Source organism: Caballeronia sp. SBC1, from assembly GCF_011493005.1.
In the GTDB taxonomy this organism is placed as follows: Bacteria; Pseudomonadota; Gammaproteobacteria; order Burkholderiales; family Burkholderiaceae; genus Caballeronia.
Genome location: NZ_CP049156.1, coordinates 862989 through 978331 on the forward strand (window position 1 = coordinate 862989; position 115343 = coordinate 978331).

General features: G+C 61.1%; 105 protein-coding genes, 1 tRNA gene, 1 other RNA gene, 1 pseudogene and 1 riboswitch (2 of these 109 cut by a window edge). Of the genes and pseudogenes, 55 read left to right on the plus strand and 53 right to left on the minus strand.

Going from position 1 to position 115343, the window contains the following annotated elements; all coding sequences use genetic code 11:
- The 5 genes in view from hutU to hutG are tightly spaced (at most 12 nt apart) and all read left to right on the plus strand, a layout consistent with a single transcriptional unit that may run on beyond the window.
- Positions 1-141: the end of a urocanate hydratase gene (hutU, locus tag SBC1_RS03680; RefSeq protein WP_165087020.1), read on the plus strand. 1542 nt of this gene lie to the left of the window's left edge; 141 of the gene's 1683 nt are visible here — the last part of the coding sequence; its start codon lies off the left edge, out of view; the stop codon is at positions 139-141.
- Position 142: 1 nt separating this feature from the next.
- The gene (locus SBC1_RS03685) at positions 143-733 is read left to right on the plus strand and encodes a HutD family protein (protein ID WP_165987344.1); all 591 of its coding nucleotides are present in this window, start codon (positions 143-145) and stop codon (positions 731-733) included.
- Positions 726-1961, plus strand: a complete 1236-nt coding sequence (hutI, locus tag SBC1_RS03690; RefSeq protein ID WP_165987346.1) for an imidazolonepropionase — start codon at positions 726-728, stop codon at positions 1959-1961. The genes SBC1_RS03685 and hutI overlap by 8 nt, the downstream gene beginning before the upstream one ends.
- A gap of 12 nt (positions 1962-1973) precedes the next feature.
- Entirely contained in the window at positions 1974-3359 is a 1386-nt protein-coding gene (locus SBC1_RS03695; protein ID WP_165987348.1) for a formimidoylglutamate deiminase, read from the plus strand.
- A gap of 12 nt (positions 3360-3371) precedes the next feature.
- Positions 3372-4172, plus strand: a complete 801-nt coding sequence (gene hutG / locus SBC1_RS03700) for an N-formylglutamate deformylase (protein WP_165987349.1) — start codon at positions 3372-3374, stop codon at positions 4170-4172.
- 168 nt (positions 4173-4340) lie between these two features.
- Here hutG and nadB read toward each other — a convergent pair whose 3' ends face one another.
- The 4 genes from nadB to radC all read right to left on the minus strand — a co-directional run bounded on the left by nadB (position 4341) and on the right by radC (position 7753).
- A complete protein-coding gene (gene nadB / locus SBC1_RS03705) occupies positions 4341-5939 on the minus strand; it encodes an L-aspartate oxidase (RefSeq protein ID WP_165987351.1) in 1599 nt (532 codons plus the stop codon).
- Between the two features lie 275 nt (positions 5940-6214).
- The gene (gene rpmG, locus SBC1_RS03710) at positions 6215-6382 is read right to left on the minus strand and encodes a 50S ribosomal protein L33 (RefSeq protein ID WP_006478046.1); all 168 of its coding nucleotides are present in this window, start codon (positions 6380-6382) and stop codon (positions 6215-6217) included.
- An 11-nt stretch (positions 6383-6393) separates the two neighbouring features.
- Entirely contained in the window at positions 6394-6627 is a 234-nt protein-coding gene (rpmB, locus tag SBC1_RS03715) for a 50S ribosomal protein L28 (RefSeq protein WP_165087032.1), read from the minus strand.
- A gap of 349 nt (positions 6628-6976) precedes the next feature.
- A complete protein-coding gene (gene radC, locus SBC1_RS03720) occupies positions 6977-7753 on the minus strand; it encodes a DNA repair protein RadC (RefSeq protein WP_206366001.1) in 777 nt (258 codons plus the stop codon).
- A gap of 351 nt (positions 7754-8104) precedes the next feature.
- Here radC and SBC1_RS03725 point away from each other — a divergent pair, with 351 nt between their 5' ends.
- From SBC1_RS03725 to SBC1_RS03755, 7 genes are all read left to right on the plus strand, one after another.
- Positions 8105-8560 (plus strand): peptidylprolyl isomerase, encoded by a 456-nt coding sequence (locus SBC1_RS03725; RefSeq protein ID WP_165087035.1) that lies wholly within the window; start codon positions 8105-8107, stop codon positions 8558-8560.
- Positions 8561-8562: 2 nt separating this feature from the next.
- Positions 8563-9519: a 4-hydroxy-3-methylbut-2-enyl diphosphate reductase gene (gene ispH / locus SBC1_RS03730; RefSeq protein WP_165087037.1), complete on the plus strand. Its 957-nt coding sequence runs from the start codon at positions 8563-8565 to the stop codon at positions 9517-9519.
- Positions 9520-10015: 496 nt separating this feature from the next.
- The gene (locus SBC1_RS03735; protein WP_165987352.1) at positions 10016-11299 is read left to right on the plus strand and encodes a branched-chain amino acid ABC transporter substrate-binding protein; all 1284 of its coding nucleotides are present in this window, start codon (positions 10016-10018) and stop codon (positions 11297-11299) included.
- 185 nt (positions 11300-11484) lie between these two features.
- Positions 11485-12435, plus strand: coding sequence for a branched-chain amino acid ABC transporter permease (locus SBC1_RS03740; protein ID WP_062081034.1), 951 nt, complete (start codon positions 11485-11487; stop codon positions 12433-12435).
- A gap of 17 nt (positions 12436-12452) precedes the next feature.
- A complete protein-coding gene (locus SBC1_RS03745) occupies positions 12453-13622 on the plus strand; it encodes an ABC transporter ATP-binding protein (protein WP_165987353.1) in 1170 nt (389 codons plus the stop codon).
- Positions 13623-13647: 25 nt separating this feature from the next.
- A complete protein-coding gene (locus tag SBC1_RS03750) occupies positions 13648-14424 on the plus strand; it encodes an ABC transporter ATP-binding protein (RefSeq protein WP_165087045.1) in 777 nt (258 codons plus the stop codon).
- Positions 14425-14462: 38 nt separating this feature from the next.
- Positions 14463-15167 carry an ABC transporter ATP-binding protein gene (locus SBC1_RS03755; RefSeq protein ID WP_165093048.1) on the plus strand — a complete coding sequence of 235 codons (705 nt, stop codon included), beginning with the start codon at positions 14463-14465 and terminating at the stop codon, positions 15165-15167.
- 75 nt (positions 15168-15242) lie between these two features.
- Here SBC1_RS03755 and SBC1_RS03760 read toward each other — a convergent pair whose 3' ends face one another.
- From SBC1_RS03760 to SBC1_RS03770, 3 genes are all read right to left on the minus strand, one after another.
- Positions 15243-15665 carry a GNAT family acetyltransferase gene (locus SBC1_RS03760; protein ID WP_165087047.1) on the minus strand — a complete coding sequence of 141 codons (423 nt, stop codon included), beginning with the start codon at positions 15663-15665 and terminating at the stop codon, positions 15243-15245.
- Positions 15662-16846, minus strand: a complete 1185-nt coding sequence (locus tag SBC1_RS03765) for an acetylornithine transaminase (RefSeq protein ID WP_165087049.1) — start codon at positions 16844-16846, stop codon at positions 15662-15664. Before SBC1_RS03765 ends, SBC1_RS03760 begins: the two co-directional genes overlap by 4 nt.
- 306 nt (positions 16847-17152) lie before the next feature.
- The gene (locus SBC1_RS03770) at positions 17153-18184 is read right to left on the minus strand and encodes a CDP-6-deoxy-delta-3,4-glucoseen reductase (protein ID WP_165087052.1); all 1032 of its coding nucleotides are present in this window, start codon (positions 18182-18184) and stop codon (positions 17153-17155) included.
- Positions 18185-18243: 59 nt separating this feature from the next.
- On the opposite strand from SBC1_RS03770, the gene SBC1_RS03775 reads away from it, so the two are divergent.
- Entirely contained in the window at positions 18244-19392 is a 1149-nt protein-coding gene (locus tag SBC1_RS03775; protein ID WP_165987355.1) for an NAD-dependent epimerase/dehydratase family protein, read from the plus strand.
- Here the strand turns inward: SBC1_RS03775 and SBC1_RS03780 are convergent.
- The 3 genes from SBC1_RS03780 to SBC1_RS03790 all read right to left on the minus strand — a co-directional run bounded on the left by SBC1_RS03780 (position 19358) and on the right by SBC1_RS03790 (position 21395).
- The gene (locus tag SBC1_RS03780; protein ID WP_031359874.1) at positions 19358-19534 is read right to left on the minus strand and encodes a hypothetical protein; all 177 of its coding nucleotides are present in this window, start codon (positions 19532-19534) and stop codon (positions 19358-19360) included. The genes SBC1_RS03775 and SBC1_RS03780 overlap by 35 nt on opposite strands.
- 122 nt (positions 19535-19656) lie before the next feature.
- A complete protein-coding gene (locus SBC1_RS03785; RefSeq protein ID WP_165087057.1) occupies positions 19657-20526 on the minus strand; it encodes an alpha/beta hydrolase in 870 nt (289 codons plus the stop codon).
- A 146-nt stretch (positions 20527-20672) separates the two neighbouring features.
- Positions 20673-21395, minus strand: coding sequence for a 16S rRNA pseudouridine(516) synthase (locus tag SBC1_RS03790; RefSeq protein WP_165987356.1), 723 nt, complete (start codon positions 21393-21395; stop codon positions 20673-20675).
- Positions 21396-21742: 347 nt separating this feature from the next.
- On the opposite strand from SBC1_RS03790, the gene poxB reads away from it, so the two are divergent.
- Positions 21743-23464 carry a ubiquinone-dependent pyruvate dehydrogenase gene (gene poxB / locus SBC1_RS03795; protein WP_165087061.1) on the plus strand — a complete coding sequence of 574 codons (1722 nt, stop codon included), beginning with the start codon at positions 21743-21745 and terminating at the stop codon, positions 23462-23464.
- Between the two features lie 86 nt (positions 23465-23550).
- Positions 23551-23838 (plus strand): hypothetical protein, encoded by a 288-nt coding sequence (locus tag SBC1_RS03800; protein WP_165087064.1) that lies wholly within the window; start codon positions 23551-23553, stop codon positions 23836-23838.
- 115 nt (positions 23839-23953) lie between these two features.
- Here the strand turns inward: SBC1_RS03800 and SBC1_RS03805 are convergent, their stop codons facing one another.
- A complete protein-coding gene (locus SBC1_RS03805) occupies positions 23954-24835 on the minus strand; it encodes a LysR family transcriptional regulator (RefSeq protein ID WP_165087067.1) in 882 nt (293 codons plus the stop codon).
- Between the two features lie 75 nt (positions 24836-24910).
- Between SBC1_RS03805 and SBC1_RS03810 the strand changes: the two genes are divergently transcribed.
- Genes SBC1_RS03810 through SBC1_RS03830 form a run of 5 tightly spaced genes read left to right on the plus strand, consistent with a single transcriptional unit; the run spans position 24911 to position 30742 of the window.
- On the plus strand, positions 24911-25828 hold the full coding sequence (locus tag SBC1_RS03810; RefSeq protein ID WP_165087069.1) for a CoA ester lyase: 918 nt from the start codon (positions 24911-24913) through the stop codon (positions 25826-25828).
- Positions 25825-27027, plus strand: coding sequence for a CaiB/BaiF CoA-transferase family protein (locus SBC1_RS03815; protein ID WP_165087072.1), 1203 nt, complete (start codon positions 25825-25827; stop codon positions 27025-27027). Before SBC1_RS03810 ends, SBC1_RS03815 begins: the two co-directional genes overlap by 4 nt.
- Positions 27028-27072: 45 nt before the next feature.
- The gene (locus SBC1_RS03820) at positions 27073-27903 is read left to right on the plus strand and encodes an amidohydrolase (RefSeq protein WP_165087075.1); all 831 of its coding nucleotides are present in this window, start codon (positions 27073-27075) and stop codon (positions 27901-27903) included.
- A 59-nt stretch (positions 27904-27962) separates the two neighbouring features.
- Positions 27963-29333, plus strand: a complete 1371-nt coding sequence (locus SBC1_RS03825; protein ID WP_165987357.1) for a short-chain fatty acid transporter — start codon at positions 27963-27965, stop codon at positions 29331-29333.
- Between the two features lie 56 nt (positions 29334-29389).
- Positions 29390-30742, plus strand: a complete 1353-nt coding sequence (locus SBC1_RS03830; RefSeq protein ID WP_165987359.1) for a 2-hydroxycarboxylate transporter family protein — start codon at positions 29390-29392, stop codon at positions 30740-30742.
- A 35-nt stretch (positions 30743-30777) separates the two neighbouring features.
- Here the strand turns inward: SBC1_RS03830 and SBC1_RS03835 are convergent, their stop codons facing one another.
- Complete coding sequence (locus tag SBC1_RS03835; RefSeq protein ID WP_165987360.1) at positions 30778-31677, minus strand: LysR family transcriptional regulator; 900 nt, start codon at positions 31675-31677, stop codon at positions 30778-30780.
- 122 nt (positions 31678-31799) lie between these two features.
- Here SBC1_RS03835 and SBC1_RS03840 point away from each other — a divergent pair, with 122 nt between their 5' ends.
- Genes SBC1_RS03840 through SBC1_RS03850 form a run of 3 tightly spaced genes read left to right on the plus strand, consistent with a single transcriptional unit; the run spans position 31800 to position 34812 of the window.
- Entirely contained in the window at positions 31800-33104 is a 1305-nt protein-coding gene (locus SBC1_RS03840) for a CitMHS family transporter (protein ID WP_165087084.1), read from the plus strand.
- Between the two features lie 27 nt (positions 33105-33131).
- Positions 33132-34502: an acyclic terpene utilization AtuA family protein gene (locus SBC1_RS03845; RefSeq protein WP_165987362.1), complete on the plus strand. Its 1371-nt coding sequence runs from the start codon at positions 33132-33134 to the stop codon at positions 34500-34502.
- Position 34503: 1 nt separating this feature from the next.
- Complete coding sequence (locus tag SBC1_RS03850) at positions 34504-34812, plus strand: hypothetical protein (protein WP_165087089.1); 309 nt, start codon at positions 34504-34506, stop codon at positions 34810-34812.
- A 229-nt stretch (positions 34813-35041) separates the two neighbouring features.
- Here the strand turns inward: SBC1_RS03850 and SBC1_RS03855 are convergent, their stop codons facing one another.
- The 4 genes from SBC1_RS03855 to SBC1_RS03870 form a co-directional block, all read right to left on the minus strand.
- On the minus strand, positions 35042-36712 hold the full coding sequence (locus SBC1_RS03855) for an NYN domain-containing protein (RefSeq protein ID WP_165987363.1): 1671 nt from the start codon (positions 36710-36712) through the stop codon (positions 35042-35044).
- Positions 36713-37088: 376 nt separating this feature from the next.
- Positions 37089-37173 (minus strand) — tRNA-Leu (locus SBC1_RS03860).
- Between the two features lie 182 nt (positions 37174-37355).
- Positions 37356-38516 carry an ABC transporter substrate-binding protein gene (locus tag SBC1_RS03865; RefSeq protein ID WP_165087095.1) on the minus strand — a complete coding sequence of 387 codons (1161 nt, stop codon included), beginning with the start codon at positions 38514-38516 and terminating at the stop codon, positions 37356-37358.
- 127 nt (positions 38517-38643) lie between these two features.
- On the minus strand, positions 38644-39585 hold the full coding sequence (locus SBC1_RS03870) for a CysB family HTH-type transcriptional regulator (RefSeq protein WP_165087098.1): 942 nt from the start codon (positions 39583-39585) through the stop codon (positions 38644-38646).
- Positions 39586-39804: 219 nt separating this feature from the next.
- Here SBC1_RS03870 and SBC1_RS03875 point away from each other — a divergent pair, with 219 nt between their 5' ends.
- The 6 genes from SBC1_RS03875 (at position 39805) to cobA (ending at position 45951) form a co-directional block, all read left to right on the plus strand.
- Positions 39805-41484: a nitrite/sulfite reductase gene (locus tag SBC1_RS03875; RefSeq protein WP_165987365.1), complete on the plus strand. Its 1680-nt coding sequence runs from the start codon at positions 39805-39807 to the stop codon at positions 41482-41484.
- A 32-nt stretch (positions 41485-41516) separates the two neighbouring features.
- Entirely contained in the window at positions 41517-42056 is a 540-nt protein-coding gene (locus SBC1_RS03880; protein WP_165087103.1) for a DUF934 domain-containing protein, read from the plus strand.
- Positions 42053-42784, plus strand: coding sequence for a phosphoadenylyl-sulfate reductase (locus tag SBC1_RS03885; protein WP_165087106.1), 732 nt, complete (start codon positions 42053-42055; stop codon positions 42782-42784). The genes SBC1_RS03880 and SBC1_RS03885 overlap by 4 nt, the downstream gene beginning before the upstream one ends.
- A gap of 67 nt (positions 42785-42851) precedes the next feature.
- The gene (gene cysD, locus SBC1_RS03890; RefSeq protein WP_165087109.1) at positions 42852-43814 is read left to right on the plus strand and encodes a sulfate adenylyltransferase subunit CysD; all 963 of its coding nucleotides are present in this window, start codon (positions 42852-42854) and stop codon (positions 43812-43814) included.
- 31 nt (positions 43815-43845) lie between these two features.
- The gene (locus SBC1_RS03895) at positions 43846-45183 is read left to right on the plus strand and encodes a sulfate adenylyltransferase subunit 1 (RefSeq protein WP_206366040.1); all 1338 of its coding nucleotides are present in this window, start codon (positions 43846-43848) and stop codon (positions 45181-45183) included.
- A 9-nt stretch (positions 45184-45192) separates the two neighbouring features.
- On the plus strand, positions 45193-45951 hold the full coding sequence (gene cobA / locus SBC1_RS03900) for a uroporphyrinogen-III C-methyltransferase (RefSeq protein ID WP_165087115.1): 759 nt from the start codon (positions 45193-45195) through the stop codon (positions 45949-45951).
- 190 nt (positions 45952-46141) lie between these two features.
- On the opposite strand, the gene SBC1_RS03905 is transcribed toward cobA, so the two are convergent.
- From SBC1_RS03905 to lptF, 5 genes are all read right to left on the minus strand, one after another.
- Complete coding sequence (locus SBC1_RS03905; RefSeq protein WP_165987366.1) at positions 46142-47458, minus strand: type II toxin-antitoxin system HipA family toxin; 1317 nt, start codon at positions 47456-47458, stop codon at positions 46142-46144.
- Positions 47448-47942, minus strand: coding sequence for a helix-turn-helix transcriptional regulator (locus SBC1_RS03910; protein ID WP_165987367.1), 495 nt, complete (start codon positions 47940-47942; stop codon positions 47448-47450). The genes SBC1_RS03905 and SBC1_RS03910 overlap by 11 nt, the downstream gene beginning before the upstream one ends.
- Positions 47943-48132: 190 nt before the next feature.
- Entirely contained in the window at positions 48133-48501 is a 369-nt protein-coding gene (locus SBC1_RS03915) for a sirohydrochlorin chelatase (protein WP_089163491.1), read from the minus strand.
- A gap of 36 nt (positions 48502-48537) precedes the next feature.
- The gene (gene lptG / locus SBC1_RS03920) at positions 48538-49686 is read right to left on the minus strand and encodes an LPS export ABC transporter permease LptG (protein WP_165087128.1); all 1149 of its coding nucleotides are present in this window, start codon (positions 49684-49686) and stop codon (positions 48538-48540) included.
- A gap of 4 nt (positions 49687-49690) precedes the next feature.
- Positions 49691-50788 (minus strand): LPS export ABC transporter permease LptF, encoded by a 1098-nt coding sequence (gene lptF / locus SBC1_RS03925; RefSeq protein WP_165087130.1) that lies wholly within the window; start codon positions 50786-50788, stop codon positions 49691-49693.
- Between the two features lie 221 nt (positions 50789-51009).
- Here lptF and SBC1_RS03930 point away from each other — a divergent pair, with 221 nt between their 5' ends.
- The 3 genes from SBC1_RS03930 to SBC1_RS03940 all read left to right on the plus strand — a co-directional run bounded on the left by SBC1_RS03930 (position 51010) and on the right by SBC1_RS03940 (position 53569).
- Positions 51010-52521 carry a leucyl aminopeptidase gene (locus SBC1_RS03930; RefSeq protein WP_165987369.1) on the plus strand — a complete coding sequence of 504 codons (1512 nt, stop codon included), beginning with the start codon at positions 51010-51012 and terminating at the stop codon, positions 52519-52521.
- Between the two features lie 37 nt (positions 52522-52558).
- Positions 52559-52984, plus strand: a complete 426-nt coding sequence (locus SBC1_RS03935; RefSeq protein WP_165087134.1) for a DNA polymerase III subunit chi — start codon at positions 52559-52561, stop codon at positions 52982-52984.
- A gap of 171 nt (positions 52985-53155) precedes the next feature.
- Positions 53156-53569, plus strand: a complete 414-nt coding sequence (locus SBC1_RS03940) for a DUF2486 family protein (protein WP_206366002.1) — start codon at positions 53156-53158, stop codon at positions 53567-53569.
- A 153-nt stretch (positions 53570-53722) separates the two neighbouring features.
- Here SBC1_RS03940 and ilvD read toward each other — a convergent pair whose 3' ends face one another.
- Complete coding sequence (gene ilvD, locus SBC1_RS03945; RefSeq protein WP_165087136.1) at positions 53723-55396, minus strand: dihydroxy-acid dehydratase; 1674 nt, start codon at positions 55394-55396, stop codon at positions 53723-53725.
- Positions 55397-55561: 165 nt separating this feature from the next.
- Between ilvD and SBC1_RS03950 the strand changes: the two genes are divergently transcribed.
- Together SBC1_RS03950 and lgt are read left to right on the plus strand one after the other, a co-directional pair.
- Entirely contained in the window at positions 55562-56449 is an 888-nt protein-coding gene (locus tag SBC1_RS03950; protein WP_241202072.1) for a LysR family transcriptional regulator, read from the plus strand.
- 21 nt (positions 56450-56470) lie between these two features.
- Entirely contained in the window at positions 56471-57376 is a 906-nt protein-coding gene (gene lgt, locus SBC1_RS03955; RefSeq protein ID WP_165087141.1) for a prolipoprotein diacylglyceryl transferase, read from the plus strand.
- A gap of 86 nt (positions 57377-57462) precedes the next feature.
- Here the strand turns inward: lgt and SBC1_RS03960 are convergent, their stop codons facing one another.
- From SBC1_RS03960 to SBC1_RS03980, 5 genes are all read right to left on the minus strand, one after another.
- Positions 57463-58188: an SIMPL domain-containing protein gene (locus SBC1_RS03960; RefSeq protein ID WP_165087143.1), complete on the minus strand. Its 726-nt coding sequence runs from the start codon at positions 58186-58188 to the stop codon at positions 57463-57465.
- A 96-nt stretch (positions 58189-58284) separates the two neighbouring features.
- A complete protein-coding gene (locus tag SBC1_RS03965; protein WP_165087145.1) occupies positions 58285-58743 on the minus strand; it encodes an EVE domain-containing protein in 459 nt (152 codons plus the stop codon).
- 175 nt (positions 58744-58918) lie between these two features.
- A non-coding RNA gene (gene ssrS / locus SBC1_RS03970) (6S RNA) lies at positions 58919-59100 on the minus strand.
- A gap of 216 nt (positions 59101-59316) precedes the next feature.
- Entirely contained in the window at positions 59317-59631 is a 315-nt protein-coding gene (locus SBC1_RS03975) for a cell division protein ZapA (RefSeq protein WP_165087148.1), read from the minus strand.
- Positions 59628-60011, minus strand: coding sequence for an ATPase (locus tag SBC1_RS03980; protein WP_165093050.1), 384 nt, complete (start codon positions 60009-60011; stop codon positions 59628-59630). Before SBC1_RS03980 ends, SBC1_RS03975 begins: the two co-directional genes overlap by 4 nt.
- A 293-nt stretch (positions 60012-60304) precedes the next feature.
- Positions 60305-60584: riboswitch (cobalamin riboswitch) on the plus strand.
- Between the two features lie 98 nt (positions 60585-60682).
- On the opposite strand from SBC1_RS03980, the pseudogene SBC1_RS40475 reads away from it, so the two are divergent.
- The 7 genes and pseudogenes from SBC1_RS40475 to cobC form a co-directional block, all read left to right on the plus strand.
- Positions 60683-60859 (plus strand): annotated as a pseudogene (locus SBC1_RS40475) (hypothetical protein); the annotation flags it as partial.
- A gap of 98 nt (positions 60860-60957) precedes the next feature.
- Positions 60958-61140: a hypothetical protein gene (locus SBC1_RS39745; protein WP_241202008.1), complete on the plus strand. Its 183-nt coding sequence runs from the start codon at positions 60958-60960 to the stop codon at positions 61138-61140.
- A 23-nt stretch (positions 61141-61163) separates the two neighbouring features.
- Positions 61164-62156: an iron ABC transporter permease gene (locus SBC1_RS03990; RefSeq protein WP_165987372.1), complete on the plus strand. Its 993-nt coding sequence runs from the start codon at positions 61164-61166 to the stop codon at positions 62154-62156.
- Complete coding sequence (locus SBC1_RS03995; RefSeq protein WP_165987374.1) at positions 62153-62950, plus strand: ABC transporter ATP-binding protein; 798 nt, start codon at positions 62153-62155, stop codon at positions 62948-62950. Before SBC1_RS03990 ends, SBC1_RS03995 begins: the two co-directional genes overlap by 4 nt.
- Complete coding sequence (cobT, locus tag SBC1_RS04000) at positions 62947-64002, plus strand: nicotinate-nucleotide--dimethylbenzimidazole phosphoribosyltransferase (protein WP_165087159.1); 1056 nt, start codon at positions 62947-62949, stop codon at positions 64000-64002. Before SBC1_RS03995 ends, cobT begins: the two co-directional genes overlap by 4 nt.
- A 7-nt stretch (positions 64003-64009) precedes the next feature.
- A complete protein-coding gene (locus SBC1_RS04005; RefSeq protein ID WP_165087161.1) occupies positions 64010-64771 on the plus strand; it encodes an adenosylcobinamide-GDP ribazoletransferase in 762 nt (253 codons plus the stop codon).
- A complete protein-coding gene (cobC, locus tag SBC1_RS04010; RefSeq protein ID WP_165087163.1) occupies positions 64756-65328 on the plus strand; it encodes an alpha-ribazole phosphatase family protein in 573 nt (190 codons plus the stop codon). The genes SBC1_RS04005 and cobC overlap by 16 nt, the downstream gene beginning before the upstream one ends.
- A 3-nt stretch (positions 65329-65331) precedes the next feature.
- Here the strand turns inward: cobC and SBC1_RS04015 are convergent, their stop codons facing one another.
- The 4 genes from SBC1_RS04015 to cobU all read right to left on the minus strand — a co-directional run bounded on the left by SBC1_RS04015 (position 65332) and on the right by cobU (position 68855).
- Entirely contained in the window at positions 65332-66240 is a 909-nt protein-coding gene (locus SBC1_RS04015) for a cobalamin-binding protein (protein WP_165987376.1), read from the minus strand.
- A 135-nt stretch (positions 66241-66375) separates the two neighbouring features.
- Positions 66376-67383, minus strand: a complete 1008-nt coding sequence (gene cobD, locus SBC1_RS04020) for a threonine-phosphate decarboxylase CobD (protein ID WP_165987378.1) — start codon at positions 67381-67383, stop codon at positions 66376-66378.
- Complete coding sequence (gene cbiB / locus SBC1_RS04025; RefSeq protein ID WP_165087170.1) at positions 67376-68317, minus strand: adenosylcobinamide-phosphate synthase CbiB; 942 nt, start codon at positions 68315-68317, stop codon at positions 67376-67378. The genes cobD and cbiB overlap by 8 nt, the downstream gene beginning before the upstream one ends.
- A gap of 1 nt (position 68318) precedes the next feature.
- Positions 68319-68855 carry a bifunctional adenosylcobinamide kinase/adenosylcobinamide-phosphate guanylyltransferase gene (gene cobU / locus SBC1_RS04030; RefSeq protein WP_165087172.1) on the minus strand — a complete coding sequence of 179 codons (537 nt, stop codon included), beginning with the start codon at positions 68853-68855 and terminating at the stop codon, positions 68319-68321.
- A gap of 67 nt (positions 68856-68922) precedes the next feature.
- Here cobU and SBC1_RS04035 point away from each other — a divergent pair, with 67 nt between their 5' ends.
- The gene (locus SBC1_RS04035; RefSeq protein ID WP_165087174.1) at positions 68923-70410 is read left to right on the plus strand and encodes a cobyric acid synthase; all 1488 of its coding nucleotides are present in this window, start codon (positions 68923-68925) and stop codon (positions 70408-70410) included.
- A 78-nt stretch (positions 70411-70488) separates the two neighbouring features.
- Here the strand turns inward: SBC1_RS04035 and SBC1_RS04040 are convergent, their stop codons facing one another.
- On the minus strand, positions 70489-70908 hold the full coding sequence (locus tag SBC1_RS04040) for a PaaI family thioesterase (RefSeq protein ID WP_165087176.1): 420 nt from the start codon (positions 70906-70908) through the stop codon (positions 70489-70491).
- A gap of 161 nt (positions 70909-71069) precedes the next feature.
- On the opposite strand from SBC1_RS04040, the gene SBC1_RS04045 reads away from it, so the two are divergent.
- Positions 71070-71696: a ParA family protein gene (locus tag SBC1_RS04045; RefSeq protein ID WP_165087178.1), complete on the plus strand. Its 627-nt coding sequence runs from the start codon at positions 71070-71072 to the stop codon at positions 71694-71696.
- 105 nt (positions 71697-71801) lie between these two features.
- Here the strand turns inward: SBC1_RS04045 and panD are convergent, their stop codons facing one another.
- From panD to SBC1_RS04065, 4 genes are all read right to left on the minus strand, one after another.
- The gene (gene panD, locus SBC1_RS04050) at positions 71802-72188 is read right to left on the minus strand and encodes an aspartate 1-decarboxylase (protein ID WP_165087181.1); all 387 of its coding nucleotides are present in this window, start codon (positions 72186-72188) and stop codon (positions 71802-71804) included.
- Positions 72189-72211: 23 nt separating this feature from the next.
- A complete protein-coding gene (gene panC / locus SBC1_RS04055) occupies positions 72212-73045 on the minus strand; it encodes a pantoate--beta-alanine ligase (protein WP_165987380.1) in 834 nt (277 codons plus the stop codon).
- A 105-nt stretch (positions 73046-73150) separates the two neighbouring features.
- Complete coding sequence (locus SBC1_RS04060; RefSeq protein ID WP_165093051.1) at positions 73151-73936, minus strand: ScpA family protein; 786 nt, start codon at positions 73934-73936, stop codon at positions 73151-73153.
- 122 nt (positions 73937-74058) lie between these two features.
- The gene (locus SBC1_RS04065; protein WP_179841320.1) at positions 74059-74247 is read right to left on the minus strand and encodes a DUF3460 family protein; all 189 of its coding nucleotides are present in this window, start codon (positions 74245-74247) and stop codon (positions 74059-74061) included.
- 603 nt (positions 74248-74850) lie between these two features.
- On the opposite strand from SBC1_RS04065, the gene SBC1_RS04070 reads away from it, so the two are divergent.
- Positions 74851-76584 (plus strand): autotransporter assembly complex family protein, encoded by a 1734-nt coding sequence (locus SBC1_RS04070; protein WP_370469609.1) that lies wholly within the window; start codon positions 74851-74853, stop codon positions 76582-76584.
- 40 nt (positions 76585-76624) lie between these two features.
- Complete coding sequence (locus SBC1_RS04075; protein WP_165987384.1) at positions 76625-80683, plus strand: translocation/assembly module TamB domain-containing protein; 4059 nt, start codon at positions 76625-76627, stop codon at positions 80681-80683.
- 103 nt (positions 80684-80786) lie between these two features.
- On the opposite strand, the gene metG is transcribed toward SBC1_RS04075, so the two are convergent.
- Together metG and SBC1_RS04085 are read right to left on the minus strand one after the other, a co-directional pair.
- Positions 80787-82946: a methionine--tRNA ligase gene (gene metG, locus SBC1_RS04080; protein WP_165087218.1), complete on the minus strand. Its 2160-nt coding sequence runs from the start codon at positions 82944-82946 to the stop codon at positions 80787-80789.
- Between the two features lie 370 nt (positions 82947-83316).
- The gene (locus SBC1_RS04085) at positions 83317-83973 is read right to left on the minus strand and encodes an OmpA family protein (RefSeq protein WP_165987386.1); all 657 of its coding nucleotides are present in this window, start codon (positions 83971-83973) and stop codon (positions 83317-83319) included.
- Positions 83974-84245: 272 nt separating this feature from the next.
- On the opposite strand from SBC1_RS04085, the gene apbC reads away from it, so the two are divergent.
- From apbC to SBC1_RS04105, 4 genes are all read left to right on the plus strand, one after another.
- Positions 84246-85334 carry an iron-sulfur cluster carrier protein ApbC gene (gene apbC / locus SBC1_RS04090; RefSeq protein WP_165087223.1) on the plus strand — a complete coding sequence of 363 codons (1089 nt, stop codon included), beginning with the start codon at positions 84246-84248 and terminating at the stop codon, positions 85332-85334.
- Positions 85335-85556: 222 nt separating this feature from the next.
- Entirely contained in the window at positions 85557-86030 is a 474-nt protein-coding gene (locus tag SBC1_RS04095; protein WP_241202074.1) for a superoxide dismutase family protein, read from the plus strand.
- A 218-nt stretch (positions 86031-86248) separates the two neighbouring features.
- Positions 86249-86818, plus strand: coding sequence for a dCTP deaminase (dcd, locus tag SBC1_RS04100; protein WP_047896066.1), 570 nt, complete (start codon positions 86249-86251; stop codon positions 86816-86818).
- Positions 86819-86922: 104 nt separating this feature from the next.
- Complete coding sequence (locus SBC1_RS04105; RefSeq protein WP_165087228.1) at positions 86923-89220, plus strand: arginine/lysine/ornithine decarboxylase; 2298 nt, start codon at positions 86923-86925, stop codon at positions 89218-89220.
- A gap of 84 nt (positions 89221-89304) precedes the next feature.
- On the opposite strand, the gene SBC1_RS04110 is transcribed toward SBC1_RS04105, so the two are convergent.
- The 8 genes from SBC1_RS04110 to ppc all read right to left on the minus strand — a co-directional run bounded on the left by SBC1_RS04110 (position 89305) and on the right by ppc (position 99204).
- Positions 89305-90246, minus strand: a complete 942-nt coding sequence (locus SBC1_RS04110; protein WP_165087230.1) for a bestrophin family protein — start codon at positions 90244-90246, stop codon at positions 89305-89307.
- Positions 90247-90409: 163 nt separating this feature from the next.
- A complete protein-coding gene (locus tag SBC1_RS04115; RefSeq protein ID WP_165087232.1) occupies positions 90410-90847 on the minus strand; it encodes a DNA-binding protein in 438 nt (145 codons plus the stop codon).
- Positions 90813-91418 (minus strand): nucleotidyltransferase domain-containing protein, encoded by a 606-nt coding sequence (locus tag SBC1_RS04120; RefSeq protein ID WP_165087235.1) that lies wholly within the window; start codon positions 91416-91418, stop codon positions 90813-90815. The genes SBC1_RS04115 and SBC1_RS04120 overlap by 35 nt, the downstream gene beginning before the upstream one ends.
- A 61-nt stretch (positions 91419-91479) precedes the next feature.
- Positions 91480-92886 (minus strand): argininosuccinate lyase, encoded by a 1407-nt coding sequence (argH, locus tag SBC1_RS04125; protein WP_165987387.1) that lies wholly within the window; start codon positions 92884-92886, stop codon positions 91480-91482.
- A gap of 235 nt (positions 92887-93121) precedes the next feature.
- Complete coding sequence (locus SBC1_RS04130) at positions 93122-93919, minus strand: anti-sigma factor domain-containing protein (protein WP_165987389.1); 798 nt, start codon at positions 93917-93919, stop codon at positions 93122-93124.
- The gene (locus tag SBC1_RS04135; RefSeq protein ID WP_165093052.1) at positions 93919-94503 is read right to left on the minus strand and encodes a sigma-70 family RNA polymerase sigma factor; all 585 of its coding nucleotides are present in this window, start codon (positions 94501-94503) and stop codon (positions 93919-93921) included. The genes SBC1_RS04130 and SBC1_RS04135 overlap by 1 nt, the downstream gene beginning before the upstream one ends.
- Before the next feature lie 389 nt (positions 94504-94892).
- Positions 94893-95747, minus strand: coding sequence for a helix-turn-helix transcriptional regulator (locus tag SBC1_RS04140; protein WP_165087242.1), 855 nt, complete (start codon positions 95745-95747; stop codon positions 94893-94895).
- A 394-nt stretch (positions 95748-96141) separates the two neighbouring features.
- The gene (gene ppc, locus SBC1_RS04145) at positions 96142-99204 is read right to left on the minus strand and encodes a phosphoenolpyruvate carboxylase (RefSeq protein WP_165987391.1); all 3063 of its coding nucleotides are present in this window, start codon (positions 99202-99204) and stop codon (positions 96142-96144) included.
- A 370-nt stretch (positions 99205-99574) separates the two neighbouring features.
- Here ppc and hemC point away from each other — a divergent pair, with 370 nt between their 5' ends.
- From hemC to SBC1_RS04160, 3 genes are read left to right on the plus strand one after another with little or no spacing between them, the layout of a single operon-like run.
- Complete coding sequence (gene hemC, locus SBC1_RS04150; protein ID WP_165987393.1) at positions 99575-100585, plus strand: hydroxymethylbilane synthase; 1011 nt, start codon at positions 99575-99577, stop codon at positions 100583-100585.
- Positions 100585-102819 (plus strand): fused uroporphyrinogen-III synthase HemD/membrane protein HemX, encoded by a 2235-nt coding sequence (gene hemDX, locus SBC1_RS04155; RefSeq protein WP_165087249.1) that lies wholly within the window; start codon positions 100585-100587, stop codon positions 102817-102819. The genes hemC and hemDX overlap by 1 nt, the downstream gene beginning before the upstream one ends.
- Positions 102819-104012, plus strand: coding sequence for a heme biosynthesis protein HemY (locus SBC1_RS04160; protein ID WP_165988797.1), 1194 nt, complete (start codon positions 102819-102821; stop codon positions 104010-104012). The genes hemDX and SBC1_RS04160 overlap by 1 nt, the downstream gene beginning before the upstream one ends.
- Positions 104013-104098: 86 nt before the next feature.
- Here SBC1_RS04160 and SBC1_RS04165 read toward each other — a convergent pair whose 3' ends face one another.
- From SBC1_RS04165 to trxB, 6 genes are all read right to left on the minus strand, one after another.
- Entirely contained in the window at positions 104099-105610 is a 1512-nt protein-coding gene (locus SBC1_RS04165; RefSeq protein WP_243830270.1) for a TolC family outer membrane protein, read from the minus strand.
- A gap of 70 nt (positions 105611-105680) precedes the next feature.
- Complete coding sequence (locus SBC1_RS04170; RefSeq protein ID WP_089166164.1) at positions 105681-106004, minus strand: rhodanese-like domain-containing protein; 324 nt, start codon at positions 106002-106004, stop codon at positions 105681-105683.
- Positions 106005-106189: 185 nt separating this feature from the next.
- Positions 106190-106843, minus strand: a complete 654-nt coding sequence (locus tag SBC1_RS04175; RefSeq protein WP_165987395.1) for a protein-L-isoaspartate O-methyltransferase — start codon at positions 106841-106843, stop codon at positions 106190-106192.
- 193 nt (positions 106844-107036) lie between these two features.
- Positions 107037-107657, minus strand: a complete 621-nt coding sequence (locus SBC1_RS04180; protein ID WP_165087257.1) for a trimeric intracellular cation channel family protein — start codon at positions 107655-107657, stop codon at positions 107037-107039.
- Positions 107658-107659: 2 nt separating this feature from the next.
- Complete coding sequence (locus tag SBC1_RS04185) at positions 107660-108514, minus strand: Smr/MutS family protein (protein WP_165087260.1); 855 nt, start codon at positions 108512-108514, stop codon at positions 107660-107662.
- 282 nt (positions 108515-108796) lie between these two features.
- The gene (gene trxB, locus SBC1_RS04190; protein WP_165987397.1) at positions 108797-109792 is read right to left on the minus strand and encodes a thioredoxin-disulfide reductase; all 996 of its coding nucleotides are present in this window, start codon (positions 109790-109792) and stop codon (positions 108797-108799) included.
- Between the two features lie 388 nt (positions 109793-110180).
- On the opposite strand from trxB, the gene SBC1_RS04195 reads away from it, so the two are divergent.
- Both SBC1_RS04195 and lolA read left to right on the plus strand, forming a co-directional pair.
- The gene (locus SBC1_RS04195) at positions 110181-112490 is read left to right on the plus strand and encodes a DNA translocase FtsK (RefSeq protein ID WP_165087264.1); all 2310 of its coding nucleotides are present in this window, start codon (positions 110181-110183) and stop codon (positions 112488-112490) included.
- Positions 112491-112511: 21 nt separating this feature from the next.
- Positions 112512-113213, plus strand: a complete 702-nt coding sequence (gene lolA / locus SBC1_RS04200) for an outer membrane lipoprotein chaperone LolA (protein ID WP_165087266.1) — start codon at positions 112512-112514, stop codon at positions 113211-113213.
- A 163-nt stretch (positions 113214-113376) separates the two neighbouring features.
- Here the strand turns inward: lolA and cytX are convergent, their stop codons facing one another.
- Entirely contained in the window at positions 113377-114729 is a 1353-nt protein-coding gene (gene cytX / locus SBC1_RS04205; protein ID WP_165087268.1) for a putative hydroxymethylpyrimidine transporter CytX, read from the minus strand.
- A 229-nt stretch (positions 114730-114958) separates the two neighbouring features.
- On the opposite strand from cytX, the gene SBC1_RS04210 reads away from it, so the two are divergent.
- On the plus strand, positions 114959-115343 hold the 5' portion of the coding sequence (locus SBC1_RS04210; RefSeq protein ID WP_165087271.1) for a replication-associated recombination protein A. 929 nt of this gene lie beyond the right edge of the window; the window shows 385 of its 1314 coding nt (coding positions 1-385); the start codon lies at positions 114959-114961; its stop codon lies off the right edge, out of view.

The window sequence follows — 115343 nt, forward strand, 5'->3', positions numbered from 1 at the left end:
GATGCAGCCCAGAAGCGTCTTGCGCGCGTGCTGGTGAACGACTGCGCGTCGGGCGTGATGCGTCATGGCGATGCCGGTTATGAGCAAGCCATTGAATGCGCGAAGAACTTCGGCCTCGATCTGCCGTTCATCACGACCTGATATGTCGTCCGCCTTTAACGTCATTCGTGCGGCCGATTTGAAGGCCGTGCCGTGGAAGAACGGCGGCGGCGCGACGCGCGAGATTGCCGCGTCGCCGCCGGGCGCCGCCTTCGATGCCTTCGACTGGCGCGTGAGCGTCGCGGATGTATCGGAGGCGGGGGCGTTTTCGGTGTTCGAGGGCATTGACCGCGTGCTGACGTTGATCGAGGGCGCAGAGATGGTGCTCACCGATGCAGACGGTCCGCGGCATGTGCTCGCGCGCTGGGATTCGCTCGCGTTCGCGGGTGAATCGAGGATCACGGCAGAATTGCCGCACGGTCCGACACGCGATTTCAACCTGATGTTGAGGCGGGATCGTGTATCGGGAAGTGCGGCGGTGCGGCGTGACGCTGCAGCGTTGAGCGTAGAGCAGGGCAGCGTTGTGCTGGTCTGCGCGCTCGGTGAGTTTGCAGTTGATGGCGAGCATTTGTCTCAAGGCGATGCGCTTGTTTTCGAGGCCCACGAACATGCTTTGTTGAACGTCGAACCGCGCTCGGAAGGCGCGGTTCTCATCGACGCCCGTATTGTTTCAAAGGATCGCCGACATGACTGATAACAGCGTGCAAGTCTGGCGCAATGCACGTCTTGCTGCGCGTGCTGATCCGGCAGATGTGCTTGAAAATGCGGCGATTGTCGTGCGCAACGAGCGCATTGAATGGTTCGGCGCTGAGGCTGAAATACCGTCCGCATTTGCCAACGCCGCAAGTCACGATCTGGAAGGGCGTCTTGTGACGCCGGGTCTTGTCGATTGCCACACGCATCTCGTCTACGCCGGAAACCGTGCCGAAGAATTCGCGATGCGGCTTGAGGGGGCGAGTTACGAAGACATCGCGAAACGCGGCGGCGGCATTGTCTCGACGGTGCGTAACACGCGTGCCGCGAGCGAGGACGAATTGTTCACGCAGTCGCTGCGTCGGCTCGACGCGTTACTCGCCGAAGGCGTCACCGCGCTGGAAATCAAATCAGGTTACGGGCTGGACCTTCCGACCGAACGCAAGATGCTGCGCGTCGCGCGGCGGCTCGCGGCGGCGCGACCGGTGACCATCTCCACGACGTTCCTCGGCGCGCATGCGTTGCCGCCGGAATACGCAGGCCGTGCCGATGACTACATCGCCCATGTCTGCGACGAGATGTTGCCGACGCTCGCGGCAGAAGGTCTTGTCGATGCCGTCGATGTGTTCTGCGAGCGTATTGCGTTCACGCTTGAACAAGCGGAGCGCGTGTTCAACGCGGCATCGAAATTGAATCTGCCCGTGAAAATGCACGCCGAGCAGTTGTCGCTGATGGGCGGCGCGGCGCTGGCGGCGAAGCATCATGCGCTATCCGCCGATCACCTCGAATTCCTCGACGAAGCCGGCGCAATCGCGATGCGCGAAGCCGGCACGGTTGCCGTGCTGTTGCCCGGCGCGTTTTATTTCATCCGCGAAAAACAGTTGCCGCCGATCGACTTGCTGCGTCGCCATGGCGTGCCCATAGCGCTGGCCACCGATAGCAATCCTGGGACATCGCCGAGTACGTCGCTGCTGCTGATGCTTAACATGGGTTGCACGCTGTTCCGTTTGTCGGTGGCGGAAGTGCTCGCGGGCGTGACGCGTCACGGCGCGAAAGCGCTCGGTCACGCCGAGGTGAACGGCGAGATCAGCGTTGGCGCGAAGGCGGATTTTGTTGCGTGGGATATCGACTCGCTGGCCGAGTTGGCGTATTGGACCGGTCTCGATCGATGCGCGCTGGTCATACGCCACGGCGCCGTGACCGTGGATAAACGGAAGAAGCAGAACTAAGCGGATCATTCCATGACTCGAAATAGCTTGTTTGCCGAGCACGCGCGTTTGCAAGATGGCTGGCGTCGCGACGTGCTGCTGGAATGGGACGATCACGGTACCTTGATCGCCGTCACGCCGGACAGCACGCAGCCGGCGAGCGTGAATAAAGCCCGAGGCCCGATGCTCGCCGGCATGCCGAATCTTCACTCGCATGCGTTCCAGCGCGCGATGGCGGGGCTCACCGAATATCGCGCGAATCCTACCGACAGCTTCTGGAGCTGGCGCGACCTGATGTACCGGTTTGCCGCACGCATTTCCCCGGACAGCATTGGCGATATCGCGCGCTGGCTTTATATCGAAATGTTGAAGGCGGGCTACACGTCGGTCTGCGAGTTCCACTACGTGCATCACGCGCCGGACGGTGAGCCCTACGCGAATCCCGCTGAAATGGCCGCTCGCGTGGTTGATGCCGCAGCGCAAACCGGCATCGGCATGACAATGTTGCCCGTGCTTTATCAATATGGCGGCTTCGGCGAGCGTGAGCCAACGGCCGGCCAGGCGCGGTTTGTCCACACGCCGGAAAGCTTACTCGATGCCCTCATTTCATTGCGTTCGGCGCAGCCCGAAAACGGCAACCTGCGATACGGCGTGGCGCCGCATTCGCTGCGTGCTGTATCGAAGGAATCGCTGGGCCGTTTGCTCAGCGGACTCGACAGCGCTTTTCCAGGTGCGCCGGTGCATATCCACATAGCCGAGCAGACGGCTGAAGTCGATGCGTGTCTCGAGACGCTGAACGCGCGGCCCGTGCGCTGGCTGCTCGACAACTTCGACGTGACCGAACGCTGGTGCCTCGTGCACGCCACGCACGTCGACGAAGACGAAGTCCGCGAAATGGCCGCAAGTGGCGCCATTGCGGGTCTTTGCCTGACAACCGAAGCTAATCTCGGCGATGGCATTTTCCCCGCGCATGCGTATCTGAATGACGGGGGACGCTTCGGGCTTGGCTCGGACAGCCATATCGCCGTCGACTGGCGCTCGGAACTGCGCTTGCTCGAATACGGGCAACGGCTGACGCGACGCGAGCGCAACGTGCTGGCATCGAACGAACAGGCGCACGTCGCCGACCGTCTCTTCGATGCCGCCGTACAAGGCGGCGCCTGCGCTACCGGTCGCGCGGTCGGCGCGCTCGAAGTGGGGCGCCGGGCGGATTTCATCGTGCTCGATCCCGATCATCCAGCCATTGCCGGACATGCGCCCGACGCGTGGTTATCGGGCGTGGTGTTTTGCGAACACGGTGAGACGCCAGTGCTGGATGTAAGCGTTGGCGGGCACGTTGTGGTCGAGTCGCGCCGGCATCGCGATGAAGGAGCGTCATTCGGGAAGTATCGAAACACGCTGGCCGGATTGCTTAAATAAAGGACGTAGCCTGTGACCGATCAAGTTTTTACCTTGAAGCGTGGCACTGCGCCGCTGCTGATTTCGATTCCCCATGCCGGCACGCAGATTCCCGCCGACATAGCCGCCTCCATGACGCCGATCGCCCGTGAAGTCGACGACACTGACTGGCATCTGGAGCGTCTCTACGCGTTCGCGGAGGAGATGGGCGCGTCGATCCTCGTGCCCGCGAATTCGCGTTACGTGATCGACTTGAACCGTCCGCCCGATGGCGCGAATCTCTATCCGGGACGCGATACAACAGGCCTGTGTCCCGTCGATACTTTCAACAGCGAACCGTTGTATCCCGCAGGCGGTGCGCCTTCGGATATGCAGATTGCCGATCGTCGCGAGAAGTATTGGCAGCCGTACCACGATGCATTGGCCGAAGAACTGGCGCGTTTGAAAGCCACGCATGGCAAAGCGCTGCTGTGGGAAGCGCATTCCATTCGTTCGCACGTCCCGCGTTTCTTCGATGGCAAGCTTACCGACTTCAACTTCGGCACGGCGGGTGGGGAAAGCGCGGCCGCGGGTCTTGCGGAAAAGCTCGAGGCGATAGTGGTCGGGCAGGGCGCATACACGGCTGTGGCTAACGGGCGCTTCAAGGGCGGCTACATCACCCGACACTACGGCGCGCCGCAGGACGGCATTCACGCGGTGCAGCTGGAGTTGTCGCAGGTGACTTATATGGAAGAGACGCGGCCGTACGCATACGACGAAGCCCGTGCCGCAAGGGTCGCGCCGTTGATGCGGAATCTGGTTCAGTGCGCGCTGGATGCGGTCCGTTTAGCGTGACCGGGTGTTGCCGGAAAGTTGGGACAATATAACTCCGCTTTCCGACGGTTCTTCAATGCCGATTTCGAGCCGTCCATTGCTCCAGGGCAGAAACGAAAAAGCCATTCCAGCTCGTGCTGGAATGGCTTTTTCGCTTTCTACCGCAACGTATTCCGCGATTTTTCCCGTTCAAATCTCCCGACGCCTCACTGCCGGCGGTGTCAATACAGTCGGCAGCGCTTTTGACAACGTCTCCGGCCAGTCACGGCTGAAGTGCAAGCCGCGGCTCTCGCGCCGTGAGCACGCGCTTTCCACAATCAGCGAAGCGACATCAACAAGGTTACGCAATTCGAGCAGGTCGCGGCTCACCTTGAAGTTCGCGTAGTACTCGTGGATCTCGTCACGAAGCAGCGTCAGCCTATGCTGGGCGCGCGCAAGCCGTTTATCGGTACGCACAATGCCTACGTAATTCCACATCAGCCGCCGCAACTCGTCCCAGTTGTGCGCGACCACGACTTCCTCGTCCGGATCGGAGACGCGGCTTTCATCCCAGGCGGGCAACGGTGCATGGCCGCTCGCCGCGAAGCCGTCCTTTTCCATGGCTTGCGCCGCTGCACGCCCGACCACCAGGCATTCGAGCAGAGAGTTGCTTGCCAGCCGGTTCGCCCCGTGCAGCCCTGTGCACGAGGTTTCACCCACGGCATAAAGGCCCACGCGATCCGTGCGGCCGGCCAGGTCGGTGACCACGCCTCCGCACGTGTAATGCGCGGCCGGCACCACGGGAATAGGCTGTTTCGTGATATCGATACCGAACTCGCGGCAGCGTGCAAGAATGGTGGGGAAGTGCTCTTGAAGGAACGCTTCCGGCTGATGGCTGATGTCGAGATACACGCAGTCAATACCGCGCTTCTTGATTTCGAAGTCGATCGCCCGGGCGACTATATCGCGGGGGGCGAGTTCAGCGCGTTCGTCGTGAGCGGGCATGAACCGCGTGCCGTCGGGCAGGCGCAGGATGCCGCCTTCGCCACGTACTGCTTCTGAAATCAGGAAGGACTTCGCGTACGGATGGAACAGGCAAGTCGGATGGAACTGGATGAACTCCATGTTCGATACCCGGCAGCCGGCGCGCCACGCCATTGCAATACCATCGCCGGTCGCCGTATCCGGATTGGTGGTGTACAGATACACCTTGCCGGCGCCCCCGGTCGCGAGCACGGTATGCGGCGCCTCGATGGTGACCGTACGTCCGCTGGCAAGATCGAGGGCATAAAGCCCATGACAGCGATGCCCGGGCAACCCGAGTCGCTCAGATGTGATCAGGTCGATGGCGTAGTGATCTTCGAGGACCGTGATATTCGGATGATTGCGCACGCGCTCGTTGAGCGTGGTGACTACGGCGTGACCGGTTGCATCGGCGGCATGAATGATTCGTCGATGGCTGTGTCCGCCTTCACGCGTCAGATGAAAGCCGAGCTCGGCGGACAGATCCTTCGTGAACGGCACACCTTCGTTGATCAGCCATTCGATGGCCGCACGCCCGTTTTCCACGATGAACCGCGTAGCGGCCTCATCGCACAAGCCGCCGCCTGCGATCAACGTGTCGCGAACGTGGTTGTCGATACAGTCGGCCGAGTCGAGCACGGCCGCAATGCCACCCTGGGCCCAGTCGCTGGCGCCTTCGCTTACGCTGCGTTTGGCGAGGATGGCAACGCGCCGCGTGTCCGCCAGATTCAGCGCCACGCTCAAGCCTGCCAGCCCGCTGCCGATGATTGCCACGTCGAAATTCATCCCGCCACGTCTCCGTCAATTTTGTTCGCTGTGACTTTCGGGACTCACGCCGGTGGCATGGGAGAAAGCCTGGTCGGTAAGGATAACGCGTCGCACGCTACGCGACTACTTGGCCGTTCGGTCAGTAGGGCGAACAGAGTGCGCGCAAGCTCGTGCGGATGGACTGCCAAAGGAGTGTGAAGGGGACTAAAGCCGGGGGCTAAAGCGGGGCGCCAAAGCAAAAAGCCTCGCGTGAGCGAGGCTTTTCGTGATGCTGGAGCGAAAGAGACCGGATCTTATTTGATCTTGGTTTCTTTGTATTCAACGTGCTTGCGGACAACGGGATCAAACTTCTTGATCGCCATCTTTTCCGGCATGTTGCGCTTGTTCTTCGTGGTCGTGTAGAAGTGACCCGTTCCTGCGGTCGATTCCAACTTGATCTTGTCGCGTGCGCCCTTGGCCATGTTCGTGCTCCTTAGACTTCGCCACGTGCGCGCAAATCTGCGAGCACGGAGTCAATGCCGTTTTTATCGATCAGGCGAAGGCCGGCGTTCGTGAGACGCAGACGAACCCAGCGGTTTTCGCTTTCAACGAAGAAGCGGCGATTTTGCAGATTGGGCAGGAAACGACGCTTGGTGCGGTTGTTCGCATGGGAAACGTTGTTGCCGCTCATCGGCCCCTTCCCGGTTACTTGGCATACACGTGCCATGAGAGCACTCCTAATACGCTTTAATTCTGAGTTCGAACGCCAAGTACACTTTGGACCGCTACGGGCTACCGGAGAGGCTTGCCCGAAATGACTGCGTACGCTCGGAACAGGTTGGTTGAAAGAAGCAAACCGAGATTCTAACCGCAAAAAACCAGCAAAATCAACTCTTTTTGGTGCCGGACGAGGTATCCGGCTATCCGGTCCGACGCAGGTTTCATGCGTTTTTCTGCTCACGAAGCCTGATCAGGCGTGGTTTTGCCATCTTTTGCGGCCGGCTGGCTATTAAATTAGTGAAATCAGCGTTGGGCTGTCACTTCGGCCGCGCGGGGAATCACCGCTGCGATTCACGTCAAGCCGGAATCCATCCCTGTCGCGAAAAAGAGAAAACCTCGTTCGAGGTCACCACCAGATGATCCAGCAGGCGGACGTCGATCAGGGCGAGCGAGTCTTGCAGCACGCGCGTCAGCCTGCGGTCGTTTGCACTCGGCTCAACGCCGCCGGAGGGGTGATTATGCGCGACGATCAGGCTGGCCGCATTTAATGTGAGCGCCCGCCGCACGATTTCCCGGGGATAGACGGCAACACGCGAGATTGACCCCTTCGCCGATTCGTCCACGGTGATCAGGCAATGTTTGATATCGAGAAACAGGGTGACGAACACTTCGTTGGGTCGCGTGCCGATCAGCCATTTCAAATAGTCTTCCACTGCCTGCGGGGCGTCCAGCAAGGGCCGGTCGCGGGTTTTCTCCGCGAGCGAGCGCTGGCACAGCTCCGAGACAGCAAGCAGCAGCGCCGCTTTGGCCGGGCCGATACCTCCGAACCTGCGCAATTCCGTCGCAGTCGCGCTCAGCACGCCCCTGATCGATTCGAACCGGATCAGGAGGTCGCGCGCCACGTCGACGGAGGTCATGCCCGGGCGGCCCGTATTCAGGAACAACGCCAGCAACTCGGCATCCGATAACGTCTGAGCGCCCAGCTTCAACAGGCGTTCGCGAGGACGATCGCGCGCAGGCCAGTCGAGCATGCGCATGACGGCAGGCGCGATCCGTGCGGGAGGTTCCGCGGCGAGCTGGGCGCCCGCAGAATGCGGCACGTTGTTTTGCACCAGCTCAAGCCGGGCGTTCATGCCAAGCTCCCGCCCGCATGCAACGGCGGGAAGAACGTTGAAAGTAGCGTTGGAAGCAACGTTAAAAATAGTGTCGGAAGCGGCGACTGACGGGCCCGCTCGCTATCACTCGGGGGCATTGCCCGGACGGAGGCGGGGTGGTCGCACTGTGGCTTACAATGCAGGTTTGGCGCCTCGCGGAGCACCCGCCTGGCGGTCTGCACCACGAGGCCGATGGTCCCGGCAGTGCGGTGCCCGGGGGCGGTCCAAGCTTTCGCCATGACTGCGTCCTGTTTGGACGCCCGGCCTTTTATCGGACGGCGGGACCGACTGAGAAGGTAATTACGGCTTTTACGGCTAGAACGATCAAACATGAGCATCATTGATATTTCCGAGGTGAAACCCGGTTCGCATGTCACGCTTCATTACCGGCTTGCGCTTGAGGATGGAGCGGACATTGTCAGCACGTTCGCCGACAAGCCCGCCACGCTGTTACTAGGCGCCGGTCATCTTGCGCCGCCGCTAGAAGACATTCTGCTGGGTCTGAAGGTGGGCCACCACTCGACCTTTCGGCTGATGCCTGGCCAGGCGTTCGGTCCGCGCAATCCGGAAATGCTGCAATGGGTGTCGCTTGCCACGTTGCGCGAGAACGCGATGATCGGAGAGGATTTTTCTCCCGGCGACCTCGTCGAATTCAACGCGCCGGGCGGCGGCCGTTATGCGGGCGTGCTCAAGGAGGTCGGCGAGACCTCCGCGCTGTTCGATTTCAACCATCCGCTTGCCGGCCAGGCGCTGGCGTTCGAAGTGAAAATCATCGGAATTCTGTAGCCATGAGCTCCACTGACACCCTTCTCGATGTCGAAATTCTTCTCGCCCAGCCGCGCGGCTTTTGTGCCGGCGTCGATCGTGCAATCGAAATCGTGGAGCGAGCCATCACGCTGTTCGGCGCGCCTATCTACGTGCGCCACGAGATCGTGCACAACGCCTACGTGGTCGAGGATTTGCGCAAGAAAGGCGCGGTGTTCATCGAAGACCTGGCGGATGCGCCCGAAGGCAGCACGCTGATTTTCAGCGCGCACGGCGTGTCGAAGGCAGTGCGCTCGGAAGCGGAAACCCGCGGCTTGCGCGTGTTCGACGCTACCTGCCCGCTCGTGACCAAGGTGCATATGGAAGTCGCGAAGATGCGCCAGGAAGGCTTCGATATCGTGATGATCGGCCACAAGGGCCATCCCGAAGTGGAAGGCACGATGGGGCAGAGCGGTGAAGGTATGCACCTGGTGGAGGATATCCAGGACGTGGAAGCACTCGCGCTCTCCGATCCCGACCGGATTGCCTACGTGACGCAAACCACGCTGTCAGTCGACGACGCCTCCGCGATCATCAACGCATTGAAGTCGAAATATCCGTCGGTGAAAGAGCCGAAGAAGCAGGATATTTGCTACGCCACGCAGAATCGTCAGGACGCGGTGAAGTTTCTCGCGCCTCAATGCGATGTGGTGATCGTGGTGGGCAGTCCGAACAGCTCGAATTCGAGCCGGCTGCGTGAAGTGGCTGAAAAGCGCGGCATCCCTGCCTATATGGTGGATTCGCCCACGCAAATAGATCCAAAATGGGTGGAAGGGAAAAAGCGCATCGGTGTGACGGCGGGTGCGTCGGCGCCAGAAGTGCTGGCGCAGGCCGTGATCGCGCGGTTGCGGGAACTGGGGGTGCGAAACGTGCGCCCGCTGGAAGGGATCGAGGAGACGGTTTCGTTTCCGCTGCCACGTGGGCTGACGCTGCCGGGCTGATGTACCGCCCCGCACCGTCCGCGAAGCGTTGTCCTTGGTTCCTGAATTAGAGGCGATAGTCAAAAAGTGTAGTGAGAGGCCGCTCCAACTTGTGTTGGTGTGGCCTTTTTATTTGCCCGCTGCGAAGAAAACACTACGCCCAAACATCGCGCCTGCAAGCACACCGCCGGGACCGCTACGAGAACGCCCGGATTGACCTGCTGATTTTGCGCTCGCACCATGAAAGTGCATTTTTGCGAATCTGCGGCGTCACTAAAGCAATGCAGCTCATCGGTGTTTACCCACGATGCCAGCCGATGGTGCAACTTGCGCACCGGAGTGAGGCGCAACCGGGTTGCTCCAAGACCTCCGCCAGAGGCCAGAGAGAGGGTTGCAATGGAGGAAAACCCCTGTCGCTGAACAATATTGCACGTCTCAAAAACCGAGTTACAATGCGCGCGTTCCAAGCCGGATGGGCTGGAAACATCAGCTTTTCAAGGCGCCGGAGACCTACTGAATGCGAATGAAGTTTGGCTTTGCCCTGACCATCGCGGCTGCGGTTGCGATGACTACGGCGTGCAGCAAAAAGAGTGATAACGAGCCGGCCGCTGGGGCATCGGCGGTGCCGGAAGCGTCGGCGAGTGTGGGAGCGAGCGTAGGAGGCGGTGCGCCGGCCGTGCCGGCATCGGCGGCATCAGTGGCTGCGGCTTCCGCGCCTGCACCGGCCAGCAACGCGACGGTGGTCAAGATCGGCCACGTCGCGCCGCTTAGCGGACCGCTGGCGCCTCTCGGGCAGGACAATGAAAACGGTGCGCGACTGGCCATCGAGGAAATCAGCGCGCAGGGACTGACCATCGACGGTCACGCGATTCATCTCGAACTGGACACGCAGGACGATGCAGCCGATCCCAAGAAGGGGTTGGCAGCGGCGCAGCAACTGGTAGCCGATCACGTGGTGGCGGTCGTCGGACATTTGAATTCGGGCGTGTCGATTCCGGCATCGAAGATCTATAGCGACGCGAACGTGGCGCAGATCTCGGGTGCGACGACCAACCCCACGTTCACGCAGCAAGGGTACAAAACGACGTTCCGTGTGGTGCCGACGGACGCGCGCCAGGGGCCGGTGCTTGCGACCTACGCGCTCAAGACGCTGCACGCGCGGAAAGTCGTGGTTGTAGATGACGCCACGCTCTACGGCCGGGGTCTTGCGAATGAGTTTGCCAAGGCCGTGGTCGCAGGCGGTGGCCGCATCGTGGGGCACGAAGTGACGAGCGAAAAGGCGCGCGATTTCAAGGCAATACTGAACAAGATCAAGCGCGTCCAGCCTGACGCGGTGATGTTCGGGGGCATGGACGTGACCGGCGGACCGTTTGCGAAGCAGGCAACGGCAATGGGCATCAAGGCAAAGATTCTTGGCGGTGACGGCATGTGTTCCGCCGACATGCCCACGCTCGCGGGCAACGCAGCGCCGAACGTGGTGTGCTCGGAACTCGGTGTGGATGTGTCGAAACTGGACAAGGGCGGGGATTTCACGCAGCACTACGACACCCGTTTTCATCTGCCGGTCCAGGGCTACGCGCCGTTCACCTATGACGCCGTGTATGTGATTGTCGACGCCATGAAGCGGGCTAATTCGATTGAAGCGCCAAAGGTGCTTGCCGCGATTGCATCGACGGATTTCAATGGCCTGACAGGGCACATTGCATTCGATGACAAAGGCGATTTGAAAGGCGGCGGTGCAATCACGCTAATCGATTTCAAGGATAACAAGAAGAACGTCATTGACGTCATTACACCGTAATCCTGTGTTGCGGCGCCGCGCGGCGAATGCACATCAGGTTGAGCAATCCCTCGATACGTAGTCACTTTCGGACGTGTTAGAGTTTTTTTTCAAGTACGCGCGGTGCGGGTGCGTTTTTTACTTCCCTTCGGTTTATCGGCCAGCGATAAAGCGTAAATCTAGTCGCACGGGCTAAGGAGCCTTCAATGGATATCTTCATCCAGCAGATTATCAACGGGCTGGTGCTTGGCAGCGTGTATGCCATCATCGCGTTGGGTTACACGATGGTGTACGGGATTCTCGGCATCATCAACTTCGCTCACGGGGACGTGCTGATGGTCGGCGCCATGGTCGCGCTGTCCGCCATCGGCGTTTTGCAGAACCACTTCCCGGGCATGCCGTTAGCGTTGGTGCTGGTCATCGCGCTGCTGGTCGCCGCAGTCGTCTGCGCGCTGGTCGGCTACACGATCGAGCGCGTGGCTTATCGGCCTTTGCGTAGAGCGCCGCGTCTGGCGCCGTTGATTACGGCTATCGGCGTGTCGATTCTTCTGCAGACCATCGCCATGATGATCTGGGGCCGCAATCCGCTGGCCTTCCCGCAACTGCTGCCAACCGATCCGATCAACGTGATTACGGCCACCGCCGATCGTCCGGGCGCCGTGATCTCGATGACGGAAATCGTGATTATCGTGGTGGCGTTCCTCGTGATGGGCGGCTTGCTGCTGCTTGTGCACAAGACGAAACTCGGCCGCGCCATGCGCGCCATTGCCGAGAATCCGGGCGTCGCGAGCCTGATGGGGGTCAACCCTAACTTCGTGATCTCCGCGACCTTCATGATCGGCTCTGCGCTTGCGGCTCTCGCCGGCGTGATGATCGCCTCCGAATATGGCAACGCGCACTTCTACATGGGCTTCATCCCCGGGTTGAAGGCGTTCACGGCCGCGGTGCTGGGGGGGATCGGCAACCTGGGCGGCGCCATGGTGGGCGGCGTGCTGCTTGGCCTGATCGAACAGCTCGGTGCGGGGTATATCGGCAATTTGACTGGCGGTGTGTTCGGCAGTAACTACCAGGACGTGTTCGCGTTCATCGTGCTGATCATCGTGCTGGTGTTCCGTCCGTCCGGCCTGCTCGGCGAACGTGTCGCAGATCGCGCTTAAACAGGGGAGAGACAAGCATGACTTCAATTCAACCGATCGAGCCGTCGACGACGCTCATCCCTGAAAGAAAAACGGCGAAGAATTACGCCGTCACCGTGCTGGTTACCGCATTGGTGATCCTCGCGCCGATGTTGATTGGCGCCGCCGGCGGCAACTACTGGGTCCGCGTGCTCGACTTCGCGATGCTGTACGTGATGCTGGCACTCGGCCTGAACGTGGTGGTGGGTTTTGCCGGCCTGCTGGACTTGGGCTACATCGCGTTTTATGCGGTGGGCGCTTACGTGGCTGCGTTGCTGTCCTCGCCGCAACTGACCACGCAGTTCGAGTGGATCGCGCATCTGTTCCCCGGCGGCCTGCATGCGCCGATCTGGGTGATCGTGCCGTGCGCGATGGGGCTGGCTGCCACTTTCGGTGTGCTGCTCGGAGCACCAACATTGCGTCTGCGCGGCGACTACCTCGCTATCGTGACCTTGGGCTTCGGGGAAATCGTCCGGATCTTCATGAACAACCTGGATCGTCCGGTCAACATCACGAACGGGCCGAAGGGGATTACCGGCATTGACCCGGTGTCGTTCTTCGGATTCGATTTATCGAAGACGCACTCGTTGTTCGGGTTCACCTTCCCCTCGGTCTACAACTATTACTACCTGTTCGTGCTGTGTTCGCTGTTCGTGATCTTCGTGTGCGTACGCTTGCAGCATTCGCGTATTGGCCGCGCGTGGGCCGCGATCCGCGAAGACGAAATCGCCGCCAAGGCGATGGGCATCAACACCCGTAACGTAAAGCTGCTGGCCTTCGCGATGGGCGCGTCGTTCGGCGGTTTGTCGGGCGCGATGTTCGGTACGTTCCAGGGATTCGTTTCGCCGGAATCGTTCACGTTCTGGGAATCCATCGTCGTGCTCGCCTGCGTGGTGCTCGGCGGCATGGGCCACATTCCAGGCGTGATCCTGGGCGCGGTGCTGCTGGCCGTGTTCCCTGAATTCCTGCGCTCGACCATGGGTCCGCTGCAGAACTTCATCTTCGGTCACCAGATCGTGGATACCGAAGTCATCCGCCAGTTGCTCTACGGTCTCGCGATGGTGCTGATCATGCTGTATCGCTCGGAAGGCCTGTGGCCGTCTCCGAAACACGAAGACAAGATCGCGAAAATTGCGAAGCGCGCTGGCAAGAAGCCGGTACGCGCCTGAGCCCCGAGAGAGCGGAGAAAACACAATGAGCGATAAACCCATTCGACTGTCCGTGAAGGGCGTGAACAAGCGCTTCGGCGGCTTGCAGGCGTTGGCCGAAGTTGGCCTGGAAATCAGGGAAGGCGAAATCTATGGCCTGATCGGCCCGAACGGCGCAGGCAAGACCACGTTCTTCAACGTGATCACGGGCCTGTACACGCCGGACTCGGGCTCGTTCGTGCTCGACGGTACGCCGTACACGCCGACCGCCGTGCATCAGGTGGCGAAGGCGGGCATTGCGCGTACCTTCCAGAACATTCGTCTGTTCGGCGGCATGACGGCGCTCGAGAACGTGATGGTCGGACGCCACGTGCGTACGAAGCACGGCCTGATCGGCGCGGTGCTGCAGACGCCGTCGGAGCGTCGTGAAGAGAAGGAAATCAAAGAGCGCGCGCTGGAGTTGCTGGAGTACGTGGGCGTGCTGCAATACGCGGACTACACGTCGCGCAACCTCTCGTACGGGCACCAGCGCCGCCTGGAAATTGCGCGTGCGCTGGCCACTGATCCGAAGCTGCTCGCACTCGATGAACCCGCCGCCGGCATGAACGCGACGGAGAAGGTCGAACTCACGCGCCTGCTCGACAAGATTCGCAGCGACGGCCGCACGATTCTCTTGATCGAACACGATGTGAAACTGGTGATGGGATTGTGCAACCGGATGACGGTGCTTGATTACGGCAAGGTGATCGCCGAGGGTCTGCCGCAGGACGTGCAGAAGAATCCGAAGGTGATCGAGGCTTATCTCGGGGCAGGGGTTCACTGATGGCTACGATGAATGGCGCGAATGGCGCAAACGGCGCAATGTTGAAGATCAAGGGCCTGCAGGTCAGCTATGGCGGCATTCATGCCGTCAAGGGCGTGGACCTGGAAGTGGGCAAGGGCGAACTCGTGACGCTGATCGGCGCGAACGGCGCGGGCAAGACGACCACGATGAAAGCGATCACGGGCCTGAAGGCGTATTCGGCTGGCGATATCGAATACATGGGGCAGTCGATCAAGGGCGTGCCGTCGCATGAGTTGCTCAAGCGCGGCCTCGCGATGGTGCCAGAAGGGCGGGGCATTTTCGCGCGCATGTCGATTCTTGAAAACATGCAGATGGGCGCGTACTTGCGTAACGACAAGGACGAAATCGACAAGGACACCGACCGCATGTTCGGCTTCTTTCCACGGCTGAAAGAGCGGGCGTCGCAGTATGCGGGCACGTTGTCGGGCGGCGAACAGCAGATGCTGGCCATGGCGCGTGCGCTGTTGTCGCGGCCGAAGTTGTTGTTGCTCGACGAACCGTCGATGGGTCTCTCGCCGATCATGGTCGAGAAGATCTTCGAAGTGGTGCGCGAGATTTCGGGCGAAGGGCTGACGGTGCTGCTGGTTGAGCAGAACGCGCGGTTGGCGTTGCAGGCGGCGAATCGCGGCTACGTGATGGATTCGGGCCTGGTCACCATGTCGGGTGACGCAAAGACCATGCTGGATGATCCGAAGGTCCGGGCTGCTTACTTGGGCGAATGAGTGGGCGAGTAATCGGCGTTGATGAATGAAGAAGCCGCATGCCTTTGAGGGGCATGCGGCTTTTTTAACGCGCGGTCAAAGCCGCTTGCCGAAGCTGACCACTTCATCCATTTGATAACCGAGCTTCGCGTAAAACGCCTGCGTCTCAGGCTTGTTCGCCATGATCTGCAGATTCAGCTTCGGACATCCGATGGACGCGAGTGCGCGCTCTGCATGTTCAACCAGCGCGCGGCCATAACCGTTGCCGCGTTGATCTGTTGCGACCGCAAGCGAATACAGCCATCCGCGATGCCCGTCGTAACCCGTCATCACCGTGCCGATCAGACGCTCTTCCAGCAAGCCGACGAAGAAAAACTCCGGCTGCATGGCGAGCTTGTTTCGAATCGATAAACGCGGATCGCGCTGTGGCTTGCCAGGCGTGGCGTATTCCGGAAACGCTTGTGCCCAGAGCGCGAGCACGTCCTGCGTGTCGCGCTCATCGAAGACACGGATAATCACAGCGCGTCCAGCACGGACCGCAGCATCGACATCATCTGGTCGATCTCGTCCTTCGTCACATTCAGCGCTGGCATGAAGCGCAGCAGGTTCGGCCGCGCTGCGTTCAGAAGCAAACCATCTGGTCCCATGTCGCGGGCCATTTCGACAATCTTCGGACCGTTGTCGTTATTGAGCAGCAATGCGCGCAGCAAACCCTCGCCACGTTCGCCGTTAAAACCGCGCTCTTCCGAAAGCTGCAACAACTGCGCCTTCAGATACTCGCCACGCTCGCGCACGCCTTCGAGAAAGCCCGGCGCCGTCAGTTGCGAAATCACCGAAAAACCCGCCGCCGTCATCAGCGGATTGCCGTTGTACGTGCCGCCCTGGTCGCCGGGTTCGAAGCACGCCACTTCCTTGGTTGAGAGCAAGGCGGCCAGTGGCACGCCACCGCCAATGCCCTTACCCAGGGTCATGATGTCCGGCTCCACGCCCGACAATTCATACGCGAACAAGGTGCCGGCACGGCCGCAACCGCTTTGCACTTCATCGACGATCATCAGCAGGTTGTGCTTCTTCGTCAGCGCGCGCAAAGCCTGCATGAACTCGCGCGTGGCCGGGATCACGCCACCTTCGCCTTGAATTGGCTCGAGCATCACGCCGACGGTTTTATCGGTGATGAGTTTTTCCACCGATGCGATGTCATTAAGGTCAGCCTTCGGAAAGCCCGGCACTTGCGGTGCATAGATGGTGTCCCAGCCCGGCTTGCCGCTCGCCGACATGGTCGCCAAGGTCCGGCCGTGGAAGCTGTGATCGAACGTGATGATCTCGTACGCGCCGCCCTTGAACTTCTTGCCCCACTTGCGCGCGAGCTTGATCGCGCCTTCGTTGGCTTCGGCGCCGCTGTTGGCGAAGAACACTTTGTCGAAGCAGCTATTCGCGGTCAGGAGGCCGGCGAGCTGGGCCATCGGCGCATTGTAGAAAGCCGGCGACGGGTTGATCAGCGTGCGAGCCTGTTTGTTCATGGCTTCGATCATGCCGTCGTTGCAATGACCCAGACTATTCACCGCCCAGCCCTGGATGAAGTCGAGGTATCGCTTCTCGTTGTTGTCGTAGAGCCATGAACCCTTGCCGTGCGTGAACACGATCTCAGGACGGTTCGTGATGAACATCAGGGATTCGACGGGGTACTCTTGGAAATTCATGACGGCGGGCTCCACGAAAACAGCAAGTAAAAAAAGTGGCGAGAAAAAAACCGGATCAACAATGCAAAAAGCCACGGAATTCCGTGGCTTCATAGTGGCGAAGTGTGCGCTGGTTCGAAAACTCAAGCGCCAATCCGTGACGAGCCAGCGGCATCCCTAGGGGAGCAGCGAGCGGCGACGTCGAAGAGTGGCGTAAATTTTGAGCATTCGCGAAGAATACGATATGAAGTTCCTGCGTGTAAACCATGGCGGCCCGATTTTTGTCGAGCCGCCACACTCGCCGGCTTTCTTGCGGCTACCGTGCGCTCACACCGGATTGGCGAGATCGGCCGCGCTGGTGAATGAATCGGCGTAGAACTCGTCCTCCGGCAAGCGGTGATGACTTGTGAAATCACGTTGCGCGGATTCCACCATCACCGGCGCGCCACAGGCGTACACCTGATATGCGCTCAAGTCTGGCAGATCTTCGATGACAGCACGATGAACAAAGCCCGTACGGCCTGTCCAGGCGTCACTTGCATCGGGTTCGGACAGTACCGGCACGAACGAGAAGTTCGGCACGTCCTTCGCCCATTGTTCGGCCATGTCCATCATGTACAGGTCTTGCTTGCGGCGGCCGCCCCAATAGAGCGTCATGGGCCGGTTCAGGTTCTTGAACACAGCATGTTCAATAATTGCCTTGATTGGTGCGAAGCCCGTGCCGGAAGCGAGCAGCACAATGGGCTTCTCTGAATCTTCACGCAGGAAGAACGTGCCGAGCGGGCCTTCGAAGCGCAAGATGTCGCGCTCTTTCATGGGGCCGAACACGTGGTCCGTGAAGGTGCCACCGGGCATGTGGCGAACGTGCAGTTCGATCGGGCCTTCGTGGTGCGGCGGGCTCGCCATGGAATAGCTGCGGCGCTTGCCGTCTTTCAGAATGAATTCGATGTACTGGCCGGCCAGGTATTGCAGCCGTTCGTTGGCCGGCAATTGCAGCTTCAGTTCAATGACGTCGGTCGCCTTGCGTTCCAGCGCGTTCACGCGGCAAGGCAGCTTCTTGACCTGGATGTCGCCTACACCTGCAACTTCGCGTACGTCGATGGTCAGGTCCCCCTTCGCCGTCGCGCAACAAAGCAGGGCCATGCCACGGGTTTTTTCGTCGTTGGATAACGCCGACGACGAATGCGGCGCCTGCTCGACTTCGCCGGAGACGACCGTGCCCTTGCATGAACCACAGGCTCCGTTCTTGCAGCCGTAGGGAAGTCCGATGCCCTGACGCAGGGCGGCAAGCAGCACCGCTTCGTCGGGTTCTACCTGAAACTGCCGGCCGCTTTGCCGGAGCGTTACGTTGAAAGCCATAGATCCTGGATGAGTTGGATGAAACAAATGCAAAAGCTGTCGCGGCTACAATTGACAGCATGATCGCCACTCGAAAACTACGCCGCGCGCGCGTGCTGATTGCCGGTTGCGGCGATGTCGGCCTGCGTTGCGTGCCGCTTCTCGCACGCCGTGCCGCCGCGCCCCGCGTGATCGCACTCTCAAGTCAACCCGCGCGCATAGCCGAACTGCGCGCAGCCGGTACTACACCGTTGATCGGCAACCTGGACGAGCGCCGCACTCTGCGACGGCTGGCCGGTCTTGCACCCACGGTGCTGCATCTCGCGCCGCCCCAGAAAACCCGCGACGACGACATCAGGACCCGCGCACTGATTGCAGCGTTAAGCGCGCCGCGACGGTCTGTTGCGCGCGTGGCAACGAGCGCTGTCGCCCGTCAGCGGGCGTGGCGCGGATGGTTTCGCGCGACCTTCAAAAGCAGCATGCAAGCGGCCGTCAGAATGGGCGTCGGGATCAGCGCCAGCAAGCACGCCAAAGCCACAAAAAGAGCGTGTATTGTACCCGACCGGGTTTCGAGCACCGCTGCGTGCCGGGCGCAGATCCGACTGGTTTATGCGAGCACGTCTGGGGTTTACGGCGATTGCGGCGGGGCGTGGATCGATGAAACGCGGCCGGTCAGGCCGGACAACGCGCGCGCGAAGCGACGCGTATCGGCGGAAACGCAATTGCGGCGCGCCACGCGGCGCGGTGTGCTGAGTGCATCGATTGTGCGAATTCCCGGGATCTACGCCGGCAACCGCCTGCCACTGACACGGCTGCACAAGGGAACGCCGGCGCTGGCGCCGGCCGATGATGTTTATACAAACCATATCCACGCAGACGACCTCGCCGCCATTCTCGTGCTCGCGATCCGGCGGGTGCGGCCGCAACGCGTGGTGCATGCGTCGGATGACAGCGACTTGCGCATGGGGGATTATTTCGACCTGGTTGCCGATGCATTCGGCTTGCCGCGCGCTCCCCGTGTTTCTCGCGAGCAGGCCGAGGCGCAACTCGAGCCGATGATGCTCTCGTTCATGCGCGAATCGCGACGTCTGCAGAACACCCGGCTGCGAGACGAAATGCGTTACGCGCTGCGTTATCCGAGCATCGACGACTTTCTGCGCGACTTGCCGAGCAAGTCGGACGTTCATCCGGCCGTCACATCAGTACCGGTAGCGTCTCCAGCAGAATGAAGCACAGAAGAGCCCCGATCAGCGCACCGATCAGGTTGGGTTGATAGCGATGGCGCAGATGCATTGTCACCAGCAATCCGACAATAAACAACACGCTGATCGCCACGAACGCAATCATTGCAATGGTCATGTGAGCGGCCATGATGGCCCTCCTGCTTCTTTTAATAGTCGTGTAAGGAGTATAGATTTCCGTCGTAAGAAAGGCATGCTGCAGTGCGGTGCCAGTGTGTTGTGTTAACACCTATTGAACAGGCCACAGGTCGTTTATTGCGAGTCAATGAACGCCGATACATCCGCGAGCACTGTGGAACGTCCCCGCAAGGGCAACGCCAGCGCCGAAACAATGCGGATATGGCCGAAGCCGTCGTAATGCTTTACCTCTACCGAGTCGCCATGTTTGCGCAGCATGGCCGCCAGACGGTCGGTGTTGCCGGGATCGACAACAGTGTCGTCCGTGCCGGCCGCAAGGAACATGGGCGGCTCGTGGCCGGTGACGAAATTGATCGGCTGGCTCTCGGCGCGCGTGCCTGCCGGAAAGACGTCGAGTAGGGTGCGATCCTTGATGGGCAGGAAATCGTAAGGTCCAGCCAGGCCGATCACCCCGCGCAAGTCGGCTTTCGACATTGATTGCGAAGCGAGATAACGCGGATCGGTCGCGATCAGCGCGGCAAGATGAGCGCCTGCTGAATGGCCCATTACAAAAAGCCGCGACGGATCGCCGCCGAATTCATGCGCGTGATCGCGGGTCCAGCGAGTTGCGGCAGCCGCATCATTGACAAAACCAGGAAACGCCGTTTCCGGATACGTGCGGTAGTCCGGCAGCACGGCCACGTAGCCGCGCGACGTCAACGCCTGTGCGACGAACAGATAATTGCCGCGATCGCCGTTCTGCCAGCTTCCGCCGTAGAAAAACACAACAACCGGGCGCGGCTCAACACTCGCTGCGGCGGTGGGCACGTAGACATCGAGTACCTGGCGCGGATCGTTTCCGTACGCGATATCTGACGTTTTCCTGTAACCACTCGATGGAATGGCGGCGTTCAGAAGTTTGACGGGACTACAGGCGGCGAGCGCAGCAGCGCCGAGACTGGCAAGACCGAATGTCACGATGCGGCGTTTTTGTTGTGTGGGCATAAATATCGAAAAGCAGGGGATGCCACCTTCTACGCTCGAAGCACCCGGATGGATGCAGCGCGCCGGGTTGACCTGATGAAGACGTTAAACCTTGGGAGGGTGTAACTCAGCGCGCTGTCGCACGCATACGGCACGCGTCAGGCGCATCAGGTTTGCCTGAGCATGACGAGGTCTGCATCGTCCAGCCAACGCCATTGGCCTTCGGCGAGATCATCGGGCAGGGCAAACCCGCCAATACGCTCCCGATGCAATTTCTCCACGCGGTTCCCCGCCGCTGCGACCATCCGCTTCACCTGGTGATACTTGCCTTCAAGCACCGAAAGCTCGAGCTGCCGCTCGTCGCGCTGTTCAGCGCTGACAGCGGCAACAGGCTGCGATTCGCCATGCAGCAAGACGCCGTTGCGCAGTGCCGAGAGTTGAGCATCGTCCAGCGGATGGCGGGTGGCCGCGAGATACGCCTTTGGCACCTTTCGTTTCGGCGATGTGAACGCATGCACGAACGCGCCGTCATCGGAGAGGAGAAGAAGGCCGGTCGTGTCCTGATCCAGACGTCCCACGCATTGCACGCCGCGCTCCGTCAACTGCGGTGGCAGCAGGCGGAAAACGCTCAGGTGGTGTTGCGGATCACGTGAGCACTCGTAGCCCGGTGGCTTGTTCAACGCCAGATACGCTTTCTCCCGATACCGCCATGTGGTGCCATCGACTTGAAACTCGAACGAAGCGAGCGTGTCGGACGCGATGTCGATTGCGGCATCGGCGGCATTAGCGCATGGCGCGCCCGCGACGGATACACGGCCATCGGCTATCAGCGCGCGGCATTGCCGGCGCGAGCCGAAACCCTGCGTGAAGAGAATGCGTTCGAGATCCATCGGGGCGGTGATTGGCTCAGGCAGAAAGGAGGGACGGACATTCTAGCAACCGGCGTGCTTCTATCCTTTACGACGGCTGCCTGAACTACGGTGCGATTCACGTTGATCATGTGGTGCACGAGGGGCGTATGAACACGTTGCAGACCGACGTATCGGCCCTTAGCCTCGGTCGTTGGCCATTCGTAAAGCGGGCAGATTAAGGTCTTTTCATACTTGATCCCCCGCATGACGTTTATGCTTTTCGCTTTGAGCCGTTTTGACCTGTCTCACGCGTATGACGAAAGGAAGCTGACAACGCGGCATCCAATCGACCACTCCGATTCCTCTTTTCACCCAAGGAGCAGGACATGGCAAGAAACACGGTTGCGGAATTTTTGGCCAGGACGCTGGCGGCGGCGGGCGTCGAACGTATCTGGGGCGTTACTGGCGACAGCTTGAACGGGCTCGCCTACAGCCTCGATCAGGTCGGGTCCATCCGCTGGATGCATACACGCCACGAGGAGGTGGCCGCGTTCGCGGCAGGCGCCGACGCAGCGTCAACCGGCAAGCTTGCCGTGTGCGCCGGTAGTTGCGGCCCGGGCAACCTGCACTTGATCAATGGCTTGTATGACTGCCACCGTAACCAGCAGCCGGTGCTGGCCATTGCCGCGCATATTCCATCGACGGAAATCGGGCTGGGCTATTTCCAGGAAACTCATCCGACCGCGCTGTTCAAGGAGTGCAGCCATTACGTTGAACTTGTGTCGAGCGCCGCCCAATTTCCCCGTGTGCTCGCCCGCGCGATGCGCACGGCGATTGAAGAGCGCGGCGTTGCGGTGATCGTGCTGCCCGGCGATGTCGCGTTGAGCGACGCACCCGCGGAGAAACCCAGCTGGTCGGCCACGGGGCCGTCGACCATCCTGCCATCGGACATCGATATCGACCGGCTCGCGGCCATGCTGAACGAGTCGGACGCGGTGACGCTGATGTGCGGCAGCGGCACCGCGGGCGCGCACGATGAAGTGGTTGCGCTCGCCGACATGCTCGGCGCGCCGGTCGTTCACGCGATGCGCGGCAAGCAGTTCATTGAATGGGACAACCCGTATGACGTCGGCATGACCGGTCTGATCGGTTTCAGCTCCGGCTATCACGCGATGATGTCGTGCGACACGCTGCTCCTGCTCGGCTGCGATTTCCCCTACCGGCCGTTCTATCCCACGGACGCCAAGATCATCCAGGTGGACTGGCGCGGCTCCAAGCTCGGCTCGCGCGCGCCGCTCGCACTCGGGCTGGTCGGCACGGTCAAGGAGACGATAGCGGCGGTCCTGCCGAAGCTCACGAGGAAGCCTGACCGCAAGTTCATCGATACCGCGCGCAAGCACTATGCAGCGGCGAGAAAGGGACTTGATGAACTCGCCACGCCGTCGGGTCCCGGCAACGCGATCCACCCGCAATATCTGACGAAACTCATCGACGAAGCGGCCGAGGAAGACGCCATTTTTACCGCCGATGTCGGCACGCCAACCGTCTGGGCCGCGCGTTACCTGACGATGAACGGCAAACGCCAGCTTCACGGCTCGTTCAATCACGGCTCCATGGCGAACGCGATGCCGCAGGCGCTCGGCGCCCAAGGCGCAAATCCGGGGCGTCAGGTGATCTCGCTCTCGGGCGATGGCGGTTTGTCGATGTTGCTTGGCGACTTGCTGAGTGCTCGTCAACTGGATCTGCCCATCAAAGTGGTGGTTTATAACAACAGTCTGCTCGGCTTCGTTTCAATGGAGCTCAAGGCCGCCGGGTACCTGGATACCAACGTCGATCTGGCCAAAACGGACTTCGCGGCCATCGCCCAGGGTGCGGGCATTTTCAGCATCCGGGTGGAAGAGTCTGAAGATATTGCAGAGGCGCTGCAGAAGGCTTTCGCTTATCCCGGGCCGGCGCTCGTGGACGTGGTGACATCGAAACACGAGCTGGCGATGCCGCCAAAAGTGGAATTGGCGCAGGCGAAAGGCTTCAGCCTCTACATGTTGCGGGCAATCCTGAACGGTCGCGGCGACGAGATCGTGGAACTCGCCAAGACCAATTTTCGATAGGAATATTCTGAATTCGTTGAAATTCCATGCATTTCGAACAACAATGCGATGCTGCAATCGATTTACAACTCCAGGGAGATTTAGCAATGAAGAAGTTCTCGCAAATTGCAATGGTTGGTGCGCTCGCATTCGCGTTCGCAGGCACGGCAATGGCACAAGGTGCTGGTGGTGGTTCGAAGACGGACGAAAGCAAGCCGGCCGTCAGCCCCAAGGAACCGAAACCGCACCTGCCGCACTTCAAGCATAAGAAAGCAGCATCGGGCGTGCACGGTACGACGTTGCATCAAGAAGACAAGGCATCACACCTGAAGGGCGCATCGGCTGCTGCAGCTGCTTCGGCCATGGGTACCAACGACAAGGGCCAACCGCAGTAAGCGGCAAGGTCTGGGGTCCGGTGCTCGGGACGGTATGTCTCAGGCGCTACATACGGCGGCACGCGTGAGCGTGCCGCCGTATTGTATTTTTAGCGCCGCAAAAAATCCCGATAACTCATACCATTGCGCCGCGCACGCATTGCAGCGCGCAGTCCACCAGGCCGCGAATCAGCCGGTCACGCACCGAAGCGCGTTTCCAGAGCACACCAAAACGGCGCGGCTCCGACTCCATCGGCAGGCTGATCCGCGCGATGCGCAGGGCGCTGGTCATTGGCGAGGCAACATCGGGTGCGAGCGATACCCCGAGTCCGCGATCCACCATCATCGCGATGGCCGCGAGCGAGCTGAGTTCGAAGCGCTCGTTCGGCACAATGCCCACCCGCCTCAGATAACGCTCCGCCTCTTTACCGCCCGCTAGCGACCGGTCGTAGCGGATCAGCGGCTCGTGTGCGAGCAGGTCATGCGCATCGCGTTTCGCCAGGTTCCGCGGCGCGATTACCACGAGCGGTTCCTCACGCAGCAGTTCCCACACGAAGGTTTTCGGCATGGCGAACGCGGGATGCGTGCACACGGCTGCATCGACGTCGCCTTCCCGCAACGCTTCATACAATTCGTTCGACGTCCCCGACTGGATGAACACTTTCACATGCGGATGAGCGCTGACAAATCGCGCGAGGATATCCGGCAGCAGGCTGTGCAGCGCCGTATTGATCGTGCCGAGCCTGAGCTCACCGGTCGCATATTCGTCGTTGGCGAGAATTTTCAGGTCGGCGAGTTCCCGCAGCAAACCCCGCGACTGCGCGACTATCCGGCTGCCTGCCGGTGTGACCGACACCGTCCGGCCAGCGCGTGCGAGCAGCGGCGCGCCGAATTCGCGCTCTAGCGTGCGGATTTGCTGCGCCACCGCGGCAGGCGTCAAGTCGAGGCGGCGCGCGGCTTCCGCCATTGAACCGGTATCGACGACCAGCAGGAAACTGGTCAGGAACGAGGTCTCCATAAAGATACTTTTAGTTGATTTTGAAGGCACATTCTATCGCTTTATCTTCATTGTGCCGATGTCTAGACTGGCGGCATGAAAAGCAAATTATTTGTTCCGGGCTCACGGCCCGAACTGTTCGCCAAAGCGCTGGCGAGCCAGGCAGACGCCCTTTCTTTCGATCTCGAAGACTCAGTGTCGGAGGCGCGCAAGCCCGAAGCCCGGGCGCATTTGCGCGACTTTCTGCAGGGTTTTTCTCAAGGTTCGAACGCTGCTTCTCCTCCTGCGGACCGGTTCGGCGGCAAGACGCTGATCGTGCGGGTGAACGCCATCGACTCGCCTCATTTCGAAGCCGATCTCGCCGCCGTCGTGCAGGCGGGCGTCAATCTGATCAACCTGCCGAAACCGCGCCATGCCGACGACGTACGGGCAGCCGCGAACGCGCTCGATGCCGCCGAACGCGCCAACGGCGTGACGGAGCCGATCGGCTTGCTGCTGAATATCGAATCGCCGGGTGCGTTGCGGCGTGCGTTCGAACTGGCCAGCGCGCATCCTCGCGTGAAAGGCTTGCAGCTTGGGCTAGGCGACTTGTTCGAGCCGCTGGGCATTGCGCGGCGGGAGACCGCGGCGATCCAGCAGGCCATGTTTGCGTTGAGCATGGCGGCGGGCGAGGCGGGCGTGTTCGCCTACGACTCGGCGTTCGCCGATATCCGCGATCAGGCCGGTTTCCAGGCCGAAGCGCGGCTTGCGCGCAATCTTGGTTTTATCGGCAAGAGCTGCATTCATCCGAGCCAGGTTGCGCTCGCCAATGAAGTATTCCAGCCGACGCCCGATGAACTCGCCCACGCGCAACGGGTGGTCGAAGCGGCGGCAGAAGCCGATGCAGCGGGCCGGGGCGCGTATGTGGTCGACGGCAAGATGATCGACGGCCCATTCGTCGCGCGGGCGCGAGCGATCGTGGCTCAGGCGGCCTTGAATACAGCTTCAAAGCAAGACCGGGAGCCCCAGTCATGAGCACGTCATCCCGCAGAACCGATGGCGCACGCGGACCGCTGAGCGGCATCCGCGTGCTCGACTTGAGCGCGTATATTGCCGGGCCGTATGGGTGCAGCCTGCTCGCCGACCAAGGCGCTGAAGTCATCAAGATCGAGCCGCCCGCGGGCGACAACCTGCGCAAATATCCCTCGACGCTCGAGAGCGAAAGCCGCGCGTTTCTCGGCGTAAACCGCAGCAAGCTCGGTCTCGCGCTCGACCTGAAACAACCTGAAGGGCTGGCCGCGCTGAAGGCGCTGGTGACAAACGCCGATGTCCTCGTGCACAACTTCCGGCCGAGCGTGCCGGCGCGACTGGGTATCGGCTACGAGCAGTTGAAAGCGCTCAATCCACGGCTCATTTACTGCGCCGTGACGGGCTATGGCGAAACCGGGCCGCTCAAGGACAAGGCCGGTTACGACCAGGTGCTGCAGACCATGACCGGCATGTGCTCGATGCAAGGCAAGAGCGGCGGGCCGCCCGAGGTGCTGTACGGATCCGTGGTGGATTACTACGCGGCGGCGCTGGTGGCCGGTGGCGTGGCGTCGGCGCTGTTCGAGCGCGAGCGCAGCGGGGAGGGGCAATACGTAGGCGTCTCGCTGTTGCGCAGCGCGCTTGCCATGCAGTCGGCGCGTCTGGTCTGGGCCGATAGTGAGCCCCGCGAAGTCGGCCGGGACATGCGTTCAGGCGGCATCACGGGGATTCATCCAACGCGCGAAGGGTACCTGTACATCTCCGCCAACACGCCGCATTTCTGGCAGGCGCTGTGCCGCAAGACGGGCCTCGATGCACTCGCCGCCGATCCGCGTTTCGATACCGTCAGGAAGCGTGCGCTTCACGTGGATGAAATCGTGCCGCAACTTCACGCCGCCTTGGCAGCCAGGAGCGCGCTGGAATGGGAAGCGCTGTTCGGCGAAGACGTGCCCTGCGCGGCGGCACGGACAGTGGAAGACATGTTCGACGATCCGCAGGTGCTGGCCGAAGACATGATCGCGACCTATGAGCATCCGGTGGTGGGGCGATATCGCGGGCTCAAGCGCTCGATCCGGTTCGGCCGGACTCCCGGTCCCGAACCGTTTGCCGCGCCCGCGTTCGGACAGGATTCAGAACAGGTGCTGAGCGAGCAAGGCATGTCGCGCGATGACATTGATGCGCTCCGGGCGAAGCGCGTGATTGAATAAACGCGAATAAAACCGCATAAAACGAGCACAAGAAGGAGACACGTCATGCCCGCAATCACCCCGGCGCCACCGCTTGCCTGCGATGCGCACATGCATGTCTACGACGCCCGCTTTCCACACAACGGCACGATGGTGAACGACGCCACCGCCGATGACTATCGCCGAGAGTTTCAGGCGCGAATTGGCACTACACGCACGGTGGTCGTGACGCCGCGCATTTATGGCGTCGACAACCGCGTGACACTCGACGCGATCCGGCAACTGGGCGCCGACCGTACGCGCGGCGTGGCGGTGCTGCGCCCCGACGTCACCGATGCGGAGCTTGTAACGCTGCATTCGGGCGGTATCCGTGGGATTCGCTTCACGCTGTACACGCCGGTGCAGGCGGTGGTCGGCTTCGAGATGGTGGAGTCGCTGTCGCAGCGAGTGCATGAACTTGGCTGGCATGTCCAGTTGCATTGGACGGCGGCGCAGATCGTTGAACATGAGGCTTTGCTGAGACGCCTGCCGTCGAAGATCGTCTTCGATCACCTCGCGCGTTTGTCTTTGCCCGAGGGGATTGATCATCCCGCGTTTGGCATTGTGCGCTCGCTGCTGGACGGAGGCCGTGCGTGGCTGAAGTTGTCGGGTCCGTATCTGGATTCGCGCGTGGGCGAAGCGCAACGCTACAGCGATATGGATCGCGCGGCGCATGCATGGGTCAGTGCGGCGCCTGAGCGGCTGGTGTGGGGCAGCGACTGGCCGCATACCACGGAGACGGAGGCAAGCAAGCCCGACGATACCGCGCTGTTCAAGCTGCTTTCGCACTGGGTTCAAGACCCTGTACAACACCGCGCGATTCTCGTCGATAACCCCGCGAGGTTATATGACTTCTGAAGCGACTTCTGACACCGCCCGACGCTAAAACATCCAACAACAATCACAAGGAGACTGACATGAAACCGGCGAGCGCTTCACCTTCGGGCGGCAGCGGTAAAACGGGCTTTACCCACGCGACCATCGACCTCTTCGAGCGCGTCATTCCTGACCCGTTCGTTCTCGCCATCCTGATCACCGCGTTCGTCGCGGTGGTGTCGGCGTTATTCGCGCCGCATCCGTCGTTCATGGGGATTGTCGGCGGTTGGTACAAGGGTTTCTTCGATATCCTGACGTTCGCATTCCAGATCACGCTAATCCTCGTCACAGGCCATGCGTTCGCGCACGCGCCCCCTGTACAGCGGCTTTTTCGCGCGGTCGTTTCTCTCGCGCGTACGCCGGTTCAGGCAGCCACGCTCACGTTCGTGTCGGTAGCAGTGGCCTCGTTTTTCAACTGGGGTTTCGGGCTCGTGGTCGCGGCGCTGCTCGCGCGTGAAGTCGCGAAGCGCATGCGCGTGGATTTTGCGTGGATTGTCGCGGCCGGCTTCTCCGGCTGGGTCGTGTGGGCGAGCGGCATCTCGAGTTCAATCGCACTCGCGCAGGCAACGCATGGCAGCGCAATGAACGTCGTCGAAAAACTGACGGGGCAAGTGCTGCCGTTCAGCAGCACCGTGTTCACCGCGTTCAACCTGGTGCCGACGATCGTGATGCTGATCGCCACGCCGATCGTGCTGGCTTTGCTCAAGCCCGCCGACGAAGACATCGTCGTACTCGACCTCGACAAGAATCCCGACCCGCCCGTGAAGACGCGTCCCGCAGGCAAGCTCACGCCGGCGAAGTGGCTCGAATATTCGTGGGTGGGCAGCGCGTTTATCGGCGCGGCGGGGGTGTCGTTCCTGGCCATTGCGTGGACGCACAAGACCGGCTTCAGCGGCGTGAACGCGGTGATCTTCGTGATGTTCATCGCGGGCGTGGTGCTGCACGGCTACCCGCTCGCTTACGCCGATGCCATCAAGAATGCCGCGCGCCAGACCGGGTCGATGATGCTGCAATACCCGCTCTACGGCGGCATCATGGGGATCATGGATGCGACCGGTTTGCCTGACGTACTGTCGCACTTTTTCATCGCTATTTCGAATGCGCACACGCTGCCTTTCTGGAGTTACGTGTGTTCGCTGATCGTGACCTTCCTCGTGCCGTCCGGCGGCGGCCACTGGGCGGTGCAGGGCCCGTTCGTGGTGCCGGCGGCGGTGGCGCTCCATGCATCCGTGCCCGGCACCACGATGGCGGTCGCCATGGGCGAGCAGGTGTCCAACATGCTGCAACCGTTCTGGGCCGCGCCGGTGGTCGCCATGGCGGGCGTTGGCGTGCAGCGCGTGCTCGGCTTCACTGTCATGACTTTCTTGCTCGGCGCCGTGGTGTATGGCGCGGCGTTGTTGTTGCTGATCTAAGCGTTCGCGCCGTCCGCGTGGCATCAAAACGAAAAAACGAAGTCATGGAGACTTGAATGGAGACGTCTGAAACACACAATCCCCACGTCGCTGCGCCCTCAGGCGCGACGGTATGGAGAGATCGCTGGTGGGTGATATTCGATGTCCGTATCGGCGTGTTGCCGCTGCCGGTGTACATCGTGCTGCTGCTGGTGCTCGCCGCCATGGCAGCAAGCGGCAAACTCGCGGCCGACTTGCCCACAGGCATCGCGCTGGTCGCTGTCGGCGGTTTTACCTGCGCCGAACTCGCGCGGCGTATTCCGTGGATCCGCCACATTGGTGCGACCTCAATCTTCGCGGCCTTCCTGCCATCGGCGCTGATCTATTACCACCTGATGCCGGCAAGCGTTGTGAAGTCGGTGACATCGTTCACGAAGAGCACCAATTTTCTTTATCTGTTCATAGCGGCGATCATTGTGGGCAGCGTGCTCAGCATGGACCGGCAGACGCTGATCAAAGGCTTCATCAAGATCTTCGTGCCGGTGTGCGCGGGTTCGCTGGCAGCGGCGCTGGTTGGCACCGGCGTGGGCGCAATGCTTGGGCTCGGCGCGAAACACACACTGTTTTTCGTGGTCGCGCCAATCATGGCGGGAGGCGTGGGAGAGGGCGCATTGCCGCTGTCGATGGGGTACGCGCAGACGCTCGGTGTCGATCAAGGGCCGCTGTTCGCGCAGGTGTTGTCGGCGGTCATGCTCGGCAACATTGCAGCAATTTGCTGCGCGGGTTTTCTGAACTACCTTGGCACGAAGAAGCCGGCGTGGACCGGCAACGGTCAACTGACGCGCAACGACGATCGCTCGCAAACGGACACATCGTTGGCAGCGCCTGTCGCGTTTGAATTCGATGTCAGCTCCGTCGCCGCGGCGGGCGGCACAGCCATCGCGCTGTATCTGGTCGGGCAGTTGAGCCATCAATGGTTCGGCTGGCCCGCGCCCGTGGTGATGTTGTTGCTGGTGGTCGCGGCGCAATTGCTGCAAGCGGTTTCTCCTCGCGTGCGTGGCGGTGCCCGTTTCATGTATTCGTTCTTCTCCACCGCCGTCACGTATCCACTGATGTTCGCCATCAGCGTCGCCATGACACCGTGGGGGGAGATCGTCACGGCATTTCATTGGGCGAATATCGTGACGGCAGCAGTGACGGTCCTGACGCTGGTGGTGACGGGCTTCGCGGTGGGCCGGATGGTCGGCATGCATCCGGTGGAAGCAGCCATGGTCAATGCAACGCACAGCGGTCTGGGCGGCACCGGCGACGTCGCTATCCTGACAGCGGGTAATCGCATGGAGCTGATGCCGTTCGCGCAGATCGCGACGCGTATTGGCGGCGCGATTACGGTGATGGCCGCGCTGGCGGTGTTCGCTTACATGCATTGAATCGCGTTGATTCGATAACGGCGCCCTCTTTACTCTTACTCTCCGCGCTGCCCGAACCCCCTGACGATCACGCCGACAAACGCCTCCGTCACGGGCGGTAGCGTACGTCCGCGCTTCTTCACGAGCGCGATGGGGCGCACGAAACCCGGTTCATCGATAACCCGCGTCACTAGTGCCGGTTCCGCGCGCACCTCGCGCGCCGAGAGGGGCAGGATGGTCACGCCAAGCCCTGCCCGAACCATGGCCACCGCCGTCATCATGTAGGTCGGCTCGCAGGTGGGTACGGGTGCGCAGCCGGCGCGCTCGAACGCGGCATCCACCACTGCCCGTACGCTTGTTCCCGCAGCCGTCAATACCAACGGATAGCGGACGATTTCCTCCATGCCGATTCGCTTGCCTGCCGTCAACGGATGCCCGTCCGGGCACACAACACACAGCCGGTCCTCACCCGCGTGCAGCACTTCTAGCGAGGAATCGGTGACGTCGCCGCCGGTCAGTCCCACGTCCACATCCTCATTACGTACGAGCGTATTGACGACGCTCGCCACCACATCGCGGATTTGAAACGACACGTGCGGCAACTCGCGTCTGAAATCCTGGATCAAGTCGGGCAGCAAACTCGCGGCGAATGACGGCAGGCACGCGAGCCGCACCGTGCCAGTGGAACCGTCGCTGAGCGCGCGGGCATCGTGGAGAACCTGCTCCATGTCGCCGAGCGACTTTTGCAGGACCGGCAGCAGATCACGTCCGACCGGCGTCAATGCAACGCTGCGGCTATTGCGGTCGAACAGCCGCGCGCCGATCGTTTCTTCGAGACGGCGGATCTGCACGGTCAACGCGGGCTGCGACAGATGCAGCCGCACGGCGGCGCGCGTGAAACTGCCCGCCTGCGCCACGGCGATGAACGCGCGGATATCGCGGAGATTCAGGTCCATGTTTTCCGACTATTACAAAACGTGATTGCTGCCATCAAATCATTTCAATTGTTTTATCGACTTTCCGAAACTACGCTTGGTTGACAGATAAAACAATCGATTAAAAAGATCGGAGACAAACCTTGCTGCCCTTACTTGGCCTGGCCACTATCGTCGTCCTGCTCGCGGCGATTCTTTCAAAACGGATGTCGCCGCTCGTGGCGCTGATCATTGTGCCGATAGCGGCTTCCCTGATCGGCGGCTTCGGCTTGCAGACCAGCAAGTTTGTCATCGAGGGGCTGAAGAGCCTTGCGCCTGTTGTCGGCATGTTCGTCTTCGCGATCCTGTACTTCGGCACGATTACCGATGCAGGCACGCTCGATCCGATCATCGACCGCATCTTGCGCACCGTCGGCACGCGGCCGACGCGCATTGTGATGGGCACGACGCTGCTCGCGCTGCTGATCCACCTCGATGGCTCGGGCGCCGTTTGCTTTCTCGTGACCATCCCGGCAATGCTGCCGCTCTACGACCGTCTCAAGATGGATCGGCGCGTGCTGGCAGCGGCGGCGTCGATGGCAGCGGGGATCAATTTCCTGCCTTGGACCGGGCCGATGATCCGCGCGTCGGCGTCGCTGCATCTGCCTATATCGGCGTTATTCAATCCGTTGATTCCGGTGCAGATCGTGGGCCTCGTGTTCGTGTTTGGCATGGCTTGGTGGCTCGGCCGGCGCGAGGAGAAACGGTTGGGATACACGGGCGCTGATGGCGCCATCCCGATGCCGCAGCGCGAGCTCACCGATGAACAGAAAGCGCTGCGTCGACCGAAGAATTTCTGGTTCAACATCGTGCTGACGCTGGTGGTGCTCGGCACGATGGTGGTGATGGGCGAGAAGATTCCACCAGCCATCATGTTCATGGTCGGGCTGTGCGTCGCGTTGCTCGTCAACTATCCGAACGTGGATATGCAGCGCCAGCGCATTGATGCCCACGCACGCGCCGCGCTGATGATGGCCGGCATCCTGCTCGCAGCGGGTGTGTTCACAGGCGTGATGCAGGGCAGCGGCATGCTCAAGGCGATGGCGCAGGCCGCGGTTGGTTTCGTGCCGCCGTCGATGGCAACGCACATCCCCGTCGCGCTTGGTTTCTTATCGATGCCGCTTAGCATGCTCTTCGATCCCGACTCGTTTTACTTCGGCGTGTTGCCCGTGATCGCGGAAGTGGCCGGGCAGCTTGGCGTGCCTGCCGTGCATGTTGGCCAGGCGGCGTTGCTTGGGCAGATGACGACGGGGTTCCCGGTCAGCCCGCTCACGCCCGCGACGTTCCTGGTCGTCGGGCTGACCGGCATCGATCTCGCCGATCATCAGAAATTCACGTTTCCGCTGTTGTTCGGCGCATCGATCGTGATGACGATCGCGTGTGTCGTGCTGGGCATCTTTCCTCTTTGAGCGCGTTTTTTAACGCAAGGAATGGGTATGACTGCTGCACTCAACACTCTGACCCAAGCCGCTCGCGTGCGGATCGGCGCGGGCGCGGGTTACTCTGGCGACCGCATCGAGCCCGCGGTCGAACTGGCCGAATACGGAGCGCTCGATTATCTTGTTTTCGAGTGCTTGGCAGAACGAACGATTGCACTTGCGCAACAAGCACGGCGAGGGAATCCGGAGCTGGGTTACGACCCGTTGCTCGAAGCCCGGATGCGCGCAGTGTTGCCGGCCGCCGTGCGCAACGGTGTGAGGATTATCTCGAACATGGGCGCGGCGAACCCGCTGGCGGCGGCGCGCAAGACCGCATCGATCGCGCATGAGCTGGGCTTGAGCGGTTTGAAAATCGCGGCGGTCAGCGGTGACGACGTACTCGATGTCGTGAGGCAAGGAACGTATGTGTTCGAGGAATCGGGCGATAGCGTTGCGGACTACGACAGCAGGCTCGTTTCGGCGAATGCGTATCTGGGCGCGGGACCGATTGTCGATGCGTTGCAGGCTGGCGCCGACATCGTGCTCACCGGCCGCGCGGCCGATCCGTCGTTGTTCACGGCACCGCTGATCCACTCATTCGGCTGGGCGATGGACGATTGGAACAGGCTGGGTCAGGCGACGGTGGTGGGGCATTTGCTCGAATGCGCGGGGCAGATCACGGGCGGTTATTTCGCCGACCCCGGTTTCAAGGACGTACCAATGCTCGCGCGCCTCGGCTTCCCGATAGGCGAGGTTGACGCTGACGGCTCCGTCACGATTACCAAGGTCGCGCATGCCGGCGGCCGTGTGACGGAGGCCACGTGCAAGGAGCAATTGCTGTACGAGATCCACGATCCCCGCCGATATCTGCAACCCGACGTAGTCGCGGACTTCACGGAGGTCCGCGTGGTGGAAGAAGCGCAGGATCGTGTGCGCGTGAGCGGCGGGTGCGGGACATCGCGTACGGGGACGTTGAAGGTGACAGTGGCTTACGTGGATGGGTTTATCGGCGAAGGGCAGATTTCGTATGGCGGTCCAGGCGCGGTGGCGCGCGCGAAACTGGCGCTTGAGATTGTGCGTGAACGGTTGGAGATAACCGGCGTCGCGACGAGTGAACTGCGCTTCGATTTGATCGGTGTTGACTCGTTGCATGGCGCGACGCTGGGTGAGCGTAATGCGGAGCCGTATGAAGTCCGCGTGCGCGTAGCCGGTCGCACGGATTCGATGGAGCAGGCGGTTCGTATCGGCAACGAAGTCGAGACGCTTTATACCAATGGTCCGGCGGGCGGCGGCGGGGTGACGAAGACTGCGCGCGAAGTGATCGCGGTGCAGTCGGTCCTGTTGCCTCGGGAACTTGTACAGCCATCGTTCGAGATGGTGGAGGCCTGAGATGAAACTACGCCAAATTGCGCATTCCCGAACCGGCGATAAGGGCAATACGCTGAATGTATCGGTGATCTGTTACGACGCGCGGCACTACGATCATCTGCTCGCACATGTCACTCCGGAGCGCGTGAAAGCGCATCTGAGCGATGTGGTGAAGGGCGATGTGACGCGCTTCGAATTACCGGGAATAGCGGCGATGAATTTTGTGCTCGGGCGCGCGCTGGGGGGCGGCGTGACGCGATCACTCGCGCTCGATGCGCATGGCAAATCGCTGAGTTCGGCGTTGATGGATCTGGAGGTTCCAGAGCCTTGAGTTTTTGCGTTGTTGAGTGGAGCGCGGAGGCAAATGAAGCCGGCCGCTGCGAGGGAAACGACGATCCGGCTTCCTCAACCCGCCGTCTCGACCGCGCTGGGCGGTCCATATCGACGTTTAACGCCCTGGTGATCCCCCAGGCGTGTTAGTCCTTTTAACCGCAAGCGATTTTCCATGAAATGTCATCACCACGACAACCAAGTCACGGCGATGACGCGTCTTCAAACGTTCACTCTTCGCTCGTTGCGGCCGCTGTCTTTCGCGGACGCCGGCTAGCGGGCGCCGTTTTGCGTGGCGTCCTTTTTGCGGCTGTTTTCTTTGCAGCCGTTTTCTTTGCACCAGGCTCGTCCGTGCTGTCGACAGTGTCGGCCGCAGAGGCAGTCTCAACCGGCGCTTCCGGCTGTGTCTTTGCCACGACTTTTTTCGCGGCAGCCTGACGTCCACGCCGCGCTACGCCGCGTTTGGGCGACGGCGTTTCACTTACTTCGCTCGAACTTGTTTCGCTCGATTGCGCAGGCGTTTCTTCCGTGCGTTCCAAGAACACGAATTCTTCCTTAGCCTTCGGCGGTAGCGTGAAGAACGGTCGCTCGTCGGCGGCCTCTGCGTAAGTTTCCACATGAGCTTCCGCGTGAGTTTCGGACGGCAACTCCTGTGCTACATCGAACAGCGGTTCGTGAACCTGCGGCCTTGGGTTCCGGTTGTTTCGGCGATTGCGGTCGCGGCCCTGCCTGGGTCGCGCTTCCAGTTGCGCCTCGGGTTGCTGCGCGGGTTGCGGTTCGTCGAAAAGAGGTTCCGCGACCTGCGATCGCGAGTGCGGTCCATCCCTGCGATCACGCTCGCCAACCGATTCGGAGTGCGCTTCCGGAGGCGTTGCGGATTGGGCATCGCGCGGTTCATCGAAGAGCGGTTCGGAAACTTGCTGACGCGGGTTGCGGCCTTTCCTCCGATTTCGGTCGTTACCTGAGTTACCCGCATTCCCCGTCTGCCGATTTTCCTTCGGCGCGACGGGCGCCTCGACGTCCCTTACTGATTCAGTGACGGCCACTGATTGCGTGCGAAACACAAACGAACCCGATTTCTCGTCCCGTCCCACTTCGAGCAGACCACGCACCTGCGCTTCTTCCAGCAGATTGCCGAACGCGCGAAAGCCGTAGTACGACTCGTTGAAATCGGGCTTGCGTCGCTTGATCGCGCTCTTGAGCACCGAGGCCCAGATCTTCCCGCTTTCGCCGCGCTCGGAGGCAAGGTCATCGAACGTTTCCACCGCAATTGCAATGGCCTTGGCCTTTCGTGCTTCGAGTTCCTGTTTGGGCTGGCCGTCTTCGGGTGAACGCTTCGCCGACGATGCCGTCGCGTTCGCCTCGCGAGCGTCGCGTGCTTCACGGGCCTCGCGCGCTTCCCGCTTGGCGATCGAGCGTTGCTGCTCGCGCACGAGGTCATCGTAGAAAATGAATTCATCGCAGTTCGCGACGAGCAGATCGGACGTGGAGTTCTTCACGCCGACACCGATCACCTTTTTCGCGTTCTCACGCAGCTTCGAGACGAGCGGCGAGAAGTCCGAATCGCCGCTGATGATGACGAACGTATCCACGTGTGATTTCGTGTAGCAGAGGTCGAGCGCGTCGACGACGAGCCGGATATCCGCTGAATTCTTGCCCGACTGACGCACGTGCGGAATTTCGATCAGCTCGAAACTCGCTTCGTGCATCGCGGCTTTGAAACCTTTGTAGCGATCCCAGTCGCAGTAAGCCTTTTTTACCACGATGCTGCCTTTGAGCAGCAGCCGTTCGAGCACCGGCATGATGTCGAACTTGTCGTACTTTGCGTCGCGCACGCCGAGGGCGACGTTTTCGAAGTCGCAAAACAACGCCATGCTGACGCTATCAGGGGATGAGGCCATAGAAACTCCAGCAGGAATGCCGGGTAAGCACGGCAGTATTAACGAGCGCACATGATATCTGTTTGTGAGCCGGGGTTTTGCGGGAGAGAAACAATCGTGGCGGGGGAGGAGCCTCGCGGTCGCGAGTCGCGCCACTGGCGTATCGAGGAATAGGCGTCTTCTGATCGTCGGGATGTTCGGATTGGCGATGCCTGATTTCCCGCGACGAACAGCTCTAAGTGGATGCTGATGCGCGGCCCTGGCGAACTCTCGCCAGAAGAACCTGTGTTCGGTTCGGGTTCCCCGGGCTAGCCGTGACCTTTCCTGTTCATTGATCTAACCGAGGCCCAAATGCGAAAAAGCCGTCTCTGCACACGCAGAAACGGCTTTTCGGAAATGGTGCCCGGGGCCGGAATCGAACCGGCACGCCTTGCGGCGGGGGATTTTGAGTCCCCTGCGTCTACCAATTTCACCACCCGGGCAAACAGCATTTGAACCAGCCGACTGAGACGAAAAAAATCCGACGCCAACCGGCAAGTCAGCGATTATGCCGAAAATCGTTTCCGGCGGCAAGTCCTTGAGCACGTACGGCAGACTACCGCGCTCATCGGCTCAGTTATCGGCTCATTCATCGGCTCATTCATCGGCTCACGCGGCCGCTCGCTCACTGGCTCAAATACGTGAACTGGCCGTTCTTGATGATGCCCATCACGCTGGCCCGTTGATCCAACCCGACGTGATCGGTCGCGCTGGTGTTGACCACACCATTGGGCACAACGAGTTCATGCGCGTGCTCCAGCTCCGAGCGCAACGCCACTCGAAACGCCACCGTCCCAGGCTGCCCGGCCTTCAGCGCGCGTCCGACCGCATCCTGCAGCCGCGGATAGACCCCGGCAGCATCGCCGGCAAACTGCGTGACCGTGCCTTTGCCGTACTTCGCCTCGTAAGCGTCAACAAAAGCCAGCGCCGCTTTCTTCGATGGATGATCCGCAGGCAATGTCCGGGCGACCACGACCGGTTGCGTCGGGAACAGTGTGCCTTCAACATCCTTGCCGCCGAGCTTGATGAACTCCGGCGTGGCAATGCCATGCGTCTGATAAATCGCGCCTTTATAACCGCGCTCGATCAGCGTGCGTTCCGGTAACACCGTCGGCGTGCCCGCGCCCGCAATCAGCACCGCATCGGGTTTCGCGGCCATCAGCTTGAGAATCTGCCCGGTCACGCTCGCGTCGGTACGATTAAAACGCTCACTCGCGACCACCTTGATATGGCGCAACTCGGCGAACTTCGAGAATTCGTTGAACCAGCTATCGCCGTAACTATCGGCGAAACCGATGAAACCGACCGTCTTCACGTTCCGGCTGACCATCGTGCGGGTCATGACGTCGGCCATCGCGCGGTCCGTCTGGGCCATCTTGAACGCCCACACCTTCTTGCCTTCCTGCGGCTCCACAACTGATGCCGAGCCGATCAGCGTGATCATCGGCGTCTGGTATTCGGCCACCGGATCAAGCGCCGCTAGTGCAGCCGGCGTGATGTTCGGCCCGACGATCACATCGACCTTGTCTTCTGTAATCAGCTTGCGGATATTGCGCACGGCCGCGCCCGGATCGGAGCCATCGTCGAGAATGATGTATTCCGCCTGTTGACCCGCAATCGTCTTCGGCCACATCAGCATGGCGTTCTTGCTCGTGATGCCGATGGCGGCCGCCGGACCCGTGCTCGACAAATCGATACCGACTTTCAGCTGCGCACTGGCCGCTGCACTGAAAAACGCGAGTGCGCTGAACATTAGCGCCGGGCGCATGAACTTCGACAACTTCATTGGATGCTCTCCGCGAAGAGGTGTGGTTTAAAAATGCTGAAGTGTGGGATGACAAAAATCGCGCGGCACGAGTTTCGACGCGGGTTTTGACTTGATCGTTGCCCGCGTCTTGCCGAAACCCGGTCGATCAAAGCTCGTAGCTTTCGTGTTCACCCGAGAGCGCCTGCTCGATCAGCTTGCGGTTCATGGAAGGCGAAAGCAGTTCGACCAGCGTGTACACATAACTGCGCAAATACGCGCCTTGTTTCAAGGCGAGCCGCGTGACGTTCGTGCCGAACAGATGGCCGACAGGCATCGCGCGAAGATGTTTATCGCGTTCGGGGTTAAACGCGATATCCGCGAGAATGCCCACTCCCAGGCCCAGCTCGACGTAGGTCTTGATCACGTCGGCATCAATCGCTTCCAGCACGATATCGGGCGTCAGGTTGCGCAGCGCGAACGCCTGGTTGATCTTCGAGCGGCCGGCGAACGCGTTGTCGTAGGTAATGATCGGGAATTGCGCGAGGTCGTCGAGCGTCAGCAGCTTGCGCTCGAGCAGCGGATGATCCGGCTGCATCACGGCCACGTGATGCCACTGGAAACAAGGCAACGACACCAGTTCTTTATAGTTAGCGATCGCTTCCGTGGCGATGGCGATATCCGCCTGATCGTGGATGACCATCTCGGCCACCTGCGTCGGACTACCTTGCAGAATTGAAAGGTGTACCTTTGGAAAGCGCTTCTTGAACTCCGCGATGGCGTTCGGCAACGAATACCGCGCCTGCGTGTGCGTGGCCGCAATGACAAGATTGCCCTGATCCTGCGCCGCGTAATCCTTACCGACACGCTTCAGGCTTTCCACTTCCTGCAAGATTTTTTCCACCGATGCCAGGATAATTCGCCCCGGCTCCGTCAGCGAACGAACCCGTTTGCCATGACGCGTGAAGATCTCGACCCCGAGTTCATCCTCCAGCTCGATGATCGCCTTCGATACCCCCGGCTGCGACGTGAACAGCGCTTTAGCGGCTTCGGTGAGGTTGTAATTCTGCCGGACGGCTTCGCGCACGAAGCGGAACTGGTGCAGATTCATATATAACCCATCCGCATATCAAAGTAATTTATCAGTCGTTTGCAATATATAGGAAGTTTATTACCATCGAGCCAATTTTTCCAATATCGATATCTGTATTTGTCATAAGCAAATGAACGCACTGTCCGAACGGCGTGCCAGGCAATGACTCTACTGATGACGATGTGCGGCGTGGCTAGGACGCCGGACTGACGGAACTACTAAAACTGGGGCCCCCGAATGTATCAATACGATCAGATCGACCAGCAAATCGTCGACGAACGCGTCGCTCAATACAGCGACCAAGTGCGCCGGCGTTTGTCGGGCGAGTTGAGCGAAGAAGAATTCCGGCCGCTGCGCCTGCAGAACGGGCTCTATTTGCAGCGCCACGCGTACATGCACCGCATCGCGATTCCGTACGGCAACCTGCGCAGCGACCAGATGCGCATGCTCGGCACGATCGCGCGTGAGCACGACCGCGGCTACGGCCACTTTTCGACGCGTACCAATATCCAGTTCAACTGGATCCAGCTCGAAGAGACGCCGGAAATTCTGCGCAAACTGGCATCGGTGCAAATGCATGGCATTCAAACGTCAGGCAATTGCATCCGCAATATCACGGCCGATCAATTTGCCGGCGTGGCGCCCGATGAAATCGTCGATCCGCGTCCGTGGGCCGAAATTTTGCGTCAGTGGTCCACCTTTCACCCCGAGTTCGCGTGGCTTCCGCGCAAGTTCAAGATCGCGGTCAACGGCTCGGTGGAAGATCGCGCAGCCGTGCAAGTGCACGACCTGGGCGTGTACCTGAAGAAGAACGCAGCCGGCGAAGTGGTCGCGAGCATTCTTGCGGGCGGTGGCTTGGGTCGTACGCCTATCGTTGGCGCGATCATCAAGGAAGATCTGCCCTGGCAGCATCTGCTGACATATTGCGAAGCCGTGTTGCGTGTGTATAACCGCTACGGCCGTCGCGACAATATGTATAAGGCGCGTATCAAGATTCTCGTGAAGGCGCTGAGCCCCGCCAAGTTCGCGCAGCAAGTGGAAGAGGAATGGGCGCATTTGAAGGATGGTCCTTCCACGCTCACGCAAGAAGAACTGACACGCGTGTCGCAGTTCTTTGCACCGCCCGCGTATGAAAAGCTGCCGGATACGGATACATCGTATGAAAAGCATCTCATCGAGAGCAAGCCGTTCGCGCGGTGGATTGAGCGCAACGTGCGGCCGCACAAGGTGCCGGGTTATGCATCGGTGACGTTGTCGCTGAAGCCGACAGGCATTGCGCCGGGCGACGCAACGGACAAGCAGATGGAAGCGGTCGCCGATCTCGCCGACGAATTCTCGTTCGGTGAAATCCGCGTCTCGCACGAGCAGAACCTGATCTTGGCGAACGTGAAGAAGCGCGACCTGTACACGGTGTGGGAACGCGCGAAGGCGCTGGGTTTCGCGACATCGAATATTGGTTTGCTCACCGACATCATTGCGTGCCCGGGCGGCGATTTTTGCTCGCTAGCAAACGCGAAGTCGATCCCGATTGCGCAAGCTATTCAAGAGCGTTTCAGCGATCTCGACTACGTGTACGACCTCGGCGACCTGACGCTGAACATCTCGGGTTGTATCAATGCGTGCGGCCATCATCACATTGGCAACATTGGTGTGCTGGGTGTCGATAAAGATGGCTCAGAGTGGTATCAGGTCACGCTCGGCGGCGAGCAAAGCTCGGGCGTAACGGGCGCGCATCTTGGCCGCGTGATCGGCCCGTCGTTCTCGGCGGAAGAGATGCCCGACGTGGTGTCGCAAGTGATCGATACGTTCGTTGAGAACCGTATTGAAGGCGAGCGGTTCATCGAGACGTATGGCCGTATCGGCATCGCACCGTTCAAGGAACGTGTGTACGCGTCGCGCCAGCCGGCACATGCCTGATTCGCTACATTGAGTCGCTAAGGAATAAGCACATGGCTTTGATAATCAAGAATCGCGAAGTGGTTGAAGACGACTGGACCGTGGTGCGTGCCGCTGAAGATGGCACGCTGCCCGCAGTCGATGCATTGTTGCCGGGCAAGGTGATTGTGCCGTTCACGTGGTGGAAAGAGCACAAGAACGCGCTGACCGCGGCGCACAAGAAAGAACCGATCGGCGTATGGCTCGCCCCCGACGATGAACCCGCGGAACTGGTCGAAGACTTTGACAATATCGCGTTGATCGCCGTCGATTTCCCGAAGTTCAGCGATGGCCGTGGTTTCAGCATCGGCCGTTTGCTGCGCGAGCGTTATCAGTGGAAGGGCGAGTTGCGGGCTATCGGCGACGTGCTGCGCGACCAGTTGCGCTTTCACGCACGTTGCGGCTTCGATGCGTTCGCCGTTCGCGCCGATAAAGACATTCACGACGCGCTGAACGCGTTCGCTGAACTGAGCATCCCGTATCAAGGCGCGGTGGACAATCCGGAACCGCTGTTTCGCCGTCGTGGCGCAGCCCTCTCCGGAGCGTCTGCATGAATGCCGAACTGCAAGCCAAAGTCGAACGCCTTGATGCGTTGCTCGATTCCATCGCGCAACGTCATGCGAACGTCAAGCTAGCCAGCAGTCTCGCCGCCGAAGACATGTTGCTTACGCACGCCATTCTTTCGCGCAGCGTAAAGATCGGCATCTTCTCGCTGAACACGGGTCGTCTGCATGCTGAAACGCTAGGCATGATTGATCGCGTGAAAGAGCGTTATGGCCATGACATCGAACAGTTTCATCCGCAGCCGCAAGCGGTTGAGGAGTACGTTCGTGATCACGGTCTGAACGCGTTCTACGAGAGCGTCGATCTGCGTAAAAGCTGTTGCGGCATTCGTAAGGTGGAACCGCTGAATCGCGCGCTGAAGGACGTGAGCGCATGGGTCACGGGACAGCGACGCGAGCAATCCGTAACGCGCGTAGAGTTGCATGAAGAAGAGCACGACGCGCCGCGTGGTATCGCGAAGTTCAATCCGCTGGCGGACTGGACTGAAGCCGATGTCTGGGCTTATTTGAAGGCCTTCGATGTCCCCGTCAACCCGCTGCACGCGCGCGGTTATCCAAGCATTGGCTGTGAGCCGTGCACGCGCGCCATCCGTCCGGGCGAAGACAGCCGAGCAGGACGCTGGTGGTGGGAATCGCGGGATACGAAGGAATGCGGATTGCACGTGACGAATATAAAGATCGTGGAAGACCGCAGCGCAGCGCCAAGTTCGGCGCTCTGAACGCATTGATATTGACGCATGACGCCGCAACGTGGGTGTCATGCAAAGCAACCAAGGAACGACGCATATGAGCAGCACGCTCGATTCAACAGTCAACGCCCCGATCGAGAATCGCGGCAACCGGATGGACCACCTCGACTGGCTCGAAGCCGAGTCCATTCACATCCTGCGCGAACTCGTGGCCGAGTGCAGCAAGCCGGCGTTGCTGTTCTCCGGCGGCAAGGATTCGGTCGTCGTGCTGCATCTTGCATTGAAGGCATTTGGCCTGGGCTCGGGCCGCAAGACCGTGTTGCCGTTCCCGCTGGTTCATATCGATACCGGTCATAACTTTAGCGAAGTGATCGACTTCCGCGATCGTCGCGCTGCTGAAATTGGCGCGGAACTCGTGGTCGGTCATGTCGAGGATTCAATCAAGAAAGGCACTGTGCGTCTGCGTCGCGAAACGGATTCGCGTAACGCTGCACAAGCGGTGACGTTGCTTGAAACCATCGAAGAGTACGGTTATACGGCGTTGATCGGCGGCGCGCGTCGCGACGAAGAAAAGGCCCGCGCTAAAGAGCGCATCTTCTCTTTCCGCGATGAATTCGGCCAGTGGGATCCGAAAGCGCAACGCCCGGAATTGTGGAGCATCTACAACGCGCGCCTGCATAACGGCGAGCACTTGCGCGTGTTCCCCATTTCGAACTGGACCGAACTGGATATCTGGCAATACATCGGGCGCGAGAATCTTGAACTGCCGTCTATCTATTACGCGCACGATCGCGAGATCATCCGCCGCAATGGTTTGCTCGTACCGCTGACGCCGCTTACGCCGTTGCAGGAAGGCGAAGTATCGGAAGTCACGCAAGTGCGTTTCCGGACCGTCGGTGACATCAGCTGCACGTGCCCTGTTGCCAGCGATGCCGACGACGTCGAGAAGATCATCGCTGAGACGGCCGTGACGGAAATCACGGAACGCGGCGCCACGCGCATGGACGATCAAGCGTCCGAAGCCGCGATGGAAACCCGCAAGAAACAAGGCTATTTCTAAGCATCACGCCGCAAACAAGGAACAGGGAAACATCATGAGCATTCATCAACCCGAAGACCTCGGCGTGTTGCGTTTTATTACGGCGGGTAGCGTTGACGACGGCAAGAGCACGTTGATCGGCCGGCTGTTGTTCGATAGCAAGGCGGTGTTGTCGGATCAACTGTCGGCGTTGTCGCGCGCGAAGAATAAGCGCACCGTTGGCGATGAAATCGATCTGTCGCTGCTGACCGATGGTCTTGAAGCCGAGCGTGAGCAGGGCATCACGATCGACGTGGCGTACCGCTATTTTGCGACCGCGAAGCGCAAGTTCATCATCGCCGATACCCCCGGCCACGAGCAGTACACGCGCAATATGGTGACGGGCGCATCCACGGCGCATGCGGCGATTATTCTTGTGGATGCCACGCGCGTGACGTTGCAGGACGGCGTGGCGCAATTGTTGCCGCAGACCGTTCGCCATAGCGCGATCGTGAAGCTGCTTGGGCTGCAGCATGTGATCGTCGCGATCAACAAAATGGACCTGATCGACTTCAGCGAATCGCGCTTCAACGAGATCCGCGACGCGTACGTTGAACTCGCGCGCCGGCTTGGCATTGCCGATGTGCGCTTTGTGCCGGTGTCGGCGCTCAAGGGTGACAACATCGTGACCGCCAGCGAGCGCATGCCGTGGTACGCGGGCGAGCCACTGCTCGATCTGCTCGAAGCGCTGCCGGTTGCGCAGCCCGTTTATCAGGCGCTGCGTTTCCCGGTGCAATGGGTCGCGCGCCAGGACGGCAGCCAGGCCGACGACTTCCGCGGCTACATGGGCCGGGTGGAATCGGGAGAAGTGAAGCTGGGTGACACGATCACCGTGCTGCCGGCCAATCGCGAGGCCACCGTTACCGAGATCATCGCGCCGGTTCCGGGCGGCGTGGCGCAAGTGGATCGTGCGTTCGCGGGGCAGACGGTGACCATTCGCCTGGCGGAAGATGTCGATGTGTCGCGTGGCGATACGTTCGTGCCGCATAACACGAACGCCGCGACGAGTGGCGCGAAGATCGAGCCGGCGAAGAAGCTGGACGCGGATCTCTGCTGGTTCGATGAAGAGCCGCTCTCGCCGCAGCGCAAGTATTTGCTGAAGCAGACCACGAACACGGTGTTCGCGCGGATTGGCGCGATCAAGGAAGTGCTCGACGTGCATACGCTGCTGCATGCGGTGGACCGCCATAACCTGACGATGAACGACATCGGCCGCGTGGCGCTGACGCTGCAAAAGCCGATTGTCTGCGATGCCTACGACACGCATCAGGGTACGGGTGCGTTTGTTCTTATCGATGAAGCGACGCATCACACGGTTGCGGCCGGTATGATTCGCTCGTTCTCAGCCTGAGTATTGACTATGGGTAAGGTGTATTTGATCGGCGCGGGGCCCGGTGCTGCGGACCTGATTACGGTTCGCGGCGCGAAGCTGTTGAGCCAGGCGAACGTCGTTTTGCATGACGCGCTGATTGAGCCAGCCATGCTCGACTACGCGCCCGACGCGCGCAAGATCGCAGTGGGCAAGCGTTGCGGACAGCGATCGACCGCTCAGCACTTCATCAACAAGCAGATTGTCGATGCCGCTCGCGAACATGATGTCGTCGTGCGCCTGAAGGGCGGAGACCCCATGTTGTTCGGCCGCGCGGACGAAGAAATGCGCGCGCTCGAAGCGGCGGGGATTGAGTACGAAGTGGTGCCGGGGATCACGGCCGCGCTGGCGAGCGCCGCGACGTTGAAGCGCTCGCTGACCTTGCGCGGAGTATCGCGCAGTGTTGCTCTGGCGACTTACAGCCGTGCCCCTGACAGCGATGAAATCCGCGAGCAGGCAAGCGCGGATTCGCTCGTGTTCTACATGGGCCGCGACAGCGCGCCGGAGATTGCGCAGCAACTGATTGATGCAGGGCGGCCGGCGTCGACGCCGGTTGCTATCGTCGAGGCTTGCAGTACACCGCGCGAACGGTCGCTGACGCTGACGCTGGGCGAAATGGCGATTGGCGATGCGCAAGATTGGCTCGATGCATCGCAGCCGAGTTTGCTGATGATCGGTGAGGCATTTGCGGAGCGGTCGGTGCTGGTGCCGGTCGAAAGCGCGGAAGCGGCATTGCAAGTTGCAGCCTGATTTAAACCGAAGGTGACATGGAGAAAACGCGCCGCCGCGCGCGGGATCTTTGGTTAACGTAGCTTGCCGTTCGTCTCATTGAAAAGCCCTCGTTGGTCACTGACCCACGAGGGCTTTTTCACATTCATGCGGGGTGTTCTGATGCTTGCACCAATTGGTTTTTCAACCTCCGTTTCGAAGCCTTGAAGAACTATGCCTTCGCTACCGCTTTCTCCACTTCGCGCAGACCAATAGCGTGGGGCTTCCGAAACGCCGAGGCGATCTTGTCGCACTCTCCCTTGGAAACGCCGAAGTCCTCGAAGTAAATTCGCCACTCCCTCACGACAGCCGACAAACGCTGGATGATTTCAACGGCCGCGTGTTTGAGCAGGCCGAATCGGCCCGCGGCGGAGAGGGCATTGTCGAGCGTCGCCAGCCGGCCCATTGCCGGACCCACCCCCAGTACGAGAAAGCGGTCGGTGCCGACCTGCGGCTTCGGCACGACGTCGTAAAGGTCGCTCAGGCGCCAGCCCTTGTTTGCTCCATCCCACACGAACGCATGATTGCGAAGATGGTCATCGTCGTTCGTCACGAGGATGTTGAACACCATTCGCTTGAACAACTCGACCTTGTCAGCCGCCACGAAGCCCGTCGCGCCGCGTTCACCGATCAGGTCCGCCAGGTCCGCGTAATTGGCCGACGCGGTATCGCTCTCATGCATCTTGAGCATGGTCAGCGCGCTCACGACGTGGCGTTTGCCAAATGCGCCCCCGGGCAACGGCACGCGGTCAAATCGTTCGATCAGCATGACATCCCTCCCGTCGGCCAAGTGAATGGGCTTGGTTGCAGGAACGCGCATGCCGCACTCGCGGGCGAGTTCAAGCGTGGCGCGCTCCACGACAGGAATGTTGAAACCGTCCCGGGCGACGGGGAATTTGGCAACCCATTGCCGTCCATCGTCCAGCAGAACGGCCTTTGGCCGCGCACCGCCGAACGTTGCGCCCACGCTAAAGAGCAACTGCAGCTTTTTCGGTACCGGCTTGCCGTCCTGGATCATCGCTGCTGCGTCGAGCAGATAGGACAGCGCCTTTGCGTCCGGCAACTTGCCGGGTTCCGCAGGTGCGGAGGGGGAGTCCCTGAAATCCAGCGCGCCAGTCCGGTGCGGGCCGGCATGAGCCAGATATTCGGTTTCGGGCAGGCCGTCGGGCGCCGCCCTCAACATATTCTCGATCACGCGCCGTCCCCAGGAATCCGGGGCCGAATCACGAATTGCGCCAAACAGCGCCAATCCCGCAGGGGGCTGAAATACCGTTTCTTTAGACTTCTTCGCTTCGTCCAGAGGCATGCTGACCGGGTCCACAGCAGCGGCGTTTGCACGTTGCAGGTACTTGTTGCCGTAGACGAAGGTTGACCCGACGGGCTTGATACCTTCTTCGAGTAGTTCGAGCTTGCCGGCAGGAACCGCCTCGGCTGCGCCTTCGAGGGCGATGAAGACGTATTTGCTCCATGTCTTTGTATTAAAAATCATACTCACCCGTCTTCGAAGGCGTCTTGCGTGGCCGCACACGAGACTCAGTTTTGCGCCGCGCTTCGCCGACCACGTCGTTTTGCGGATTCGCGAGCGGCTGGAGCAATCCGAGGAGGCCGGCACGTTCGAACGCGTGCAGCCACGACGAAAAACTGACCGAAACGTCGCCGTTTTCTATACGTATCAGGGTGCTCTGGCTGATGTTGGCTCGTTCGGAAAAATCCTTCCGTGTCATGTTGCGTGCGATCCGGGCGGCGGCGACCGCGCGTCCCAGCCCCGCGGCCTGAAGCCCGAGTTCTGGCGACGAAAAATCCTTGTTGTTGCGCTTCATTTTGTCGTATCTGACATAAAAACCCACATAATTGGTCAGTATAGACAAAATCTCGAGATCATCAAATCTTCGAGATGGCAAAATTAGCCATATCTGAATAAATAAGTGACTTAATTGGTCAGATATGGCTATTTTGGACTGGTTGAAAGGCATGTGATTGATGGTCTGGTCCCACCGGGGGGGCGAAGCTCACCCCGGAGGCGGTCTTCGCGCGCAGCCCCAGTCGCCGTGGCATCGACCAAGAAAATCCTTCGGACAAGACAATGCCCCGGAAGTCCATGACTCGCGGGGCACTGTGGAATTCAATCGTGCTTGGCTAGCACGTTAGTGAGGCGCCAAATACCTACTCAATCTGCCGAACGCAATATTGCGCAACAGCATCCAGCACCGAGTCGTCTTCACCGACCGCCGTTGCGCATTGAATGGTCAGCGATGGAAACATCAAGCGGCATCGATCGAGCAACTCAGGCAGGTCACGACGTATATGGCCGCCCTGACCGAAGAACACGGGCACGACGGTGAGCGCATCACACCCGTCCGCCGCCAGGCGTTCGATAGCCGTGGGTAAATCGGGGGTCATCAGCTCAAGAAATGCCAGCGATACGGGCGCGCTGCGCATGGCGCGCAGCTTCGTGGCGAGCCGTTCGAAAGGCTCGGCCCAGCGTGGATCGCGGGCTCCGTGGCCGAACAAGATCATGCCATGCTTGCTCATCGCGTCCTCCGCTTCCTAAGGTACCTTCCTAAAGCCCTAATGCCGGTCCACCCACCGCAATCCGATCAATCCGACGATCAAATACGCCAGCGCCGGCGCTGCGGCCGTCAACGGCGCGGGCCAGGTGTTCAGCGTACCAATGTGCGAGAACAGCGTGTTGATCAGCTGGAAGCTCATGCCGATCATGATGCCGCCGAACACCTTTACACCGACCACGCCGGCGCGCGTATGCAGGTACGCGAACGGCAGCGACAGCACCAGCATCACGAGCACCGCGAGCGGATACAGGATCTTGCGCCAGAACGCGATCTGATAACGCTGCGTATCCTGATGATTTTCCGTCAAATGCTGGATGTAGTGGAACAGGCTGAACATCGACATCCGGTCCGGCGACACCAGCAACACCGACAAAATCTGCGGCGTGAGTTCAGAGCGCAGCGAATACTCAGGCAGAGTGATCTGTTTCGCGCGATACACCGGATTGAGCGCGTCACCGGGATTCACGGCTTGGGGCGGTGCGTCGATGAGTTCAGTGTCCGTTACGTCGGTGAGTTTCCAGTGACCCGGCGGCTGGAACACGCCGCTCTTCGCGATCCGCACGTTCGTCAGGCGGAACAGCGAATCGAATTCATAGATACGCACGTTCGCAATGGTCGTGTCCGGGTTCAGCGTGCCCACGTTCACAAATCGCGTGACCTGTTCGCCGTCCGCGCGCGCGGTCAGCGTGTCTTTCACCCAAACGCCTGATTCAAAGTTCATGGAAACCGACGACCCCAGCGCCTCGAGCCGTACTTTCTCGGAGAGCTGGTCGGAGTAGGGGCCAACCACTTCGCCGATCACATAGGTCAGCAGCACCATCGGTATGCCGATCTTGAGCAGCGAGCGCAGCGCCTTGCCGGTGGACAATCCGGACACGCGGAAAATGGTGAACTCGGACGCGGCGGCCATTTGCGCAAACACGTAGATGGCCGCGATCAGCGCGGCTACCGGGATGATTTCGTAGAAACGCGAGGGCGTCTGCAAGGCCACCCGAAGCACGGCGAGTCCGAACTTGTAGTTGCCATGGCCGACCGTGTTCAGCTCGTTGATCAGGTCAAAGAAGAAGAACAGGCCTGAGAACGCAAACAGGATGAAGATGAACGCGAGATAGATCTGACGCGCGAAATACCGTTCGTAAATGCGCATTGCGTCAGGCCCCTTTCGAGCGCATGAACGCCGACAGCTTGAAGAGCGGGCGATTGCGTATGCGCATCCAGAAGATGAACCCGACCATGACCGAGACGATTATGTGCAGCCCCACCAGCCCGACAACAAACGATACCCGGCCTTGCTCGATCCACGACTGCACCACGTTCAGCAGGTTGGAATACGTCAGATAGATCAGCACTGCCATCACGAGATTGATTGTGCGACTGCGTCGCGGGTTCTGGTAAGAGAGCGGAATGGCAAGCAGCATCAGGTTGATCGCGATCAGCGGCAGACCCGCGCGCCACGCAATTTCGGCAAGGTTCTCGCGGGTGGGATTGGCCAGCAATTCACCCGTATACATGCCGGTTGTGGTCGGCGTGTTCACAAATTGCTGGCTTTGAATTTTCACGCCGTAACGCTCGAATTCCATGATCCGAAAGTTCGGCTGGCCCGGAACGCCGTCATAGCGCCGGCCGTTTTCCAGCACCACGAAACGATCGCCGTTGGCGTGCGTTTCGGTATGGCCGTTCTTCGATACCACCACGTTGACCTTGCCGCCTTCCGTGCTTGTCACGAACACGTTCTGCACGTGCCCCTGATCCGGCGACATCTTTTCGATAAAAAACACGCGGTGGCTGGTTGGCGATTCGCGGAACTGGCCGGGTGCGAGCAGTGAGACTTCGTCGCGTTGCTGGAACCGTGCCTTGATCAGCTTGCTTTGCAAATTTGACCAGGGCCAGACGACGAATGCGAAAAATACAATGGCGATGATGATGGGCGTGGAGAAGATCGCGACCGGTTTGATCAGAGCCGTTTGACTGACGCCTGAGGCGAGCCACACGACCATCTCCGAGTCGCGATACCAGCGCGTCAGCACGAAGAGGATGGACACGAACAGGGTCACGATCATGATCACGGCGAGATAGCCGATGACGGTGAGGCCGATCAGCACGACGACGTCGCGCGGGTCGACTTGCCCCGATGCTGCAAAGCCGACGATGCGGATCATCATCGTGGTCAGCATGATCGTGAGCAGAACCATGAATACGGCGCCAGCCGTATACGCGAGTTCACGCTGAAGGGAGCGTTCGAAGATCATTGATTGTCAGGTGGAAACCGGCGGCGACGAGGCGGTTGGATTATGTGCGGTCCGCGTTTGGACCACACGCCATGACAAACGTGCCGATTGAACGAGTCACGAACGAGTCATGAGCGAGACATTCAATCCGGGTATCGCTGCCTGCGACCGTCTCGGAAAAAAATAGCGGATAATTGCGGCTTTTCATCCTTCAGCCCAGATTTTATCCGAGGATAAGCGCGATGGACTTTAGCATAAAAGCCTGTGATTGGAGCAAAGGCTCGGCAAATGGTTTCCTTAACGGGAAGGCCGATGTAGTGGTGCTCGGCGTGTTCGAAGCGCAGACGTTGACGGGCGCAGCCCGCGAGATGGATTTGGTGACCAAGGGGCTGCTTACGCGCACGGTGAAGGCCGGCGACATGAGCGGCAAGGCGGGTTCCACGCTGATGCTGACCGAAGTAACGGGGATTGGCGCGTCGCGAATTTTGCTGGTCGGGCTTGGCAAGCAAGACGCTTTCAATCAAAAAGCTTACGCGGAAGCCGCGCGCACCGCCTGGCGTGCGCTGCTTGCCACGAAGATCGCGAACGTGGCTTTCACGCTCGCCCAACTGCCGGTGCCCGAGCGCACCAGCGACTGGGGTGTGCGCTGCGCCATCCTCGCGCTGCGCGAGTTGACCTACAAGTTCACGCAGATGAAAAGCAAGCCGGAAAACGGTGATCGCGCGCTGAAGAAGGTGGTGTTCAGCATCGATGCCGCCGACGAAAAAGCGGCGAAGCTTGCGTTGAAACACGCCACGGCGCTCGCCAACGGCATGGATCTGACGCGTGATCTCGGCAACTTGCCGCCGAACGTCTGCACGCCCACGTATCTCGGCCATACCGCGAAAAAGCTGGGCAAGGAGTTCAAGCTGAAGGTGGAAGTGCTCGGCCAGAAACAGATCGAAGCGCTGGGCATGGGTTCGTTCCTGTCGATCGCGAAAGGCTCGGTCGAACCGCCTGCGTTTATCGTGATGCATCACCAGGGCGCGGGCGCGAAGGCAGCTCCCGTCGTGCTGGTTGGCAAGGGCATTACGTTCGACACCGGCGGCATTTCCATCAAGCCGGGCGAAGGCATGGACGAGATGAAGTACGACATGCTCGGCGCCGGTTCGGTGTTCGGCACCATGCGCGCCATCGCGGAAATGGGGCTGAAGCTCAACGTGATCGGCGTGGTTCCGGCGTGCGAGAACATGCCGGCTGGCAACGCGGTGAAGCCGGGTGACATTGTCACGTCCATGTCGGGCACGACTATCGAAGTGTTGAACACGGACGCGGAAGGTCGCCTGATTCTCTGCGACGCGCTGACCTACGTGGAACGCTTCAAGCCCGCGGCAGTGATCGATATCGCGACGCTCACGGGCGCATGCGTGGTCGCGCTTGGCCATCACAACACGGCTTTGTTCTCGAAGGACGACGCGTTGGCGGGCGAGTTGCTGGACGCATCGAAGGAAGCCATCGATCCGACCTGGCGCATGCCGCTCGACGACGAGTATCAGGACCTGCTGAAGTCAAATTTCGCCGATGTCGCGAACATTGGCGGACGGCCGGGCGGCGCGATTACCGCGGCGTGTTTCCTGTCGCGGTTCGCGCAGAACTATCCGTGGGCTCACCTCGATATCGCGGGGACGGCGTGGAAAAGCGGCGCGGCAAAGGGCGCAACCGGTCGTCCGGTGCCCTTGCTCACGCAATTCCTGGTCGATCGCGCGGGCCAATGAGCGTGATTGAAGCAAGCGTGAGCGGGGAGGCACAGGCATGACGCGTATCGATTTCCATTCGAATGTGGGGGATTCGATCGCGTACGCCTGCCGCCTTGTGCGCAAGGCTTACCTGAGCGGCCAGCCGTTGATCGTGCTGGCTGAACCCGAGCGGTTGAAGCAGTTCGACGAGCAATTGTGGACCTTCAAGCCGCTCGAGTTCGTGCCGCATTGCATGGCGGACAGCGCGCTGGCGGGGCAAACGCCGGTGTTGCTGACGGCGTCGCTGGAGTCGCTGGTGCAGGATCAGCGGCATCAGATCCTGCTGAATCTCGGCGCAACGGTGCCGCCGCAGTTCGCGCGGTTTGAACGCCTGCTGGAAGTGGTCGGCAACGAGGAGCACGAACTCGTGGCCGGGCGCGACCGGTATCGGTTCTATCGCGATCGGGGCTACGTGCTCAACAACTACAAGCAGGGCGGCTGAGCGCGCCGCTCAGCCGGAGCCTCACACGCTGCCTTAGTCGCTGCCTTAGTCGCAACCAGCAGCGGCCACGCGGTATGATCGCAAAAACGCGCGCCGTTAGCCCGCAGTCAGCCTGCTATCAGGTTGCCATTAGGTTGCCATCAGCCTGCCATCAAGAGACGGAGTCCACTCGTGCCCATCACCATCGCGCCCGATACGGCTGAAACACCCGAAAATTTCGATTCCTCCATTCCCGTCCTGACCGATGTGATCGTGCCGGGCCGCCCGGATCGCGCCCGTGTTGCACCGCGCGCGCCGGAGCCTGTGTTGTCGCCGGCGGCTGCGCCTTCGCGCGAGGAGCTTGCACACGGCGCGGATCGTGACGCCGATGTAATCGCAGACAGGCTGCGCGGACGCTTCACGCACTTTTTGACAGGCGATGGCCGTGCGTTGATCGAGGAACGTTGCAGAGAGTCGTTGCAGGAGCATTCCACCTGGCTGGTCAGCCAGATTACGCGGGAGGTTGCGTTGGCGCTGGAAACCGAGTTGACGCAATGGGTGCGCGAGGCGGTGGCGGACGAACTGGAACGGCGAGGGCGCCAGTAAGAAGAGGTTTTCGGCACGATTCCGGCCGCCGGCGCTGGGCCCGGCCCGGCGCAGCGGCAATCCAGCAATCGAGCATTAATCCGGCATTGCTTCTTGCCGGCGCCGGCGGAACCTGAAACGGTCTACCGGCGCCAAGCTAAAAACAACGCGCAATCAACCCGTTACCGCGCCCTTGTTCGCCGGCAACGCGAGCGCAGCATACTTGGCTAGCACGCCACGCGTATAACGTGGCGCAGGCTGTTTCCACTCCCCGCGGCGACGCTCGATCTCGGCATCATCCACGTTCAGTTGCAACAGCAGCTTGTGAGCGTCGATAGTGATCGAATCCCCTTCCTTGATGAACGCAATCGTGCCGCCCGCGTAGGCTTCCGGAGCAACGTGACCCACCACCATGCCCCACGTGCCGCCGGAGAAGCGTCCATCGGTAATCAGGCCCACCGATTCACCCAGCCCCTGGCCGATGATCGCTGAAGTCGGCGCCAGCATTTCCGGCATGCCCGGACCGCCCTTCGGGCCGAGATAACGCAACACGACAATGTCGCCCGCCTTGATCTGACCCGCGACAATCGCGGTCATCGCACTTTGCTCGTCCTCGAACACGCGCGCCGGGCCGGTGATGACCGGGTTCTTCAGGCCGGTGATCTTCGCCACGGCGCCGTCCGGTGCCAGGTTGCCCTTCAGAATTGCCAGATGGCCTTCGTCGTAGAGGGCCTTGTTGATCGGGAAAATCACGTCCTGGTCGGCACGCGGCGTCGACGGCACGTCCTTCAGTTCTTCCGCAATGGTCTTGCCCGTGATCGTGATGCAATCGCCGTGCAGCATGCCCGCGTCGAGCAAGATCTTCAGCACTTGCGGAATGCCGCCGGCCTTGTGCAGATCGGTCGCCACATACTGGCCCGACGGCTTCAGGTTACAGATCACCGGCACTTTCTTGCGCATGCGCTCGAAGTCGTCGATGCTCCATTCCACCTCGGCCGCATGGGCGATAGCCAGGTAGTGCAGCACGGCATTGGTCGAGCCGCCGGTTGCCATGATCAGCGCAACCGCGTTTTCAATCGATTTCTTCGTGATGATGTCGCGCGGCTTGAGATCAGCCTTGACCGCTTCGACCAGCACGCGCGCCGATTCCGCAGCCGACGTGACCTTTTCTTCGTCGGGGTTCGCCATGGTCGATGAATACATCAGCGACATGCCGAGCGCTTCGAACGACGAGCTCATGGTGTTGGCCGTGTACATGCCGCCGCACGAACCACTCGACGGGCACGCGTTTTTCTCGATGCCGTCAAAGTCTTCCTTCGACATCCGCCCAGCCGAGAATTCGCCCACGGCTTCAAACGACGACACGATGGTCAGATCCACGCCTTTCCAGTTGCCCGGGCGGATCGTGCCGCCGTACACGTAGATGCCGGGCACGTTCATGCGCGCGAGGCCGATCATGCCGCCCGGCATGTTCTTGTCGCAGCCGCCAATCACGACCACGCCGTCCATCCACTGGCCTTGCACGGCCGTTTCAATACAGTCGGCGATCACTTCGCGCGACACGAGCGAGTACTTCATGCCTTCGGTGCCCATCGACATGCCGTCCGAAATGGTCGGCGTGCCGAAGGTCTGTGGATTGGCGTCCGACTTGCGGATCGATTCGACGGCGGCATCGGCGAGCTTTTGCAGGCCCGAGTTGCACGGCGTGATGGTGGAATGACCGTTGGCGATGCCGATCATCGGCTTGTCGAAGTCTTCTTCCTTGTAGCCGAGGGCGTAATACATCGAGCGGTTGGGGGAACGCGCGATGCCTTGCGTGATGTTTTTCGAGCGGCGATTGAAGGCCATGTGGGGCTCCTTGAGGATTTTATTGTCTGGTCGCGAAAGAATGAAGCTTGTACGAACGCGTGTCCAATATATTATTCAGGGTCTATTAAGTCGCAGGGCATATCAGTGGAAGCGCGGAACATAGAACTTAGATTGTTGCGGTATTTTGTGACGGTTGCCGAGGAAATGCACTTCGGACGGGCTGCAGGGCGGCTTGCGATGACCCAGCCGCCGTTGTCGCAGGCCATCCGGGCGCTCGAAGACATGCTCGGCGTGGCGCTGTTCGTGCGGACGAAGCGTTCCGTCGAGCTGACGCCCGTGGGCAAGGATCTGCTGCCGGAAGTGCGACGGCTGCTCGCGGGTGCGGATGCGTTAAGACCGCTCGCCCAGTCGCTTGCGCGGGGCGAGGCGGGGGTTTTGTCGCTTGCGTTCGTTTCCACCGCCGATTACGGCCTCCTGCCGCTGCTGCTGCGCGATTTCGGCGCCCGTTATCCTGGCGTGCGCCTGCAACTTGTGGAAGCGACCAGCGACGTCCAGGTGGAGGAGCTGGTGGCGGGCCGCATAGATGCCGGGCTCGTGATTCCCCCGCTGCCGCCGCGCCACGCCGTCGCGCTGTCGTATTTACCGATCGCGCGCGAGCCGTTGGTCATCGCCATGTCGGGTGATGTCGCGGCGGAGCTCGGGCAGGGCGCCGAAGAGTGGTCGCAGACGCCTGTCAGCCTTCACCAACTCGCCGATGCCCCGCTCGTCGTCTTTCCACGGCGTCTCGCGCCCGGTTTCTATGACATGATTATGGGTTGCTACGGCGCGGCCGGCCTGATGCCGCGAGTCGGGCAGGAGGCTATTCAGATGCAGACCATTGTCAGTTTGGTATCGGCTGGCATGGGTGTCGCGCTCGTGCCGCAGTCACTGCGTCATCTGCGCAGGACCGGAGTGGTGTATCGTCCGTTGCTCGAATCGGGTCCAGTTGTGGAGACGGGACTCGTGTGGCGTGCAGCGGAGGTCAGCCCGGTGCTCGCCGGTTTTATCGATATAGTGCGCGCTCATGCGGCTACCGTGCCTGCGTTGCCGTGACCCCAACACGTAAATAGAAACATGCTCATTCACCCCAATTTCGATCCCATCGCGCTTCATCTCGGTCCGCTCGCTGTGCGCTGGTATGGCCTCATGTATTTGCTGGCGTTCATCCAATGCATTGTGATTGGACGGATCAGGCTGCGTTTGCCCTACGTCTCGGCGCAGGGATGGACGACGAAGGATATCGACGACATCCTGTTTTACGGCGTGCTCGGCACCATCCTGGGCGGCCGGCTTGGTTATGTGGTGTTCTACAAGTCGAGCTTCTACTTCGCGAATCCGCTCGATATCTTCAAGGTCTGGGAAGGCGGCATGTCCTTCCATGGCGGCATGATCGGCGTGACGCTCGCCATGGTCGTGTTCGCATGGCAAAGAAAGCGCACTTGGCTGCAGGTCACCGATTTCGTCGCGCCGCTGGTCCCGCTCGGGCTTGCGGCCGGGCGCTTCGGCAACTTCATCAACGGCGAGTTGTGGGGCCGCGTGACCAATCCGAACGCGCCGTGGGCCATGCTGTTCCAGAACGCATCCCCCGATGACGCCATCTGGCTGCGCACTCATCCCCAACAGGCCGCACAGTGGCATTTGAACGAGATCTTCGAGCGTTACCAGATGCTGCCGCGTCATCCGTCGCAGTTGTACGAAATCGCGCTGGAAGGGTTTGCGCTGTTTATCGTGATGTGGCTGATGTCTCGCAAGCAGCGGCCGGTCGGCGCGATTTCGGCGGTGTTTCTGATTGGTTATGGCCTCGCGCGCTTCACGGTTGAATTCGCGCGTGAACCAGATGACTATCTCGGTCTGTTGGCCATGAATCTGTCGATGGGCCAATGGCTTTCGCTGCCCATGATCATCGGCGGAATTGGCCTGCTCATCTGGTCGTATCGGCGAGGGCGGGCAGTGCCTTCAGAGTCCGCGAAGCTCTCCTGAACGAGAGATCAGGCTTTACAAATGCCATGAAAAAGCCTCGCACACAGCGAGGCTTTTTTTATATTGCGAGACTTGAACCGAGCGGCTTATCGGTTCATCTGCACCGAACCCGACACGTTCACGGTCACTGTCGAGGTGCCCCCTTCAAGCGCCATGGGTGCCGACATCTTTGCATCCGCGCCCATGTTGCGTGCTGCCATCATCATGACAGGACGCGGCGACGACCCGTTATGCCCGATGTTCACTTCACGGATCGCATAACCGCTATAGCCGAACGCCTGAGCCGAACTCTGTGCCTGCTGCTTGAACGAAGCAATAGCCTGCGTCGATAGTTTCTGCTCGGCGGCGCGTTGTGCTTCTGGCGAGAGCGAGAACGTCACGCTGCCTACTTGCATTGAATCGCTCATCTTGCCTGCCAGCTTGGACGCAGCGGCGAAGTCCTTCGACTCCAGCACGACTTCCGTGCGGCCGCGCCATGCGGAGATGCGGCCATCGCGATCCGTTGACGGGAAGACGGTGAACGAACCGCTGTGCGCAGTGACGTTATCGACACCCTTCGCTTGGCGCAGCGCGGCGTCCGCGCGTTGGTTGAGCACGGTCGTCAATGAGGCCGGGTCCTGCGCTTCCTGCTCATAGAACAGCGTGATGTCGACCACGTCCTGCGGCACGTCTGCGCTGGCCTGTGCCGACAGCGACAACACGCCCGACGGCTGCGCCTGAACGACGCTTTGCGCAAAGGCGCTTTGTGCCATGGCGGCGCCAGCAAGCAGCACAGCGGCTGCCAGTGTGGAAGTGGTGTTTTTCTTTGTCATCGTCTAACTCCGTAAGCATGAGTGCGCGTCATGTGACGCGAAGCTTAGGCGCCTCTCACACGTGCGAAGTTCCCTTCAACGAGGTTACGAGGGGCGTCACAAGAGACGTTCGTTGATAAAGCGCCACTGCGCTTCCGTTACCGGCGTGATTGAAAGGCGATTGCCTCGGGCGAGCACTTGCATGTCGGCAAGCTCCACGTGATCGCGTAGCACGGCGAGGGGAATGAGCGGTGTCTTCTTCACGAAGTGAACGTCGACGAGCAACCAGCGCGGTTTTTCCGGCGATGACTTGGGATCGTAGTAGTGGCTGGAGGAATCGAATTGAGTGGGATCGGGATAAGCAGCCGACGATACCTTCGCGATGCCTGCGATTCCCGGTTGCGGACAGCTCGAGTGATAGAACAGCACGCCGTCGCCAATCTGCATGCCGTCGCGCATGAAGTTGCGTGCCTGGTAATTACGCACGCCGGTCCACGGCAAGGTTTTTTTCGGCGCGTGAGCGAGATGGTCAATACTCGCTTCGTTCGGTTCCGACTTCATCAGCCAGTAGTGCATGAATGTTTTCCATGGAGAAAGGCGCCGAGCAAAGAAGCATGCACGATGCAGGATTCACGATGCAAAAGAAAACGGCGCCGGAGAAGCTCCAGCGCCGTTAGTCCATTCAGTCAACTCAACCGCTTGCCAGCATGCGCAACCCAAACGCAAAACACAAATACGCATGCTGTTTAAAAGGGTCCCCGCCCAAGCCGCTAGGCCGGCATCCTGAACCTGGGTTCAAGATTGGTCGCAGTAAGCAGCACCTTGGGCTCATCAGACAGAGTGACGCGCTCGCCAGTGCTACAAGATCCCGCAACCGTGCGCAATGGCATTGGTTCAAGGAATATATGACCTTGGCAAACCAGGCAGGGAGCAGTCACTTTACACCAATCGACGGCACGATGCAGCAATGATCCAGGAAAACTTGGTGGTGGCCGATGAATTTGTTAAATGCATCAAAACGCGGAATCGTGCCAGGACTCCGGCAACAAAATAACATCCGCACATTAGCTTGCGCGTCAAGCATTTAAAGCAAATTTCAGCCGCTACACGCTTACTATCAGAAGGTCATTGCCGCAACTAAGTTGGCAACTACAGTGCTTCGTATTGTGAAATCACAACGCCCAGTTGTTCATTCATTTGATGCATAGTGCGGCGAATTTCTTCGGCCGGGAATGCTTCGCCGTGACGCACGCTGTTTTGCAGTTTGAGCAATTCCGACGCCAGCGACAACGCCGCCATCACCGCGATCCGATCCGTGCCGCGCACGCTGCTTGCGTTTCGCACTTTCGACATTTCCGCATCTACGCGAGCCACCGCTTCGCGCAACGCGCCCTCGGTTTCCGGTGAACACGCGAGCCGGTACGGCGCGCCGAGAATGGATACCTCGATCTGTTTTGTCGTCATGCTTTTTCCCCGTGATGGTGTGATTCTTCATGCAACGCACCGTGCGCCGTGTCGGCGGTATCCGGTTCGATGCCGCCATCGGGAGGCAAAAGGGCAAGCTGGTTATCCGGCTCCGGTGCAGCCTTCGCACGCGGCAATTTTTCGAGAATCGCGTTGAGACGAATCTGAGCGTCGTCAATTTTGGCCGACAGCGAGTCGCGCTCCGCCACCAGTGCGTCGCGTTCTTCGCGCATGGCCGCAAGTTCGCCCTGCGTGTTGGCATAGTCGGCGCGCAACTGTTCAAGTTGCTGGGCCAACGCGTTGTGAGCTTGATGATGGCGTTCGCTGATCTTGATCAGCCGGCCGATATTCTGTGACAGTGATTCGAGTTCGTTGAGCATGTGCTGCGTCCTCTTAAGACCTCGCATTTTAGCGCGCTTCTCAGGCGCTTCAGAAATTTGGTTCGTTTCCAGACGTAACAGCAGTCGGTCTTCAAAGCATGGGCGCGGCCCTTTATTTGTAGGGGGAAACGTTTTATAGGGATTCATTTTCCCATTCATTCAGGCGTGCGAGCGTTCTTCGGAATATCGCGCGGGAGCCTTTAAAACAGGGGTAAATCGAATCATCGAACCACGGTACGAACGGTCTGTACGCCTGCATTGTCGCGCTTTCTTGACGGGCCATTGTGCCGCTCTTAAACTCCCGCCACCCAGGCGCTCGTGCGTGCCTGCCCGCAGCCAGTTGAGCGGAGGCAGGGAGCAAAGGCCATCCGGACGAGCCGACCTGCGCTGCCCCCGCAACGGTAAGCGACTCCAACGCAAGTTGCAAGCCGGTCCCGGCGCGGGCTGTACAACAGGTTTCACCACTCGAAATGGCGTCCGGCAGGACGTGGATTTGTCACTGCGCGTCCTCGCGCGGGAAGGCGGCCCGATGCATCGCCAGCCCGGATACCGGCTTTGAGAGGAACATGGGCCTCGCTGGCTGCGTTCGGGGGCATGGACTTGCGCGGCGCGTTGCTCATGCATCAACCGGACCTTCTCCCGTCATGGTTTCACCTACTGCTCGCGCCGTGATGCTGTCCGGCGGCGTGCCTGATACGCAGATTACGCGCCAGGGCTGCCCGGATGGATCGGCGAGATGGTTCTTGCGCGGCGCATCGTCAGCTCGGTCGTTTGTGCGGATCAATGGCGAGAGGAAGAAATCGGTGGGACGTGGTGCAACGCAACGCTCGCAACGGATGCCCGATGACGCAGAAGCGGTCAACGGCAGTGGGTCCGCCCTGTATGGAATGAATACCGGTGGCGGCGTGGTGCAGGTCTTCACCAGGAAACGTGGCGCTTATCTGCCGTGCTGCAACCTTCGACGATCTGTACTATCCGTTCAGCGGCAATCCGTTGGATCGTCCCAAGCGTCGCCATTCCGTGGGGCGGCGCGCTTATCAATAACCTCAGCAACCTCGTCAACAAGGACTATCAGCTTGCGCATCCGTACAACACGCCGCGTCGAGGTACCTCGATCATGCCCGGCTGACAGCCGCGGTGAACGTTAAACGCATGAACGCCCAGCGCGCCTTCATGGTCTGGACCGGGCTTGCTCTGGCGGCGCTCGCTGTGTTCGTGGCGTCGCTGGCGCTGGGGAGTATTGCCGTGTCGCCGCTGCGGGTGATGCAGGCGCTCGCGTCCCGGTCGACTGACGTGATCGATGAAATCGTGCTCAGCCTGCGCTTGCCGCGCGCACTCGGCGGTTTTGCGGCGGGTGCCTTGCTTGGCATGGCCGGCGCATTGCTGCAGGTCTTGCTGCGCAATCCGTTGGCGGAACCGTATGTGCTTGGCGTATCGGGTGGCGCGGCCGCGTTCGCACTCGCCGCGATGTTGTTCTCCTTGTCGTGGTGGAGCGTCGACGTTGCCGCTTTCGCGGGCGCGTTCTTGTCGATACTGCTGGTGCTCGGCCTCGCCCGGCGCGAGTTGTGGCGTGGGGAGCCGCAGGACACATCGCCGAGATTGCTGCTGACCGGCGCGGTGATCGCGGCGGGGTGGGGCGCGTTGATCACGCTCATGCTCGCTATCGCCCCGGAGAATCGTTTGCGTGGCATGGTGTTCTGGCTGACCGGCGACCTGAACGGCGTCGCAACGCCATGGACCGCTTTGATTGCGCTGGTGATCGCGTTGATCGCGATCGTGCCGGCCGCGCCTCAGCTCAACATTCTGCTGCGTGGCGACGTAGCGGCAGAGGCGCTCGGCGTGCGTGTCGTGCAGTTGAGAGTGCGTGTGTATCTCGTTGCGTCGCTGGCGGCGGCCGCTGCGGTGACGACGGCGGGGACCATTGGTTTTATCGGGCTCGTGGTGCCGCATGTGTTGCGGCTCGCGTTCGGCAACGATCAGCGCATGCTGCTGCCTGCATCGGCGCTTGCCGGTGGACTGGCTGTGATGGGAGCGGACCTGATCGCGCGCACGGTGATCGCGCCGGCGCAGTTGCCGGTGGGCGTCATTACCGCGCTGACCGGCGTGCCGGTGTTCTTGTGGATGCTCCTCAGGCGCGCGCCATGAACGGACTTCAGATCACCAATCTCACGTTGCACGCAGGGAGTCGCGTATTGATCGCGGAGCTCACGCAGACCTTCGCGCCGGGCGAAATATGGTGCGTCGCCGGTCCGAACGGTGCCGGCAAGACAACGCTGATTGCGGCGATGGCGGGAGTATCGAAGACGGCATCGAATGCGATTTCACTCGATGGAAAAGCGTTGAGCGCGTGGGGCGCGAGCGAACTCGCCCGCCGCCGCGCGTTGATGCCGCAAGCCACGCACGATGCGTTCAGCGCCAGCGTACTAGATACCGTCATGCTCAATCGCTTTCCTCATCTGACCGGCTGGGGTTGGGAAAGCGACGCCGACCGCGTGGCGGCGCACGCGGCGCTCGATATGCTCGGCCTCGCTGAGTTCGCTGCACGCGATGTCCTGTCGTTGTCAGGCGGCGAACGTCAGCGCGTGGCGCTGGCCGCGACCTTGTGCCAGGACGCTCCATTGTTGCTGCTCGATGAACCGCTGGCGCATCTCGACGTGCATCATCAGATCGATTGTCTCGAAGCGTTGAGCGGCTGGGTCAGGTCGAAACAACGCAGCGTGATTTTCTCGTGTCACGATCTGAACCTTGCCCGGCGTTTTGCCACGCATGCTTTGCTGCTCGATGGCGCCGGCCACACGCATGCCGGCCCTGTTCGCGATGTCCTCACGCCCGAGCGTGCCGGCGCCGCGTTCGGTTATCCGCTTACCCTGATCCAGCAGGACGGTCACGAAGCGCTCGTGCCCGTGATGCGTTCAACCTCTTCTTACACATCACTATGAACGACACACTTCCCCGTCCTGAACCGCTCGATCGATCGATGGCGGCCGAGCTGCAACATGTGATCGATACGAAGACAAAACCGCCCGGCAGTCTCGGCCGGCTCGAATCGCTCGGGCTTCAGATCGGGCTGATTCAACAGACGCTGCGGCCGCGTATCGAGCGTCCGGCGATCATTGTTTTTGCTGGCGATCATGGGATTGCAGCCGAGGGCGTGAGTCCGTTCCCGCAGGAAGTTACGGTACAGATGGTCGCGAATTTCATCGCGGGCGGGGCGGCGATCAATGCGTTGTCGAAGGCGTCGGGCATGACGCTTGAAGTGGTGGACGCAGGCGTGGCGAGTGCTTCGTCGGTAGCGCCGGCGGCAGGATTCGTCGATGCAGCGATCCGGCGCGGCGGTACGCGCAACTTCGCGCACGAACCGGCCATGACGCATGATGAAGCGTTGCAAGCCATTGAGCGAGGGGCTGCGCGCGTGCGTTTTCACGCGGCGCTCGGGACCAACGTGATTGGCTTCGGCGAAATGGGGATCGCGAATACATCGGCGGCGGCGTGTCTGATGAGCCGGATCTGCAACGTTGAAATTGAGGCGTGTGTGGGACGCGGCACGGGCCTCGATGACGCCGGCTTGAACCATAAGCGCGATGTGCTTGCTGCAGCTTTAAAAAAACACGCTGCATCCACCGATCCGCTCGAGACGCTGGCCACTTTCGGCGGCTTCGAAATCGCGATGATCGTAGGCGCTTTCCTCGCGGCGGCTGAAGCGCGCATGACGATTCTCGTCGATGGTTTTATCGTTACGTCGGCGTTGCTTGTGGCCCATGCGCTTAACCCGGCTGTGCTCGACTACTGCGTGTTTGCGCATGCATCGGATGAGACGGGGCATCGGCGGATGCTGGAGCATTTCAACGCCGCACCGTTGTTGCAACTTGGGTTGCGCTTGGGCGAAGGAACCGGCGCCGCGCTCGCGTTGCCATTGTTGCGCGCGGCGGTGGCGTTTATCAATGAAATGGCGAGCTTCGAATCCGCTGGTGTGTCCGACAAGGCAGTGTGATCCTGTCATGAACCGGCCATCGCAGGAACTGCGCTACTTCTTCACCGCGCTCGGGTATTTCACCCGCGTGCCGGTACCGCGTTGGGTCGGTTTCGAAGCGCATTATCTGAACGCGGCAGCGCGCTATTTTCCGTTGATCGGTGCAATGGTCGGCGGGCTTGGCGCGGTCGTTTATCTCGCCGCGCTGCAGGTGTTTCCGGCAGGCGTGGCGGTGTTGTTGTCGATGGCGGCAACGCTGCTTGTCACCGGTGCGTTCCACGAAGACGGCCTCGCCGATTGCGCCGATGCCTTCGGCGGCGCGACCACCCGCGAGGACGTCTTGCGCATCATGCACGACTCGCGGATTGGCGCTTTTGGTGCCATTGCGTTGATCGTCGTGCTTGCGCTGAAGTGGCAGACATTGGCTACGATGCTGCCGTTGCGTACCGCATGGATGATCGTCGCGGCGCATGCGGCAAGCCGCACGTTTGCCATCAGCTATCTCTGCACGCTCGACTATGTACGGGCCGAAGGCAAGGCGAAACCGGTCGCGCAGAAGATGAGTGCGGGCGCGTTTCTGTTAGCTGCCTTGTTCGGATTGCCCTGGCTTTTCTGGCCCGACTGGCGGCTTGGATGCGTGATGATCGTGGCGCTTGGTGTGTTGCGTTTTGCCATGGGGCGATATTTCGTCAAGCGTATCGGCGGTTATACCGGCGATTGCCTCGGCTTCGCGCAGCAAATTTTTGAACTCGCTATCTACCTGATTGGACTCGGATGGATCTCGTCCTGATTCGCCATCCGGCTGTTGGTATCGACACCGGGATTTGTTATGGCCGCACTGACGTCCCGCTTCTGGGCGATGCGACTGATGCAGCGCGTTTGTTGGAGGATCGTTTGCAGCTGCTGAAAGTGCCTGCGTTTGAAGGTGTCTGGCATACAAGTCCGTTAAGCCGATGCCGTTTGTTGGCCGAAGCATTAGGTCCTGTCCAAGCTGATGCGCGTTTGCAGGAACTCGATTTCGGCGCATGGGAAGGGCAGCGCTGGGATGGTCTTGATCGTGCAATGATCGATGGCTGGGCAGAGGATCTTGAACACGCACGCGAGCATGGCGGCGAGAGTGTCGCGCAGTTCGCCGAGCGCGTGGTGGGTTGGGCCGAATCCGTTTGTACCGCCAGTACCACTGGTCCTGTTCACGCGGTGACACATGCCGGCGTGATACGCGTACTGACTGCTCATCTACTCGGCGTCCCGCACGCGAACGCGATCCAATGGCCGCTGGATTTTGGCGCGATCGTCTGGTTGAAACGCGTGCGCAATGAGTGGCTGCTGGTGCGCTGGAACGCCTGATCTCTACTTCGGGCGCCGCGTTCTGGCTACTTCCAGGTCTTCACACAACGTGGCCGCTGCGAGCGCGAGACGCGGTGTCGGCCGGTTGATCAGATCACCGTCTATACCAAACAGATTGCCGCGCGCGACCGCCTTTAACGAAGGCCATTTGCGCCACGCATCCAGCGATGGCAACGCATGCTCTGAACTCGTCGCGCCGGGCGTGGCTGTCACGATTGCTTCGGGATCAGCTGCCAGCACGGCTTCGGTCGAGATGGTGGGCACCAACGGTTTCAGGTCGGTGAACACGTTGTGGCCGCCGCATAGATCGATCACTTCACTGATGATGTGCGTCCCGTTGAGCGTCATCAGCGGGTCGTCCCAGACCTGGTAAAACACGCTCACCGGCGGCCGGTTCGAATAACGCGCCCGCAAGCCGGCGATGTCGTGACGGAATGCATTCGACGCCTTGTTCGCCTGAGCCGATGTCCCGAGCAGCACGCCAAGTTTATCGATGGTGACGGGGATATCGTCCAGCCTGTGCGGCTCGCTGAAAAACATCGGCACATGCAGTTCGCGCAATCGGTCGATCTGCCGCATCGCATTGCCGTGACGCCAGACGACGATCAGGTCGGGTTTCATCGCGACGATGCGTTCGAGGTCGAGCGATTTGTTGTCGCCAACACGCGGGACGCTTTTGGCTTGCGGCGGGTAGTCGCTATAGCTGACCGCTCCTACCACGCGCGCACCGCCGCCCGCAGCAAACAGGAGTTCGGTGACGTGCGGCGCGAGGCTCACGATGCGCTGTGCCGGGGCGGCGAGGGTGACGGTGGCGCCAGTGTCGTCAGTGACGATGAGGGCTTCGGCGCGGGCTTGGGCCGATGCAAAAATCGCGGTGATAAAGGTCAGCGTGAGGAGGTGGCGCAAAGTCATGAGGTGTGTTGGTTCGGGTGCGTCATGCATGGCGAGCGCTGCATACGAAGCGGGTTTTGTGATCGATACATGAGTACGCGAGCTTTTGTTCGAGAACGCGGTGGGTGGACCGCTGGGCGTGAAGAGCTCGATCGTTCAGCGGATCGCGTTCACGGCGGCAATAAACGCTTCGTCAAACCGCGCCCATTCCTCTTCCGATCCCGTCAAACCAATCCGCAAACTCGGTAACGCGCCGTGCTCGAAGAGACGTGTCCAAATTCCGCGCGTAGCCAAAGCGTGCTGTAACGCCGCTGCTTTGCTGGTCTCGAACCATACAAAAAGCGGCGTTGCATGAGGATCGAAACCTTGACTGCGGATCAGCGCTGCCAGCCTTGTGCTATCCCGAGCCAGCGTGGCGCGAGTGTCGGCTTGCCATGAAAGATCATTGAACGCTGCCTGTACCGCGTGTCGTGCCGGACCGCTTACGGTCCACGCACCGAGTGCTTCAGAAAGCGCATCGCGTAAGGGTGCCGCCGCGAGCACAAACCCTGCGCGAATCCCGGCCAGCCCATAAAACTTGCCGACCGAGCGCAGCACGACCAACCCCTCCCGCCCGCTCTCCGATGCCAACGACATGGCCGGATCGCCGTAGGCATCGGCGAATGCTTCGTCAACGATCAACGTGCCACCGCGCGCTGCCAATTGCGCATGCCACCGCAGCAGCACACCACGCGTGATACGTTCGGTCGTCGGATTGTTAGGATTCGCAATGATCACATGATCGATGTCATCCTTCAATTCCGTTGATGCCACATCGAGGCCGACTACCCGATGCCCGGCGCCTTCGAACGCAGGCCCGTATTCGCCGTAGGTCAACGGCGCAACGGCCGCAACGCCGCGTTTCAACACGCCCGGCAGCGCACGAATCGCCGCCTGACTACCCGCGACGGGCAGCGCTCCTGGCGCTCCATAGTGACGCGCTGCAAGCTCGGCCAGACCGTCGGCGTCTTCGGGTAAGCGACGCCATGCATCCACGGGCACGGGCGGGACCGGATACGCCCGCGGATTGATCCCCGTCGATAAATCCAGCCAGTCGCCCAGCGCGATTCCGTATCGACGCGCGGCTTCCCGCAGATTCCCGCCATGCCGGATGGGATCAGCCATGAAACCCCACGCCCGTGAAAGCCAGCACCAGCAGCACGGCGAGCCAGAGCATCGTCGTGCGCTCAACCAGCCGCATTGCCGCCACCACGTGGCGCGGCGAGGCCGTCATTCCAAACCCGAGCACGGGCCGCGTTTCCAGCGTGCCGTGATAGATGGCGGGGCCGCCGAGCAACACGTTCAGGCTGCCAGCGCCTGCGGCCATCACCGGCCCCGCGTTCGGGCTGTCCCACAGCGGCGCCTGCGTGCGCCAGCAGCGCCACGCGGTACGTGTATCACCGAGGAGGGCGTAACTTGCCGCCGTGAGCCGCGCGGGCACGAAGTTCAGGACATCGTCGAAACGGGCGGCTGCCCAGCCGAATCGCAGATAACGCGGCGTCCGGTAACCCCACATTGCATCGAGGGTGTTGGCAAGGCGGAACATCAACGCGCCCGGGCCGCCCGCGATGACGAACCAGAACAGCGCACCGAAAATCGCGTCGTTGCCGTTTTCCAGCGCGGATTCCACGGCGGCACGGGACAGCGCGGCTTCATCGGCGTTTGTAGTGTCGCGTGAGACGATCCGCGCCGTCAGCTTTCGCGCCGCGGCCAGATCGCCGAGTCCGAGCGCGCGAGCGATGGGCACGATGTGGTCGCGCAGGCTTTTGGCGCCGAGCGAGAACCACAGCAACGCGACATGCACGGCACACGCAGCTGCAAACGGCAGCACGCTCACGAGAATCCAGCTCACCGCCACCGGCGGCACGACGGCCAGGAGCCACGCGAGAATACCGGCTGGGCGTGCCCGGAACCCTGTATTCAGCTTTGCTTCGATACGCGTGGCAAGCCGCCCGAACGCGACCAGCGGATGCCGTGTGGCTGGTTCGCCGAAGATCCGGTCGATCACAACGCCCGCAATGGCGAGCATCGCCGTGGCGTAGAAGGAGAGCAGCAGCATGTCAGCCTTTGAGCACGAGCGGCAGGCCGGCGACCATCATGGTCACATGCGTGCTCGCGGCGGCGACGCGCTGGTTGAGCCGGCCGAGTTCATCGACGTAAAGGCGTGTCACCGATCCCATTGGCACCACGCCCAGGCCGATCTCGTTGCTCACGATGATTACCTTGCCGCGCACGTTTGAAAGCGCGGCGTCGAAGTCGCCGAAGGCTTGCAGCGGCGGGCCGTCGGGTGTGCTGCCATCGGCGGGGAACAGCAGGTTGGCGAGCCATAGTGTCAGGCAGTCGATCAGCACCACATGCCCCTCGCGATCCAGTTCGCGAAGCACGCCGCCCAGATCGAGCGGCGCTTCGACCAGCGCCCAATGCGACGGCCGGCGTTCGCGATGCTGTTCCACGCGCACAGCGAATTCGGCATCGCCAATACGCGCCGTCGCCACGTAAGTAACGGGCAAGCCGCTGTCGGCGGCCAGCCGCTCGGCGTACGCGCTCTTGCCCGAGCGCGCGCCGCCGAGAATGAAGGTGAGGTCGGGTGGAGTCATCGCAATATTGTACCGGCGGGCGCTACCATAGCGGCTTCCCAGAGAACCGATGGCGACGGAAACCCTCATGCAATTTGCACCGCGCGGCACGCTGATGATCCAGGGCACGACCTCCGATGCCGGCAAGAGCACGCTGGTCGCAGGCTTGTGCCGGCTCGCGCGGCGCGGCGGCAGGAAAGTGGCGCCGTTCAAGCCGCAGAACATGGCGCTCAACAGCGCCGTGACGGTCGACGGCGGCGAGATCGGCCGCGCGCAGGCGCTGCAGGCAATGGCGGCGGGCGTGGACGCGGAAATCGACTTCAATCCCGTGCTGCTCAAACCCACCAGCGATCGTGGCGCGCAAGTGATCATCCACGGCCACGCGCATGCCAATCTCGACGCCCGTGCGTATCACGAGTACAAAACCGTCGCCTTCGAGGCCGTTCTCGCCTCGTACGCCCGGCTTCAGCAGCGTTTTGACGCGATTATCGTGGAAGGGGCGGGAAGCCCGGCCGAGGTGAACCTGCGGGATCGCGACATCGCCAACATGGGGTTTGCCGAGCGCGTGGATTGCCCGGTGGTGCTGGTGGCGGATATCGACCGCGGCGGCGTGTTCGCCCATTTGCTCGGGACGCTCGCGTGTTTATCGGAGACGGAAAGGGCGCGGATTCGCGGCTTCGTGATCAACCGTTTTCGTGGCGATATCAGCCTGTTGCAGCCCGGCCTCGATTGGCTCGAAGCGCAGACTGGCAAGCCGGTGCTTGGCGTGGTGCCCTATCTGCATGGCCTGACGCTTGATGCCGAGGACATGCTGCCGAGCCAGTTGCACACGCGTGGCGAAGCGGGCGGCGAGGTGCTGAAGGTGATCGTGCCGGCGTTGCCGCGTATCAGCAATCACACGGATTTCGATGCGTTGCGCGCCCACGCGCAGGTCGATTTTTCCTATGTACGTGCAGGGACGGCGCCGCCGCCGGCCGATCTGATCGTGCTGCCGGGGTCGAAAAGCGTGCAACGCGATCTGGCGTGGCTGCGCGAAAACGGCTGGGATCGCGCGATAGAGCGGCATCTCCGATACGGCGGCAAGGTGCTGGGCATTTGCGGCGGCATGCAGATGCTCGGCCGCACAGTGGATGACCCGCAGGGGTTCGAAGGGCCGGCTGGCTGCGTGAATGGCCTGGGCCTGCTGGATCTCGATACCACGCTGACGGCGGACAAGCTGCTCGACAACGTGACGGGCCGGTTGACATTAGGCGCAACGGGCATCGGCCCCGCGCCCGTGCGGGGCTACGAGATCCACATGGGCCGCACGACGGGCGCGGCGCTCGCCCGGCCGGCCGTGATGCTTGATGGCGAGCGTCCTGACGGCGCGATTTCCGCCGATAATCAGATCGCCGCGACCTATCTGCACGGCATCTTCGATACCCCGGAAGCCTGCGCGGCGCTGCTCGAATGGGCGGGTTTGCGCGAAGCCGCGGCGCTGGATTACCCGGCGCTGCGGGAGGCCTCCCTGGACCGTCTCGCCGATACGCTCGGGCAAGCGCTGGACCTGGACGCCCTCGGTTCGATGTTCGCCTGAAGGCGGCAGGGGCAGGGTGATATCAACAATCGGGTACACGGCACGTACCCGTAGAAGCGCCTGATACCGGACACGCCTTCAATACAAGATCATCTGAGTGCATCGAAACAAGGCGATGGTTTTACCCTCGCCATTCGCCACGATCGCGTCCCACACCTGCGTGGTGCGGCCGAGATGAACGGCTGTGGCCTTGGCCGTGATGACTCCCTCGCGTGCCGTGCCTACATGGTTGCTCTTCAGCTCGACGGTCGTAAAATTCTTCGCACCCTCAGGCAGATGGGCGATGCAGGCGTAGCCGCAACACGTGTCGGCGAGACCGATCACCGTTGCCGCATGCAGGAAGCCGTTCGGTGCGAGCACTTCGGGCCGCACGGTTAGTTTGCCTGTGAGCGTGCCGCTTTCCAGCGATACGACTTGCACGCCGAGCAGCTCCGGCAGGCAGCCGCGCTGGCGTTCCCGCAGGTAGTCGAGGGTGATTTCCGGGCGCAATGTGGCCATGTTGCGGAGTCCTTGAAGTTGAGCGACGTTGTTGACGCGCATGGATTGAAATAGGCAAATCCGATAGTATCAACGGCTCGAACTTTTCACTTAATGCAGCGCTTACAGCACGCCCGGGATGTCGGGCGTGAAGCGCGGCCGACAACGCGTGGATTGAACCTATGACGGTGATCGTGGTGGCGAATCCGAAGGGCGGCGTGGGCAAGAGCACGCTGTCTACGAATCTGGCTGGATATTTTGCGGCAAACGGCGAGTGGGTTGCGCTCGCGGACCTGGACAAGCAGCAGTCAGCACACGGCTGGCTGGGCTTGCGCCCGGATACGCTGCCGAAGATAGAAGAGTGGAAAACCGATGTCGATGCGCCGTCGAAGCCGCCGAAAGGTCTGGAGAAGGCGGTTGTCGACACGCCTGCCGGGATTCACGGCACTCGTCTCGCACTGGCGCTGGAGCTGGCGGACAAGGTGATCGTGCCGTTGCAGCCGTCCATGTTCGATATCCTCGCCACGCAGGATTTTCTCGTTCGGCTGCAGAAGGAAAAGGCAGTGCGCAAGGGGACAATCGAGGTTGGCGTGGTGGGTATGCGGGTAGATGCCCGGACGAAATCAGCGGATCAGTTGCATCGGTTCGTGGAAGGGCTTGATCTGCCGGTGCTGGGTTTTATCCGCGATACGCAGAACTACGTGCAGGTCGCGGCGCACGGGCTCACTATCTGGGACGTCGCTAAAAGCCGGGTGGAGAAGGATATCGAGCAGTGGCAGCCGATTATTGAATGGGTGTCGAAGAAGTAGACGTAGGCGTGCAGGCGACCTTTCGGCCATAAAAAACGCCGGTTGGCTTCAATTCCATGAAGACCAACCGGCGTTTTTGCGTTTTTGCACCAGACAGAACCAGATTCAGGTCCAGTTCTGCGTCGGCACGTGGTCGCGGTTTCCCTTGATACGGTTCTTTTCATCGACGAACACGAGATCGGGCTTCCAGCCCGCCTTCCGTTCCGCCTCGTCGACCAGCGCGAACGCCGCAATGATCACCAGGTCGCCCAGTTGCGCCCGGCGTGCCGCCGATCCATTCAGCGAAATCATGCCGCTGCCGCGCTCACCCTTGATGGCATAGGTGGTCAGGCGCTCGCCGTTGTTCACGTTCCAGATATCGATCTGCTCGTTTTCAACCAGATTTGCGGCTTCCAGCAGATCTTCGTCGATGGCGCACGAGCCTTCGTAATGCAATTCGCAATGCGTGACCGTGGCGCGGTGAATTTTCGATTTCAAAAGCGTTCGCTGCATGCGTATCTCACTCAATTTTTCGTTCAAATTTCCAGGTTATCGATCAAGCGGGTCGTGCCCAGCTTGGCGGCGGCCAGCACGACGAGCGGTGTCGCGGTATCGGCCGGGCCGGGTGGCAGCAGGTCCACGCGCTTTCTCACCGCGATGTAATCGGGCTGCCAGCCGCGCTGTGCAAGCGATTCCACGGCTTCTTTTTCTATCGATGCAAAGTCGCGATTACCCGCCAGCACCGCGTCGCGTACGCGATTCAGCGTTTTTGCAAGGATCGGCGCCTCGGCGCGCTCGGCCGCCTGCAGGAAGCGATTGCGCGAACTGAGCGCCAGGCCGTCGGCGTCGCGCACGGTTTCAGCAGCGATGATCTCGGTAGGCAGCGCAAACTGGTGGCACATCTGCCGCACGATCATCAGTTGCTGATAATCCTTTTTGCCGAAGACGGCCACGCGCGGCTGCACGCACGACATCAGCTTCATCACGACCGTACACACGCCCTGGAAGAAACCCGGCCGGAATTCGCCTTCCAGAATGTCGCCCAGATTAGTTGGCGGATGAACCCGGTACTGCTGCGGCTCCGGATAAAGATCGGCTTCGGTCGGCGCGAACAGCACGTACACGTTCTCGGCCTGCAATTTTTCGATATCGTCTTGCAGGGTGCGCGGGTATTTGTCGAAATCTTCGTTCGGTCCGAACTGCAACCGGTTCACGAAAATGCTGGCAACCACCGGGTCCCCGTGCTGGCGCGCCAGCCGCATGAGCGACAGGTGGCCTTCGTGCAGGTTGCCCATGGTAGGGACAAAGGCGGTTCGGTTTTGGCCGCGCAACTGGTCGCGCAGTTCATGGATCGAGCTGATGACTTTCATCTAGCAGGTGTCTCCTGGCGGGCAGCTTTGAAAACGCTGCTCCAAGGGGAAAGAAAGGGGAAGGGCGCCGCGCTGCTTATGCGCCATCTATGCACTACGGAAGGCTTAAGCCGGCGAATACGCGAGCCTCACGTAGATGGGTGCATACGGTTCGGCCTGGGTGATTTCAATCAGCGCTTCACGCGACAGTTCCAGCATCGCGATGAAATTCACGACCACGACAGGCACGCCGCGCGACGGGTCGAAGAGATCGCCGAATTCCATGAAGCGGTTGTTTTGCAGGCGCCGCAGGATCACGCTCATATGCTCCCGCACCGACAATTCCTCGCGCGAGATCTTGTGATGCTCGACCAGCCGGGCGCGCTTGATGACGTCGGCCCAGGCAGCGCGCAAATCGTTTGCATCGACGTCGGGGAAGCGTTGCGCCGAGCTCTGCTCGACGAACACGTCTGCCCGGAGGAAGTCGCGACCCAGTTGCGGCAGGTGGTCCAGGCGCTGCGCCGCGAGCTTCATCTGCTCGTATTCCAGCAGGCGCCGCACGAGTTCGGCACGCGGATCTTCCGCTTCCTCGCCGGTATCCGCCTTTTTCACCGGCAGCAGCATGCGCGACTTGATCTCGATCAGCATGGCCGCCATCAACAGATATTCCGCTGCGAGTTCCAGGTTGGATTCGCGAATCTGGTCGACGTAGCCCAAATACTGGCGAGTGACGTCGGCCATCGGGATGTCGAGGACGTTGAAATTCTGCTTGCGGATCAGGTACAGCAGCAAGTCGAGCGGACCTTCGAACGCTTCGAGGAAAATCTCGAGTGCGTCCGGCGGGATATACAGATCCGTGGGCAGCTTCCAGAGCGGTTCGCCGTACAGATGGGCAAACGCCACGCCGTCAATGGTATTCGGCGTGGAGTCGGTCGTGGGCGCGGCTAGCGCCGCGGCGCGATCTTCCTTGCCCGAGTGTCCTGGGCGTCCCGAACGCTCCGAAGCCGGCTGCGCCTCGCGGGCGGCACTCACGTTCAGAAGTTCTGGTAGTAGACGTAGGGCGTTTGTTCGACTCGCGATGTCTTGATTTCCGAGCGCTCGTCGAGGTCTATAGGCTGCTTATCCCACAACAGCGCACGGCCTTGACGCTGCTCTGCTTCGAGCGACGGTTTCTGCTCTTTCATCTGATTGATGAACTGGGTGATGTCCGACAGGTACATGATTCGACTTCCGTTGGCTCAGAGCGATTCGAAAACAGGCGCGGCGGAGACTCAAGCGAGACGCCGCCGTGATTCAGCGCAATTTTACCGCAAGCATCAGGCAGCGGAGCGGTTAACCCGCTGGAAGGTCGCCGGAAACCGGAGACATCGGTCGATCGGTCTACTGAAACGGCCCGGCAGACAACGGTAAAACCCTGTCAATTATTGAAACACCCAAGGAACAAGCACGGCGGAGAGCCGTCCAAGGCGCACCTCCCGCATTTTTAGGAGCGGTGAGGCTTAGCGGGCAACGGTCGGTCCGTGAGTTGTCCGATCGGCCAACCCAGCGGTTTTTGGGACAGACGGCCGCGCCAGTGTGGTGAAATAGCGCCTGCTGGACCGACGCTCGGCGTTTACCCCACAATGCGCCAGCATCGAGCCGGCACTGAGCGCTGGCCGTCCCGTATCACCCATGCAATCTCATTAATTCAACCCCGGAGGTCTCGTTTGGCGGGGCGCCTGTTTGATCCGCTGCGCTTCAAGCGCGGGCAAGCCGATGACCGGCGGCTGAAGCCGCCGGTCATCGCGTCGTCGAAGGCGCCTTCCCGTGCGTGGTGGTGGTCATCCGTGCGCCGTGTCGTCTGGTCGTTCCACGCGCTGGCGCTCTTTGCCGTGGCTCAACCGGCGCATGCCAAATACGACGTGGATATTGACGCACCGCGCAGTGTCCGGTCGCTGTTGAAAGACCATCTGGATTTATCGCGTTTCAAGAAGCGTGACGACATCAGCGACGAACAATTCGACTTCCTGGTCACGGCCACGCCGCAGGAGGTCCGCGATCTCGTTGCGACCGACGGTTATTTCACCCCCGTCGTGCGCACCGACGTGAAACATGACGGCGATAAAAAGTCCGTCACCATCAGCGTCGATCCCGGTCCGCAGACCAAGGTCGCGTCCGTTTCGCTGACGTTCAAGGGGGCGATCACGACCGAAGACCCCGCGCAGGAAAACACCGCGCGTCTTGCGTTTTCAGTCAAGGAAGGCGATCCGTTCTCACAAAGCGCGTGGGACGACGCGAAGAATGCCGCGCTCAAAGCGCTGCAGGCCCGCCGGTATCTTGGTGCGAAAATCTCGCAGTCGAAGGCGCGCGTGAATCCGCGCACGCATATAGCGGATTTGTCGGTGACATTCGACAGCGGCCCGACCTTCACCTTCGGCAAGCTCGACATCAGCGGCGTGCGGCGTTACCCGGAACAGATCATTCACAACGTGGACCGGATTCATCCAGGCGATACCTACGACGTCGCGCGCGTGAACGAGTTGCAGCGCCAGCTGCAGAACACGCCGTATTACGCGTCGGTCGCTATCGACGCGGACAACGACGTAACCAAGCCAAATGAAACGCCGATGCACCTGAAGGTCAGCGAGTATCCGTACAACAGCGTGCGTTACGGCGTGGGTTACGCGACAGATACCGGTCCGCACATCCAGGGCGCTTACAGTTACCTCGATACCTTCGGCAAGGCTTATCCGTTCACCATATCCGGGCGTCTGGACCAGACCCAGCAATACGGCCAGGTGCAGCTCGCCATGCCGCCGGACGGCCGCACCTGGGTGAACAGCGTGCTGGCTTCATACACGAACACGAACGTATCCGACACGCGCATCTACAGCGCTCGCGTGGGCGTGCAGCGCACGCGCTCGCTGCAGAACATAGACACCACGTATTCGCTGCTGTTCTATGACGACCGGCTGACGCAGAATGGCGCCCCACCCTCCACCAGCCGGGCGCTCGTGCCGTCGTGGCAATGGGTGCGCCGTAACGTGGACGATCCGCTGTTTCCGCGCTCGGGCAATCTGATCCGCGCGGAAGCGGACGTGGCGGTGAAGGGCATCCTCACCGATCAAACTTTTGGGCGCCTTTATACAAACCTGCTGCAATACGTGCCGCTGGGCAAGCGCGACCTGTTTGTGTTCCGCGCGGAGTTCGGCGGGGTGTTTACGGCGGGCAGTTCGAGCGGCATTCCCGCGTCGCTGCTGTTCCGCGCGGGCGGTGCGAATTCGGTGCGCGGTTATGGTTACCAGAGCATAGGTAACGAGGTCGATGGCTCAGTATTGCCGACCAAGTATCTGATGACCGGCAGCACGGAGTATCAGCACTGGTTTTCGCACGATTGGGGCGGCGCGGTGTTCTTCGATATAGGCACGGCCACCGACACCTGGAAAGAGCGCGTATTCGAGCCGGGCACGGGCGTGGGCGTGCGCTGGCGCAGCCCGGTCGGGCCGGTGAACGTGGATATTGCGTATGGCTTCAAGAACCGGGAAATACGCCCGTACCTGACGCTTGGGATCGCCTTTTGATGAATTTGCCTAGAGTATTTCTTCACTTGTTCCTGCACGCATGAGCGACCAGAACGGCCAATCTCCTGCAGGCCAACCGGACCCTTCCGAGGACCGGGGGAACGGCGCGTCTGAACACAGCACACCCGCGCCGAAGCCACGGCGCGGCGGCTGGCGGCGCCTGGCCAAATGGCTCGGCGGGTCTGTGCTGGTGCTTGTGCTGTGCTTCGTGCTCGGCGTTGCAATGATCCTGTACGCGCTCAACAGCGAGCGCGGGACGCGCTATGTATGGCAGGCGGCGACGTCGCTGCTCGGCGGCCGGCTGAGCGGCACGCTAGACGGCGGCGTGATTGCGACGGGCTTGCAGTTGCGCAACGTCCACTGGAAGAGTCTCGACGGCAAGGGAACAGATATTGCCGTGGACAGCGCTTCCGGCCGATGGGAACTGACGCGCGCGCCGTTACGTTTCACCATCGATTATTTGCACGTTGGTACGGTCGATGCGCGCATTGCGCCTTCGCCAAAAGACACGAGCAAGACCGAGTTGCCGCAGGATTTGCGCTTGCCGATCCAGCTTGCGGTGAGCGACGTCACGCTCAACAAGCTGCGCCTCCATGAAGGCGCGACGACCACCGAATTCTCGCGGCTCGCACTCGACGGACACAGCGATGGCCGTTATCACGAGGCCCGCATCCAGCGCCTCGATACGCCGTTCGGCGCCATCACCGCCGCCTTGAAACTCGATGGTGGCGCGCGCCCGTTTCCGCTGACCGGCGATGCCGGTTATTCGGGCGAGGTCAGCGGCGAGGCCGTGCAGGTGGCTGCGCATTTGACGGGGTCGCTGGAAAACCTGGCTGCCGATATCAACGCGAGCGGCCTGAAGCTCAAGGGGCAGGCGCACGTTGAGGCTGCGCCGTTCGGCGACGTGCCGCTCAAGCGCGCGCTGGTGACTATCGATCACGTCAATCCGCAGGCGTTCAGCCCGAGCGCGCCCTTCGCGGATCTCGCGTTGCGCGCCGAACTGAAGCCCGATCCGGCTACGCCGAACGCGCTGGTGGTAACCGGGCCGGTATCGATCGTGAATGCGAAGCCCGGCTCAGTCGACAAGCAACTGCTTCCGTTGATCGATGCCCGCGCGAACGTGAAGCTCGATGCATCGGCGCAAATCATCTCCGACCTGAACGTGCGGCTGCTGAAGGACGCCACCGTCACCGGCGGCGGAACGCTCAAGGGCGGGACAGGTCAGTTCGACCTGAGGGTCGCGAAGCTTGACCTGAACGCAATCGAATCGACCATTCGGCCCACGCAATTTGCCGGGCCGATCGGCATCCATCTCGCAGGTGATACACAAACCATCACGCTGGACCTCAACGACCCGAAAGCGGCGTTGCACGCGCAAGGCAAGGTCACGCTCGACGCCAGGCAAACCGCGTTCGATGGCGTGAAACTGAGCGTAGGGAAAGGCCGTATCGAGCTGAGCGGCGCGCTGCAAAAAGACACGCATTCGAGCTATGACCTGAAGGCTAAGCTCATCGATTTCAATCCGCTGCTACTGACCGACGAACTGGTCGCGAAGCCTCCGCCGAAGGGATCCAAAGCGAAGCCGGCGGCGAAGTCCCGGCCCATCGAAGCACGCGTGAACGGCACGCTGTCGGCAACGGGTGTGCTCGCGCCCACGCTTACCACCAAGGCCCAGTTCAAGCTCGGTGACAGCGTCTACGACAACCTCCCGCTCACCGGCGCGGGCACCATCCAGGTCGTGGGAACGCGCATCCTGCCGAGCACGGCAACGCTTTCCATAGCGGGTAACGACGTCGATCTCAACGGCAGTTTCGGCGCGCCGGGCGATCGCCTGCGTTTTCGTATCGATGCACCGCAGCTCGAGCGGCTGGGTTTCGGACTGGCAGGGCTCATCAAGGCCGACGGCGATGTCACCGGTTCGTTCGCGCATCCGAATCTGGCGGCTAACTATCAGGCCGACAGCGTGGTGTTCGGTGCGAACCGAGTTGGCCATGCAGAAGGCCGGGCGGAAGCCCGCGACGGTGCAAACGGCGCGCTGATATTCACGCTTCAGGCACGCGATGTCAGCACGGAGGGCGTCGATCTCGCGAGCCTCGACGCAAACCTGAACGGCACGCGCGCGAACCATACGCTCAACGCAACCGCGGTTGGCAAGGTGCGTGGTAACGCGGTCAACCTGACGCTGGCCGCGAGCGGCCGCCTGACCGATGCCCGCGACGGCGCGCATTGGGACGGCACGGTGACGCGCTTGTCGAACAAGGGCACGCCGAATGTGAATCTCGACGCGCCGGTAACCGTGAGCTACGCGCCAAACCACGTGGCGCTGGGCGCGACGCGCTTGTCGGCGGAAGGCGCCGTGCTTGACTTGAAATCGTTCGCGCTCGATGGCGGGCGCATCAGTTCGGCTGGCCAGTTGACGAACCTCTCGGTGGCGCGGTTGCTCGAAATCCGTCAGGAGCTGGAGGGCGGACCGCCACCGGCCAAGACCGATCTGGTTTTCGATGGTGACTGGAATTTTGCGCTCGGCGCCACCGCGACGGGCTACGTGCAACTGAAGCGGCGTTCGGGCGATGTCTCCATTGACGCCGCCCGCGGCGTCGCGGCGCTCGGCATCACGGACATAACCGCGCGCGCGGACTTCACCGGCGGCAATCGGCTCAACGCGACGGTGCACGCGCAGGCAACGCGGATCGGCGTGATTGATGCCAATGTCCACACGAACCTGGTGGCGCGCGACGGTGTGCTCACGGTTGCTGACGAAGCGCCGCTGAGCGGAGCGATTGACGCGAGCGTTCCAACGCTGCGCACGACCGGCGGGTTGTTCGGCCCGGCTTATTTGCTCGATGGTCGCCTTGCGCTGAAGCTGACCATCGCGGGGATCGTTGCAAAACCGACTTTGTCGGGCATGCTCACCGGCGACGCGTTGTCGGTCACGGTCATCGACCAGGGCGTGCAGTTGAAGGACGGCGTGATCCGGATTGCGTTGTCGGAGAATCTTGTCGATTTCCAGCAGGTCGAGTTTCACGGCGCGAGCGGCACGTTGCGCGCGACCGGGAAGGTGCGGCTGGATCAGCAGCAGCCGGACCTGACCGCCAGCATCATTGCTGACAAGCTTGAACTGTTTGCGTCGCCTGACCGGCAGTTGCAGTTGTCGGGGAGCGCGTCCGTGGCAAACGCAGGTTTGCAGGGCGGCATGGCGATTGACGGCAAGTTCACTGTTGATCACGCGCTCTTCGATTTGCCTGAGCAATCGGCGCCGTCGCTTGGCGACGACGTCGTGATCGTGCGGCCCGACGGTACCGTGAAGGGCGAGGATCAGCACGTTGTCGCGACCGGCGAGAAGCCCGTGGGTGCGTTCGCGCCGCGCGCGAATATTGATATCAATCTCGGCCAGAAATTTCGCTTCCGTGGTGCGGGCGCAGACCTTGGCCTGGCCGGCACCGTCACCGCGATGAGCGCGCCGAACATGCCGCTGCGGGCGGTGGGCAACGTGCGCGTGACGCCGGGTTCTACCTATACGGCGTTTGGGCGGAAGCTGGGTATCGAAAACGGCTTTTTCACGTTCAACGGACCGGTCGCGAATCCCGGCATCAATATCCTGGCGATGCGGCGCAATCAGGAAATCGAGGCCGGTGTGCAGGTGACGGGCACCGTGCAGTCGCCGGTTGCCAAGCTGATCTCAGAGCCGAACGTGCCGGATAACGAGAAGTTGTCGTGGTTGCTTTTCGGGCATGGCACGGATCAGGGCAACAACATTGGTCAGCAGAGCGCGATGACGAATGCGCTCGCATTGCTGGGAAGTTCGCAGGGCAAGCGGATTGCGCAGACGTTCGGGCTGGATGAGTTTTCGATTGGTACTAGTGAGGTTGGGCTGACCGATCCGCAAGTCGTGATGTTGTCGAAGGCGATCAATGAACGGCTCGTGCTTGGCTATGAGCAGGGTCTGCAGTCGGCGAGCAATGCGATCAAGGCGACGCTGAGCCTGTCGCGCTTTTGGTCGATATCGGCATACGGCGGCACGTTCCAGGGCATGGATCTGCTTTACACGCGGCGATTCGATTCGTGGTCGCGAAGGAATGGGCCGACAGAGGGGAAGTAGATTGCGGACCGCATGAAAGCTAAAAGGCCGTTTCTAACGTGAGTTGGAAACGGCCTTTTGCTCTTGCGTTCGCGCGCCTTGAAAAACCGCGCCAGCCGTACTTTTACTTCACGCGCATACCCGGCTTGGCGCCGCCGTGCGGTTCGAGGATGTACAAACCCGGTTCGGCCTTCTCGTCGTCGGCGGAAGCGGCCAGCACCATGCCTTCCGACAGCCCGAACTTCATCTTGCGCGGCGCCAGATTCGCGACCATTACCGTGAACTTTCCGATCAGGTCCTGTGGCTGATAGGCCGACTTGATCCCGGAGAACACGTTGCGGGTTTTTTCCTCGCCAACATCCAGTGTCAGTTGCAGCAGCTTGTCCGACCCTTCGACCGCTGTGCAATTCACGATCTTCGCGATTCGCAGATCGACCTTGGCGAAGTCATCGATGGAAATCACGCCTTCCGCTTCTGGCTCTTTCACCTTCGCCGCTTTCTTTGACGCAGAAGCAGAAGTAGCCGCGGGCGCGGCAGCAACGGCTTGCCCCGGCGCGACCGATTCCCGGTTGGCCGCGATCAGCGCTTCAATCTGCTTCGGATCGACGCGCGTCATCAAGTGCTTGTACGCGTTGATCGGCTGCGAAGAACTGAGCGGTGTGGAAACATCCGACCAGACCAGCGGCGCGATGCCGAGGAACCCTTCCACCGATTCCGCCAGCACCGGCAGCACCGGCTTCAACGCCAGCGACAGCAAACGGAATGCTTCCAGGCTCACGCTGCACGTTTCATGCAGCGCGGCGGCGTTGGCTTCGTCTTTCGCCTGATCCCAGGGCTTCGCGGTATCGACAAACGCGTTGACGGTATCGGCGAGATCCATGGTTGTGCGCAACGCCCGCCCGTACTCACGCGCCTCGTAGAGCGCCGAGATCTGCGGCACCGCTGCGCGCAATTGCAGCAGCAGCGGATGATTCATCGCGCCGTCCAGCACGCGGCCCTCGAAACGCTTGATCAGGAATCCCGCCGCCCGGCTCGCGATATTCACGTATTTGCCGACCAGATCGCTGTTCACGCGCGCCTGGAAGTCATCGAGGCTCAGGTCGATGTCTTCCATTGTGTGGTTCAGCTTCGCGGCGAAGTAGTAGCGCAGCCACTCGGGATTAATCCCGGTATCGATCACGCTTTTCGCCGTGATAAATGTGCCGCGCGACTTGGACATCTTCGCGCCGTCGACGGTGAGAAAGCCGTGAGCGAACACGTTTGTCGGCGTGCGATGACCGGAAAACTCCAGCATCGCGGGCCAGAATAGCGTGTGGAAATACAGGATGTCCTTGCCGATAAAGTGATACTGCTCCGTCTTCGATCCCGGCCGGATCCACTCCTCGAAATCGAGGCCGCGCGCATCCGCCAGATTCTTGAAGCTGGCGTAGTAACCCACGGGCGCGTCCACCCAGACGTAGAAATACTTGCCCGGCGCACCCGGGATTTCGAAGCCGAAATACGGCGAGTCGCGCGAAATATCCCAGTCGGCGAGTTTGGCCTCGCCCTTGTCACCGAGCCATTCGCGCATCTTGTTCGTGGCTTCCGGCTGGGCGAGCCCGCTGACCCAGCCGCGCAGGAAATCTTCGCAACGCGGGTCGGAGAGACGGAAGAAATAGTGCGTCGAGGTTTTGCGCACCGGCGTTGCGCCCGAAACCACCGAATACGGGTTGATCAGATCGAGCGGCTGGTAGGTGGACCCGCAGACTTCGCAGTTGTCGCCGTACTGGTCTTTCGCGCCGCACTTCGGGCATTCGCCCTTGATGAAGCGGTCGGGCAGGAACATTTCCTTGACCGGATCGTAGGCTTGTTCAATGTCGCGCGCTTCAATTAGTCCGGCCGCCTTCAGCGAACCGTAGATGGATTCGCACAGCACGCGGTTTTCTTCGGCGTCGGTGGAGTAGTAATTGTCGAACGAGATGCCGAAGCTGTCGAAATCGCGTTTGTGCTCTTTCCCCACGCGTTCGATCAACTGCTTCGGCGTGATGCCTTCCTGCTCGGCGCGCAGCATGATTGGCGTGCCGTGGGTATCGTCAGCGCCGACGTAGTAGACCTCGTGACCGTGCATTCGCAGCGAGCGCACCCAGATATCGGTCTGGATGTATTCGACCATATGGCCAATATGAATCTGACCGTTCGCGTACGGAAGCGCGGACGTGACGAGAATTCGGCGAAGGCCGGGCGTGGCGGGCGCCACTGCGGAAACGGATGTAGACGAGGTGGGTGCTGATGAGGGTGCTGACATAAGGCGCTGGCCTGCGGTTGAAGAATTCAGTGATTGCGTGAAAAAGCGAATCACGATTCTAACAGCCAAGGGTCTTTCGTTCGCACTCGGGCGGTAATGGAGCGCGGGGAGGGGCGGCCGGGGTTGGCCGGAGGACACCTCCCAAAATCCAGACGAAAAAAAACCGGGGCGATTAACGGATTAACGGCCCCGGAGCAACAACGACAAGAGGAGAATGGCACGTGGCGGCAAAGCCAGCCACCTACCGTTAATACAGACACGGACTGCCAAGGCAAAGTTTCAAATATTTTTCGTATCCGCTGTTCTTCTGCGAAACGAATCGAACCTCCGACCCTGCAACCGCATCAATCCCTCTTGTAAATCAACCGTCTTACTGAACCTGACCCGGCTGCGCGGTCGCGCGCAGGTAGATTTCCACGCGACGGTTCTGCGCACGGCCAGCTTCAGTGCTGTTGTCAGCAATAGGCTGGGTCTGGCCCATGCCCTGTGCCGACAGACGTTGACCTGCCACGCCGCGGCTTGCCAGATACGAAGCCACGCTTTGTGCACGATTCTGCGACAGCGTCTGGTTGTACGCCGGCTGGCCCGTGCTGTCCGTATGACCCACCACTTGCGCGATCAGCTCAGGATGCTGCGTGAGCGTTTGCGTGACCTGGTCGAGCACCGGTGCGAAACCGGGCTTGATCGCGTAGCTGTTGGTGTCGAACGAGATCGAGTTCGGAATGTTGACCTTCAGCGATCCGTCCGGCTGTTCCGTCACCTGCGTGCCCGTGCCCTTCGTTGCGCCCGTCAGCTTGCCCTTGATGGCTTGCCAGTTGTAGCCGGTAATGCCGCCGGCCGCTGCGCCGACGCCTGCGCCGATAGCCGCACCCTTACCGCCGCCGAAGATTGCGCCAAGCGCCGCGCCCGACGCCGCGCCAATGCCCGTGCCAACGGCGGCGTTATTGCCTTGCTGGGTTGCGCAGCCGGCGACAAGCGTGCCCGCTACAGCGATTACGCACAAGCGGGTCATCATTTTCGAGTTCATTGTTCATTCTCCAGGATACCAATTCAGACAAAGCCAGTACCGACGGTCCGAAAGGAGCCCAGTAGGGTCTTCCGGTGAGTCGTTGCGGCTGCCACTACAATACGGCCAAGGATTCAAGCGATTATAACGATGCGTCCCCGAATCATGGCAGCGTGGGATAGTGCATCGCACACTGCGGCGACGCAATGTCATGCAACAATTCCTTTCAATTTCATACTTTGCGTGCGGACCATTCGATCCGCAATCGCAAAAAGCGTTCCCCTGGAGTTTCGATGAGTCTTGATCGCGCCCAGATCGACACCGCGCTCAGCGGTTTGATCGATCCCAACACCAGCCGCACTTTCGCGGACACGAAAAGCATCCGTAGCGTGGCCGTGGACGGGGCAAACGTCAGCGTGAACATCGTGCTCGGTTATCCGGCGAAAAGCCAGTTCGACGCCATCCGCACGCTTGTGGCGAACGCCGTCGCTGGCGTGCCAGGCGTGGCTGGCGTACAGGTCACGGTGGCCTCGCAGGTGGTCGCGCACGCGGTCCAGCGCGGTGTAAAGCTGCTGCCGAACGTGAAGAACATCATTGCGGTCGCGTCGGGCAAGGGCGGGGTCGGCAAGAGCACGACCGCCGTGAACCTGGCGCTTGCGCTGGCGGCCGAAGGCGCGTCGGTCGGCATGCTGGACGCGGATATCTACGGGCCGTCGCTGCCCATGATGCTTGGCATTACCGGCCGGCCGGAATCGCCCGACAACACCTCGATGAACCCCATGGTGGGCCACGGTATCCAGGCCAACTCGATCGGTTTCCTGATCGAACAGGATAATCCCATGGTATGGCGTGGCCCGATGGTCACGTCCGCCCTCGAACAATTGCTGCGCCAGACCAATTGGAAGGACCTCGATTACCTGGTCGTCGACATGCCGCCCGGCACCGGCGACATCCAGCTCACGCTCTCGCAGAAAGTGCCCGTCACGGGCGCGGTGATCGTCACCACGCCGCAGGACATCGCGTTGCTGGACGCCAAGAAGGGTCTGAAGATGTTCGAGAAAGTGGGCATCCCGATCCTGGGCATCGTGGAGAACATGAGCACGCATATCTGCTCGAATTGCGGCCACGAAGAACATATTTTTGGCGCGGGCGGGGGCGAGCGGATGTCGAAGGAATATGGCGTGCCGGTGCTCGGCCACTTGCCGCTCGATATCGCGATCCGCGAGAAAACCGATGCGGGCCAGCCGACGGTGATCTCGGAACCGGACAGCAAGATTGCCGAGGCTTATCGGTCCATCGCGCGCAAGGTGGCTATTTCGATTGCCGAACGCCAGCGTGACATGACGTCGATGTTCCCCACCATCGTAGTGCAAAACACTTAGGCGGCACGAAGACGCGGGCGATTTTGGCGGCGCGTGTCGCGGTATCATGTCGCCTTGATTGGCGCGGCCAGGTGAACACACGGGGTGGTCGCGGGTCGCCATGAGGATCGCATGAAACAAAGATTCGACGGGCTTGAATCGCGCAGACTGCCTGCCGCGAGACACCCGGTCCCGAGCCTGATACTGAGTTTGAGCACGACTGTCAGCGTGTTGGCCAGTGTCATGCTGCTCGGCGGCTGCGGCCTCCTGTTCCAGAACCACGAAAAACGTGCCGACGCCACGTTGCAGCCTACCGGCGGCAATACGGTGACTGGCACGGTTACGTTCATCGAACGCGCAGACGGTGTCCAGGTGTCTTACAACCTGTCGGGAATGCCGCCCAATAGCGAGCACGCACTGCAGATTCACGAACGCGGCGATTGCATCATCGCAACCTCGTCCGACGGCGGCCCGGTTTTCGCGCCGGCGTCCGAGCGCAGCGACTCCGGCACCAAGGTTGAAGGCGACCTGGCCAGCATTCGCGCCGACGCGAACGGTACGGCGACGGGCTTCATTGTCGCGCCGGATGTGTCGCTTGACGGCGTGCGCTCGGTGTTGTCGCGCGCCATCGTGCTTCATCGCGACGCCGCCGACACCTACGCCATCGTGCCGCATGGCGCCGGTCCCGCTCTCGCGTGCGGTGTGATCCGGCAGTGATCCTTCATCTTTCAATGAAATCAGGCTGTTGGGACGCGTGACCCAGCCGCTTGGCATAGCCGCGTCGCGCAGCCGGCGCATCAAGTAAAATACGGGCTTCTCGTCTGGTCTGGCTGGCTTCGGCGTGCTTCTGCATTCATCCCGAGTCTCCGGCCACGCCCTGTTTCAAGCCCGGCGGCCCCTTTCAAGCCGCCTCTTTCGTTGGGTAGCGTTCCCTTATGAGCATCAAGTCCGACAAGTGGATCCGGCGCATGGCCGAAGAGCACAACATGATCGAGCCGTTCGTGCGCGATCAGGTGCGGGTGTCCGAAGACGGCCGCAAGATCGTGAGCTATGGCACATCCAGTTACGGTTATGACATTCGTGTGGCAGACGAATTCAAGATCTTCACGAACATCAATTCCACGATTGTCGACCCGAAGAATTTCGACGAAAAATCGTTCGTCGACTTCAAGGGCGACGTCTGCATCATCCCGCCGAACTCGTTCGCACTTGCGCGAACGGTCGAATATTTCCGGATTCCGCGCTCGTGCCTGACCGTTTGTCTCGGCAAATCCACGTACGCCCGCTGCGGGATCATTGTGAACGTGACGCCGTTCGAGCCGGAATGGGAAGGGTATGTGACGCTCGAATTCTCGAATACGACACCATTGCCTGCCAAAATCTACGCGAACGAAGGCGTGGCGCAGGTTCTCTTCTTTGAAAGCGATGAGATCTGCGAGACCTCATACGCCGATCGTGGGGGCAAGTATCAAGGGCAAATCGGCGTAACACTGCCGAAAACCTGACGTTTCTTGCTTGTTAGAAACGTCATTGCAACGCTTTTTGAAAGACCGCTGGACTCGAGCACGCACAACTCGGTCAGCGGTCGTTCCATTTGGAGATTCGCCGCATGAAGTTCCGTTTTCCCGTCGTCATCATCGACGAAGATTTTCGCTCCGAGAACATCTCGGGTTCCGGCATTCGCGCTCTTGCAGAAGCGATCGAGCGCGAAGGCGTCGAGGTGCTTGGGCTGACGAGTTACGGCGACCTGACGTCGTTTGCGCAGCAATCAAGCCGCGCATCGTGCTTCATCTTATCGATTGACGACGACGAATTGCTGCCGTACGCCGACAGCAACGTGGTCTTGGCGGAGGGCGATACGCCGGAGCTGGCGTCCGCGATTGTCGCGTTGCGCGCGTTCGTGCAGGCAGTTCGACGACGCAACGCAGATATCCCGATTTTCCTGTACGGCGAAACGCGCACGTCGCGGCACTTGCCCAACGACATCCTGCGCGAGCTGCACGGGTTCATTCACATGTTCGAGGACACGCCTGAGTTCGTCGCGCGCCACATCATTCGCGAGGCGAAGGTCTACCTCGACGCGCTGGCGCCGCCGTTCTTCAAGGAACTCGTGCAGTACGCGGAAGAGGGTTCGTACTCGTGGCATTGCCCGGGGCACTCAGGGGGCGTTGCATTCCTGAAAAATCCGCTCGGGCAGATGTTTCATCAGTTTTTCGGCGAGAACATGCTGCGGGCGGACGTCTGCAATGCCGTCGATGAACTCGGCCAGTTGCTCGACCACACCGGACCGATCGCGGCGTCCGAGCGCAATGCGGCGCGCATTTTCAGCGCGGACCATTTGTTCTTCGTGACCAACGGCACGTCGACGTCGAACAAGATTGTCTGGCACGCGACCGTTGCGCCTGGCGATATCGTCCTGGTCGACCGTAATTGCCACAAGTCGATCCTGCACGCCATCACCATGACCGGCGCGATTCCGGTGTTCCTGACGCCGACGCGCAATCACTTTGGCCTGATCGGACCGATTCCGCGCGACGAATTCAAGCCGGAAAACATCCGCAAGAAGATTGAAGCGAACCCGTTCGCGCGCGAGGCGCTGGCGAAGAATCCGAAGGTGAAGCCGCGTATTCTGACGATCACGCAAAGCACGTATGACGGGATCGTCTACAACGTCGAGATGATCAAGGATCTGCTCGGCGACATGCTCGACACGCTCCACTTCGACGAAGCCTGGTTGCCGCACGCCGAGTTCCACGACTTTTATCAGGACATGCACGCCATTGGCGCGGGCCGTCCGCGCACCGGCGCGCTGGTGTTCGCCACGCACTCCACGCACAAGCTGCTGGCCGGGATTTCGCAGGCGTCGCAGATCGTGGTTCAGGACTCCGAGAACAGCACGTTCGACAAGCATCGCTTCAACGAGGCGTATCTGATGCATACGTCGACCAGCCCGCAATACGCGATCATCGCGTCCTGCGACGTGGCTGCGGCCATGATGGAGCCGCCCGGCGGCACGGCGCTGGTGGAGGAGTCGATTGCGGAAGCGCTCGATTTCCGCCGCGCCATGCGCAAGGTCGACGACGAATACGGCGACGAATGGTTCTTCAAGGTGTGGGGACCGGAAGCGCTCGCCGAAGAGGGCATTGGCGATCGTGAGGAATGGGTGTTGAAGCCAAACGATCGCTGGCACGGTTTCGGGCCGCTTGCCGAAGGCTTCAACATGCTCGATCCGATCAAGGCGACCATCATCACGCCCGGACTCAACGTGGACGGTGAGTTTGGCGAGACCGGAATTCCGGCCGCGATCGTGACGAAATATCTGGCGGAGCACGGGATTATCGTGGAGAAGACCGGGCTGTATTCGTTCTTCATCATGTTCACGATCGGCATTACCAAAGGCCGCTGGAATTCGATGGTCACCGAGTTGCAGCAGTTCAAGGACGACTACGATAACAACCAGCCGTTGTGGCGTGTTTTGCCGGACTTTATTGCGCAGCATCCTTCGTATGAGCGCATGGGATTGCGGGATCTTTGCGCGCAGATTCACAGCGTTTATCGGGCCAACAATATCGCCCGGCTGACGACTGAGATGTACCTGTCCAGCATGGAACCGGCCATGAAGCCGTCCGAAGCCTATGCAAAGCTCGTGCATAGGGAGATCGATCGCGTGCCTATTGATGAACTCGAAGGGCGCGTGACCAGCATTCTGTTGACGCCGTATCCTCCGGGCATTCCGTTGCTGATTCCAGGCGAGCGCTTCAACAAGACGATCGTCGATTACTTGCGTTTTGCGCGTGAGTTCAACGAACGCTTCCCGGGCTTCCATACCGATATCCACGGGTTGGTCGGGGAGATGATCAACGGGCGTATTGAGTATTTCGTCGATTGCGTGGCGCTTGAGCGCTGATGACGGTGTGAGAACGTAGGAATGACAATGGCCCGCGAAATGCGGGCCTTTGTCATTCATTGATGCTCAGTTTGCTTTGGCTTCTTAAGTAACGATAAACCGGCGCTCTGTCACGTTCGGTTCCGGCAATGCCTTGGGTGGTCGTGTGAACGCCGGATCGGCGGCCATATCGTGGAGTGCGGTCTCCAGCGAGTCGCATAGTGCGGTCAACGCCAGGTCGTTTTCTTCCAGGCCGAACGGATCTTCGATCTGCGCCGCGATCGCCTCCAGCGACATGAACGAGTACGCCACCAGCAGCGCGAACAAGGGTGTCAGCAAGCCCGCGCCATCGACAAGCCCGAACGGCAGCATCACGCAGAACAGATACACGGTGCGATGGATCATCACCGAATACGAGAACGGCAGAGGCGTCGATGCCAGCCGTTCGCAGCCGCCAATCACCGCGGACAACTCATTCAGATTTTCCTCAAATGCGAGCACGCCGTAGCCGTCGAATGCGCCTTCGCGAGCGCGCGTGCTTACCCATTCGCCGAGCCATCGCATGATCACGGACGAGCGGTATTGCGCTTGAACGACGCGCTGATAAAGCGTGGACGGAAGGCGCGTGGCGAGATCGGGGAGGGGATCGGTGCGGCGCATTTCGTGGCGCAGCGCGTGACCGAGCGCGCCAATTCCCGCGATGAACTCGCGCGTATCTTCGATTTTCACGCCGCGCGGCAATGTCAGCGCCTGCCGCGCGATCGAGCGGCCGTGGATCAACAACGAGCCCCACAACTTGCGGCCTTCCCACCAGCGCTCGTAGCTTGCGCTATTGCGAAAGCCGAGAAACACGGCGAGCGCGATGCCGACGAGCGCGAACGGCGGCGTGCCGAGCCCGACCGGGTAATTCCGCACGTGGTCGTGCATCACGATCGCCGCGACCGACAACACGAAGATCAACGCGAGGCGCGGCAGCAGCTGCGGCAGTACGGACCCGCGCCAGACGAACAGCATGCGGAACCAGTTGAGTTTGGGACGGATGATCATGGGTGCGGATTTCGAATGGACACAGAATTATCCGGGAAATGCGTTGTTCGTCGTCGGAATGTATCGATCCGTCACATTGTCAACGGGTCAAGGTAACCCGGAAAAATGTCGACAAGAAAACCCGCTAGCGCCCAAGCGCCGTCCTGCCCGATCAACGTATTGGCTAGGTGAGCTCGGGCCGATTAACGGTCAACCACTTCTGGACATCATCAAGAAGCATTGTTGCGCTTGACATGCATTCACGAACGGCCGCGTCAGTGACGAGATCGCCCGAGTAATCGGAAAGATTGCGTTGTTTGCGCAGAGCGTCGAGCACGATCATCCGATCCGTCGACAAGCCGATGGTGAGCGTCAACGATTGAATGGCGGTCTGGTGATGTCCCGGCCGGCTGGTCAGGGTCCGGAAGCCGTTGGCGTTGAGCGCCAGCATGGCCAACTGCATGATGGCTTTATAGGCGGCGTCGAAGCGGTTTTCCTGACTCAGCGCGTTGAGCCGTGCGTCCAGCAAATTGCGCTGCGCGGCCGCGAGCAGGCGCGCGATGGTTTCGCGATTCGGTGCGATCGAATCAAGGCTGATTCCCAACAAGTTTTGCAAGGTCATGCTCGTTGCCCACCACGTAGATCTTCGGCTTGTCCATCAAATCCAGAGCGAACCCGTCCTTGCGTTCAAAACTGGCACGCCATTCGTTTGCCGACATCACTACGGGATTGATCTCGCGTCCCAAAGTGGTTTGCGCTGAATACAACTGCCTGACGACTTCAGCGAAACTTGCCTCGCCGATAATCATTACGTCGATATCGCTATGTGCCGTTTCCTGTGCACGTGCAACCGATCCAAACACGAACGCGACGTCGATTAATGAGGCGCAAGAGGCGAGCGCATTAGCGACAACGTCGGTCAATCCGGAGGTTTTCCGCATGATGCTGGCTAGCTCATCGTAGATCGGCGAGGCGCGATTAGCCATATAGACCAATTGGTTAGCGCGCCGCTCGGCGACGAGAATGCCGGCTGCGGCGAGCTTGCTCAGTTCTTTGTGAAGTGTGCCGGCGGCGGTGCCGGTCAGCCGGGCAATCTCGCGGACGTGGAAGGACTCGTCCGGCCGAAGCAGCAGGAGTCCAAGAACACGCCGGCGATAGCTGTTGAAGAGCGTTTCGGATGGAGAACGTAGCATGATTGGCTACGATCGTAGCCGAATCAGCTACGATATTCAAGCGATCGTGAGGGCGCCTTTCTTACCCCAACGCCGCCCGAGCCGCCTTCGCGGCCGCCCGAACTTGCTCCGGCGCCGTGCCACCAGCGTGATTCCGGCTGGCGACCGAGCCTTCCAAGGTGAGGTACTCGAACACATCGTCGCCAATCAAACGTGCCACGTTGGGCAATTCCGCGCGCATTTCGTCGAGCGTCAGATCGGCCAGATCGCAGCCGCGGTCCACACAGATCCGCACGGCCAGCGCCACCGCTTCGTGTGCGTCGCGGAACGGCAGGCCGCGCTTCACCAGGTAGTCGGCGAGATCGGTCGCGGTCGAAAAACCCTGCAATGCGGCTGCCCGCATTGCATCCGGCTTGACCGTGATGCCCGCTGCCATTTCGGCGAAGATACGCAGGGTATCGGAGACGGTATCGACGGTATCGAACAGCGGTTCCTTGTCTTCCTGATTGTCCTTGTTGTACGCGAGCGGCTGGCCCTTCATCAGCGTTAGCAAAGCCATCAGATGTCCGTTCACGCGTCCCGTCTTGCCACGCGCCAGTTCTGGCACGTCGGGGTTCTTCTTCTGCGGCATGATCGACGAGCCGGTGCAGAAACGGTCAGCCAGGTCGATAAACCCAACGCGCGGGCTCATCCACAGCACGAGTTCTTCGGAGAAGCGCGACACGTGCGTCATGATCAGCGCGGCGGCCGCGGTGAATTCAATGGCGAAGTCACGATCCGACACGGCGTCGAGCGAGTTCGCGCAGATGCCGTCGAAGCCGAGCGTCTTGGCTACAGCGTGACGATCAATCGGATAGCTCGTGCCGGCGAGCGCGGCAGCGCCAAGCGGCAGGCGGTTCACGCGCTTGCGGCAATCGAGCAGACGTTCGCTATCGCGGCTGAACATTTCGACGTAAGCAAGCAGGTGATGACCGAACGTCACGGGCTGCGCCACTTGCAGGTGGGTGAAGCCGGGCATGATGGTTTCGGCGTTTTGCTCGGCAATATCGATCAAGGCACGGCGCAATCCGATCAGCAATTCACCAATCAGGTCGATCTCGCCGCGCAGCCACAGGCGGATGTCGGTCGCGACCTGGTCGTTGCGCGAGCGGCCAGTGTGCAGGCGTTTGCCGGCATCGCCGATAAGCGCCGTCAACCGCGCTTCAATGTTCAGATGCACGTCTTCCAGATCGAGTTTCCACTCGAATTCACCACGTTCGATTTCACCGCGGATCTGCGTCATGCCTTGCTGGATGGCCTGGAAATCGGCATCGGCGATGATCTTTTGCGCCGCCAGCATGGCGGCATGCGCCAGCGATCCTTCGATATCCACAAGCGCGAGGCGCTTGTCAAAGAACACCGATGACGTATAGCGCTTGACCAGATCGGACATTGGTTCGTTGAAGCGAGCCGACCAGGCTTCGCCTTTTTTGTGCAGTTGGGACGTCATAGTGATGTTCGTAAGAGGACGGAAAGTCGATGGCAGGCGGCCGGGCGTAGCGCAATCCGGATAGAAACCCGCGGAACTGGCGATTTTACAGGCAATGAGAACGAGCAACCATCGAACGGAGGGAAGTGGGCGCGGTCGGCGCATTCCCGTCGATCCGAGCCACACGCCACGACAACGCATAAAGGAAAAGGGGCGTCTCGCGACGCCCCTTTCTAGCGGGACCAAACTGCAACCATCAAGCCGCTGGAATCACCTTACCCGTATAGACGACCGGCCCGGTCGGCCCATTCGGATTCGGCGACCCGCCGACCGGCTCCACGGACACGGCCAACATCGGATACACATTCACAGAAGCCGCCTTGAACCGCGCGGTTCCCCCAACTGGCAGCACGCCGAGCGAAACCGGGTGCCCTTGCTTGGGCAGGCCCCAGAGCTGCATGGACTTGTCGGAGGGATCCGATGAACCGCTCAAGCGGCGCACGGTAACTTCGGAAGTCCGGTCGTCCCACGTCACCAGCATTCTCGCGTTCGATTTGTCATCGGCAAGCGTAGCCACATAACCAATCCGTGGTTCCTGAGCGACCTGCGGCGCGGGCACGGGGGCAGGGACGGGCGCGACCGTAGACAGCTCGCGAATGGAAACAACCAGCGCGATAGCCGCAATGGCCGTGGCGGCGATCGACCAGCCGCGCCAGAACGAGAGATTCTCGAACCAGTTGGGCTTTGGCCGCCTGATAGCCGCAGCCGGCGCGGCAACTGGCGGGACCGGCCGGGCGGCGGCCGCATCGCGCCGGGCATTCACCAGGTTCAAGCGCCGCTCGATAGACGGCCAGATCTCCGGCGGCGGCGTGACCGCGGGCCCAAGCTCGGTCATTGCCGTCAACCGCAAACGCCAGGTTTCCACGGCCAGGCGAATCGCCGGATCGTGCTGGGAAATAGTTTCAAACCGTCTGCGTGAACCGCCGCGCAGTACACCGAGCGTGTACTCGGCAGCAAGCTGATCGACCAGGCCTGCGTATCGATGCAGATCCATCACAGACCTCCCAGGCACGTTTTAAGTTTTTCGAGGCCGCGCCGAATCCACGACTTCACTGTGCCAAGTGGTACTTTCAAGACTTCGGCCACTTCGCTGTGGCTCTGATCGCGCAGATAGGCCAGCGCCACGGCCTGTCGCTGATTGGCTTCGAGTCGCCCCATGCAGATGGCGAGTTGCCGTGCTTCCTGGCTCATCAACATCTGGTCGGAGGGATCTGCTTCATTTGCCGGCAAGGTATCGTCCAAGGCATCGCTCCATTCTGTTTCGGCGCTTGCCCCGTTGGCCTTTTGCCGCCGCAAATAATCGAGGGCCCGGTTGCGGACAATTGCCGCCATCCAGGTCATCGGCGCGGAGAGGCCGGCTTTGTAGTCGCCCGCATATCGCCAGATATTGACGAACGCGTCCTGCAAAACTTCTTCGGCCCACTCACGCTTCACCAATATACGAAGCGCGAGGCCAAACAGTTTCGAGGAAGTTAAATCGTAGAGCGCGCGCAACGCGGCGGCGTCTTCGGTCGCGACACGATCGAGCAATTGCACGAGGGTGTCGGGGGTCGGGTCGTGAGGGAGTGTTGTCGTCATGGGACCGGTCGGGTGGGCGGCGCGATTGATCTTACCGAAATAATTCTTTCGAACCGTGCAGGTTTTTTTGCATCCGGATGCATCCGTTTCGTTTTTGCCTGCGTACCAACGGATGCGAGCCTCGCTGCGCGCGAAACAACCAGCGCTGCACGCACAGCTCACCATGTGTCCCCGTTCTCCTCCGGCCCTGCCGGGGAGATGCGGCTTTGCCCGACCGCATAGGTCGGGCATTTTTTTGGGCTATCGGTTCAGATACGTGCCGACAGCTTGGATTCGTTTGCCTTACGCGCATTCGGTAGCACTCGGCGTGTTCATCGTTTTGAACGGCTTTTGGAGCGTGACTGGTGCCGCGGTCCTCAAGCAGAAGCGCGTTCGCGGGCTTCGCCCAGCTATTCTCGCGAGCGTTCTGGCACGTCGGCACCTACCAACATCACCAATTTCAAATCCTCCCGATGCGCCGGCTTGAACGTAATCTGGTCAAACACCAAGCGCCCGCGAGTCGGATGATTGAATTCTCGCGCACCGCCTTCCCGTTCACCGACGTCTTGCGATGCCCAGAAACGCGCGAACGCATCGCTGGCGGCACTGAGCGAATCGATCAGCGCTCGCGTGGGAGCGTCGTTCAGATGGCGGATTGAATCCGCCCGGAACTCCGCTACCAGCCTTCGCGCGCGCGTCTCCCAATCTACGATCAAGCTCTGCGCCCCCGGCGCGGTAAACGTGAAGCTAAGCAGATTGCGGTCCTGAACGCCGTCCAGCCAGCCGACGAACAATTCCGCCGCTCGCGCGTTCCAGCGCAACGCGTTCCACTGTCGGTCGAGGACGTACGCGGGCGCATCGATCAATTCCACCGATTTCAACAGCGCGGCCGGCGCGTCCTGCGCCGCAGGGTCGGGTTCGGCGGGATCGCGCTGGGCGGCTAGCTCAAACAGATAAGCTCGTTCGGCCCGTGATAACTGCAACGCCACGGCGATGCGCGCAAGCGCGTCGGCGGAGGCGGACACGGGGCGTCCTTGTTCGATCCACGTGTACCAGGTCGGACTGACACCGCACAACTGGGCGACTTCTTCTCGCCGCAACCCGGGCGTGCGGCGGCGCGGGCCGGGCGGCAGGCCCACGGCCATGGGCGACAAGCGCTCACGATGCGCACGGATGAAGTCGCCGAGGGCATGCGCCGGCGTGGCGTCCAGTGGGGGCGCGGGGTCGGTTTTGCTGGCGGCGGGGGCGGTGGGTGATAAGGGCATGAGCTCGATACGCGCTTCGAAAAGACCGGCCGCAACTCAGGTGGTGTAGATACCAGAATAACTGCGTCACCTGTACCGGTACAAGAAGGTGCCTATTGTAGCGTTGCCGGTGGTAGGAAAATACTGACGAAAACCTTGAGCGATGGCTGAGACGAGAGTGAGCCAGCTGCCGACAAGGCCGGTTCCTGCGCGGCGATGATTGCCGCTGTCGTTCGCGGACCTGTCCAAAACGACGCGACGGTCACTCGACGGGGCTCTTGCCGCAGAGGCGCACAGCACATCAAGTGCGCCAGGAACCAGATGATTGACCCTCGCAGCGAGTCAATAAGAAAGCCGGCCGTGAAGAACACGAAGCCGGCTTTTTCGATAAAGCGATTACGTTGCTACTGCTGCATCACCCCGTATTACGCAACCCCGCCGCAATCCCGTTGATCGTCAGGTGAATTCCACGTCCGAGCCTCACGTTGTCATCGCCCGCGCGGTGCCGTTTCAGCAACTCCACCTGCAAGTGATTCAGTGGATCGAGATACGGGAAGCGGTTTTTAATCGACCGGGCGAGCAGCGGATTATTCGCCAGCCGCTCGTTGTTCCCCGTGATCTCCGACAACACGCTCGACGTCCGCTCCCATTCCGCCACGATCCGGCCGAACACATGCTTGCGAAGTTTTTTATCGGTGACGAGCTGCGCGTAACGTGATGCCACCGCAATATCCGTCTTCGCCAGCACCATGTCCATGTTCGAGAGCAAATTCGCGAAGAACGGCCAGGTCTTATGCATCTTCTTAAGCGTGGCAAGGCGCCGGGTGCGTTCGGCGGCGTCGGGAGAGGCATCGAGGAAACTGGTCACCGCGCTGCCGAAGCCGTACCAGCCAGTCAGCAGCAGGCGGCATTGACCCCAAGAAAAGCCCCACGGAATCGCCCGCAGGTCTTCAATCTTGCGTTGCTTCGGATCCTGCAGTTTCCGCGATGCCGGCCGGCTGCCAATGTTCAATTCAGCAATCTCCGAGATCGGCGTCGATTCGAAGAAATACTCCTTGAAGCCGGGCGTCTCATAAACCAGCGCGCGATACGCGGCCATCGCCGAATCCGACAACGTCTGCATCGTGGCTTCGAACAGCGGCAATTGCGGCGGCGTGTTCTCGTGCGGCAAAAGCGATGCTTCGAGCGTAGCGGCCACCACGAGTTCGAGGTTGCGACGCCCGATCTCCGCATTGCCGAACTTGCTCGCGATCACTTCGCCCTGCTCGGTCGTGCGGATCTGGCCGTCGACGGTACCCGGCGGTTGCGACAAGATCGCCTGATAGGTAGGACCGCCTCCGCGACCGACCGTACCCCCACGGCCGTGGAAGAGCCGCAGCGTGGTCTTGTGCTGCTTGAACAAAGCCACCAGCGCCAGTTCCGCCCGGTACAGCTCCCAGTTCGACGTGAGAAAGCCGCCGTCCTTGTTGCTGTCGGAATAACCGAGCATCACTTCCTGCTCGCCACCTTGCAGTTCGACCAGCTTGTCCACGCCCGGCAGCGCAAAAAATTCGCCCATGATGAGCGATGCATTGCGCAAGTCGGCGATGGTTTCGAACAGTGGAATCACCATCAGGCCATCGTGAGCGGGGTCTTTGGCGTGTCCCAGACGCCCGTGCAGCAAGCCCGTTTCCTTTTGCAGCAACATCACTTCCAGCAAGTCGCTGACCGTTTCCGTGTGCGAAATGATGTAGTTGCGCACCGCGCGCGTACCAAATTTCTCACGCGTCACGCGCGCTGTTTCGAGCACGCCAAGTTCGCTTTTCGCGAGGTCGGAGTAATCGAAGTAAGGGAGACGCAGCGGCCGCGGCTGGGCGAGTTCGTTCAGCAGCAGCTTGACTTTATCGGCTTCCGGCAACGCGGCGTAATCGTCCTGAACGCCGGCACGCGCAAGCAGTTCCGCGATTACCGCTTCGTGGATATCCGAGCTTTGACGCAAGTCGATGCTCGCCAGATGGAACCCGAACACCTCAGCCGCGCGCGCCAGCGGCGACAAACGGGGCGCCGACAAATACTCGCCGTGATGCGCGGCGAGCGATTCGATCAGCACGTTCAGGTCGGCCGCAAATTCCGCCGCCGATGCATACGATTTCGCCGGATGACGGCTGCGCGCGGGCACAACACCACTTCCCAGGCGCTCGTCGGCGCTCGCCACCAGGCGTGCATACACGCCGATCAACGCGCGCCGATACGGCTCATCAATACGATGCGGCGACGTATCCGGCGACGCATCGGCGAGCGCCTTCAACGCATCGCTCGCGCCAGCCAGCAAATGCGACACCGACAACTCTGCGCCCAGCTTGTGAACCTGGTCGAGATAATGTTCGAAGATCACCGTGGCCTGACGCGTGATGGCGTGCACGAGCGTGGGCGCGGTGACGTTCGGATTGCCATCACGATCCCCGCCAATCCAGCTACCCATCTGCAGGAACGGCGGCAGGCGCGCCGGCAAGCCGTGCTCGGCCAGCGCGGCTTCAATATCGGCGTAAAGCGCGGGGATTTCTTCGAGAAACGTCGCGTGATAGTACGAGAGCGCGTTTTCAATTTCATCGGCAACGCTCAGGCGGGCGTCGCGCAGCATCCGCGTTTGCCACAGCGACGTGACGCGGGAGCGCAGCATGGCCTCGTTGTGCGTCCGTTCGCGTGCGGTCAGTTCCTGATCGCGCTCGGCCAGCAGCCGCGCGACTTCGTGCTGCGCATCCAGGATGCTCTTGCGCGAGACTTCGGTCGGGTGGGCGGTGAGGACCGGAACGATGAGCGCATCATCGAAAAATTTTTGCAGCGTAGCCTTCGCCGACTTCGCATTCGGGCTCGCCTTCAGGCGTTCGATGGCATAGGCCATTGTGCCGGGCTGCGGGGTGGAACCGGCGAGCGCGTGAATCCGGCGGCGCCGGTTGTGATGCCGGTCCTCCGCGATATTCGCGAGATGCGAGAAGTAGCTGAACGCGCGCACGACGCTCACCGTCTGCTCGGGCGAGAGCGATTTCAACCGCTTTTCAAGCGTCTGCGACGCCTCGTTGTCTTCCTCTCGACGAAACTTCACAGCGGTCTGACGAATCGTTTCGACGATATCGAATACCTCGTCGCCTTCCTGCTCGCGCACCACGTCGCCAAGCAGGCGCCCGAGATAGCGGATGTCTTCGAAAAGCGGCCGGTCCTTGTCGTCGCGCGTGCGCGAGGAGGCTTTGGGGGCCTTGCTGTTGTTGTTCACGGCTTCCGCAGGCGCAGGCTTGACGGCAGCGACAGCGCGGCCGTTCGCCACACGTTTAGTTGTCCCGGGCGCAGCCGTTTTCACGGAGGCGGCGGTTTTGGACGTCTTGGCGACCGTAGCCGCGCGACTTTGAATGGCGGGCGCCGTGGCGGGCGCGGCGGAAGAAGCATCCTTCGATACAGCGTTGCGGCGGGGGCGGGCGTTGCGCGCCGATCCGGGAGACGTCACGTTGAATTCCTCTTGAAAGCCAGAGACAGGATACCGAGGCGGCCGAGCGCCAGAAAAGACAAAAGGGCGCGAGACCGCCGGCCGGTGCGACGTTCGACTGCTTTGCCATGCCTCACTACGCCGTCGCGGATAGAACCCGAGATTGCGAAGGCGCCCTACCGTGGCGACGCGATAAAATGCGAGCCCCGGCGATGCCGCGCGATGCGGCACACCCTTGCTGTCTCCGTCCTGCCGCCGCGCTCGAAGCCCGCGCCGTGGCGCTCTGGCGCGGGTCCGAGTGTAATTCGGGCGCGGGGTCCGGCTGTAATTTGGCAATGGCGTGCGTGCTACCATTGTTTGTTATCCATCCCGTCATTCGATTGACTTTGCAATGAACTCCGAGACGCCTTCCACGCCACCGCCCGACACTCTGGTCATTGCCTCGCGGGAAAGCCGTCTAGCCATGTGGCAGGCTGAGCACGTGCGGTTTGCGCTGCACAAATTATATCCATCTTGCGACGTCAAAATCCTCGGAATGACGACACGCGGCGATCAGATTCTCGACCGGACCTTATCGAAGGTCGGCGGCAAGGGCCTGTTCGTCAAGGAACTGGAAGCTGCGCTGGCCGACGGCCGCGCCGACCTTGCCGTGCATTCGCTGAAAGACGTGCCCATGGAACTGCCTGACGGTTTCACGCTGAGCACGATCCTCGAACGCGAAGATCCCCGCGATGCCTTCGTCTCGCCACACTATGCGTCGCTCGAGGAGCTGCCTGAAGGCAGCATCGTGGGGACGTCCAGCCTGCGCCGCGAAGCCATGTTGCGCATGCAATTTCCTCATCTCGACGTCCGACCGTTGCGCGGCAACCTCGATACGCGGCTCGGCAAACTTGATCGCGGCGACTATGCGGCGATCATTCTTGCCGCGGCCGGGTTGAAGCGCCTCGGCCTCGAGTCACGGATTCGTGCCAGTTTGCCGGTCGAAATCAGCCTGCCGGCCGCAGGGCAGGGCGCGCTGGGCATTGAGATCCGCGCCGGCCGCGACAATCTTGCCGCGTGGCTCGCGCTCTTGCACCATGAAGCAACAGCCGCCGCTGTTGAAGCTGAACGGATGGTGTCGCGCTCGCTCGGCGGCAGTTGCGAGGTGCCGCTCGCGGCCTATGCGGACTGGCGCGACGGCGTGCTGCATTTGCGCGCTTGTGTATCGACGGTCGACGGCACGCGGGTTCTGCGCGCCGAGGGCTCAGCTCAGGCCGCTGACGTACAGGCCGCGCTGGATCTCGGCAGGCGCGTCTCGGCCGAACTCGAAGCACAGGGAGCAATGGATATCGTCCGTGAGTTGAGCACCGCGAGCGGCGCGCACATTCCTCCCGCTCCTCCTGCTGCCTCGCCTGCCGACTGATGGCGAGCGCTCAAGGATCTGCCCATTCATCGGCGCAAGGGCCAGCGCAGCCGCCAACGCAGCGACCGGCCGTTGTCGTCACGCGGCCTTTGGGCCAGTCGGCCGCGTTGCTGGCGCTGCTTGCGAGCGCTGGTTTCGAGTCAATCGAGTTTCCGCTCATCGATATCGGTCCAGTGGCCGATGCCGCGCCGCTGCACGCCGCGCTCGGCGAGCTATACGCCCCCGCGCCGCTTGGCTTTGCGCTGGTGGTGTTCGTATCGCCGAATGCGATCGATCACGCGTTTGCCGCGCTCAGTTCAGCGTGGCCTTTGCAGATACCCATTGGCGTGGTCGGCCCCGGCAGCGTGGCTGCGCTCGGCCGGCAAGGCGTGGCGTCGCCGGCCTATACGCTCATCAGTCCGGCGACCGGCGCAACGGCAACCGCCACACAAACGGACCCCCGTTACGATTCCGAGGCGTTGTATGCGGCTATCGAAGCGCATTTCGGCCCCGATGGTCTCAAGGACAAACGTGTACTGATCGTGCGTGGCGACGGCGGCCGCGAATGGCTGGCGGACGCGCTCAGCGCGGCGGGCGCGAAGGTGGAGAAGGTTGCGGCGTACCGGCGGATCGTGCCGGAACCGTCCATGCGCGACTGGGAACGCATCCATGCATTGCTCGCTGGCGAGCCGCACGCGTGGCTGCTGACGAGTTCGGAAGGTGTGCGCAATCTCGAGGAACTCGCCCGCGAGCATCTCACTATCGACGAAACCCTCACGCTCAAGCACGCGCCGCTCGTTACGCCGCATCCGCGTATTGCCGAAGCCGCGCGGCAAGCGGGTTTTGATAGGATTACGGTGTCTGGCGCCGGCGATGAGCGTATCGTGCAGGCGCTTGGCGGCATCTTCGCTGCAACATCGGAACAAATCGCGAAACAAGAAGAACCCGAACGGAAACCCGAACAAGAACCCGACGCGCAGTTTGCAAAAGCGCAGGAACATGGATACAAGGCTTCGACGGCAGTGCCGTTCAGCCAATCCAGTCAAACCAACCAGGAGTCCGCGCCGACGGGTTCCAGGCCGGCTTCAACACCGGCTCACCAACCGGCTCAATCACGCATGACTGATTCGATCGATTCGAGTAAATCCGCCCCGCAGTCCGCTACGTCGACTCCGCCTTTGTCGTCGAACCCGCCGAACACGCCGTTCACACCCTACGAGTCTCAGCCGAAACAGCGTGGCGGCGGCGCGGGTACTGCGCTGCTGTGGCTGGTGCTGCTGATTGTCGTGGTGGTCGCGGGTGTGGGCGGTTTCATGCTCAACCGCAAGTTCGATCAGCGTGACGCGCAATTCGCGCAACGTCTGCAAGCGAACGACACGCAAACGGACGCATTGCGCGCACAGGCCGATCAGGCCGCGAGTTCCGTGTCGGCCATCAACACGCAGATCATCCAGTTCCAGGGCAAACTCACCGATGCGCAGGCGCAAAGCCAGGCGTTGCAACAGCAATACCAGGATCTGGCGAGCAATCGCGACGACTGGACGCTCGCTGAAGTCGAGCAGATCCTCTCCAGCGCGAGCCAGCAATTGCAGCTCACCGGCAACGTCCAGCTCGCGCTGTTCGCGCTGCAAAGTGCGGACACGCGCCTGGCTGCCACCACGGGTCCGCAGATCGTGACCATCCGCAAGGCCATCGCGCAGGACATGGACAAGCTGCGCGCAACGCCGTCCACGGATATCACCGGGCTGGCCATCAAGCTGGATACGGCCATCGATCAGATCGATTCCCTGCCGCTGGCGGGCGAAGCGCCGATCACGCCGGCCACGGCCCACGCCGATACCCCGCGCAATACCGCCTCCATCGCAGCCGCGACTGGCCAGCCGGTTTGGAAAGTGTGGTTGCAGCAGTTTGCCAGCGGTATCGGGCAGCAGTTGTCGAGCCTTGTGACGGTGCGTCGTATCGATAACGCCGACGCCATGCTCGCGTCTCCCGACCAAGGCTATTTCGTGCGCGAAAACGTGAAGCTGCGTTTGTTGTCGGCGCGCTTGTCGCTGTTGTCTCGCAGCGAACCCGCGCTCAAGTCGGATCTCCACGCCGCGGACACGGCGCTCGGCCGGTATTTCGATCAGTCGTCGGGCAAGGTCAAGGCGGTTCGTGCGCTCGTGCAGCAAGTCGATCAGGCGTCGCTCGCGGTCACCGTGCCAGACCTGAACGCCAGTCTCGCGGCGGTCCACCAGTTCAAGCGAGGCGGATGATGACGATGCGCGGACTCATCTGGTTTGTACTGCTGTTCGCAGCAGCTGCGGGCCTGGCGCTCGTTGGCGTCTTCGACGGCGGGCAAGTGCTGCTGGTCATGCCGCCTTATCGGGTGGATATATCGCTGAATCTGTTCGTGGTGACGCTGGTCGTTTCGTTCATCGTGATCTACGCCGTGCTTCGCGCCGTTCGCAGCGTGCTGAAAATGCCGCAACGGGTGTCGGCGTACCGGACCCGCTCGCGGCTCGCGAAGGCGAATGCCGCGTTGCGCGATGCTATCGGCCATCTGTATGCGGGACGTTTTTCGAAGGCGGAGAAGTCGGCGCGTGATTCTCTTATCGTCGATGAAAACGCGGGTGCCGCTGGACTAATTGGTGCAAAGGCGGCGCACGAGATGCACGAATACGCGCGTCGGGACGAGTGGCTCTCCAAGGTGCAGGACAGCGACTGGCAGGACGCTCGCTTGATGGCCACCGCCGACATGCGCGCCGATGGCCGCGATGCGGACGGCGCGCTGGTTGCGCTGACCGAAATGCAGGCGCAGGGCGGCCGCCGCCTGCATGCGCAGCAGATCGCGTTGCGCGCGCAGCAGCAGTTGAAGAACTGGGGCGAAGTGCTGAAGCTGGTCAAGACGCTGGAAAAACGCGAGGCGCTGCATCCGGCGGTCGCGGTGCGTTTGCGCCAGGTCGCGGCGGAAAATCTGCTGCGCGACCGGCGTCATAACCCGGACGCGTTGCTGGAGTTCTGGCAGTCGTTATCGGCGACCGAGCGGCAATCGCCTCGTCTTGCCGACCTTGCCGCCGAATTGCTGATTGCGCTGGATAGAAGGAACGACGCGCGCAAGATTGTGGAAGAAGCGTTGAATCACAACTGGGACGCCCGGTTGCTGCGGCGGTATCCGGATTGCGCGTCACCGGGCGATGCATTGCCGTTGATCCAGCGCGCCGAAGCCTGGCAGAAGGAACGCACCGAAGACGCGGATCTGATGTTCACGCTCGGGCGCTTGTGCCTGCATCAGCAGTTGTGGGGCAAGGCGCAGGCGTTCCTGGAATCGGCATTGAAGCTCGCGGACAACGAACCGTTGAAGATTCGCACGCATCGGGCGCTGGCTCGTTTGCACGAACAACTCGGCGATAGCGAAAAGGCCAGCCTGCATTATCGCGAGAGCGCGCTGGCAATGAACGTGGTTTGAGTTTTACGGGCTGTGCAAAGCTGCGGGAGTCTTTCTTTCGGATTCGTATTCGTATTCGCGTTCGAAAGAAAGACTCCCGCAGTTTTTTATAGCGGCATTGAGCGGCGGCCAACCGCGTTGGTCTTACGTGCCGCAGCACCCGGATGCGGCACGCTCGGCGCCGCCGGCAACGCGGTGAGTGCCGCGTCGTCGGCAGGAGAGAGCAGCATGTTGAGCGAGAGCACATCGCTATCGGTCAGGCTGGCCGTTGATGCCTTCAGCTTCAGCGAGTTGATCAGCGTGTCGTAACGGGCTTTCGCGAGATCGCGTCGTGCCGAAAAGAGCTGGTCCTGTGCGTTGAGCACATCGATATTGATCCGCACGCCCACCTGATACCCCAGCAAATTCGATTCAAGCGACGTCCGCGCGGATTGTTCAGCGGTTTCGAGCGCGCGGACCTGTGCGAGTCCACTCGATACCCCGAAAAAGGCCTGTCGCGCCGATAACGCCGCCGAACGCCGCGCCGCATCCAGATCCGCTTCCGCCTTGTCTTCCAGCGCCAGTGTCTGGCGCACGCGGCTTTGCGTCGCGCCGCCTTCGTACAGGGGAATAGTGAGCTGAACGCCGACCGTCGCGTTGGTGTAATACGCGCCGTAGTTGCCCAGTTCAGCCGCAGCCGCCGGCACGCCCGGGACGAGCGTATTCGCGCCGCTTCCAAAACCGCCGCCGAAATTCCCGCCGAAGTTGCCGGCGCCCGCCGCGCCCAGACTGCTCTTCGCGTAACTTGCGACCAGATCGAGCGTCGGATAATGACCGGCCTTCGCCTTCAATGTCTCGCGCTGCGAGTTGGCCATGGCCAGTTGCTTGAGCACGACCTCATAGTTCGCGTCGCGCGCCGTATCGACCCAGTGCTGGATGTCGGCGGGAACGGGCGGGGGCAGCGTCACGCCGCGTGCAAGCCCATCCACGCGCGTCACCGGATGCCCGACGATCTGCTCCAGCGCCGCCAGCTTCACCTCAAGGTCGTTCTGCGCTGCAATTTCCTGCGAGATCGCCTGATCGTATTTGGCCTGGGCTTCGTTGGTATCGGTGATGGTCGACTGGCCGACATCGAATGAGCGTTTCGCCGATTCAAGCTGCTCGGAAATCGATGCCTTTTGCGAGCGCACGATGGCGACGCTGTCCTGCGCGGAAAGGGCGTCGAAGTAAGCCTGGCCGAGCCGCACGATCAGATCTTGCCGGGCGGCCGCGAACTGCGCCTGAGCGGACGTCAACGCGATCTGGCCTTGTTGATAACCTTGCCAGCTCGCGACGTTGATAAGCGGCTGCGTCAGCGAAACGGTGTAACCGTTGCTGTTGCCCGTGGACGCAGGGAAACCGCCGCCGAGTTCGGTGCGCTGCTCGCTGGCGGTCACCGACGCCGACAGTTGAGGCAACAGTTTCGCGCGGGCCTGAGGCAATTGCTCGCTGTCGGCGGTGAGACCGGCACGCGCGCTCTGAAGCTGCGCGTCAGTTTCAAGCGCTTCGTCGTAGAGTTGGTTGAGACTCACGGCCGAGGCCGGCGAGCATGCAAACCCGGCGCCAATACTGCATAGCGCGAGCGTAAACATCGGGCGCATGGGATTCGTCCGGGACCGGTGAGTTGAAGGCAGAGCGACTAAAGCGAGAACGCGAAAGCGGACGGGCGGATCAGTACGTGGGCACGGCCGGATCGACCTGACGCGACCATGCGTCAATACCGCCGAACAGGTTGAACACCTGCGTAAAACCGCGCGATTCCAGGAACATGCCGACTTGAGCGCTACGGGCGCCGTGGTGACAGATGCAGACGATCTGCGCTTCGTCGTCCAGTTCTTCGCTGCGCGCCGGGATATCGCGCATTGGGATGGCGACAATGTTGGCGAGCTTGGCGGTTTCGATTTCCCACGGTTCGCGGACGTCGAGCAGGACAGGGGCGGGACGCGATGTATCGGCGAGCCATTCGGCCAGTTCGGGTGCGGACAGATTTTGCATGGTGTTCCGGTGAAAGTGGTTAGCGACAGCGAGCCGGGTGGCCCGCTGGTGCTACCCGCACAAACAAAGGTGCAGCTTGCAACGTGATGAAACGTGAGGCTTCAAACTCGCCGCAATGGCGCCAAGTAATGACGCCAAAACGAGCACCAGTGCGAGCGCGAGTCCGAACGTGAAACCAGGTCGTGTCAGAACTTGAAGCGCGACGGCTGCAAGGCGTTCTTGAGCGGCGGGATCAGCGTTTCGAAAATATCGGCGACGCGGAATTGCTTTTCGTCCACGCGCGTAATGATCTGCGCCTTCATGACCGGCGCGCTGCCGACAAACGCCGCCAGCCGGCCGCCGATCTTCAACTGATCGAGGAATTCCTGCGGCATGACCGGCAGGCCACCCGAGACGCAAATTACGTCGTAGGGTTCGCTCTCTTTCCAGCCCAGTGAGCCGTCACCGAGCACGACCTGCGCATTCGACACGCCGTTCGCCGCCAGGTTTTCCGTGGCCAGCTTCGCGAGTTCGGGCTCGATTTCAACGCTGATGACCGAACGGCCGCGTGCGGCGAGCAACGCCGCCATGTAACCCGAACCAGCGCCGATCTCCAGCACGACTTCGTGTTTTTTCAGGGCCAGTTCCTGCAGCACCCGCGCTTCGACTCGCGGAAACAGCATGTGTTGGCCGGCGGGCAGCGGAATTTCGAGATCCGCGAACGCGATGTTGCGATACGCGGCCGGAACGAAATTTTCACGCTTGACGATCGACAGCAGGTTCAGGACGTCCTGGTCCAGCACATCCCAGGGACGGATCTGCTGTTCGATCATGTTGAAACGCGCTTGCTCGATGTTCATGTTCAGTCTGCGGGTCGATCGACCGTTGGGGTGGAGTTGACGTAACGAGTTGATGTAACGAGTTGACCTGATGCAATGCCGGAAATAAGGCGAAAATCGAAGAGAGATTGTAGCAAATAGCCGGCGGCTTTCGCTGGCGCGCGTGGGCGGCGCTGTGGGCGCGCCCCTGCCACCATGCCGTCGCGAGCACGGATCAGTGCGGCAAGCGGACGTCCAGCTTGAGCGTGATCAACCGTGCAATCAAGATAAACCCGGTCGATACCAGCACGTTGTACACCCCTTGCAGCCCGAGCCAGTCCAGCCCGAGATACACCCAGCAACCCGCCAACGCACACACCGCATACGGGCGCGAATCGCGCAGGATCAGGGGCACCTCGTTACACAGCACGTCCCGCATGATGCCGCCGAACACCCCCGTTACCACGCCCATCATGGCTGCCGTGAACGCGGGCATCTGCGCATCGAGCGCAATCGACGTCCCGGAAATGCTGAACAAGCCCAGTCCGATGGCGTCTGCAATCAGCAGCGCGCGCTGGTCGAACAGCCGTGTGGTCGTGCGTAGCAGGAGCGGCGCGAAAATCGCCATGATGAAAATGACGATCACATAGTCCTGATGCTGGACCCAGTAGAACGGCCGGCGCGACAGCAGCACGTCGCGCATCGTGCCGCCGCCGAAAGCAGTGGCGAGCGCCACCAGAAAAGCCCCGACGACATCCAGCCGGCGCTTTCTCGCTTCAATCAACCCCGAAATTGCATACGCGAAGATCGCGAACGCCTCCATGATAGAGATGGCCAGCGTGAGCCTGGGATGCACGGTTACGGCCCCTTCCGCTGGTCGCGCCTGTGGTCCGCATGGCGATCTCCGTGAGCACGAGGACCGCGGTCTTGCGGATGACCATGATGCTGCGGCGCGCCGCCCGGCTGGAGCAGCACGAGCACGGCGCCCGCGCCGCCGTCATGCGGCCGCGCCTGACAGAACGCGATCACTTCTTCTTTCTGCACGAGCCACGCGCGCACTTTGCCCTTGAGCACCGGTTCGCGTCCGATCGACCCCAATCCCTTGCCGTGAATCACGCGCAGGCAGCGCAGGCCGCGTTTCCCCGATTCCCGGACAAATTCCGATAACGCTTCGCGCGCTTCCTCGCGCCGCATGCCGTGCAGGTCGAGCTGCGCCTGCACGATCCACGCACCGCGCCGGAGTTTGCGCACCACTTCCTGACGCACGCCGTGGCGACAGTAGGAGAGGGTGTCGTCGGTATCGAGCAGGCTTTCGGGATCGTATTCGTCGGAGAGCGCTTCGTGCAGGACGGCTTCTTCATCCAGGCGCGTCTGCAACGGTAGCGGCGACGGCGGCACGCGCGGCAGCGGCATGCGGGGCGGGGCTCTCAGCGGCTCTACTTCGCCGATGGAACGACGGAACACATCCGCGTCCGCAACAGCTTCGCGCTCGGCTACCACGGCTGCGGCGCGCTGTATCTTGCGCTTGGCCGCAGCGGCCTCGAGCGAGCTACGCAACGCACCGAGCCCGGCGAGGCCATCGCGTTTCAGGGCGGCCGACAATTCTTCCGGCGTCGGCGCAGCGGCCTTTGGCGGAGCGGCGGCAGTGCCCGGCGCGGCGTCGCGCTGGCGTTTCAGCTTGGGTTCGTTTGGATGGGGCAGGTTCTTGGGCATTGCACGGCAGAAGAAAATGCACGACGGCGAAACACGGTTTACGCCGTTCCAGAAACCCTTTTTAACATGGGAAGGGGAAAAATCGGTGCGGCGGCCGTTTTGAGGGGCATTTTCTTACCCGTTTTCAGACGCCTCCAACCGCGCTCAAAATGAAAAAACGCCGGCCAATCCAAGGGATCGCGACCGGCGTTTCTTTGTGCCCGACATGCCAATACTGACAATACCAAGGCCTGTTCAAGCGGCGCGGACATTATCTTAATCAGGCGCCGCCTCTCCCGCTGCCTACCGTTCCGCTTCGGCGCTCATCGAACGCTCGGCGGGATTTTCGTCGATGCTTTCAAGATAACGCTGAGCATCGAGTGCGGCCATACAGCCCGTGCCGGCGCTGGTGACAGCCTGACGATAGATATGATCCTGCACGTCGCCGGCAGCGAACACGCCCGGAATGCTCGTGCCCGTCGCGTTGCCTTGCAGGCCGCCGTTCGTGATGATGTAGCCGTTTTTCATCTCGAGTTGCCCAACGAACAGGTCCGTATTCGGCTTGTGCCCGATCGCGACAAATACGCCTTGCAGCGGTACATCGCTGGTCGTGCCGGTTTGCGTGCATTTGATGCGCAAGCCCGTCACGCCGGAAGCATCGCCCGTGACTTCGTCCAGCACGTGGTTCCACTTGATGTCGACCAGGCCTTCCTTTTCCTTTGCGAGCAAGCGGTCGATCAGGATCGGCTCGGCGCGGAATTTGTCGCGCCGATGAACCACCGTCACCTTCTTGGCGATACCCGCCAGGTACAGCGCCTCTTCCACGGCCGTGTTACCGCCGCCGATCACCGCGACTTCGCCGTTCTTGTAGAAAAATCCGTCACATGTGGCGCAAGCGGACACGCCCTTGCCCATGAACGCTTCTTCCGAAGGCACGCCCAGATATTGCGCCGATGCACCCGTCGCAATGATCAGCGAGTCGCAGGTGTACTCGCCCGAGTCGCCGATCAGGCGGATAGGCCGTTCGGTCAGCTTGGCGGTGTGGATGTGATCGAAGACAATTTCAGTGTTGAAGCGCTCGGCGTGATCCAGCAAACGCTGCATCAGTTCCGGACCTTGCACGCCCGTTGCGTCGCCGGGCCAGTTTTCGACGTCGGTGGTGGTCATGAGTTGGCCGCCCTGCGCGAGGCCCGTGATAAGCAACGGCGACAGGTTGGCACGCGCCGCGTAGACAGCGGCGGTGTAGCCGGCAGGGCCGGAACCGAGAATCAGCACTTTTGCGTGTTTGGGCGAAGACATGAGAGCAATCCGTTGTGGTTAGGGCCGAACCGTCGATCCGCGTTGACCGCGTGGATCCGCGTGGATCCTTCAAACGATTCATATCGACTTGAGTGCGTGGACAGTGGAAAGTCGCTCGTGACGGCGAACCGCATGCCACGCACTGCTGCCGGTGACCTGTAGTTAGGTGCGAGTTCGCCATTATAAAGGGCGTAAAGAACGCTCGCCGAGTGATCCTTTCAATCGCGGTCATAGCGCGCTCCGGGGGTTGCAGGGTGTAACACGGCTGTTACAGGGTGAAACCGCCGACCATTTTTGCTCGATCATCGCAACGCAGCGTTTACAATGCGTCATTAAACCTGTCGACCCAATGCACCCCGTGCGGCGGGTCAGAAAGCCTTACGGATCAATGGCAAAAGCTACCTATTCTGCAAGCGCGCAGGCATTGCCGCACCGCATGTCGCGCCTTTTCACCGAGATTCGATGGATCTTGCAAGTCGCGCTCGGCGTGTTCCTGCTCATGGCGCTGGTGAGTTACAGCCGCCACGATCCAAGCTGGACCCATGCCGCCCAAGTCGACCAGATCGCCAACTGGGCCGGCCGCGTGGGCGCGTGGACAGCCGATATTCTGCTGCTTTTGTTTGGCCTCTCGGCCTATTGGTGGGTCGTGCTGCTGGTGCGGCGGATCATCGCGAATTATCGGCGGATCACGAATCACGAAGCGGCTGATGAAGCGCCAGCGAAAGATCGCACGTGGCTGGCGGAGGCGTTCGCGTTTGTTCTGGTGCTGGCCTCGAGCGACGGTATTGAAGCCTTGCGGATGTGGTCGCTCAAGGTGCAGGTGCCGCGAGCGCCGGGCGGCGTGATCGGCGAGGCGGTTGCGCACGGCGTGTCCCATGCGCTGGGTTTCACCGGCGCTACGCTGTTTTTGCTGATCGCGCTGGCGATCGGTTTGTCGCTGTATTTCAATTTCTCCTGGCTATCCGTCTGCGAAAAAACCGGCGACGCCATCATGACCACCATCACCGGCGCGAGAATGCGCCGCGAGGCGGGCCGCGACCGAAAGCTGGGTGAAGTGGCGGCTGAGAAGCGCGAAGGCAAGGTCGTGCGCGGGCGCGTGAAGATCGAGGAGCAGGAGCCAGTGATGATCGTGCCTCCAGTCGCGCCGGCAAAATCGGCGCGTGTGGAGAAGGAAAAGCAGGTGCCGCTTTTCACTGATCTCCCCGGCGACTCCACACTGCCGCCATTGGCTTTGCTCGACGCCGCGCCGGAAGTGAAGGAAACCATTTCCGCCGATACGCTCGAATACACGTCGCGGCTGATCGAGAAAAAGCTGAAGGATTTCGGCGTGGAAGTGGCCGTGGTGGCCGCGTACCCGGGTCCGGTCGTGACGCGTTACGAAATCGAGCCGGCAACTGGAGTGAAGGGCTCGCAGATCGTCGGCCTGGCGAAAGATCTCGCGCGCTCGTTGTCGCTGGTCTCCATTCGCGTGGTCGAGACTATTCCGGGCAAAAATTTCATGGCGCTGGAGTTGCCGAATCAGCGGCGGCAGACCGTGCGCTTGTCCGAGATCCTCGGTTCGCAGGTTTATGCCGATGCCGCTTCGCCTTTGACCATGGGGCTGGGCAAGGATATTGGCGGGAAGCCGATCTGCGCTGACCTTGCGAAGATGCCGCACTTGCTGGTGGCAGGTACCACGGGTTCGGGCAAGTCGGTGGGTATCAACGCGATGATCTTGTCGCTGTTGTACAAAGCCACTGCCGACGAAGTCCGCATGATTCTCATCGACCCGAAGATGCTCGAAATGAGTGTCTACGAAGGCATTCCGCATCTGCTCTGCCCGGTCGTCACCGACATGCGGCAGGCCGGCAACGCGCTCAACTGGGCGGTGGCCGAAATGGAACGCCGCTACAAGCTGATGAGCAAGATGGGCGTGCGTAATCTCGCGGGCTTCAACAACAAGATCGACGAAGCCACCAAGCGCGACGAGAAGATCCCCAATCCGTTCAGCCTGACGCCGGACGAACCGGAACCGCTTAACCGCCTGCCGACCATCGTGGTCGTGATCGACGAACTCGCCGACCTGATGATGGTGGTCGGCAAGAAAGTGGAAGAGCTGATCGCGCGGATTGCGCAGAAAGCGCGCGCGGCCGGGATTCACCTGATTCTTGCCACGCAGCGGCCGTCGGTGGACGTGATTACCGGTTTGATCAAGGCGAACGTGCCTACGCGGATGGCGTTCCAGGTGTCGTCGAAGATCGATTCACGGACCATCCTTGATCAGCAAGGCGCGGAATCCCTGCTTGGCATGGGCGACATGCTTTATCTGCCGCCGGGCTCAGGGTTGCCCGTGCGTGTGCACGGTGCGTTTGTATCGGATGAAGAAGTGCATCGGGTGGTCGCCAAGCTGAAGGAGCAGGGCGAGCCGAACTACATTGAAGGCGTTCTTGAAGGCGGCGTGCTGGGCGACGGCGAGGATGGTGCGCCGGGCGGCGCGGGCGCGGGTGGAGAAGGCGAGGCCGATCCGCTGTATGACCAAGCCGTCGAAATCGTGATCAAGAACCGCCGTGCGTCGATCTCGCTTGTGCAGCGGCATCTGCGGATCGGTTATAACCGGGCAGCACGGCTGCTCGAGCAAATGGAAAATTCGGGACTCGTTTCGTCGATGTCCTCGAACGGCAATCGCGAAATCCTCACGCCGGCGCGTGAAGCCGAATAAGGTTATCTGGAGAGTTTTTATATGCAGTCAGTTTTGAGATTGGCGTTGAAAGCGACGTTGAAGTCAGGTAGCCGCACAGTGAAAGCCGTCGTTTTTGGCGCTTCCGTGCTGCTGGCGTCGCAGGCTTTCGCAAGCGGTACCGAGCAATTGAAGGCGTTTATTGCCCAAGTCCACGCGGCGCATGGCGATTTTGTCCAGCGTGAGGTGAAGGCCCCGAGTAAAGCGGCGGCATCGGCAACGCAGGGGATGGCGTCGCGGCTTGGCGGCACATCGAGCGGCACGTTCACGTTCGCGCGCCCGGGCAAGTTCATCTGGTCGTACGACAAACCCTACGCGCAAGTGTTGCAGGCCGACGGCGACAAGCTCTACGTCTACGACAAAGACTTGAACCAGGTCACCATCCGCCCGCTGGGCAACGCTCTGGGCGCGAGTCCGGCTGCAATTCTCTTCGGCAGCAACGACCTCGACAAGAATTTCACGTCGCGCGACGCGGGCGTGAAGGATGGCATCGACTGGCTGGAACTGACGCCGAAAGCGCAGGACACGCAATTCCAGCAGGTGGGTATCGGCTTCAAGAACGGCAATCTCGAAGCAATGGAATTGCATGATGTGTTCGGCAATGTCACTTTGCTGACGTTCTCGAATATCGAGAAGAATCCGCCGCTGAAAGCCGATCAGTTCAAGTTCGTCGTGCCGAAGGGCGCGGACGTGATCAACGGCTGACGAAGCAGAGGCTGCTTAGGGAGGCGGCTCAAACAGGCCGCTCAAGCAAGCGGCTCAGGCAAACCGCCAAGCAAGCGGCTCAAGCAAGCCGCTCAAGCAAGCCGCTTATGCCGGCGTGAGGATCTAACGGTCCTCACGCCTACAGCGCTCACTTGAGCGTTGCTCAAGTCGCCGACGACTGTCGTTGTTCCCGGCGGCCCGACACCAACGCCAGATAAGCCAGCGCGCCCACCACCAGCGCAGGCAGCGTGGCGCCGAGATTCGGCAGCCACTGATTGATCGCTTGATACGCCGCGATTCCCAGCGCCCACGCAATAAACCCGCTTACGTGCCAACCGCCCGAGAACCCGTACGGACCGCGCGGGTCGGTGAGCGCGTCGACATCTACGCGACGTTTTCTCACGATAAAGTGGTCCACCAGCACCACGCCAAATAGCGGCGCGAACACCGAGCCGATCAGCAGCAGGAAATTCTGATACTTGCCCATTTGCACGAGCAGCGCGATCAGCGTGCACAACGCGCCGAACGCCGCCGACAGCAACGGCACGCTCGCCTTCGCCCAGAACGTGCCGGTGGAAACGGCGGCCGAATGGATATCGGCGAAAGCGTTGTCTATTTCGTCCATGAGAATCAGCAGCAGCGCGATTCCGCCTGCCGCCTGAGCCAGTGCAACGGTCAGCAGCGCATCGCCGCCGCCGGCTGCGAGGCCGTAAAACGCGCCCAGCGCATAAAACCAGATGTTCGCGATTCCGTAGCCGAAGAGCGTGCCGCGGAACGTGCCGCCCGCGCTGCGCCCAAAACGGGTGTAGTCCGCGATCAGCGGCAACCACGACAGCGGCATCGCGACCACCAGGTCGATACCCGCGCCAAACGACATGTCACCCGTGCCGGGGCGGTTCATCAGCGCGCCAAAGTCTTGTTTCGACAGCAGATTCCACGTCAGCCAGCCCGCGCCCCCGAGCAGCAGCCAGATTCCCCACGTACGCAAGAAGCGCCGGACGAAGGACAACGGCCCGGTGATCGCGAGCGTTGTCGCCAGCACGCCGAAGATCAAGGTCCAGATCAGCGGCATGGAGAGGCCGAATGATTGTTTGGCGAGGGCATCGGCGGAATCGCGCATCACGATGATTTCGAACGAGCCCCAGCCGACCAGTTGTACCGCGTTGATTACCGCGGGGACGGACGCACCGCGCAGTCCCAGCGTGGGGCGCAGCGACGACATGGCGGCCAGACCCGTGTCCGTGCCGACCACGCCCGCGAGCGCCAGCAAGACCACGCCGATCACCGTGCCGATCACGATGGCCGCAAGCGCATGCGGCAGCGACATGCCCGGCACGAGCAGTGCGCCGGCCTGCGCCACCAGCAAACCGATGCCGAGCGAAAACCACAACGCGAAGGCGTCCGATGTCCCGAACGCGCGCCGCGCGGCGGGGACCGGCAGAAGCGGCGCGTAAGTCGATGTGCCGGTTTCACCGGTCGTGCCCGTCGTGTTCCCCGCAGTGTTCCCTTGTCCCATTCGCGTTTCGTCCTTATCTGTAGGGCTTGGCCCGGTTCATGCGCGTTTCGTCGGTTCGTCCGCGGCTGTCATAATCACCCGCTGCGGCTCGATTCGCGTTTTTCGCGGCGAAACGTCCATTTTGAAGCAGTGGCGGCGTCCGTCTCGAAAAGCGCACGATTATCGCCGTCTTTGCTCTTACTGCACCATCAGATCCAGCCAGACTTATTCGGAAACCCTCCAGAGCGCCATGTTCGAAGAAAACCGTGCCAATGTTCCGCTTGCCGAGCGTCTGCGTCCTCGCACTATCGACGAGGTCATCGGCCAGAAACACCTGCTCGGCGCCAGCAAGCCGTTGCGTGTCGCATTCGAGTCCGGCGAAGCGCATTCCATGATCCTCTGGGGGCCGCCGGGCGTGGGCAAGACCACCCTCGCGCGGTTGATGGCAGCGGCGTTTCACGCTGAATTCATCTCGCTGTCGGCGGTATTGTCTGGCGTGAAGGACATTCGCGAGGCGGTCGAGCTGGCGCAGATTCATCGGGCGAACGGGCATCAGACGCTGGTGTTTGTTGACGAAGTGCATCGATTCAACAAGAGTCAGCAAGACGCATTCTTGCCGCACGTGGAATCGGGCT

Coding starts and splice junctions, on each gene's coding strand:
- SBC1_RS03975 (WP_165087148.1), bottom strand. CDS start 59,631: ATGACGACAAAACAGATCGAGGTATCCATTCTCGGCGCGCCGTACCGG.
- lgt (WP_165087141.1), top strand. CDS start 56,471: ATGCTCATTCACCCCAATTTCGATCCCATCGCGCTTCATCTCGGTCCG.
- SBC1_RS03910 (WP_165987367.1), bottom strand. CDS start 47,942: ATGCCTTTCAACCAGTCCAAAATAGCCATATCTGACCAATTAAGTCAC.
- poxB (WP_165087061.1), top strand. CDS start 21,743: ATGGCAAGAAACACGGTTGCGGAATTTTTGGCCAGGACGCTGGCGGCG.
- SBC1_RS03965 (WP_165087145.1), bottom strand. CDS start 58,743: ATGCACTACTGGCTGATGAAGTCGGAACCGAACGAAGCGAGTATTGAC.
- SBC1_RS04095 (WP_241202074.1), top strand. CDS start 85,557: ATGCTGCTCGGCGGCTGCGGCCTCCTGTTCCAGAACCACGAAAAACGT.
- SBC1_RS03815 (WP_165087072.1), top strand. CDS start 25,825: ATGAGCACGTCATCCCGCAGAACCGATGGCGCACGCGGACCGCTGAGC.
- SBC1_RS03685 (WP_165987344.1), top strand. CDS start 143: ATGTCGTCCGCCTTTAACGTCATTCGTGCGGCCGATTTGAAGGCCGTG.
- ispH (WP_165087037.1), top strand. CDS start 8,563: ATGAGCTCCACTGACACCCTTCTCGATGTCGAAATTCTTCTCGCCCAG.
- SBC1_RS03745 (WP_165987353.1), top strand. CDS start 12,453: ATGACTTCAATTCAACCGATCGAGCCGTCGACGACGCTCATCCCTGAA.
- SBC1_RS03800 (WP_165087064.1), top strand. CDS start 23,551: ATGAAGAAGTTCTCGCAAATTGCAATGGTTGGTGCGCTCGCATTCGCG.
- SBC1_RS04035 (WP_165087174.1), top strand. CDS start 68,923: ATGCAATTTGCACCGCGCGGCACGCTGATGATCCAGGGCACGACCTCC.
- metG (WP_165087218.1), bottom strand. CDS start 82,946: ATGTCAGCACCCTCATCAGCACCCACCTCGTCTACATCCGTTTCCGCA.
- SBC1_RS03770 (WP_165087052.1), bottom strand. CDS start 18,184: ATGGCTTTCAACGTAACGCTCCGGCAAAGCGGCCGGCAGTTTCAGGTA.
- SBC1_RS03950 (WP_241202072.1), top strand. CDS start 55,562: ATGCACTTCGGACGGGCTGCAGGGCGGCTTGCGATGACCCAGCCGCCG.
- trxB (WP_165987397.1), bottom strand. CDS start 109,792: ATGTCTTCGCCCAAACACGCAAAAGTGCTGATTCTCGGTTCCGGCCCT.
- SBC1_RS03775 (WP_165987355.1), top strand. CDS start 18,244: ATGATCGCCACTCGAAAACTACGCCGCGCGCGCGTGCTGATTGCCGGT.
- SBC1_RS03830 (WP_165987359.1), top strand. CDS start 29,390: ATGGAGACGTCTGAAACACACAATCCCCACGTCGCTGCGCCCTCAGGC.
- SBC1_RS04075 (WP_165987384.1), top strand. CDS start 76,625: ATGAGCGACCAGAACGGCCAATCTCCTGCAGGCCAACCGGACCCTTCC.
- SBC1_RS03785 (WP_165087057.1), bottom strand. CDS start 20,526: ATGCCCACACAACAAAAACGCCGCATCGTGACATTCGGTCTTGCCAGT.
- nadB (WP_165987351.1), bottom strand. CDS start 5,939: ATGAATTTCGACGTGGCAATCATCGGCAGCGGGCTGGCAGGCTTGAGC.
- SBC1_RS03695 (WP_165987348.1), top strand. CDS start 1,974: ATGACTCGAAATAGCTTGTTTGCCGAGCACGCGCGTTTGCAAGATGGC.
- SBC1_RS03845 (WP_165987362.1), top strand. CDS start 33,132: ATGACTGCTGCACTCAACACTCTGACCCAAGCCGCTCGCGTGCGGATC.
- cobD (WP_165987378.1), bottom strand. CDS start 67,383: ATGGCTGATCCCATCCGGCATGGCGGGAATCTGCGGGAAGCCGCGCGT.
- SBC1_RS03875 (WP_165987365.1), top strand. CDS start 39,805: ATGTATCAATACGATCAGATCGACCAGCAAATCGTCGACGAACGCGTC.
- SBC1_RS04195 (WP_165087264.1), top strand. CDS start 110,181: ATGGCAAAAGCTACCTATTCTGCAAGCGCGCAGGCATTGCCGCACCGC.
- cobC (WP_165087163.1), top strand. CDS start 64,756: ATGGATCTCGTCCTGATTCGCCATCCGGCTGTTGGTATCGACACCGGG.
- hutI (WP_165987346.1), top strand. CDS start 726: ATGACTGATAACAGCGTGCAAGTCTGGCGCAATGCACGTCTTGCTGCG.
- rpmB (WP_165087032.1), bottom strand. CDS start 6,627: ATGGCACGTGTATGCCAAGTAACCGGGAAGGGGCCGATGAGCGGCAAC.
- SBC1_RS03850 (WP_165087089.1), top strand. CDS start 34,504: ATGAAACTACGCCAAATTGCGCATTCCCGAACCGGCGATAAGGGCAAT.
- SBC1_RS04115 (WP_165087232.1), bottom strand. CDS start 90,847: ATGACCTTGCAAAACTTGTTGGGAATCAGCCTTGATTCGATCGCACCG.
- panC (WP_165987380.1), bottom strand. CDS start 73,045: ATGAAAGTCATCAGCTCGATCCATGAACTGCGCGACCAGTTGCGCGGC.
- SBC1_RS03780 (WP_031359874.1), bottom strand. CDS start 19,534: ATGGCCGCTCACATGACCATTGCAATGATTGCGTTCGTGGCGATCAGC.
- SBC1_RS03885 (WP_165087106.1), top strand. CDS start 42,053: ATGAATGCCGAACTGCAAGCCAAAGTCGAACGCCTTGATGCGTTGCTC.
- SBC1_RS03805 (WP_165087067.1), bottom strand. CDS start 24,835: ATGGAGACCTCGTTCCTGACCAGTTTCCTGCTGGTCGTCGATACCGGT.
- SBC1_RS03990 (WP_165987372.1), top strand. CDS start 61,164: ATGAACGCCCAGCGCGCCTTCATGGTCTGGACCGGGCTTGCTCTGGCG.
- rpmG (WP_006478046.1), bottom strand. CDS start 6,382: ATGGCCAAGGGCGCACGCGACAAGATCAAGTTGGAATCGACCGCAGGA.
- SBC1_RS04165 (WP_243830270.1), bottom strand. CDS start 105,610: ATGCGCCCGATGTTTACGCTCGCGCTATGCAGTATTGGCGCCGGGTTT.
- SBC1_RS03825 (WP_165987357.1), top strand. CDS start 27,963: ATGAAACCGGCGAGCGCTTCACCTTCGGGCGGCAGCGGTAAAACGGGC.
- ilvD (WP_165087136.1), bottom strand. CDS start 55,396: ATGGCCTTCAATCGCCGCTCGAAAAACATCACGCAAGGCATCGCGCGT.
- SBC1_RS03750 (WP_165087045.1), top strand. CDS start 13,648: ATGAGCGATAAACCCATTCGACTGTCCGTGAAGGGCGTGAACAAGCGC.
- SBC1_RS03930 (WP_165987369.1), top strand. CDS start 51,010: ATGGACTTTAGCATAAAAGCCTGTGATTGGAGCAAAGGCTCGGCAAAT.
- cobU (WP_165087172.1), bottom strand. CDS start 68,855: ATGACTCCACCCGACCTCACCTTCATTCTCGGCGGCGCGCGCTCGGGC.
- lptF (WP_165087130.1), bottom strand. CDS start 50,788: ATGATCTTCGAACGCTCCCTTCAGCGTGAACTCGCGTATACGGCTGGC.
- SBC1_RS04130 (WP_165987389.1), bottom strand. CDS start 93,919: ATGGATCTGCATCGATACGCAGGCCTGGTCGATCAGCTTGCTGCCGAG.
- SBC1_RS04170 (WP_089166164.1), bottom strand. CDS start 106,004: ATGCAAAATCTGTCCGCACCCGAACTGGCCGAATGGCTCGCCGATACA.
- SBC1_RS04040 (WP_165087176.1), bottom strand. CDS start 70,908: ATGGCCACATTGCGCCCGGAAATCACCCTCGACTACCTGCGGGAACGC.
- SBC1_RS03740 (WP_062081034.1), top strand. CDS start 11,485: ATGGATATCTTCATCCAGCAGATTATCAACGGGCTGGTGCTTGGCAGC.
- SBC1_RS03820 (WP_165087075.1), top strand. CDS start 27,073: ATGCCCGCAATCACCCCGGCGCCACCGCTTGCCTGCGATGCGCACATG.
- SBC1_RS04005 (WP_165087161.1), top strand. CDS start 64,010: ATGAACCGGCCATCGCAGGAACTGCGCTACTTCTTCACCGCGCTCGGG.
- SBC1_RS03835 (WP_165987360.1), bottom strand. CDS start 31,677: ATGGACCTGAATCTCCGCGATATCCGCGCGTTCATCGCCGTGGCGCAG.
- cobT (WP_165087159.1), top strand. CDS start 62,947: ATGAACGACACACTTCCCCGTCCTGAACCGCTCGATCGATCGATGGCG.
- cbiB (WP_165087170.1), bottom strand. CDS start 68,317: ATGCTGCTGCTCTCCTTCTACGCCACGGCGATGCTCGCCATTGCGGGC.
- hemDX (WP_165087249.1), top strand. CDS start 100,585: ATGGCGAGCGCTCAAGGATCTGCCCATTCATCGGCGCAAGGGCCAGCG.
- SBC1_RS03870 (WP_165087098.1), bottom strand. CDS start 39,585: ATGAATCTGCACCAGTTCCGCTTCGTGCGCGAAGCCGTCCGGCAGAAT.
- SBC1_RS04160 (WP_165988797.1), top strand. CDS start 102,819: ATGACGATGCGCGGACTCATCTGGTTTGTACTGCTGTTCGCAGCAGCT.
- SBC1_RS03790 (WP_165987356.1), bottom strand. CDS start 21,395: ATGGATCTCGAACGCATTCTCTTCACGCAGGGTTTCGGCTCGCGCCGG.
- SBC1_RS03765 (WP_165087049.1), bottom strand. CDS start 16,846: ATGAATTTCCAAGAGTACCCCGTCGAATCCCTGATGTTCATCACGAAC.
- SBC1_RS04015 (WP_165987376.1), bottom strand. CDS start 66,240: ATGACTTTGCGCCACCTCCTCACGCTGACCTTTATCACCGCGATTTTT.
- apbC (WP_165087223.1), top strand. CDS start 84,246: ATGAGTCTTGATCGCGCCCAGATCGACACCGCGCTCAGCGGTTTGATC.
- lptG (WP_165087128.1), bottom strand. CDS start 49,686: ATGCGCATTTACGAACGGTATTTCGCGCGTCAGATCTATCTCGCGTTC.
- lolA (WP_165087266.1), top strand. CDS start 112,512: ATGCAGTCAGTTTTGAGATTGGCGTTGAAAGCGACGTTGAAGTCAGGT.
- cysD (WP_165087109.1), top strand. CDS start 42,852: ATGAGCAGCACGCTCGATTCAACAGTCAACGCCCCGATCGAGAATCGC.
- SBC1_RS04135 (WP_165093052.1), bottom strand. CDS start 94,503: ATGACGACAACACTCCCTCACGACCCGACCCCCGACACCCTCGTGCAA.
- SBC1_RS03865 (WP_165087095.1), bottom strand. CDS start 38,516: ATGAAGTTGTCGAAGTTCATGCGCCCGGCGCTAATGTTCAGCGCACTC.
- SBC1_RS03915 (WP_089163491.1), bottom strand. CDS start 48,501: ATGAGCAAGCATGGCATGATCTTGTTCGGCCACGGAGCCCGCGATCCA.
- SBC1_RS03935 (WP_165087134.1), top strand. CDS start 52,559: ATGACGCGTATCGATTTCCATTCGAATGTGGGGGATTCGATCGCGTAC.
- SBC1_RS03755 (WP_165093048.1), top strand. CDS start 14,463: ATGTTGAAGATCAAGGGCCTGCAGGTCAGCTATGGCGGCATTCATGCC.
- cytX (WP_165087268.1), bottom strand. CDS start 114,729: ATGGGACAAGGGAACACTGCGGGGAACACGACGGGCACGACCGGTGAA.
- SBC1_RS03725 (WP_165087035.1), top strand. CDS start 8,105: ATGAGCATCATTGATATTTCCGAGGTGAAACCCGGTTCGCATGTCACG.
- argH (WP_165987387.1), bottom strand. CDS start 92,886: ATGACGTCCCAACTGCACAAAAAAGGCGAAGCCTGGTCGGCTCGCTTC.
- SBC1_RS04110 (WP_165087230.1), bottom strand. CDS start 90,246: ATGATCATCCGTCCCAAACTCAACTGGTTCCGCATGCTGTTCGTCTGG.
- SBC1_RS04185 (WP_165087260.1), bottom strand. CDS start 108,514: ATGCCCAAGAACCTGCCCCATCCAAACGAACCCAAGCTGAAACGCCAG.
- SBC1_RS03810 (WP_165087069.1), top strand. CDS start 24,911: ATGAAAAGCAAATTATTTGTTCCGGGCTCACGGCCCGAACTGTTCGCC.
- cobA (WP_165087115.1), top strand. CDS start 45,193: ATGGGTAAGGTGTATTTGATCGGCGCGGGGCCCGGTGCTGCGGACCTG.
- SBC1_RS04045 (WP_165087178.1), top strand. CDS start 71,070: ATGACGGTGATCGTGGTGGCGAATCCGAAGGGCGGCGTGGGCAAGAGC.
- SBC1_RS03995 (WP_165987374.1), top strand. CDS start 62,153: ATGAACGGACTTCAGATCACCAATCTCACGTTGCACGCAGGGAGTCGC.
- SBC1_RS03905 (WP_165987366.1), bottom strand. CDS start 47,458: ATGATTTTTAATACAAAGACATGGAGCAAATACGTCTTCATCGCCCTC.
- SBC1_RS03855 (WP_165987363.1), bottom strand. CDS start 36,712: ATGGCCTCATCCCCTGATAGCGTCAGCATGGCGTTGTTTTGCGACTTC.
- dcd (WP_047896066.1), top strand. CDS start 86,249: ATGAGCATCAAGTCCGACAAGTGGATCCGGCGCATGGCCGAAGAGCAC.
- SBC1_RS03980 (WP_165093050.1), bottom strand. CDS start 60,011: ATGCTCAACGAACTCGAATCACTGTCACAGAATATCGGCCGGCTGATC.
- hemC (WP_165987393.1), top strand. CDS start 99,575: ATGAACTCCGAGACGCCTTCCACGCCACCGCCCGACACTCTGGTCATT.
- radC (WP_206366001.1), bottom strand. CDS start 7,753: ATGAACGCCCGGCTTGAGCTGGTGCAAAACAACGTGCCGCATTCTGCG.
- SBC1_RS03960 (WP_165087143.1), bottom strand. CDS start 58,188: ATGACAAAGAAAAACACCACTTCCACACTGGCAGCCGCTGTGCTGCTT.
- SBC1_RS04175 (WP_165987395.1), bottom strand. CDS start 106,843: ATGAACATCGAGCAAGCGCGTTTCAACATGATCGAACAGCAGATCCGT.
- panD (WP_165087181.1), bottom strand. CDS start 72,188: ATGCAGCGAACGCTTTTGAAATCGAAAATTCACCGCGCCACGGTCACG.
- SBC1_RS03735 (WP_165987352.1), top strand. CDS start 10,016: ATGCGAATGAAGTTTGGCTTTGCCCTGACCATCGCGGCTGCGGTTGCG.
- SBC1_RS04085 (WP_165987386.1), bottom strand. CDS start 83,973: ATGAACTCGAAAATGATGACCCGCTTGTGCGTAATCGCTGTAGCGGGC.
- SBC1_RS04105 (WP_165087228.1), top strand. CDS start 86,923: ATGAAGTTCCGTTTTCCCGTCGTCATCATCGACGAAGATTTTCGCTCC.
- SBC1_RS04120 (WP_165087235.1), bottom strand. CDS start 91,418: ATGCTACGTTCTCCATCCGAAACGCTCTTCAACAGCTATCGCCGGCGT.
- SBC1_RS03880 (WP_165087103.1), top strand. CDS start 41,517: ATGGCTTTGATAATCAAGAATCGCGAAGTGGTTGAAGACGACTGGACC.
- SBC1_RS04140 (WP_165087242.1), bottom strand. CDS start 95,747: ATGCCCTTATCACCCACCGCCCCCGCCGCCAGCAAAACCGACCCCGCG.